The sequence below is a fragment of the Halalkaliarchaeum sp. AArc-GB genome (assembly GCF_031432225.1).
In the GTDB taxonomy this organism is placed as follows: domain Archaea; phylum Halobacteriota; class Halobacteria; order Halobacteriales; family Haloferacaceae; genus Halalkaliarchaeum.
This window is the reverse complement of the sequence record NZ_JAVKGM010000009.1, coordinates 1-114,204: the sequence shown is the minus strand read 5'-3', so window position 1 is coordinate 114,204 and position 114,204 is coordinate 1. Positions and strand designations below refer to the sequence as shown.

Here is a 114,204-nt window from a genome sequence, read left to right as displayed (position 1 = left end):
GACGGTCGGCGCGGACAGCGAGGCGGCCGGACGAACGCTCGGGGACCTGTCGTTCGAGACGGAGGCGGGTGTAAGCGCGATCGCGATCCGTCGCGGGAACGGGTGGAACATCGATCCGAACGAGGAGGCGATCCTCGAGGTCGGGGACGTCGTCATCGGACGTGGTCCGGATGCGGGCGTGCGGACAGTCCGAGAGATGCTAACCGGCGATCCCGACGCCACCGGGGATCGACACAGTGACGACGTCGACGAGCTCGGCCGCGCCGCCGACATGCTCGTCGATCTGAAGGACATCTCCGAGCTTGCGGTCGGGCTCGCCTACGCAGCGGTGCTTTTCGACGACGACCAGCTCGCCGCGGAGGTGCGCGACCTGGAACGCCAGTCGGACGCGCTGAAAAACGAGGTCGAAACGCTGGTGATCGAGGCGGGCGACCGGGTGAGCGAACCCGCCAGCCTCCGGGGACTGCTCCATCTTGCGACGGCCTCGGAAGCGATCTGTGACGCGGCGATCCGGATCGCAGACATCGTGTTGCGGGACGGCAGTGTCCACCCGGTGTTCGGCCAGGCGATCGGGGACAGCGACGAACTCATCACGACGACGGCGGTCGAACCGGGGAGCACGCTCGCGGGGGAGACCCTCGGCGGAGTCGAACTGGAAGAGGCGACCGGGGTGGCGATCATGGCGATCCACCGGGGAAACAACTGGATCCTGGCACCGACCGGCGAGACGCAGCTTTTCGCCGACGACGTGCTCATCGCCCGCGGGCCCGAAGACGGCGCAAACACCGTTCGCGAGTGGGCCCGAGAGTGAACGCTGGCGGAGCCCGGGAGCGGTCCTTCGGGGGACGTAGCGCCGGTGGGTTTGATATGTCCCCGCCGGGAACGAGCATCTAATGCCGGAAATACGGATCACTGAGCCTCAGGAACTGCGGTTCGACTCGCTACGGGAAGAACTCGAGGAGGCGCACGTCGACCAGTACGGAACGGTCCGGGACTGTGACGTCGTCTCGTACCTGTTGGATCTCGCCGACGCGGTCGAGGACCCCGATCGGGCGGCCGCGGCTGGAACGCAGATCGACGGCGACGAAGCAGAGATCGAACAACCGGAGGACGCCGAAGAATCGGACACTGAAACGGACGCGGAAGCGACAGACGACGGCGTAGAAGAAGATGACGGCGATAACAACGACGGCGACGACGAATCGCGGCTGAACGCGATGATGAGCCTGCTGGACACCCACGAGGACAAGTGGCGGGAAGGCGACGGGGAGGCGCGATACGAAGTCGATCTGCCTGACGGGGAGACGGCGACTGCCCAGACCAAAGACGACGTGCGCGCGCTGCTTTTCAAGAACTACTGACGGATGAGTGTCCTCGATACGATCCGGTCGTGGGTCCGATCCCTGTTCGGCGGCGAGTCACCCGAGCCTGCAGACGGGGAGTCGGCGGAGACGACGGATCCGGAATCCGAACGCGAACCGGGGCTCGATCCCGACGGCGTCACTGAAGTACGAGTCGAGCGCGACGACGATCCGATCGATCGGCTCCGGGAAGTGAAGCAACAACGTGCCGAAGAATCCGCCGAAGGCGATCATGGCGACCGAGAGCAAGACGAACCCGATCGGGACGAAGACGGTTCGGGCGAAGGCGACCTGGACGCCCCGTAGACGTTTTTAAGTGGATTTCTCAGGGATTCTGCCGTTCCAGTCCCTCAGATCCCGCGTTTCGAGAGCTCGAGAACGCTCCCCGCGAGCACGTCGATCCCGATCTGGATCGACTCCTCGTCGACGTCGAACCTGCTCGTGTGGTGGCCGCCCGGGTGGTCGGTACCGACGCCGACGTACGTCGCGTAGCCGCCGTTGTCCTGGACGCGTTGCATGAGGTAGGTCGCGTCCTCGCTGCCGCCGAGCTCGTCGCGCTCCAGCAGGTTCGTCACTCCCGAAACGTCCCGGGCGATCTCGGCGACGACGTCGACCAGCTCCTGATCGCTTTCGGCGCTGGGCGCCTCGCCGCGGGTCTCGACGTCGACCTCGCACTCGTGCATGGTTGCGGCGCTTTCGAGTACGCGTTCTGCCTTCTCGTAGGCGTAGTCGGCGAGGTCAGTTGTTTCGCCCCGCACCTCTCCTTCGATAAACGACTCCTCGGGGATGATGTTCGTGGCGGTGCCGCCGCCGACGATCCCGGCGTTCACCCGCGTCGCGCCGTCGGCGTGCCGCGGGATCGCATACAGGTTCTGGACCGCGGTCGCCAGCGCCTGGACGGTGTTTTTCCCCTGTTCGGGGTGACCGCCGGCGTGGGACGGCTCCCCCGAAAACTCCGCGAAGAAATGCCTGACAGCCAGGAAGCCGTCGATACCAGCGATCACCTCGCCCGTGGGATGATCCAGTCCGATGTGGACGGCAAGCAGGTAGTCGACGTCGTCGAGGTGACCGGACTCGGCCATCGGTTTCCCGCCGACGATCAGCTCCTCGCCCGGCTGGAAGAACACCTTCAGTGTACCCGAGAAATCGGATGCGAGGATCTCGTCGATCACGCCGAGCCCGAACGTCGCGTGGGCGTCGTGGCCGCAGGCGTGCATGTAGCCGTCGTGTTTCGACCGGAACCCCTCGTCTGCAGGGACGTGACCCGCCTCGCCCGACTCTGCGATCGGGAGTCCGTCGATGTCGACCCGGAGGCCGATCGTCGGGCCCTCCCCCCGTTCGATCACGGCGACTGCGCCGGTGAACCCACCCTGCAGCGTCTCCAGGATCTCGGGATCCGCGCCCGCAGAAAGCGCCCGGTCGTACCACTCGGCCAGCTCCGCCTCGTCGGGGACGTTCATCCGGGCCTCCGCGCGGTGGACATCTCGACCGTAGTGGATCTCGTCGACGTCGCGCTCGCGTAACGCCTCGACGATCCGCGCTGTCGTGTAAAACTCCCGCCAGGCCGGTTCCGGCCGTTCGTGCAGATCGCGCCTGAAGGCGATCAGGTCGTCGGTCTTGGGTGTCGAAGCCATACAGGAGGATCGGGCCACGCCGGTATAAACGCGGGTGAACCGGCACTGTCCGGGCTGCATGACTGTCTTCAAAATTTATACGAACGACTATGATGGTATCTGAGAAACGTAAGATATGGGACAACACGTCCTCGTTCCGATCGACGGGTCCGAGACCGCCTGGAAAGCCCTCGACGTTGCACTCGAGCTGTTTCCCGAGGGTGAGCTGTCGGTGTTGCACGTGATCGGCCCGGCGGGCATCGCTACCGACGCCGACGGCGGCGTCCTCGACAGCAAAGCGTACGACCGGGCCAAAGCGGAGGCCGAAGAGCTGAACGCGGAAGCGAACGACCGGATCGACGCCGCCGACCCCCCTGTGCCGGCGCTCCGGGCGGTGGCGCTCGAAGTCGGAGATCCCGCACGTGAAATCCTCGACTACGCCGAGGCGAACGACGTCGACCACGTTGTGATGGGGAGCCGCGGCCGGTCGAGCATCGAGCGGTTGCTTCTGGGGAGCGTCTCCGAGACGGTTCTGCGTCGCGCGCCGATGTCGGTAACAGTCGTTCGGTGAGGCGGTGGAGCGCCCGCGCCCGGGGTGTCGTCCGGACTGTCGCCGACAGCTTATATACGAAGCGGAACCAGACGACCCGTGACCGACGGATGCCTCCACTGCGGGAAACCACTCGGAAACAGGACGGCGCTGTGTTTCGCCTGCGAATCCGACGGCATCGCCGTCGAGGACGTCGTCAACGTCGACGAGGGCGTCTACGATCGACTCGAGCAGTACTTCGTCCTCGCGTCGACGCGGTGCTCCAACTGCGGCGACCTCCACGGCGTCGTCACTGTCGACGGCGAGACGTACACTGCAGCCGACTTCGGCATCGAGACGGAGGCCGAGTGGCGTCGGCAGATGGACGAGGCGGAAGCGTGGATCGACGAGCACCGCGAGGCGGTCGAGCCCGCGTTGCGGCTGCTCGAACGCGACTGGCCCAGGTCGGTCGAGGCCGTCCGGAGCCACGTGCTTTGAGCCGGCAGCGATGAGCGTTCACCGACACCGTTTTTCCGTCCGGGGCGCTGCATCGACCGTGAACCTCCGCGGCGCCATCCTCGAGGTCGGCGAACTCCGAACGGTTTCGACGCGGTACGGGGACCGGGATCTGGTCGAGTTCGGCGTGCGACCGATCGGCCCCCGCGAGAGTGATCCCGACGAGGCGTACCTCGCGGGTACTGGCGGCGACGCCGACGTCGGTGACGAGATTCGGGTGACGTTGTGGGGCAAGTGGACACACACCGCCGAGATCGCCGAACCGGGAATGGAACTGCTGGTCACCGACGTCCAGACCGACGAGTATCGCGGCGAGACGACGTACGCGACGGGCGGCGACTCCGCGGTCGTCCTCCAGCCGGATTTCCTGGTCGACGTCACCGACGTCCGGTCGTGGGTGCAGTGTCCCCGGCTGTACTATTTAAACAAGCTCTCGGGGATCCCGCTGAACTATCCGGTGGTCAAAGGGACGATCGTCCACGAGGTGTTCGGCGACCTGTTGCGCGGTGGCGACCTCGAGGAGGCCGTCGCCGACCGCGTCGAAGAGGCGGGGCTGGAGCTGGGGCTGCTCGGCCGCGACCGGCGTGAAGTGATCGACGAGGTGCGGCGCAATGCCGCGGCGATCGACGGCTGGCTCGCCCAGGGCACCCTCGACGGCGGCGACGACTGGCGGTCGGAACACACGCTCGTCTCGCCGACCTACGGGATGAAGGGTCGGGCGGACGCGCTCCGACGGGGGATGCCCGTCGAACTCAAGACGGGGAAAAACACCAACCGCGAGCCGCGGTTCCAGGACAAGATCCAGGCGGCCTGTTACGCGCTGATGCTCGAAGAGCGCGGCGTCCCGGTCGACACGGGGACGCTTCTGTACACCAAAAACACCGCGCTGGACCGGAGCGAAGCCCAGGGCGACCTCTCGCCGGCGAAGGACTTCTCGATCGGCGACGGCCTGCTGGAGTTCGTGATCCGGACGCGAAACGAGATCGCCGCAATGGAGTACGCCGTCCTGGCGGACGACGACCCGAACGCGGGCGTCCCGACGGGCTACGAGGCCGACGCGACCTGCGAGTACTGCTTCGAACAGGACACCTGTCTTGTGGTCTCGGGCCGGCTGAACCAGGAGTCGAAGGCAGGCACGCTCGGTGCGCCCGTTCCCGAGGAAGAGCAGGAGTACTTCGACCGGTTCTACCGACTCATCGAGGCGGAGCGCCGGGAGGTACACGCCGCCTACCGGAAACTGTGGGAGAAAACCCCCGGAGAGCGGGCAGCTTCCGACCGCGCGCTGGTGGACCTGGAGCCGATCAGCCGGGAGGAGCGTCCCGACGGTCGGTGGGAGCTGCGGGCGCGAAAGCCCGACGGCGTCGTCTCGAAGCTCCGGGAGGGTGACGTCGCGCTCGCCAGCGACGGCGATCCGGTCGCCGGCCACGCCGAGCTGTGCCGGATCCGGGAGCTCGGCGAGACGGTCGTCGTGACGGCCGACGAACCGGTCGAACTGCGGCGGCTCGACGTCTATCCCTCCGAGCTGACGGTCGACCGGTATCTGACGGCATTGCACGACGCGGTGTTGACGGGCGACCCCGACCGGAAGGACGTGCTGTTCGGCCGGCGCGAGCCGGGGTTTTCCGGCCCGCAGCGGACGTACGTCGACAACAACGAGGCACAGAACGAGGCGGTGAACCTCGCGGTGCGCGCCGACGACTGTGCGCTGATTCACGGCCCACCCGGCACCGGAAAGACGTACACGATCGCCGAGATCGTTCACGCGCTGGTCGAGGACGGACAGCGCGTGTTGCTCTCGGCGTTCACGAACCGGGCGGTCGACAACGCCCTCGAGACGCTCCGTGAGCGGTCGGCAGAACGGGCGGCAATCGATGGGGCGAGCACCCTCGAGGACGAGATCGTGAGGGTCGGCACGAAAACGGGCGTCCGGGGGGACATGCAGGACCTCCGGCTCGTCCGGCGGGGCGATCCCGACGACCGGGCGGCCACCCTCCGGGAGGCGTCCGTGGTCGCGGCTACGACCGCCGCCTGCGGCTCCCGTGCGCTCCGGGAAGAGTCGTTCGACGTCGCCATCGTCGACGAGGCGTCACAGCTCACCGAACCGGGGACGCTCGCGGCGATCAACCGCGCCGACCGGTTCGTGCTGGTTGGCGATCACCAGCAGCTGCCGCCGGTCGTCCGGGCGGAAAACGGCCTGCGGACCTCGCTTTTCGAGCGTCTCGTCGAGGCGTACCCCGACGCGTCGGTCATGCTCGACCGGCAGTACCGGATGGCACAGCGGATCCAGGCGTTCTCCTCGATGGAGTTTTACGACAATGCGTTGCGGCCCGCGAACGGGAGCGTCGCCTCCCAGACGATCGGGGACCTGGGCGTCGACCCCGCCGACCTTCCGACGGAGCTCCGGGGCGTCGTGAACTTCGTCGACCCCGACGGCAGACAGGAGGGGAACGCGAACCCGCAGGAGGCGAAGCGGGTCGCCGAGATCGTCCGCGCCTACCGGGAGGCTGGCGTCGAGGCCGCCGATATCGGCGTCATCGCCCCGTTCCGCGCGCAGGTGGCCGAGATCGATCGGCGGGTCGACGTCACCGTCGACACGGTCGATCGGTTCCAGGGCTCCAGCGAGGAGGTGATCGTCGTCTCGCTGGTCGCCACCGGTGCGCTCGATGGGCCGCTGTTCGAAGACCACAGGCGGATCAACGTGGCGCTCACCCGCGCCCGGAAGGCGCTCACGCTGGTGGGCGACCCGAACGCGCTCGCCACGGAGCCGTTCTACCGGCGGCTGCTCGACTGGGCGGATCGAAAGCGCGGATCGCGGATCGAAACCTCGAGTCAGCAGAAAAACCCAACGATCGATCGGGACCGATAAAGTCAGGTGGCCAGTCCCGGAACGTTCCCCAAGAATGTTCGAGAAGGTGCTGATCGCCAACCGTGGCGAGATCGCGGTGCGCGTGATGCGTGCCTGCGAGGAGCTCGGCGTCGACACCGTCGCGATCTACAGCGACGCGGACAAACACGCCGGTCACGTGCGCTACGCAGACGAGGCGTACAACGTCGGCCCGGCGCGGGCTGCCGACTCGTATCTCGACGGCGACGCGGTGATCGAGGCGGCCCGGACGGCCGGGGCCGACGCGATCCACCCGGGCTACGGCTTCCTCGCGGAGAACGCACGCTTTGCCGCCGCGGTGGAGGAGACCGACGGGCTCACCTGGGTCGGTCCCGAAAGCGACGCGATGGAACGACTCGGCGAGAAAACCCGCGCACGCCAGGTGATGGAGGCCGCGGGCGTCCCGATCGTGCCGGGGACGACCGAGCCGATCGAGACGGCCGACGCCGTGCGCGAGTTCGGCGACGAGCACGGCTATCCGGTCGCCATCAAGGCGGAGGGCGGGGGCGGCGGTCGCGGCATGAAGATCGTCGAGGGACCCGACGAAGCCGACGAGAAACTCGCGTCTGCGCAACGCGAGGGGGAGGCGTACTTCGACAACGACTCGGTGTACCTGGAACGCTACCTCGAGCGTCCGCGCCACATCGAGGTGCAGATCATCGCCGACGAGGCGGGCAACGTCCGCCACCTCGGGGAACGGGACTGCTCGCTGCAGCGACGACACCAGAAGATCATCGAGGAGGCGCCCTCACCAGCGATCGACGACGAGCTCAGAGAGAAGCTCGGCGAGGCCGCCCGGCAGGGGGTTCGCGAGGCGGGATACACGAACGCCGGCACCGTCGAGTTCCTCGTCGAGGAGGGCGAGTTCTACTTCCTCGAGGTCAACACCCGGATCCAGGTCGAACACACTGTGACCGAGCAACTCACCGGAATCGACATCGTGAAAGAGCAGCTCCGGGTCGCCGCCGGCGAGGAGCTGGGCTTCACCCAGGGGGACGTCGAGCTCAGGGGCCACGCCATGGAGTTCCGGATCAACGCAGAGAACCCGGCCGCGGAGTTCGCGCCGGCGACCGGAACGCTGGAGACGTACGATCCGCCGGGCGGGATCGGGATTCGGCTCGACGACGCGGTCCGGCAGGGAGACGAAATCGCCGGCGAGTACGACTCGATGTTTGCGAAGCTGATCGTCGAAGGGCGCGACCGGACGGAGTGTCTCGCCCGATCGCGGCGGGCGCTTTCGGAGTTCGGGATCGAGGGGCTCCACACGGTGATCCCGTTCCACCGGCTCATGCTCGAAGACGACGCGTTCGTCGCCGGCGAGCACACGACGAACTATCTCGATTCGGTGCTCGATCCCGACCGGATCCGCGAGGCGGTCGAACGATGGGGACCCACTGGTGACGGGGAGGAGTTGGCGGACGCCGACGCCGACGAAGAGACGACCGAACGGGAGTTCACCGTCGAGGTGAACGGCAAGCGCTTCGAGGTGAGCCTCGAAGAACGGGGCGCACCCGCGATCCCGAACCCGTCGGGCGGCGGGGGAAGCGCCCGCCAACGCCCGCCGCAGGCGACCGGGGACGACGAGGACGAGGGGCCGGTCGTCACCGGCGAGGGGGAGACCGTCACGGCGGAGATGCAGGGAACCGTCCTCTCGGTGGACGTCGACGAGGGCCAAGAGGTCGGCCCGGGCGACGTCGTGCTGGTGCTCGAGGCGATGAAGATGGAAAACGACGTGGTCGTCGAGCGCGGCGGCACCGTGACGCAGGTGCTCGTCGAGGAGGGGGAAAGCGTCGACATGGGCGATCCCCTGATCGTCCTGGAGTGAGCACCCGGACGTCCCTCGGTACCGACCCTCGCTCGTCTTTTTGCCGTACCAGTCACAGGTGGTAGTGTGTCACAACGTAGTACGGACCATGATCCGTACGGTCGCGCGATTCGCGATCATTACCTGGGAGTCCGCGAGGAACCGCTCCTCGACCGTGACGGGCCCGAAACGCGCGAACACAGGATCGAGGAGTGGTACTTCGGCGAGCACGACCCGGACGCCTGGCGCGACCAGTGGCTCGAGGGACCGCTGCTGGACATGGGGGCCGGCGCCGGTCGGGACGCACTATTTCACCAGCGGCGGTTCGAAACCGTCGCGATCGACGTGAGCGAACAGCTCGTCGAAACTATGCGCGACCGCGGCGTCGACGACGCTCGGGTGGGGGAGATGTTCTCGCTTCCGGCGCAGTTCGAACGCGACCGGTTCCGGTCGGCACAGGCGATCGGGACCCAGGTCGGCCTCGCGGGTTCGATGGCCGGCGTTCGAGCGTTTCTGGGCGATCTCGCCACCGTTACAACAGCCGACGCGACGGCGGTGATCGACAACTACGCGCCCGAGTTGGACGCCACGACCGACGTCTTCGCGTATCGTGAGGATCCCGCCCCCGGCCTCGCATACCGGGCGTTCCACTGCGAGTACGAGGGTGACGTCGGACGGACGCTGTTGTTTCGTCTCTTCGACGTTGATCGCCTCCGGACAGCGACAGTCGGAACCCCGTGGGAGGTCGCCGGGGTCGAGTACGGGGCGACGCAGTGGCGGGCGGCCCTGAAAAAGGGATGAGGGAATCGCCGATCTCGATTTTTGGGTAACGGGCTCGCCTCGTCCGTTCACCCCATCGCCATGTACGTCTGGGTGTCCTCGACGCCGGCGATCTCCTGGAGTGCAGTCGTCGAGACGGACTTCACGTCGCCGGGGGATTCGGCGTCGACCTTGACGATGAAGTCGACGTCGCCGGCGACGATGTGGACGTCGACGACGCCCTCCAGCGCCTCCAGTTCCGATTTGATTCGGTCGGCCTCGCCGGTGTTGACCTTCACCATGATGTATGCGACGACCATGCTCAGTCACCCCCCACGGCAAGCGGTTCGACGTCTTCACCGATGAACAGTTGCCGGACCTCCGAGAGCGCCTCGAACTCCGCGAGCACGGCGACCCTGTCGCCGGGTTCCAGCGAGTAATCTCCCAGCGGGATGCCCAGCGACTCGCCCTCCTTCCCGAACGCGAGGATCCGGGCCTCCGCCGGGAGTTCGGTCTCGTCGAGGCTGTAGCCGTACAAAGGGGACGACTCGGGGATCGTGATCAAAAGGACCTGGAGGTTGGAGGCGATGTCGGCGATCGCCTGAATGTTCCCGCCCAAAAGCGCGTTCTTCGCGCCGATCGCGCCCAGCCGTTCGGGATAGACCACCTCGTCGACCTCGTCGGCGTACTCCCTGTAGATGTCTTCCCTGTAATCCTCGTCGATCCGCATCACAGTCCGGCAGCCGTGGTGTTTGGCGATCATACAGGCGGCAAAGTTGGCGTTCAGGTCGCTCGTCAGCGCGCCGACCGCGTCCGCGGTCTCGAGTTCGGCCTCCTCGAGCACCGTCTCCCGGGAGCCGTCGCCCTCGACGACCTCGAAGCCTGCCTCACGGACTCGATCCGCGGTTTCCGGATCGCGTTCGACGACCACGATCTCGTGGCCCTCCTCGGCGAGTACGCGGGCCGTCCGCAGTCCGACCCGCCCACCACCAATGATAACGTAACGCATACCCGTGACATGAACCCCCGTGGAAATAACCGTTGCCCCGAAGGCATCTCGTCGTTCCCCCCGAGTCGCCACACCGGGGGAAGGCTTTTGCGATATCGTGTCGTTCGGTAACATATGGTACACGCATTCGTCATGGTGAAAGCTGACGTCGGGGAGGCAGCGACGATGCTCGATCGGATGGACTCGGTCGAGGGTGTTACGGAGGCGCACGTCGTGGCCGGCGACTACGATCTGATCCTCGAACTCGAGGCACCGGAGGTGTACGACGTGTTGCAGGTGACTGCAAACGAGGTGCAGGCCCTGTCCGGGATCACGGACACGAAGACGTACGTCTCGATGGAGGATTGACGTCCCAATGGAGGATTGGTCTGCCCGTTCGTAGCCCGAACGAACTGGAAACGGCGTGTTCTCCTCAGTCGAACTCGAGTTCCTGCGGGTCGTGCTCCTCGAGGAACCCCTCGAGTTCGGACCGCTGTTTCTCCTGGATCGGCGTCGGGTCCGCGTAAACGTGATCGAACAGGTCGTCGGGATCCGGGAGGCCGGCGTCCTCGGCGGTCTCGATCGCCGCCGCGATCTCGTCGTTCGCCTCCTCGCGGAACCGCTCGACCGTCTCGTCGTCGAGGACGTCCTCCTCGCGAAGGAACGCCTCGAATCGCTCGAGCGGGTCCCGCAACCGCCAGTCGGGGTGATCCGGCTCCTCGTCCCGGTACCGGGAGGGATCGTCCGCAGTGGTGTGGGCTCCCCGCCGGTAGGTGAGCGCCTCCACGAGTACAGGGTTTCCGTCCCGGGCAGACGCCAGCGCGTCCGCAACCGTCTCCCGAACGGCCAGGGGGTCGTTGCCGTCGACTCGGACGCCGTCGATCCCGTAGGCGTCGGCCTTGCCCGCGATCGATGCGCTTGCAGTCTGGCGATCCGCCGGCAGCGAGATCGCCCAGCCGTTGTTCTCGCAGAAGAACACCGTCGGCGCGTCGAACACGCCGGCGAAGTTCACGCCCTCGTGGAAATCCCCCTCCGAGGTCGCGCCGTCGCCGAAACAGACGAGCGACGCCCACTCCTCCTCGAGGTAGTTCGCGGCCATCCCCGCGCCGGCGGCGTGGGGGATCTGGGAGGCGATCGGGATCGCCTGTGGGAAGACGGGGACGTCGTGATCCGAGTGATACTCCGCTCGTCCGCGGCGGAACAGGAGAATGTCGCTCATCGGAACGCCCCGGGCGATCTGCAGTGCGTTCGAGCGGTACGTCGGGAACAGCCGGTCTTCCGCAGCCATCGCGTGGGCGGCGCCGACCTGTGCGGCCTCCTGTCCCGCGAACGGCGGGTAGCCGGACATCCACCCCCGCCGCTGGAGCGCGACGGCGCGCTCGTCGAACCGTCGGGCCCGGACCATGTCGCGGTAGAGATCCCTCGCCGCCGCGGCGTCGTACCGGCTGTCCGACAGCGACCCCTCACCGTCGCCGACGACGGTGTGGAACTCGTCGGTGAAAGCGTCCATACCCCCGGATTGCGAGGAGTGGTGTTAAAAGAGGTGGTCCGCGACCCCCTCGACGTCGTGCGCCGGCACGGATTCTGACGGATGACGGGCGATTTTAAGTGCTCGACAGCCTACCACTCACATATGAGTGAAAAATCGTACCTGTGCGGGGGCGAGGACGCGGACGACGTCGTTCGGGTTGGACTGAACGGTTTCGGCCGGATCGGGCGCAACGTCTTCCGCGCGCTGCTTTCGGATCCCCGGATCGAACTCGTCGGCATCAACGACGTGATGGACGCCGAGGACATGGCGTATCTCGGAAAATACGACTCGGTGATGGGACGGCTCGACGGGCTCGAGCTCGAAGACGACGCCCTGTCGATCGGCGGCACGAGCGTCCCGATTTTCGACGTTCAGAGCCCTGCGGAACTCCCGTGGGACGAACTCGACGTCGACGTCGCTTTGGAGTGTACCGGCGTGTTCCGGACGTACGATGACGCGTACGGCCACGTCGAAGGCGGTGCCGACACCGCGATCATCTCCGCGCCGCCGAAGGGCGACAAACCTGTCAAACAGCTCGTCTACGGCGTCAATCACGAAGAGTACGACGGCGAGGACGTCGTCTCGAACGCCTCCTGTACGACGAACAGCGTCACGCCGGTCGCGACGGTGCTCCACGAGGAGTTCGGCATCCGGTCGGGGACGCTGACGACGGTCCACGCCTACACCGGCTCACAGAACCTCATCGACGGTCCGATGGCCAAAACCAGGCGGGGGCGGGCCGCCGCGGAGAACATCGTCCCGACCAGTACCGGCGCCGCACAGGCCGCAACCGAGATACTGCCGGAACTCGAGGGGAAACTCGACGGGATGGCGATCCGGGTGCCGGTCCCGAACGGCTCGATCACGGAGGTCGTCGTCGACCTGGAGTCGTCGCCGGACGCCGCAGAGATCAACGAGGCGTTCCGCGCGGCGGCCGACTCGGGTCCGCTGGCGGGCGTGCTCGGTTACACCGACGAGGAGGTCGTCTCCCGGGACATCACGGGCCTGCCGTTCTCCACGTACGTCGACCTGCCGTCGACGAACGTCGTCGGTGAGGACGGGCTCGCGAAGATCCTCACCTGGTACGACAACGAGTACGGCTTCTCGAACCGGATGCTCGACATGGCGGCGTTCCTCGCCGCCTACTGAACCGCCTCCGGACCGTATCGACCGCCGACTGACCCGACGAGTTAATTCCGTTCCAACGAAACCAGCCGACTACCCATGTTCCGGACCATCGACGATCTGCCTGCCGAACAGCGCCTGCTCGTCAGGCTCGACTTGAACTCGCCCGTCGAAGACGGCAAGGTACAGGACAACCGCCGGTTCTCCCGACACGCCCGCACGGTTCGGGAACTCGCGGCGGCCGGCCACCGGGTGGTCTGTCTGGCCCACCAGGGGCGACCCGGACGCGACACGTTCGTCTCGCTGTCCCAGCACGCCGACGTTCTGAGCGAGCACGTGGGTCGCGAGGTCGGATTCGTCGCCGACACGTACGGCGAGGAGGCGCAAGCCGCGATCGAGGAACTCGGACCGGGCGAGATCCTCCTTCTGGAGAACGTCCGGATGTGCGAGGACGAACTCCCGGAAAAAGACCCGGAAACCCACGCGGAAAGCGAGTTCGTCGAGACGCTTGCACCGCTTTTCGACGCCTACGTCAACGACGCCTACTCGGCGGCTCACCGGAAGCACGCCTCGCTCGTGGGGTTCCCGCTCGTCCTTCCCGCCTACGCGGGCCGCGTGATGGAAACCGAGTACGAGGCCAACACCGCCATCGCGACCCGGGAGTTCGACGGTCCGGTGACGATGGTGGTCGGTGGGACCAAAGCGACCGACGTGATCGGCGTGATGGATGCGCTCGACGACCGCGTCGACCGGTTCTGTCTCGGCGGCGTCGCGGGCGAACTGTTCTTGCGCGCGGCGGGCCACGACGTCGGCTACGACCTCGGCGACGGCGACCTCTACGACGACCAGTGGGCGGACAACCGGGAGACGATCGAGCGCGTCCTCGAAGAGAAGGGCGATCAGCTCACACTCGCGGTCGACCTGGCGTACGCCGACGCCGACGGAGAGCGGGCGGAGGTGACTCTCGAGGAGATCGACGAGAAAACCGAGGACTACCTCGACGTCGGCGCCGAAACCGTCGACGTCTACGGGGAGTTGATCCGCGAGTCGGACGCGGTCTTCGTGAAAGGGGCGCTCGGCGTCTTCGAGGACGAGCGGTTCGCCGACGGGACGGTCGGCGTGCTCCGGGCGATCGCCGAAACCGACTGCTTTTCGGTCGTCGGCGGCGGTGACACCTCCAGGGCGATCGGGATGTACGGCCTCGACGAGGACGACTTCTCGCACGTCTCGATCGCCGGCGGGGCGTACATCCGGGCGCTGACCGGCGAACCCCTGCCGGCAGTGGAGCTGTTGCAGACCGGGGACGACAGAGAGTAGTCGAGACGGTACCGTGGCAGCGTACGTTTTTGGCCATCGCGTCTACACTGTCCGGTATGCTGCTCGGAATCGTTTCGGACACCCACGACGACCTGGACGCCGTCGAGGCGGCGGTGACGTTCTTCGAACGCGACGGGGTCGACGCAGTCGTCCACTGTGGCGACTTCGTCGCACCCTTCTCGGCGACCCCGTTCGACGCCGGCTTCGACTTCTATGCGGTCCGGGGGAACAACGACGGCGAGTGGAACCTCCAGTCGGTGGTCGACGGCTTCGGAACCTACCTCGGCGAGGCGGGAGCGCTGTCGCTCGACGGTCGCGATATCGCCGTGTATCACGGCACCAGCGACGTGCTCGTCGACGGGTTGGTCGACGCCGGAACGTACGACTACGTCCTCCACGGCCACACCCACGCCCACGGGATCGAGGAGCGCGGCGGGACGGTTCGGATCAATCCCGGCGGGCTACCGATTCCCATCGAGGGGGCGGACAACGTCTTCAGAGTCGCCACGATCGATCTCGACGCGGACCCGGGAGCGGACGCTGTCGACCATCACGTGCTGGACCGGCCGTAGGAACCACCGTCGCTTGCGTTAGTTTTCGGGGTGGTTCTCGACCCAGTCAGGACGGTCGACGGAGACGTTTTCGGTCCGGTACTCGTAGGTGACTTCCTGGCTGACAGTCGCGTCGCGGTTGAGCAGGTAGTGAAGGGACGTTTCCGTCCCCCGAGTGAGTTCCCACCGTACGTCCGCGGCCACCAATACGGACGTCTCGGGATCGATCTCGACTGTCCCCTCGGCGTCGGAAATGCGGTACGACTGTTCGCCGGCGTACCAGCCGGATTCGGGCCGGAGCGTTCGTATCTCCGGACTGTCGTCGTTTCCGGCAACTGCGTCGTGGTCGACCGTGTCGTACTGCACGAGGCGAAGCTGCGTGGCGACGACCGAGGCGGCCCCCGCGAGCCTGTCGCCGCCGTCGGTGCTGGGGTCGGCGTCCACGGTCGTTATCGTCACCGATTCGCCGTTGCCCCGGTGTGTGAGGACCTCCAGATTCTCGTCGTCGAACTGTTGCATGCGGGCGTCCGCCTCCGATTCGTCGACGACGTATCGGGCGTATTCGGGGCCGGAGGTGCCGTTCGGCTGGTATCGCTCGACGACCGTCTCTCCCTGGACGGTCCGGACGTACCGCTCCCCGGACGCCGCCACGGCGCCGTCGATCTCCAGGGTCGATTCGCCGTCGGTCACGATGGTCGCGAGGAGGTGGTACTCGTCGGAGACGGGAGACTCGAACGCCTCCGCGGCGGGGCGCGGTTCGGCTTCGGAGACCGGATACGCGACGCTCGCGACGAGCAGGACGTTTCCCACGACGAGAGCCACGACGACCAGCACGGGGAAACGTGGGCGGTTCATTCCGTCTGGGATTCGTCCGGTATCACTTAAGTACTGACGCCGTCGCTGCCCGTCACCCGAAGTCGGTTCAACCGCCAGGTATACGTTCGACAGCCCCAAACCGAGCGATATGACACGCTGTCGTCTGCACGTGTTCCCGCCGGGGGACGACGACGTTCCCGCCGAGCCCGACGAGATCGAGGAGCGTCGACGAGAGCTCGAGTCGGTGTTCGACGACCTGTTCACTCGGACGGACGCGACCCCGATACAGGACACCTCTCCGGAGTGGGTCTCGGCCGTCTTCGAAGAGGAGGACGGGGTCGACCGCGTCGACGAGTTCGAGGAGGAGTCGCTCCGGATCTACCCCGAGGCGGACGTGCTTCGGAGCCGTCAGAGCCGCAACGTGATCGACGGCCGGGGGGAGCAGGAGGGATACGACGAGGCGATCATCCTCCAGGTGACGTACGCGATCTCTTGATCCGCCTCTCGGAACGTCGATCCCCCGGGACGTACCGTTTGAAAGTAAAAACGCGATATATTTCACCCGAAAGATTAGCCACTGCGAGTGAAACTATCGCGTACTCCTCCGTTCGGAGGAGCGCCACATACCTGCGGTCACACTCTTTGTTCACTCCCCGTACCGGGCGGCCACGTCGTCGATCGAAGGGGAGATCGACTCGATCTCACCGCCGGCTTCGAGTGCGGCTTCCGCGTCTTTCAGTCCGTGACCGGTCACGACCGCAACCACCGAGTCACCTGGATCGACGATGCCCAGCCCGCGAGCCTTCCGGATCCCTGCGATCGGCGCTGCGCCCGCCGGCTCGGCGTAGATCCCCTCGACACTCCCCAGGAGCTTCTCGGCGGCGAGGATCTCCTCGTCGCTCACGAGGACGGCCGTGCCGTCGCTTTTCTCCAGGGCCCTGCAGGCTTTGACCGTGTTCCGTGGGCGCCCGACGGCGATGCTGTCGGCGACGGTCTCCGCGACCGCCGCGGTGTCGTCGTGGCCGTGAAACGCGTCGTGGATCGCGCTTGCTCCCTCGGCCTGGACGCCGAGCAGTCGGGGCTCCTCGTCGACGAATCCGAGCTCGCAAAACTCGTGAAAGCCCTTCCAGCCGCCGGCGACGGTGCAGCCGTCACCCATCGCGAAGACGACCCAGTCGGGAACGTTGCCGCGGGTCTGCTCTGCGAGTTCGTGGCCGACCGTGCGTTTCCCCTCGACCTGAAACGGATTGACGGCGGCGTTCCGGTTGTACCAGCCGTAGCGGTCGGTGACGGCCATGCTCAGGTCGTACGCCTCGTCGTAGCTCCCCTCGACTGCGAGCACGTCGGCGCCGTACACGAGTGCCTGGGCGAGTTTCTCCTCCGGTGTGTCCCCGGGGACGAAGATCCGGCACTCGGCGCCCGACCGTGCGGCGTATCCCGAAAGCGAGGCGGCGGCGTTGCCGGTCGACGCACAGGTGACCACGTCCCGTCCCGCCGTTCGGGCTCTGGTGACTGCGACGCTCGAGGCCCGGTCCTTCAGAACGCCCGTGGGATTCCGGCCGTCGTCCTTGATGTGGATCTCGACCCCGAGTTCCTCGCCGAGTCGGGGCGCTTCGAGCAGCGGGGTTCCCCCCTCGCCGAGCGTCACCGGGCTGACGTCTGGATCGACCGGGAGGAACGCACGGTATTTCCACTGGCTCGGGATGTTGCCGTCGAGGTCGGCGTCGAACAGCTCTCGGATCCGCGCGTAGTCGTACCGGACCTCGAGAATACCCCGGACGCCGTCGTGTTCCGGACACGTGTAGATGACCTGGTCCGGCTCGTAGCGCGCGCCACACAGGGTACACTCGAGCGTCCGAACGTGTGGGAGGCCCATACCGCTACCAGACAGCCTCGAATAATAAGCTCGGTCCACGTCCTCGTCGGCTCGGCTCGCGGAAGAAACGACGGATGGCCGGGGCGGGCTCCGAACCCGCGATCTCCGCATGGCCCAGGTACGAGGCTCGGCAGGCCCCAGGGGCGCACGGAGGCTTCCAAGGCGAACCGCACCGAATCTCGAAACCCTATGAGTGCGGCGCTATGTCCAGCTAAGCCACCCGGCCTCGCTTTCACGTACTGCGATGAAGGCCTTTAAGCTTCTCATCTCGACCGGCCGACGCCGGGAGGATCTGCTCGAACGGCATCCGAAACGGGGAAAGCCACCGAGTCCCGAACGGGAGCCAATGGAGTCGGGAACGATCGGCCTCGCCGCGGTGGACGGCCCGTTCGACCTGCAGGCGACCCTCGAGAGCGGGCAAAGCTACCTCTGGGATCGATCCGACGGCCGGATGTACGACAGCGGCGACGCCACGCCCAGGAGCGGAGACGCGTGGTACGAGACGATCGTTCCACCGATCGAGGGCCTCACCGACGACCGAGTTCCTCTCCGGGTGCGGCAGGTCGGCGGCGTCCGCGACGGAACCCTCGAGTGGGAGTCAACCGTCGACGCGGTGCCCCTTCTGACGCACCTGCTGCGACTGGACGACGACCTCGATGCGATCCGGGCTGCAGCCCCCGACGTTCCGCTGTTCGACCGGGCGTTCGACGCCTACGAAGGGATGCGGCTGGTTCGGGATCCTGCGTTCCCGTGTCTGATCTCGTTTATCTGCTCGGCCCAGATGCGCGTGTCGCGGATCCACCGGATGCAACGATCGCTCGCGGAGACGTACGGCGATGCGGTCCAGTTCGACGGCCGGACGCTTCACGCGTTTCCAACGCCCGACCAGCTCGCCGCCCGAACCGAAGCCGAACTTCGGGAGCTGTCGCTGGGCTACCGGGCGCCGTACGTCCGGAAAACCGCGGGGATGGTCGCCGACGGCGAGGCGGATCCCCGCGAGGCCGCCGACCTCCCCTACGAACAGGCCCGCGAGTCGCTCACCCGGTTCGTCGGCGTCGGCGACAAGGTCGCAGACTGCATCCTGCTGTTCTCGCTGGGCTACCTCGAGGCGATCCCGCTGGACACCTGGATCCGGACCGCTGTCGCCGACCACTTCCCCGACTGCGACCGGGGAACCTACGCCGACACCGCGCGGGCGCTGCGCGACCGGTTCGGCGGCGAGTACGCCGGCTACGTCCAGACGTACGTGTTCGCACACCTCCGCGGCGGCGGGAAGTGAATGGGGAACACGAGTCGTCGATAGCGCTCACTTGCCGACGGATTCGAGGAAGTCCAGCCAGCGTTTGTGGTCCGCGATGGAGGATTTCGTCGCCTGCTCCCCGTACGTGGGTCGCCGGAGGTTCTCGAGGGCGTTGATCGCGCGGTCGAGCCCGATTATCTCCTCGGCGATCCGGTCGGCCTCAGCCCGCGTCAGCGACTCCGTTTCGAGCCGGCCGTGGAGCTGTTTGCGCCGCTTCGAGAGCTCGGTGGTCGCCTCCTTGACGAGGTCCCTGGCGTCCGGCGGCACTCCCTCGACCTTCCGGGTTTCGATGAGGAACTCCCTGAGGTGAAACTCCTCGCCGCCGACGGCGACCGTCTCGGGGGTCCGCGCGCCGACGGTCGCCCCCTGGCGGTTGACGCGACGCAACAGCTCCTCGCGCTTCTGTTGGTCCAACGTTTCGTCTTCCTCCCCGTCCATACGCGAACAGAGACGACCCGTACAAAAGAGCTTCAGGTTCTCGTCGTCGCGTTACTCCTCGTCGTCCTCGTCGCTGTCGTCGACGTCCTCGAAGTCAGCGTCGACGAACTCGTCGCCTTCGGCGGCGTCACCGGCGCCCGCACCTGCGGCACCGCCCATGCCGCCGGGTCCTGCGCCGGCCGCGCCGCCCATGCCGCCCGGACCGGCACCTGCGGCGCCGCCCATGCCGCCCGGACCCGCGCCGGCCTCGCCGGCACCGGCCTGGGCCTGTTGCTGGTACATCTGCTTGCCGATCTCCTGCAGCTCGGTCGACAGTGCCTCGGTGGCGTCCTCGATCTCCTCGGTGGTTGCGTCGTCGTCTTCGAGGGTGTCCTCGACGTCGGCGATGGCGTCCTCGATCGACGCGCGCAGGTCGTCGTCGACGGCTTCCTCGTTTTCTTCCAGCAGGGTCTCGGCACGCTGGACGGCGCTTTCCGCCTCGTTGCGCGCTTCGATGCGCTGGCGCCGCTTTTCGTCCTCCTCGGCGTGTTTTTCGGCCTCTTCCTGCATCTGTTCGATCTCCTCGTCCGAGAGGCCGGCGCCACCTTCGATCGTGATCGACTCTGCGTTGCCCGACCCCTTGTCTTCGGCGGAGACGTTGACGATGCCGTTCTCGTCGATGCTGAAGGTCACCTCGATCTGCGGGGTGCCGGCCGGCGCCGGCGGAATGCCGGTGAGCTGGAATGCGCCCAGGAGTTCGTTCTCCTCGGCGATCTCGCGTTCGCCCTGGAAGACGCGCACGTTGACCGAGGTCTGGTTGTCGGCGGCCGTGGTGAAAACCTTCGACTCCTCGGTCGGGATCGTGGTGTTCTTCTCGATGAGCCGCTCGAACAGGCCACCCTTGACCTCGATCCCCAACGAGAGCGGCGTCACGTCCAGCAGGACGATGTCGTCGACTTCGCCGCCGAGCACGCCGCCCTGGATCGCCGCACCCAGCGCGACGGCCTCGTCCGGGTTGACGTTCTTTTTGGGCTCCCGGCCGGTCAACTCCTCGACTTTCTCCTGGACCATCGGCATCCGGGTCGATCCACCGACGAGGAGTACTTCGTCGATGTCGTCCTTGTCGTAGCCGGCGTCTGCAAGCGCCTGTTCGGTCGGCCCGACGGTTCGCTCGATCAGGTCCGTCGTGAGCGACTCGAACTTCGCCCGGGTGAGGCTCTCCTCGAGGTGGACCGGGCCGGAGTCGGTCGCCGTGATGAAGGGCAGATTGATCGTCGTCTCCTTCCGGCTCGACAGTTCGACCTTCGCCTCCTCTGCGGCCTCAGTGAGCCGCTGGAGCGCCTGTCTGTCCTCCCGGAGATCGATCCCGTGATCGTTTTCGAACTCGTCTGCAACGTAGTCGATGATCGCCTCGTCCCAGTCGTCGCCCCCGAGGTCGTTGTCGCCGTTGGTGGCGACGACCTCGTAGACGCCGCCGCCGAGTTCGAGGATCGAGACGTCGAAGGTGCCGCCGCCGAGGTCGTACACGAGCACGGTCTGATCGGACTCGTCGTCGAGGCCGTACGCCATCGACGCCGCGGTCGGCTCGTTGACGATCCGTTCGACCTCGAAGCCGGCGATCTCGCCGGCGTTCTTCGTCGCCTGCCGCTGCCGGTCGTTGAAGTAGGCAGGGACCGTGATCACTGCCTTCTCGATCTCGTCGCCGAGATACTCCTCGGCGTCGCGTTTGATCTTCTGGAGGATCATCGCCGAGATCTGCTCGGGGGTGTACTCCTCCCCCTCGATCTCGACGGTGTACTCTTCATCGCCCATGTGCCGCTTGATCGACTGGATCGTCTTGTCGGGGTTCTGGACTGCCTGGTTCTTCGCGGGTTTGCCGACGAGACGTTCGCCGTCGTCGGTGAACGCGACCACGGAGGCGGTGGTTCGGTCCCCCTCGGCGTTGACGATGATTTCGGGCTCGCCACCCTCCATCACCGCGAACGCGCTGTTGGTGGTACCGAGATCGATACCGAGAATCTTGTTGCTCGCCATCTTGGTCTCACGTATCGGCTCCCGGCCGTTAAAGGTTACTAGATAGCGATCGTCGGGAGCACAGACGAAGACGGCTTCCTCTTGCGATTCCGTCTTCCGGCACGTGGCGATATCCGTTTCATTTATATTGAACCTGTAGACTGCCGGCGTCGGCTGTGGCTCCGTTCGACTGGTGTATTCCCCCGGGGAGACTGACAAGAGTTACGTCGGCCCGCTATCTACCGCGAGTATGGACCAGCGGACGCGAGTTCTCGTCGTCGGCGGTGCGGTGCTGCTTCTCGTCGTCGCCCTCGGCGTGCAGGCGGTCGCGATCGACCGGGGGACAGTGGTCGAGCAGGACGCGGAGGCCGGCGAGCCGTATCCCGGAAATACGCTCGTGGGCGTCCACTCCTGGGATAACGACGGTCGACTCGTCGAGATCACTCCCGACGGGGAAATCGCCTGGGAGTATGCGATCGACGACTCCCGGTTCTTCGGAATCGATCCGTTACGCGAAGGCGAGGCGGCGCCCGGGATCGAACCCCAGGAGGACGGCAACGTGGTGCTGTTTGCGCTCGGGGAAGTGATCCCGGCCGAGAACTGCGACGAGGAACATCTCTCATACGAAGCGACGTTCTCACACGGGCTGGATCCCCACGAACACTGCGTGAAAAACCGGGTGATCCTGATGGATCGCTCGAACGAGGAGATCGTCTGGGAGCACAACTGGCACGACGAGATGATCCACTGGCACGAGGTTCACGACGCCGTCGTCACCGAGGACGGCGAGGTGGCGATCATCGACATGGGCAAGAACCGCGTGTTCACCGTAAACGAGGCTGGCGAGATCACCTGGGAGTGGTACGCCGCCGATCACATCGATCAGGGGACCGAGTTCTTCGAGGAACACGTCGAAGCCAGCCCGCACGTCGACGATCCCGACGACTACGCGAAGTCCAGCGAGGTCGACGACTGGATCCACTGGAACGACATCGTCGAGACCGAAGAGGGGAACTTCCATCTGTCGGTGCGCAACTACGACATGCTCATCAAGGTGGACCCCGAGACCGACGAGATCGTCGACACGATCGGCCAGCCCGGCAACCACTCGGTGATGCAACATCAGCACAACCCCCAGCATCTCGAAGAGCACGGCACCGTCCTCATCGCCGACAGCGAGAACAACCGTGCCGTCGAGATCGACGCCGACACCGAGGAAGTCGTCTGGGAGTACACCGGACCCGAGGGTGATCCCCTCCAGTGGCCTCGGGACGCCGATCGCCTTCCCAACGGAAACACGATTATCACCGACTCCCGGAACAACCGGATCCTCGAGGTCAGCCCGAGTGGCGAGGTCGTCTGGCAGTTCGAGGACCCCGACGGGGCGGTGATCCCACTGCCGTACGTCGCCGACAGGCTCCCGGTGGGTGAGACCGCCGGCGGACCGCCGGGCTACGAACTCGACGAGCGGACTGCCGCGGATCACGGCGTGACAGAGCAGGTACGCGAGGCTGAAACGCTCGCCCGGTGGGTGCTCCCCGGCTGGATGCATCTCCCGCAGCTTTTGAACCTGCTTGCGATCGTCTTGGGGTCCGCGTGGCTCCTGGGTGAAGGGGCGTTGTACGGGTGGCGGCGTTACCGGGCTCGCTGACGACGGCTTCCATTCCGCACTACAGGTTCACAGGAGTTCACGGCTCACAGCAGTTCACGAACCACTCGCGCCGCCGCCGGCGCGTCCGCAGCGAACACGTAGATGATCGGCTCGACGCCGACCTCTGCGGTGTGATAACAGACAAACGGAGGGTCCGGCTCAGCGCGTTCGAGGACATTCCGAACCGCCTCGGGTGTGTCCGTCCCCGTCTCGAGTTCGACGACCTGATATCCCGAGCTGGACAGCGCCTCCAACAGCTCTTCGTCGTAGCGGATGTTGACCGCGCCGCGAACGTCCGCCCCCGACTCGCGGGCGGCCAACAGTACGGACGCGAGGTGATCGCTCACGCCGAACTCCACCTCGCCGGGAACCGTCGCTCTCCCTTTCACGTCGACCAGCCGACCGGGCACGGCAGCGACGTCGTCGACGCCGGCAGCACCCGGCAGACACTCGACCACGTTGGAGCCGACCGCCGGGATCAGCCCGGCGAAGCCGGAGGCGTTCGTCAGCGTCCGCAGCCCCCGCCGCACCGACGAGAGCACCTGTTCGGTCGTCCGCAGCGCGCCATCCGGGTCGTGGATCGCGTACTCGACGTCGACCTCGGCAAGCTCCGGCATCGCCGCCTCGTGGAGCTCCGCGAGCAGGTCGCCGTCCTCGAGCCGCCGGATCAGCACCTCCGCCTCCACGAGCGCCTGGACGCTGGTCACGTCGCCGGTCGAGAGCCCCTCGCCGATCCGTTCGACGAGCGACCGCACCCTGTCGTCGGCCATGATCCGGTCGTTCGTTGCGACGTCGCCGTGGGCGTACTTCGAGACGGCCGACTGGCTCACCCCGAGCGCGTCGGCGACTTCGTGCTGGGTGAACCCACGGTCGCGGAGCTCTTCGGCCAGCATAGACCGGAACGTTGGCAGGAATTCCTCGACGACGATCTCCTCGATGAACTTCATCGTCCCGATCCCTCGTCGTCGGCTCTCGGGTCGGGTTCCGCCCGGTCTGCGGGGGTGAACTCCGGATCGTTGCCGATCCGGGACGCCTGTGGGCCGCGCTGGCCCTGGTACTTGGAACCGCGCTCCTCGCCGTAGGGGCGGTCGGCAGGCGATTTCAGTTCGGTGAACGTGAGCTGGGAGATGCGCATTCCGGGCGTGAGTGCGACCGGCGCGCTGCCGAGGTTCGACAGTTCGAGGGTGATCTGGCCCCGGTACCCAGGATCACACAGGCCGGCGGTGGCGTGAACGACCACGGCGAGGCGCCCCAGCGACGACCGTCCCTCCACGTGGGCGATCAGATCGGACGGGATCTCCACGCGCTCTTTGGTGGTCCCGAGCACGAAATCGCCGGGATGGAGAATGAAGTCCTCCCCTTCGGGAACGCGGGTCTCGGTGACGTACTCCTCTACCTCCTCTTCGGCGTTCGGGTGGATGCAGGGAATGTTCGTCCGCTGGAACTCGAGGAACTCCTCCCCGAGTCTGAGGTCGACGCTTGCCGGCTGGATCTGGGTGTCGTAGTCGTCGATCGGCTCGATCACGAGGTCGCCGTCCTCAAGCCGAGCCAGAATGTCGCCGTCGGAAAGGATCATACTCCCCTGGCCGTTCCGCCGGGAATAAAAACCTCCGGCTTGCGGGCTGTCGCATCCTCCCGGACACGACGACATGCGCAGGTGATTTATCCCGCTGCCGTCTCCCCACGACTATGGAACCGCCCGGGGCCGACACCGTCCTCGTCCGATACGGCGAGATTACTACCAAGAGCCCACGCGTCCGTGGGTGGATGGAACGGGAACTCCGGGAGAACCTCTCGGCGCTGTTGTCGGACCGCGGGATCGAAGCGACAATCGAGCCCCGCTATCGGTCGCGGCCGCTGATCCACACGACCGAGGCCGACGTCTCGGCCGCGACCCGGACGGCGGCCGACACGTTCGGCGTGACCTCCGCGAGCGCGGCGCTCCGGACGGCGCCGACCGCAGCGGCGATCACCGACGCACTAGCACGGACCGCCACAGCTGAGTACGACGGGGGAACATTCGCGGTCCGGGCGCGGTGTGCGGGCGAGGACCATCCGTTTTCGAGCGAGGAACTCGGCGAGATCGGCGGCGACGCGGTGTGGGACGCAGTAGAGGACGACTTCGAGCCGGCCGTCGATCTCGACGATCCGGACTGGTCGGTCTCCGTCGAGTGCCGGTCCGAGGACGCGTTCGTCTTCCTCGACAGGGAGGATGGGCCCGGGGGACTCCCGCTCGGGAGCCAGGAGCCACTCGTCGCACTGGTCAGCGGCGGGATCGACTCCCCGGTGGCCGCATACGAGGCGATGCGCCGCGGCTCGCCGGTCGTTCCACTGTACGTCGATCTGGGTCGCTTCGGGGGGATCGACCACCGTGCCCGGGCGGCCGAGACCGTCGCGACGCTCTCGGAGTACGTTCCCGGCGAGGACCTCCGGCTCCGGATCGCGCCCGGCGGGGAGGCGGTCGAGACGCTGATCGAGGGGATGGATCAGGGACGGATGCTCGCCTGGCGTCGGTTCACGTTCATGGTGGCCGAGGCGGTCGCAAACCGGGAGGACGCTGTCGGGATCGTCACCGGGGAGGCGATCGGCCAGAAGTCGAGCCAGACCGCGAGCAACCTCGCGGTGACGGCCGCCGCCACGTCGCTGCCGATCCACCGGCCGCTGTTGACGGCGGACAAAAACGACATCGCAGCGCGGGCCCGCGAGATCGGGACGTTTCCGGATTCGACGATCTCGGTCGGCTGCAATCAACTGGTTCCGGAACAGCCGGAAACTCGGGGCGAACTCTCGGAGATCGAGGCGATGGAGCCCGACGAGCTGGCGGAACTTGCGGTAGAGGCGGCTCGCGACCTCGACCTCGTCGATCCCGACTGACGGAGGCACCGCCCCACCGCCGTTCGACTATCCCTCACGTCAGCGCCAGGAGCCCCCACCCCGCCAGTGGAATCCCGACGGCGAACGCTGCGGCCGGCCACTCCAGGTCGTGGACTTCGCCGATTCCAGCAGCGAGGAGATACCACTGCCACAAAAGCGTCAGGACCGAGGCGACGAGCAGGGGTGTCTCGAGTGGCGCGAGAACGGCCGCGAGCTGGTCGGGAAACGACTGGACGGGGCCGGTGAACGTCGTGGTGCCGAGCACGTACCGAAGCCCCGCAAGGCCGACGAACAGTCGGACGAACTCGGGGACAGCGCCCCAGGCGGCCACTCCCAGGGTGGGGAGCAACCCCCCGTTACCGCCCGCGATCCGGGCGAAGGCGAACAGCGCGACCCCGGCGACTGGCCACAGCAGCAAGCTGAAAACGAAGACGGGGAAGACGTACTCGCCGGCAGCCTCCCGGATCAGCGAGCCGGCGTCGCGTTCCACCGTCGCCGGTTCGTCGCAACCGTCGCCGAGCGCCGAGTCGGGATCGTCGCCGTGGGCGTCACACACCCACTCCGGGGGGCGGTCCGGATTGTCCATCGTCACCGTGGCGTCGGTGCTCGCCGCGAGCAAGCTACCGAGATACCAGACGCTTCCCGAGAGGACGATCGCGAGCGCGAGCACGATCGCGAACCCGGCGGCTGCGCTCGTGGCGAACTGCCGTTCGCGGAAGAACTCCCGCGGGGAGCGGAGGAACTGTTCGACCTGGCGGCGAAACTCCTGGAGGGCCATACTCCCCTGTCTGTTCCCCGACCGTCAAATGTTTTCGTGCCGCCGGCGTGGACGGTCAGCCCTTTAACGGCTGCCCGCCAGGTTCGCGTATGAAGCAGGCAATCGTCGCCCGAACCGACCTCGGTATGGGCCAGGGGAAACTCGCCGCGCAGGTGGCCCACGCGTCGCTGTCGGCCTACGAGGAGGCCGACCGACGGACGCGGCGGGCCTGGAAAGGAGAGGGGCAAAAGAAGGTCGTCCTCAAAGCCGCAGGGGAAGCCCAGCTGTTCGAACTCGCGGACGTCGCAGAACGCGAGGGACTGCCGTACGCGATCGTCCGCGACGCGGGCCACACCCAGCTCGATCCCGGAACCGTGACCACGCTCGCGGTCGGCCCGGGGAACGACGAGGTCGTCGACCGGGTCACCGGGGAGCTTTCGCTGTACTGATGCGCCCGGCACACCCCAGAGAACAGGTCGTCGGGATCGACTACTACGTGAGCGACGCCGAGCCGATCGGCGGCCGGCTCCGGGACCGCCCGGCAGACTTTCGCGTCCGCGAGATCGAGGCGTTCGACGTCGAACCCGCCGACGCCGATCCGGGCGCGTATCCGGACGTCGTCTGTCGAGTCACGCTCCGGGCGTGGGACACGAACGACTTCGCGGCCCGGCTGTCGGACGTGCTGGGGATGAGCCGCGAACGGATCTCCTGGGCCGGCACCAAGGACAAACACGCCGTCACCACGCAGCTGTTCTCCGTCCGGGGCGTCGCTCCGGAACGGATCGCGGCGATCGACGGCGACGGTGACAGTGACGGATCGGGAATCGACGGCGCCGAGATCGACGTCGTCGGTCGCGCCGGTCGGCCGATCTCCTTCGGCGACCTGGCCGGAAACGCCTTCGAGATCGTCGTTCGCGACCCCGACCGACCCGAACTCGCAGACGACGTCACCGCCCAGCTCCGGTCGTTCGCCACCGGCGGAGACGAAGAATCGTCCGATGGTCCCGGTCCCGAGATCGGCGTCCCGAACGTCTTCGGCCACCAGCGGTTCGGCAGCCGGCGGCCGATTACCCACGAGGTCGGGCTCGCGATCGTCAGGGGCGACTGGCGGAGGGCAGTCAGGACCTACGTCGCCAGCCCGTTCGAGGCGGAGCCCGACGACACAAGGAGAGCACGCGCTTTCGTCGACGACCAGTTCGAGTCGGCGTCGCCGGACTGGCAGGCGTGCCTGGATGCAGTCCCCCGCAAGCTCGGCTTCGAGCGCGCGATGCTGCACGGCCTCGTCGACGCCGAGGCCAGCGATCCGGGCTCGACCGCGCCCGACGCTCCCGTCCCCGATGACGGCGGCGTCTGGCGGGCGGCGCTCGAGGCGGTGCCGAGCAACCTCCAGCGGCTGTTCGTCCACGCCGCCCAGTCGTTCCTTTTCAACCGCATCCTGAGCCGGCGCCTCGACGCCGGACTCCCGTTTCACCGGCCGGTCGCCGGCGACGTCTGCTGTTTCGCCGACGCCGACGCGCCACCGGAGATCCAGAAACCGGACCCCGACCGGCTCCAGCGGGCGGACGACTCCCGGGTCCAGATTCTTTCGCGCCACTGCGAGCGCGGCCGGGCGTTCGTCACCGCGCCGCTCGTGGGCACCGAAACCGAGCTGGCGGACGGCGAGCCCGGCGAGATCGAACGCGAGGTGCTTTCCGACGCCGGAGTGCAGCCTGCAGACTTCACACTCCCCGGGGAGTTCGACTCGACGGGTACCCGGCGGGCGATCCTCCTCCGGACCGACGTGACTGTCGAGGCCGATCCGCTGACGCTCTCGTTTGCGCTTCAAAGCGGGAGCTACGCGACCGCAGTGTTGCGGGAATATCTGAAGGTCGATCCGCTGTCGCTTTGAGACTAGTCTCCCGATCGATGCGCGGGATTTCGCTTCCGTTAACCCGCGCCGTTTCCAACCTCGGGGTGTGAGACGGTTCGACGCGGCGTACCTGGACCGAACGCGACGGGGGATGTGGGCGGAGGACCGTACGGCCCTCGCCGACCTCGACCTCGGGAGCCGACGCCGGATCCTCGACGTCGGCTGTGGGACCGGCGAACTCACCCGCGTGCTCGCCGAGGAGGCCGTCGACGGTCGCCGGCAGGACAGAGCGACCCCCGAGCTCGTCGGCGTCGACGCCGATCCGTCGCTTCTGTCTGTCGCCCGCGACCGATGGGTCGCCGGAGACCTCCCGGCGCCCGCGTCGTTCCTCAGGGGGGACGCGACCCGGCTGCCGTTCGGCGACGGCGCGTTCGACCTGGTCGTCTGTCAGGCGCTTTTGGCCAATCTCCCGGAGCCGGAGGCCGGCGTCGACGAGTTCGTCCGCGTTTCCTCACAGCTGGTCGCGGCGATCGAACCCGACAACGACGCCGTCGCCGTCTCCTCGACGGTGGACGCCGAGGAGACGCTCGAACCCCGTGTCAGGGAGGCGTACATCGACGGCGTCGGGACCGACGTCGCGATCGGCGACCGGGTCAAGGCCCTCTTTGCGGACGCCGGGCTCTCGGACGTCCGGGTTCGCCGCTACCTCCACGAGAAGCGCGTCGAACCCCCCTACTCCGAGCTCGCCCTCGAAAGCGCCGCCAGGAAGGCGTCGGGCGGGGGGCTCGCAGACCATGCTCGGGAGTTGCGACGTGCACTGGGGTCGGAGGGATACGACGACCTCCGCGGGCGGTGGCGCCGGATGGGCCGGAGCGTCGTCGAGCAGATGCGCGCCGGGGAGTACGAGCGCGTCGAGGTCGTTCCGTTTTACGTCACCGTCGGTAGACTGTAGCCGTCGGTGGCACAGGACGTCGGCAGTCCGGGCCGACGGCGGTCCGGGCCGACGGTGGCCCGTCAGTCAGACTGATTAACCACTACGACAGTTGTAAACTATGGCGGCAGACTATTCACCGGCTGCGCTGCTCGAGGCCGAAACGGACCGACTGTGTGGTCGGTGTCTCGACGCCGTCGACGCCGAGGACGACCGGTTCGAGGCGGCGAAGACGATCGCCCCGATGCTGGGGGCTCACTGGCGGGACGACCACGCTACGTTCGGCTTCTGGACACCACAACTCCTCGAGTCGGGCGTCCCGCCGGAGGACGTCTCCCTGGAGCTTATCACGCCGACCGAGCCGGTGGACCTCTCGGGCGAGCCCTCGACAGTGTCGGTGCGTCACGAACGCGTCCCGACGCGCCGGACCGGCGAGTTCACCTGGGCGGCGGTTTCGGGCGTCCGCCCCGGTACCCGCGACCGGCTGGGCACCCTGTACCGGCTCGTGTACCCCGACGACGACGGGGGGACGGAGACGATCGGCGATCCCCTCGCCTACTCGCTCCCGTTCGGGGCGTACGCGCCGCCGGAGCTGTACGACGTCGACCGGCTCGACAGCGAGCGCGACGACCGGGCGTACTTCGAGGCGTTCGGCACCGACGGTGAACGGATCGAGACGACCGACCACGAGGGCCTCCCCCGGGTCGAGCCGGCGACGAACCTGCTCGAGATCCATCCGGGAACCGCGACCGAGTCGGGGACGCTGGCCGGGCTGACACGCCGGTTCCGCGAAATCGGCCGCAAGAAGCGGGCAGGGGAACCGCTCACCCCTGCCGAACGGAACTTCGACGGTTACGACGGTGTCCAGCTGATGCCGATCGCACCGATTACGGAGGGCGACTACCAGCCGGACGGGTTCCGGATCGAGGAGACGACCCCGGACGCGGGCCGGGCGACGGTGACGCTGTGCCGCCCGGAGCTTATAAACTGGGGCTACGACGTCGTCGTCTACGGCTTCGGCGCGATCAACCCGGCGATCCTCGGGACCGGCCGCCCCGACGAACTGGTCGATTTCATCGCCACGCTCCACACGCTTCCCGAGCCGATGCGCGTGGTGTTCGACGTCGCCTTGGGCCACGCCGACACCGGGGCGGTTCCCCTCCTCTCCGACGAGTACTTCCAGGGACCGGGGATGTACGGGCAGGAACTCGAGTACACCCAGCCGACCGTCCGGGCGATCCTGCTCGAACTCCAGCGACGGAAGATGGACTGGGGTGCCGACGGGATCCGCGTCGACGGCGCCCAGGACTTCACCAACTGGGATCCCGAGACGGAGTCGGAGTGGCACGACGACGAGTTCCTCGCGGAGATGGACGCCGTCACCCAGACCGTCGCGGGGACGGAGTACCGGCCGTGGATGATCTTCGAGGACGGCCGGCCCTGGCCCGAAGAGGACTGGGAGCTCGCCTCAACCTACCGGGAACTGATCCGGGAGCACCCGCACGCCTTCCAGTGGGGACCGGTGACGTTCGCCCACAACACGCCGGCGATTCTCACCTTCTGGGCCCGCAAGTGGTGGCGGGTCCGGGAAGTCGCCGAGATGGGGGGTCAGTGGATCTCCGGGGTCGCCAACCACGACACGCTCCGGCGGGGGGCGCAAGTCGAGGTGGGCGAGGAGTGGAACGCAACCCAGGAGAACCCGTACCTCGCGGAGACGCTGCCGGAAACGATCGAGTCCGCCTATAACAACCCCGCCGCGAACGTGCTGTTTTACGCCTTCCTGCCGGGGGTTCCAATGGAGTTTCTCAACGCCACCATGCGGGCGCCGTGGGACTTCGTCCGCGACACCGACGACACCTGGAACGTGAAAGTCGTCGGCGAGGCGGCCTACTTCGTCGACTGGCGCGTCCCCGCAGATCGGTTCGACGACCCGGCCCACTTCACGCGACTGAAGGATCTCGGCTTCGAAACCCGCGAGGACCTTCAGGAGTTCGTCCACGCGCTCGCCTCGACGGTCGAGTTGACCGACTACGACCTCGATCGGATGGCCGAGATCCTCTCGACGCTCTCCCCGCCGATCGCGGACGGGGAGCCCACGGCGGCCGACCTCGAGGCGTTCGCGCTCGCGTGGATGCGCGACGTCGCCGACTACTGCAACCTCTCGAACTGGACCGACGAACAGGATTCCGACCGGACGGCGTTCGACCGACGGGTTCGGCAGTTCCGCCACGACCGACCGTGGCTCCGGCACGACCTCCGCGAGGACGACGTCTTCGGGCGGCGTCATCCCGCCGACGGGACCGTCCTGTATTACGGCCTGCGGCGCGCACCGGACGGGAGCGAGGACCTCCTGTTCGTCGCCAACATGGAGGGCCAGCCCGCGACGGTGACGCCGACGGAACTCCTCGACGCGACAGTCGGCGGCTGGAAGCGGGCGCTTTCGACGCCCGGCCTCGAGGAGCCGATCGCCGAACTCCCGGTCGAGCTCGCCGACAGCGAGGCGGTCGTGTTCTCGCGACGGCGGCAATAGCTCCGGTTTTCGACCACCCGCTTTTTGTCCGTCGCCGCCGACGCGCCGGTATGACAAGCGACGACGACCGCGTTGCCGTCGTGACGGCGGCCGGACGCGGGATCGGCGCGGCGTGTGCACGGACACTGGCCGACGGGGGGTACACCCCGGTACTGCTGTCGAAATCCGGCGCGGCAGTCGACGTCGCCGAGGAGCTGGGCGGCGTCGGGTTCGAGGGGTCGGTGACGGAGTCGGCCGACCTCGGCGCGCTGGTCGAGGCCGCCACCGACCGGTACGGGCGGATCGACGCGGTCGTGAACAACACCGGCCATCCGGCGACGGGGCCGCTGTTGGAGATCGACGACGAGGCCTGGCACGAGGGGCTGGATCTCGTGCTGTTGAACGTCGTCCGGATGGCCCGGCTCGTCACGCCGATCATGCGCGAGGCCGGCGGCGGCTCGATCGTCAACGTCTCCACGTTCTCGGCGTTCGAACCTTCACCCGACTTCCCGGTGTCGTCGGTGATCCGTGCGGGGTTGGGTAGCTTCACCAAACTCTACGCCGACCAGTACGCCGCGGACGGCATCCGAATGAACTCCGTGCTCCCCGGATTCGTGGACAGCTACGAGGTCGACGAGGAGACGCGCGCGGAGATCCCGATGGGCCGGCCCGCCGGCACCGACGAGATCGCCGACGTGGTGGCGTTCCTCTGCTCGCCGGAAGCGAGCTACCTGACGGGACAGAACGTCCGTGTCGACGGCGGGCTCACTGACTCCATCTGAGATGCCCGACAGCCGTCGTCCCGGTCGAACCGCGAGCCAAAACTGTCCCAGTCACTCGTCGAAGAAGCCTTCGACCCCGCCCAGTTCGAGGACGAACTCCGGCCCGAACGCGGTCGCCGGCGTCTGGAAACCGGCAGCCGGACCCTCCCCGCCGTCGCCGGGGGCGGAATCGAGCAGCCGTTGTGCCGCCGTCGTCGCGGCGTCGACGGTGAACGCGTACGTCTCCGGGGTTTTCAGGCGGGAGGTAACCGTCCGGTCGCCGTCCGTCGCTTCGCCCCAGACGTAGCAAGCACCCGTCTCCCGCTGGGTTTTCGACGGGCCGGTGACGGTCGCCCGCACGAGCCGCTGGAGCCCCCGTTTCACTGGCTCCGCGCCGAGTATCGGCGACAGGAACCGTCCGAAACGGAGAGCGATCCCGACTGATCTCGGCAGCGCCAGATACACCGCCACGTTCTCGATCCCGGTCGATCGGTACGCCGTCGAAAGGTCGCCCATGGGGGCCAGCACAGCGTTGCGCTCCCCGCGGCCGAAGTCGATTCGTCGGCGTCCCCTGCCGACCGGGACGTCGACGATCTCGCCGTCGCGGCGCCGTTTCCCGCCCGCTTCGAACTGCTCGATCGCCGTCGCGAGCGTCCCACGGGAGACAGTTCCCGACGGGTCGAACCCGAGGCGGAGCCGCGTCGCGGTCGGTAACCGGTCGTACAGATGGCGGGCCAGACAGTCCGTTGGCACGACGTCGAACCCCACGCCGGGGAGCAGACAGACGCCGGCAGCCGCTGCCTCCGCGTCCCGGGCGGCGATCGCCTCGAACACCGGAATCTCGCCGGTGACGTCGAGGTAGTGCGTGCCGGTCCGGAGACACGCCTCGACCAGCGGCCGGTAGGTGTCCACGAACGGCCCGGCACAGTTCAACACGGCGTCGACGCCCTCGAGGTTCGGCACGATGGAGTCGGCAGCGTCGCCAGCCAGCCCGGAGTCGAGTCCGAACACCGCCCCGTCACAGTCGATACGGTCCGCGAGTGCGGCGACGTGCTGTCTGTCCCGCCCGGCCACGACGACGTCTACGTCCCGGGAGACGGCTTCCGCCGCAACTAGCTCGCCCGTGTATCCGTAGGCACCGTATATCAGTAGCGTCACGAACTGTTCACGACGGTCGATAGGCGTTCGATTCCCCTGGAACTATCGGCGTTTCGACGGATGGAACTGCACGTCGCCTGACGAAACACGTACCTCTTTCAGGCTCCTCCACGAAGGGAGAACGTAATGGCAGACGAAGTAGTTTCACTGCTCAAAGAGGCGTACAACGACGAGATGGAGACGGTCATGAACTACATGGCCAACGCGATCCTGCTCGAGACGATCCGCGGCGAGGAGGTCGCCGAGTCGCTCAAGGAGGACATCGAGGAGGAGCTGGGCCACGCCGAGGAGCTCGGCTACCGGCTGCGCTACTACGGCGAGCGCCCCCCCGCGTCGATGGAGTTCTCCGCGGCACAGGAGTCCCTCCAGCCGCCCGAGGACACCGCGGACGTCCTCTCGGTGATCGACGGCGTCCTCGAGGCCGAATCCGACGCGATCGAAACCTACGAGGAACTCGTCGAGGCCGCTGCAGAGGCGGGCGATTACGTGACGGAGGACCTCGCCGTCGAGCTGCTCGCCGACGAGCAGGCCCACAAGGCGGAGTTCCTCAGCTTCAAACGCGAGTACGAGTAGCGCTAGTTCTCCGGCAGCCGGCCGGTTCGCCCGGTCAATTCACGCAGCCGTTCGGCGGGGAACTCCGCGAGCAGTGCCGACGGACACCGCCACTCCCAGTTTCCCGCGAGGGTACCGGGCGTGTTGAACCGGGCGTCGCTTCCCAGTCCGAACAGATCCTGTAGCGGCGCAATCGCGAACACGGAGTCGCTTTCCCACGCCGCCTCGATGAACTCCCAGTGGATCTCGCTCCCGTCGGTTGCCATGTAGTAGTGTAAGCAATCCCGGTGTCCCCCCTCGAGTGACTCGTAGTAGCCGCGGACGGTGTCGGTGTCGTGCGTCGACGGATACGCCACGCTGTCCGCGTCGTACGTGTGTGGCTGGTAGCCGTGGTCGTCGGTACACCAGTCGGCGTACTGCATGACGTTCATTCCCGGGGCGGCGAGCTCCCGGCGGAGTGTTTCCGCCTCGTCGGTGACGTGACCCAGGTTCTCGGCGATTGCCGGCAGCCCCTCCTTGACCGGATCCGCCGCCCGCTCGATCGTCTCGAACAGGTCCCGTCCGGGCCCCGGTCGCCACTCCCCCTCGCGTGCGGGTGCGTCGGCGGGGATCGCCCAGAAGCTCTCGAACCCCCGGAAGTGATCGAGCCGGACGACGTCGACGAGATCCAGGGTCCACGCCAGTCGGTCGACCCACCAGGCGTAGCCGGTCGTCGACAGCGCGTCCCAGTCGTACACCGGGTTCCCCCACTTCTGGCCGTCGTCGTCGATCCCGGGTGGAACGCCGGCGACGACGGCGGGTTCCCCGTCGGCGTCCAGTTCGAACAGCTCCCTGTGGGCCCACACGTCGGCGCTGTCGTGTGCGACGTAGATCGGCACGTCGCCGACGACGTCGATCCCGAGATCCGTCGCGTACTCGTGGAGCCGATACCACTGGTCGTGGGCGACCGCCTGCAGGAAGATCCGATAGCCGATCTCGTCGTCCAGCTCGTCGCGGGCACGCTCGAGTACGTCGTGCTCCCGACGGCGGAACTCAGCCGGCCAGTCGGTCCAGGACCGATCGCCAAACCGTTCCTTCAGTGCCCTGTAGAGGGCGTAATCCCCGAGCCACTCTGCCCGCGAGTCGAACGCCTCGACAGTTTCGACGAGGTCGGACGGTCCTTGCTCCCGGTAGCTCCGGTACGCCTCCCGAAGCAGGGGTCGTTTGTATTCCCGGACGGCGTCGTAGTCGACGCAGTCGTCGGACAGCTTCGGAGACCCGTCGCGCTCGGTTTCGACACGGTCTGCAGAGAGCAGCCCCCGATCGACCAGCTCATCGACGTCGATCAACAACGGGTCGATTGCGAACGCCGAACACGTCTGGTACGGCGAATTGCCGTAGATTCCGACGGTCGGCCCGAGCGGACACAGCTGCCACAGTGACTGGCCAGCCTCAGCGATCCGGTCGAGGAAGCGTCGAGCGGGCGCGCCGATCGTCCCGATCCCGCCCGGGGCGGGAAGCGCGGTGGGATGGCAGAACACCCCCGATCGCCGCTCGAAGTCGGTCATTGCTCCCCGTGAACGTCCCCGAGATCGACCGGCGCCATCGTCGTCCCGACGTCGACCAGCTCCGTCGCGTCGCTCGCGGCGATCACGCGGATCTCGTCTGCACCGGGTTCGACCTCGAGGGCGGTCTCGAAGGTGCCGTCGTCGACCGGAACCGAAATCGTCTCGTTTGGCGCCCAGACGACGACCTCGTCGCCGTCGGTTTCGCCCGACACCGCGACGACTGTCGACCCGTCGTCGTTCGTTTCGACAGCGGGTTCGGCGATCGATAGCGACGGTCCCTCGGGGGCGTCACCTTCCCGGTACCGTTCGGCCAGGAACCGGGGGGTCTCGACGGGTTCGCCGGCGTCGATGCCGTGGGCCAGCCGAACGAACCCGGCCATGCTCCAGGCCAGCGGGGTCGCCGCACCGGTTCCCTCGCCGAACTCCCAGCCGTACTCGGTCGGGTATTCGCGATCCCACACCTGTTCTGGCAACATCCGTCCGTCGTTTCCGAATCCCGCCATCGTCTCGAGCAACGCGCTGGGATCGAGCTCGCCGCCGTCGGTGCCCCGCTGGAGCTCGTACTCGCCGCGCTCGCCGGTGAAGATCGGCCACAGCCGGCCGCTCCCGTTCCGGTTCGTTCCCCAGGGGGCCCCCTCGTCGGGTTCCGTGTCGCCGATCTCCCCGTAGCCGTCGCCGTTGTACCGGTACCACGCCGGGCCGTGGGGGGTCTCCGTCCGGATCGCGTCGTCGACGACCGCCACGGAGTTTTCGATCGGCGGATCGTCCGGATCCCGGATCCCCAACCTGACGAGCTCGAGGAAGCCGGCGTCGACGATCTCCCGCTCGTCGAGGGTCGGTCCGTTGTTCGCCAGTTCGCGGCGGACGCCGCTGTCGGGGTTTCCGTTGCGGGTGACCCGCACGTAGTAGGGCGCCGGCTCGAACCGTCCGGTGCCCGCGGTGGCACACCAGTCGTCGACGCGAGCGCGCCAGTCGTCGGCGTGAGCCAGATACGAAAGCGCGTCGGCGCGTTCCCCCTCCCCGTCGGCCAGTGACGCCCCGCAGGCGAGCCCCGCGATTTCGGCGGCGATCGTCGACGGCGAGTAGCCGGCTTCCTCCTCCCACCGCTCCTGGCCGGATCTGGGGCCCGACCGGAGGAGATACTCCAGGGAGCCGCGGACGTTGCCGTAGTCGTAGCTCACGTCCTCGAAGCCGATCCCGTGATGGTCCGCGAGCTGGTAGGCCATCACCGACGGGAACGAGATGTTGTCGAGCTGTTCGCCGCCCCAGCGCGTCCGGCCGTCGAGGTAGGTGTTTTGCGGCAGGAAGCCGTTGACGCGCTGCTGGTACTCGTAAATGTATTCGAGGGAGTCGACGGCGCTTTCGACGTCGCCGATCGCCCGCAGCGCAGAAAACACCTGATAGAGGTCGCGGGCCCACGCGAAGTTGTAGCCGAAGTCGCGGGGATCGGTCGCGTCGACTGCCTCGCCCCACGGAACCGACGGGCTCGCGATCCCGGCGCCGGTGAACGTCTTGTCCTCGACTGCTTTCAGCACCGCGATCGCCGCGCGGTACTGCCGGCGGAGGTCCGGATCCCCGGCGACGCTTTCGGGCGGCTCGAACCGGTCGAGGTACGACCGCCACCCGTCGAGGTACGCCTCCCGGACGGACACGTAGCCCGCATCGAGCGTCCGTTTGGCTTCCATCATTGCGTCGTCGACGTCGGCCTCCTCGGCGAACCCGACGGAGACGAGGTCCGCGAGCGAGCCGACGTCAGTCCCGAGCCGACCGACGAGCACGGCGTGTCCCGGCTCGGTCTCCCCCCGGGGTTCGGGGAGGGTGCCGTCGGCAAACAGGCCGACGAGACCGTCGCTTCCCGACCGGTCGACGGTCGCCCACTCGAACTGGCGCCGCGAGGCGATCGCGGCGGCGACCCGGTAGGGCTCGCCGTCGGTGTCGACGATCGCGGGGTCCTCGGCGGCACCGGTCTCACTGGCTGCCAGCGCGTAGCCGTCGCCGTCTGCGACCGTACGGGCTTCGGTTCCTCGCATGTACCCCGAAAGCGCCGCGTTTCCGACGACGTACACGTCGTAGCCGTTCCCGTCGCGGGCGGTGAAGCTCACGTCCAGCAGGATCGACTCGCTTCCCGGGTCTGTCACGTACTCGACGACCAGTTCCCACTCGTGGCCGTCGCGGCCGGTCTCTGCGATCGTCTGTCTGTACACCGGCCCCTCGGTGCCGACCATCTCGGTGGATCGGGAAATCGTCTCGGCGTCGTCGTCGGTCCGCGTTTCGTTGTGCGTTCGGGCGGTGTACGACGACTCGGCGTCGGCGTCGACGACGAGGAAGTCGATCGTGCGGAAGTTCATCAGATCGACGCGGGGGAACCGGGGCTCCGTCAGGGCTCCCTCCGTCAGCGTGAACCACACGCGGGAGGGATCCGACGCGTTGTGATCGCAGGCGGTCCCGACGCCGTACGTCTCGCCTGTGGTCCACGTCGAATGCCCCGCCGGGCCGGTCACTTGCGTCGGTTCGGCCTCGACGCCGACGGCGTCGGCCGCCGCGAGTCGGGCGACGGTCCCGGCCCGGAGCGCGTGAGCCCACGCGAACGGGACGGCGCTGTCGGGCGAGCCGTCGTCGAAGGTCTGTTCTGGAAGCGAACCCCCTGGCCCCGAAAGCGGCCCGTCCGGGGCCAGAAGCGAGAGCAGATCCCGCGACCGCTCGAACGCGGAGGCGGACGCGTCGTCCTCGCCGGCCGATGCCAAGAGCACACCCAGGTCGGCGCTGGCTTCCCCAGCCCACGCGACCGAAAGCGGCCAGATCTTCTCGCCGGCGTCGGACGGCCGACGCCAGTCGTCGCCCTGGTAGCGTGCCATCCCGGAGACGCCGCCCCCCCCGCCACGGCGGAGCCCATCGATCGTGGACTCGACGTGGGTTTCGAGCCGGTCGAGCCGGTCGGCGTCGATCCCGTCGCGGAGCGTGGCGTACTCCCGGTGGGCGCTCGCGAGCGCGAGCGTGGCGGCGTCGAACCGTTCGTCCCCGGGCTTGCGGAGGTAGCGGTCGCCGTCCCACCGGTCGTCCAGCCGCTCGTAGATCGCGTCGGCCCGCCGTCGCGCTTCCGCTTTCAGCTCCTCGTCGACCGGCGCGCGGGCGACCCCGGAAAACGCCTCCAGGAACGCCGCGGCCGTGTGGGTAAAGCGGCCGATCTCGGTCTCCCAGACCCCCTGGCAGTTCCCGGGGAGCCCGTCCGCGTCGAGATCGTCGACAAGCGCCTCGAACGCGCGTTCGATCGTTCCCTCGATCGACCCAGCGCGCTCCGGGGCGTCGGTTGCTGTCCGAAGGTACGTCGCGAGGTATGTGAGGACGCTTGCGGTCCCGTCCGGCTGGTGGATCCGACCCTCACCGGAGACGCGGTCGTTCGCCCATCCCGGCGCGAGCGATCCGTTGTGGGCCCACACCCGCTGTGGCCAGCTCCCGTCCGGTAGCTGTGTTCGGCGATAAAAGTCACAGGCGTCCGCATGGCGGTCGCCCAGGTCGAGATCGAACGTCCTCTCGAGATCGAGCAGCCGTCGCGAGACGGCGGCGTCGTCGCGGAACCAGGCGTAGCCGTAGCCGCCGGAGTGAACGTGGGAGGGGTCGTATTCTGGGCCTTTGATCCGGGCCCCCGTCGGTGCCGTCAACAGTGAGATCGCCCGGAAGTCCGTCCGGATCGCCTCGCGGTACGGGACGCCGGCAACGTCGGGATCGACCGCCGCGATCGCGCGGTTGCGGATCTGCCGGTCGGTCTGGTAGTGATCGGCAAAGGCCCTGACGCGGGCCAGTGCGTCCTCGCGTTCGGTCTCGCGGTTGTCGGCAAGCAGCGTGACGAGCGTCGTCTGCAGGAAGTCGCCGTCGTCCGAGAGCGGCACCTCGAGGAGGACGGTGTCCGAAAGCGGGTGATGGACGCCGTTCTCCTCGCGGGCGTACTCGAGATCCGTGTCGTCGGTGTCCTCCTTGCCGTTGCTCTCCCCGTCGTCGGCAGCGCCGCCTGCAGGGTCAGCCACTCCCGTCGTCGACAACGATTCGAACCACTCGCGGGGACGGCCGATCGCCCTGTCGAGCCCGGTCGAAGCGGTCACGTAGTCGTGTTCGGCGTCGTGAAACACCTCGAGGACGTCCTCGTGGCGGAGCAGTCCGGTGCTCCGGCGCTGGCCGTCCGGCCTGAACTGCACTGCCGCGACGATCCGCGCCCGGTCGGGCACCTCCCCGTGGAGTTCGAAGTGGGTCAGGTGCGCCCCGTCGAGCGTGTAATCGTACTGCCTGATCGTGTACGATCCAGCGTCGTGCTCGGTCACGACCACCGTCGTCTCCCCGTCGTAGGCCTGTCTGCTCGTCTCCAGCTCGTCGAACCAGTTCGTCCCTTCGCGGGAGCGGACGCCCAGCCGCGAGCGTTCGATCCCGTGTAATCCGAGCGTCGCCGCCGAGTAATCCCGCAGCGACCCGTTCCGATCGACGTACACCAGCCGTCCCGCGTCGCCACTGAAAAGGCCCTCCGTCGATCGGCGTTCTCCCGGGTACCACTCCTCTGCTCCCCTGTCGCGTTCGTGTTCGGGTATCGCTGTGCGCATCGTGTATCTCGTTCGTGTTCCGATCGCAGTGATTTCTCGTCCCGGTTCCCCCGCGACGAGACCGACACCGTCTCGCCGTTCTCGACTCCGATCGCGCGTCCGTATTCTTCAAATAAGTACTACGCACGTAGTAACCATTTCGGTCGTCCTATCGCCGTGACGTCCGGCCCATCGTCGTTGCGCGAACACGTTTTCGTTTCCTCGGCTCGCCGGGACTCGGTCGTTTCGTCGTCGACAGGGAAAGATATGTTACCACTCGACGTGATAGTTAATCGCATGTCAGATCAGATCGACGATCCGGAGGAGCTGCCCGCCTCGGCCGGCGAATTCGCGACAGAGCACCGCGACGTGTGGGACGCCTACGCCGACCTCGGAGAGGCGTGCGCTGCGGCAGGCCCGATCGACGACGAGACCAAGCGGCTGGTCAAACTCGCGCTCGCGATCGCCGCCGAGTCGGAGGGGGCGGTCCACTCGCACGTCCGGCGGGGGCTCGAAGAAGGGGTCGACCCGGAGACGCTCGAACACGCGGCGATCCTGGCTATCCCCACGATCGGGTTCCCGAAGGCGATCGCCGGGCTGACCTGGATCCGGGACGTAACGGAGTGAGGCTATTTTCCCGGGAGAGGGCCACTCCGTGGGTCGTTTTCGGGTAATATCCTGCCATTCGATCTCACAGAACGTTTATTCTTCTTCGGCTGAATGTATATACAGACACCGAGATCGCCAGGTCACGTACAGATCTCTCCGTTGAGCAGTCGGATAGAGTTTGGGTACACGGGCCGAGGTTCTGCGGTTCACTATCATGACTCACGATACATTCGAGGACAATATGCAGTCGGGGACCCGCGGCGGTTCGCTTCCCGAAAGCAACAGACGAGCGGACGATACCGAACGGACCGAAAACGAGTCGACGAAGCGAGACTCTATCGCACACGATACGTTCGACGCCGCGTACTTCCGTCGAGCCGTCGAGCAGTCCGCCTCGGCGGTGTTTTTCACCGACACCGACGGTACCATCGAGTACGTCAATCCGGCCTTCGAAGAACTCACCGGCTACGACGCAGCGGAGGCGATCGGACGCAACCCGCGAATCCTCAAGTCGGGACAACTCCCCGAGGAGTACTACGAGCGGATGTGGGGAGCCATCCTCGCGGGCGAGGTGTGGCGCGAGGAGGTCCCGAACCACCGTGCCGACGGGGAGCTGTACTACGCAAACCAGACGATCGCACCGATCAGGAACGGAACCGGCGAGATCACGGAGTTCGTCGCGATCCAGAACGAAATCACCGAGTACAAACGGCTTTCTCGCGACCTCGAAGTGTACGAGACGATCGTGCAGCAGCTCGAAGATCCGGTGATGCTGCAGGATCTCGACGGGAACTTCGTGGTGGCAAACGAGGCCGTAAGCGAGCACACCGGCGTCCCCACCGACGAACTCGTCGGCCGCGACGAGTTCGCGTTCATGGACGCGGAGTCGGCCGCGTTCGTCGCCGACCGGAAGCGCGAGGTGCTCGAACGCGAGGAATCGGTCTCCTATGAGGTTTCCCCGTCGTTTCCCGGCACCGAGGAGGAACGATCGTTCAACACTCTCCGGTACCCCTTCTACGACGAGAGCGACGAACTGGCCGGAACGATCGCGATCTGTCGAGACTTCACCGAGCTGAAACGGCGGGAGGAGCAGCTCGTCCAGTACAAATGTGCAGTCGAAGGCGCCTACGACCTGATCGCGGCGTGTGACGCCGACGAACGCCTCGTGTTTGCGAACGGGCCGTACTGTCGGTTCCACGGTATCGATCCCGATTCGGTCGACGGGCTCACGGTGAGAGACGTTGTCGACGAGGAGACCTACGACGCGGCGAGCGACCGGATCCAGCGTGCGCTCGCGGGCGACTCCGTCAAATACCGGATGCGGCGGACCCACGACCAGCAGGGGGATCGCATTCTCGACGTCCGGTACTATCCGATCGGGAGCGACGGCATTGCCGACTGCGCCGGCCCTACGGACGCCTCCAGCGACGGCGCCGATGCAGTACGAGGAGCGGTCGCGATCATGCGGGACGTCACCGACGACGCCGAGCGGGAGCAACACCTCGCAGTCGTCGATCGACTGCTCAGACACAACATCCGCAACGAACTGAACGTCGTCCACGGCCGGGCAGCGCAGATCCGCGAGGAAACGAACGGGGAGACCGTAAAATTGGCCGACGGGATCCTCACCCCGGTCGAACGACTGCTCGAGACTGCGGAGAAATCCAGGGCAGTCACCGAGATCCTCAGGAAGCGAACCGACAGGGAAACGATGGACGTGGCGGCCGGCTGTCGGGCGGCTGCAAGGTGGATCGAAAACCGTCACCCGAACGCCAGCGTCGACGTCGTGGCGCCCGCGTCGGCGGTCGCCACCGCCTCGCCGAACCTCGGGGATGCGATCGACGAGCTCCTCGAAAACGCAGTCGAACACGCCGACGTGGAACGGCCGTCCGCCGAGATCCGCATTACCGAAGCGACAGAGTCGGTCCACGTCTCGATCAGGGACCAAAACCCCGCGATATCGGAGATGGACCGGGCAGTCCTCGAGAACGGTCGACCGCCGAACCAGCTTTCACACGGCAGCGGATTGGGGCTGTGGCTGGTCTACTGGATCGTCGCCCGATCCGGCGGAACGATCACCGTACGCGAGGTCGAACCGCGGGGGAACCTCGTCACGATCGAACTCCCGCGCGGGACGCCGACCGACGGGGACTGACCCGAGAATCACTGTTGACATCCTCTCCGCGCTGAACCGCGAATTGAACTTCCGTAAGCGATCGCGACCGCGTGACTGACCAACGTGGGGCGACAGATCAGGGTCGTCCAGCAGTTAGATCCGGCCGGCTTCCCGGACGGTGTTGAGCCCCACCACGGTTCCCCCGACGACGACCGGGAGCCAGTAGACGAACCCGCGGAAGACGATCACGCCCGCAAGCGCCGCCGCCGCAGTCACCTCGACGGGGGCGGCCACGAGCAGCGCGACGAGCGCCCCCTCGATCCCGCCGGCGCCGCCCGGCAGCGGGAGGCCGCCCGCGACCGCCCCCAGCGGGACCACGAGCGCTGCGACGGCGATCGGGATCGGCGCACCGACCGCCCATAAGGCGAGCCACAGCGCGAGCACCTGACACGCCCAGCCGATTGTCGACCACGAGACGGTAACTGCGAGCCGCCGGCGGTCGGTTCCGACGCGCCGAATCGCCCCGAGGAAGCCGTCGATCCGCCGGCGGATCCCGTCGGTCGTCGGCGCCGACAGGCTGGGTATCACGCTCGCAAGCCGCGAGAGCCCGCCGGCGATCCGGGGCGCGATCGCATCGGCGAGGCGGGCCCGAAACCGCCAGGCGAATGTAGCGAGGATCAAAAGCGTGAGGCCGGCCACGGCGGCCGCGACCGCCGCCAGCAGGACGTCCTCGCCCACCGTCGCCGTGGCGCCGAGCCAGAGCACTGCCACGAGGGCAAACGCCGTCGACGGCAGGAGGTTCACGGTGTCGACGCTCGCGATCGCCGCCAGACCACGTTCGTACTCCAGTTTCGTCGTTCGGGAGAGATACAACGCCGTCACCGGCTCGCCGCCCGCCTGGCCGAACGGTGTGACGTTGTTGGCGAAGGCGGCGACGCCGTACAACAGAAATCCCCGAAACCGCGAGACTGGACTGTCCAGGCTCGAAAGCACCGATCGAAGCGCCATCCCCCACGCGAGGAACCACCCGAGTGTGACGACTCCGACGACGCCCACGAGCGCGAGGTCGGCCGCGACCAGCGCCGCTAAAAACTCCTCGACCCCGACCAGTACCGCGAGCCCCGCAACGATCGCGACCGCTGCAGTAAACCCCAGAAGCGTCCGGAGGCGCTCGCGACGCGACATACGGGACGTTGCGTCCGACGCTTTTAAACAACCGTCGACTGTCTCCGGCTCGGTGTCGGCTCCCCGGCTTTCGGGTGCAAACTCCTTTTAAGGGATCCTGCCGACACACGCACGTGAACGAACGCGACGCGCTCCGACTGCTCGCCGCCGATCTGCCGTCCGCGGGCGACGACTGCGCGGTCGTCGACGGGCTGGTCCTCACGACCGACATGCTCCACGCGTCGACGGACTTCCCAGCGGGGACGACCTCGTACACGGTGGGGTGGCGCTCGGTCGGCGTCTCCCTGTCCGACGTCGCCGCGATGGGGGCGGAACCACTCGGGGCGGTGGCCGCCTACGCACCGACGGCGCTCGAGGAGGAACCGCTCGTGGACTTCCTCGAGGGAGCCCGGGACGTCTGTGATCGTGTCGGCACCGACTACGTCGGCGGCGACCTGGACACCCACCGGGAGCTGACGGTGACGTCGACTGCCGTCGGGCGGACCGACGACCCCGTCCCGCGATCGGGAGCGTCGCCAGGGGATGCCGTCTGTGTCACCGGCGAGTGGGGCCGGACGGCGGCGGCCCTCGACCTGTTCGACGCCGGCGACGTCGAGAGAGCGAACGAGCTGTTCCGGTTCGAACCCCGCATCGAGGCCGGTCGGGCGCTCGCCGCCACGGCGACGGCGATGATGGACTCGAGCGACGGGCTCGCCCGGTCGCTCCACCAGCTTGCTGCGGCGAGCGACTGCGGCTTCCGGATCGACGCCGACGCGCTCCCGGTGCACCCGGAGCTCGAAAACCTGTCTGCAGACCCCGAAACACGGTTCGAGCGAGCCGTCCACGTCGGCGAGGACTTCGAACTCGTCTGTACGCTGCCGAACTCCGCGGTCGCTGCCGCGAGGGAGGACTGTCCGGTGCCACTCACGCTGGTAGGGCGGGTCACCGACCCGGGGGAGGGAGTGACGGTCGTCGGCGGGCCGGGGGAGTCGGACTCGCGGCCGTTGCCGGACCGTGGATACACCCACGAGTGATCAGGAACTCCGGAACTCCTTCGTGCCGGGCACCTCGCCCGGATGGCAACTTACTCAAGCCGGGCTGTCGTTTCCCCGGGTATGACGACCCACCGGGAACCGCTCGGTTCCGTGCTGGAGACGGTCGGCGAGACGCCGCTGGTTCGCGTTCGGGCGTCCTCCGAGGAGGTGCCGGTTTACGCGAAGCTGGAGTCGTTCAACCCCGGCGCATCGATCAAAGACCGCATCGGGAAGTACATGCTCGAACGCATGCTCGAACGGGGCGATCTCGACCCCGGCGGAACGGTGATCGAACCCACCGCCGGCAATACTGGGATCGGGCTGGCAGTCGCGGCCGGACAGCTCGACTTAGAGGCGGTCTTCGTCGTGCCGGAGGGGTTCGCCGTCGAGAAGCAACAGCTAATGCGTGCACTCGGCGCCGAGGTGATCAACACGCCCACCGAGGACGGGATGGGATTTGCCATCCAGCGGGCACACGAACTCGCCGACGAACTGGACAACGCCGCGGTTCCACAGCAGTTCAAAAACCCCCTGAACGCCGAAGCGCACTACGAGACCACCGGGCCGGAGTGTTACGAGGCGCTCGGCGGGGAGGTCGGCGCCGTCGTCGCCGGCTGTGGGACGGGCGGTACGCTGATGGGGATGGGTCGGTACGCCCGCGAGCAACACCCCGACACGCTCGTGATCGCGGTCGAACCCGAGGGCTCGATCTTCCGGGAGTTCCTCGGCCGGGATGTCGAGGAGGGGGAGTACAAGACCGAGGGGATCGGCACGCACGACACCTCGACAAACGAACTGTTCGATCCGGAACTGGTCGACGACGTGTACGCGATCTCCGACCGGGACGTCCACGAGGAGATGCAGCGGCTCGCAGCCGAGGAAGGACAGCTGGTCGCCTCTTCGTCCGCCGCAAACAGCGTCGCCGCACGGCGGGTCGCCCGGGCGATCCGCGAGGGGGAGCTGGAGGCTCCTCACGACGTCGTCGTCACCGTCTTCCCCGACTCCAGCGAACGCTACCTCTCGAAGGGCGTGTACGGCCGCTTCGAGGAGTGGACCGGATGAGCCGGCCACGATCCTCCGGGAGACGATGAGTTCCACCGGCGGCGAGTTCGCGTTCGAACTCAGGGTGTGCCGCTGGGCGGAACTTGCTTGGCCCCCGGCAGGATCGAACGCGGCGTCCGACGTCCCGCGAGCCGCCGTCGTCGCCCGACAGCTGGGCACTCGAAAGCGACGGTGGGACACGGTGATCGTCGAGGCGGATCCGGCCGGCCTGCGCGAACGGGCGGCGTTCGGCTCCCGCGAACTCGACTCGGATCTCCTGTTCGTCGTCCGGAACGCCCCCGCCGACTGGATGTGGTACCGCGACGCCCTTCCGGACCCCGGCTACCCGTGGCGGTACGTCAGGGAGACGATCCACAGAGCGGCGGCGCGGGAACTCCTCGAGACCCGGCGGAACGGCAACCGGATCCAGATCAAACGGATCGCCCCGTATCCGGACTGGGTCCGGCGGCTCGTCGCGATCGAGAACAAGCCGGACCTGGACGCCTCTGCGGCCCGGGCGCTTGCGGGCCAGCTCCAGCACGACGTCGACCGTGGACTCGCCGACGAGGTGTGGCTCGCGACCGCCACGACCGGCGGCCGGGTCGAGCGGGCGCTTCTCGCCGACTTCCCGGTCGAGGCGGGCGTCCTCGCGTTCGACTTCTCGGCGGGCGTCCGACCGGAAGCCGCCAGCGTGGAGTGGCTTCCGAGCCGGCTCGACGCGGGTAATCCGTCCGAAAACGGCGACCGCCCAGAGGATCGCAAGCGCAGACGGCTCGAGCTCGCCGAACGGGCTTTCGGCCGGGGGTGGCGCTCCTACCACCGGACGATGCGTCCCGACTGTCGGGCGTTCGAACTCCGCCGGGACGGCCGGCTGCTGTCCCCGTGGTGTACGGCGAAGGAGAGAAAACAGACGGCTGCGGAATGTTCCGGCAACTGTCAGGCGTTCTCGCCGGAGCCGCCGGCCTGGCGCACCCGCGGGTGGCCGATCGACGGGGGCCCAGGGAAGGGGATAACGCGGCTGCTCCAGAAGCGTCGCGAACGGGCCAGGTCGGGAGGCCGGGACGGGACGTGATCGGCCGGCCGGTTCCGGGCAGCGGTGATCGAATTTCGTTCACTCTGCCGTCTCGACGGTGATCGAATTCCGTTCACTCTGCCGTCTCGACGGTGATCGAATCGCGCTCGACGGCGAGTTTGAACGTCGGCACGGTGCGGTAGACGACCTCGACGACGCCTTTCCGTTCGAGGCTCCGGAGCCCCTTTCTGACTTCGTCGACGTCGGGGTCGACGTCGAACTCCGCTCTGAGCTTGTGGAGCACGCTCACAACGCTCTCGGAGCGATCTTCGGGACCGGCCACGACCGCGAAGATTCGCGTTTGCAGTTCCGGAACCCGGATCACGTCTGGGACTCCCTCGCCGTCCCCGCTTCCGACGGTTCCGTTGCCGTCCCCGGGGGCGGTCCCCGACTCGACGCCGGGTTCGACGTCGACCAGCTCCGCGGCCTCGTCGGTCGCCCGGATCAGGCTGTTCTCGTCGCGGTAGTAATACTCGTTCAGGTGGTCCTCCAGGTAGCGGTGCACCTCGCTTCCCGACTCGAGTCCCCACCGATCGCCGAGTTCGCTGTTCTTCGTCGGCTGCAGCGCCACGACGTCGGCCAGACGCGTTCGTTCCTCCTCGGTGAGGGCCATGCGCCGTCGTTCGTGGGTCGCTTATAAGGGGATTCCGGAACCGGTCGGCAGGGAGGGTCACGGGCTCCCGATAGCGGTAACTTTCGACTCGATCCGGGAGCGGTGGCGAGCGTCACCAGCAACGGGTCGGCTTTCAAGCGCTGGTCGTTCGTGCACGTATGGAACGACGCGACTCGGAACGGACCGGCCAGTGCGGCGAGGTTTTGAAGGGCTCCGGCGACGTCTCTCGACGGCGCACCCTGAAAGGGATCGGCGGAGCGGTCGCAGCCGGGGCGGGACTGCCGGCGCTGGCGGGCTGTCTCGGCGGCGCGTTCGGGGGCTCGGAGACGATCACCGTCGACTATCACCCGTACTACAGCGAGGCGTTCTCGGCGCTGGTGATCCGGCACGGCGAACTGTGGCGAAAGCACCTCCCGGACGGATACGAGGTCGACTGGCACGCAGTCCTGCAGGGTGCGCCGACGGTCAATCGACTCATCTCCGAACAGACTGATCTCGGCTACATGGGCGACAACCCAGCGATCATCGCGGCGGCGAACGACGACACGCCGATCCGGGTCGTCGGCCTGAGTGGCTACTCGATGGGCCAGCAGGGGAATCTCTGTGTCGTCCGGAACGGGGTGGATATCGACTCCGTCGAAGATCTGGACGGCAGAGAGGTCAACGTCACGCAGGGGACGCTGTCTCACCGGTTCCTGCTCACCGTTCTCGCGGCCGAGGACATCGACGTCACGATCCGCGATCAGGACATCAACACCGTCGTGACGAACCTGCGGGAGGGATCGATCGACGTGGCCTTCGGGTGGGAGCCGTCGATGGCCCGCGTGGTTCGGCAGGCCGACGCCGCCCGGTACCTGTTTACCGGCGCGAAGTACGACGAGCCGGACCTGGGGGCGCTGGTGATGCCCGACTCGTTGATCGAGGAGAACCGTGAGGTGGCGAAAGGCTGGCTCAAGACCGAACTCGAGGCGAAACACCTGCTCGCCACGGATCCGGACCGTGCGCTGGATCTGGGTCTCGAGGAGGCGGAACTGAGCCGGGATCTCGATCGCGACACCGTCAGATCCACCCTCTACGAGAACCTCGACGTCAATCCCGACGTCGAACGCCAGCTGTTTTACACCGACTTCTCGTCGGTCGACCCCGCCCGGGAGCTGCTGACAGAAACGGGACCTGCGTTCCTGCGTGAGGAGGCCGGGGTGATCGACAACGAGCCGGATTCCGGTCGGTTCGACGCCGATTTGCTCGCCGAGGCGACCGACGAACTGGACGACGAGGTGGACTGGGATCCACACCGCGCGGGTGAGCGTCCGTGAGCGTCGACTTCGAACGGTGGCGCCGGCTCGGCCTCAAGCGGTGGCGCCCCTGGAAGGGAGAATCCGGACGGAGCCGACTGGCGGGGTCGATCGAAACCGGGACTGCCGGGATCGAATCGATCCCGCGACCCGTCCGACGCGGCGTCTCAGTTGTCGCACTGTTTGCGGCGTGGTGGGTGTTCGTCCGGCTCGGCGTGCTGGGGTTCGGAGTGTTCGTCTCGCCGGGCGAAACCGCCGCCGCAGTCGCATCGCATCTCGCCGGGGAACCAGTCGCCGACGGCGCAACTATCTACCTCCACGCCGTCTACACCGCCGGACGAGTGGCTGGCGGTGTCGCCCTCGCGGTCGCGGTCGCCGTCCCGCTGGGGCTGTTGATCGGGACGCGCCGGCGGTTCGAACGCTACCTGTTTCCCTCCCTCGAGTTCCTCCGGCCGATCCCGCCGATCGCGTGGGTGCCGCTGGTGCTCGTTATCTTTCCGACCGTCCGGAGTGGGGTGCTGTTCGTGGTGTTCCTCGGGGCGTTCTTCCCCACGCTCGTCAACACGATCCGGGGGGTCGAATCCGTCGACGACGAGTACAGCCGTGCTGCCGAAAGTCTCGGGGCGAGCGACCGACAGACGCTTCGCCACGTCGTGTTGCCGGCGGCGCTGCCGTCGATCCTCACCGGCGTGACGATCGGTGTCGGTCTCGGCTGGATCACGGTGGTCGCCGCCGAGATGATCACCGGCGAGTACGGCCTCGGCCACGTTGTGTTCCAGGCGTACCGGCTGGTCGACGTCCAGTCGGTGGTCGTTGGCATGATCGCGGTGGGGTTCCTCGGTGCGGTCTCGACGGCGATCGTCTCGCGGGCGGCGACGACACTCGGCCCGTGGCTCGAGGAGGATACTTCGGGGGTGGGACAGTGACGACCGATTCCGGCGGCCGCGTCGAAATCGAGGGGCTGACCAAGGTGTACGGCGGGGACGAGGAACGCGTCGTCGCCGTCGACGAACTGGACCTCGAGATCGAACCCGGGGAGTTCCTCACCGTGCTCGGGCCGTCCGGCTGTGGCAAGAGCACACTTCTGGACTGCGTCGCCGGCCACGTCGAACCGACCTCCGGACGGGTCCTGGTGGACGGCGACCCAGTGTCGGGCCCCGACCCAGAGCGCGGGGTGGTGTTCCAGGAGAACCGGCTGTTCCCCTGGAAGACCGTCCGCCAGAACGTCGCGTTCGGACCAAAGATGCGGGACCGGCCGACGGATCACGTTGCGGATCTCCTCGATCGAATGGGCCTCTCGGAGTTCGCCGACTCGTATCCCAACCAGCTTTCCGGCGGCATGGCCCAGCGGGCAGAACTGGCACGGTTGCTCGCAAACGAGCCGTCGATCATGCTGATGGACGAGCCGTTCAGCGCGCTGGACGCCATGACCAAAGGCCGGATGCAGATCGAACTGCTTTCGGCCTGGCGGGAGACGGACGCGACGGCGCTTTTCGTCACTCACGACGTCGAGGAAGCGATCCTGCTTGCCGACCGTGTGGTCGTGATGACCGCTCGTCCGGGAACCGTCAAAACAGTCGTCGACGTCCCGCTGTCCCGCCCTCGGGATCACGACTCCCGGACAACCGAGACGTTCACCGAACTGAAGCGAGAACTGCTCGCGTCGATCCACGGCGAGGCCGGCGCGGAGTTCGACGGGGACGACCGGTCAGCTACGGAGACCAGCTCCGCCGAAAGCGACGGGATCGCCGGAGGGACGTCGAGATGACAGCCGACCGCCTCCCGTCGCTTCGCTCGACCGACGGAGTGCTCCCGGACGTTCCGATCGACCGACTCGCCCCGGTCGTTTCGCTTTCGGGACTCGTGTTCGTCTGGTGGGTGGTTGGTTCGACGGTCGCCCAGGGGCTCCCGACGCCGCCCGTCGTCGCCGGCGCTTTCGCGACCGCCGTCGTGGACCCGTCGTTTCACTCGTCTGCGCTCACGAGCGCGGTCCGGGTGTACGTCCCGTTCCTGCTTGCGGCCGCGATCGCGGTGCCGATCGGGCTGCTCGCGGGGTGGCACCAGCCCTTTGGGGACCTGACGCTACCGGCGCTGGAGCTCGTCCGGCCGATCCCGCCGATCGCCTGGATCCCGGCGCTGATCCTGCTCATCCCCGGAACCGAGCCGGGGATCATGTTCATCACCTTTCTCGGGGCGTTCTATCCGGTTTTGCTCAACGCAGTCGAGGGCGGGCGAAGCGTCGACCAGGAGTACGCGAAGGCGGCTCGGTCGCTGGGTGCAGACGCGGTCGGCATCGTGCGGCACGTCGTGCTGCCGGGTGCGCTGCCGTCGATCACCACCGGGCTGTACGTCGGAATGGGGCTCGCGTGGCTCAATCTCGTGGCCGCGGAGATGCTCGCCGGTGGGAGCGGCCTCGGATATCTGACGTGGTCGGCGTACACCGGCGGTTCGTACCCGTACATCGTCGTCGGGATGCTCTCGATCGGCGGGCTCGGGGTGGCCTCCACGGCGGCGGTCGGCCGCCTCGATGGATGGCTGCTACCGTGGCTGGAGACCGATGCCGGCCATACAGTCTGAGACGGACGGATTTCCGTCGATTTAAGTGCTCGACGGCGCTTGTGCCGGGCATGAAATTCTGCGATGAGTGCGGCTCGATGATGCGGGCCGGCGAGGAGAGCGACGTCTGGGAGTGTACCTCCTGCGGCTACGTCGAGGGACGGGACGCCGAGGAGGACGCAGCGATGACAACCACCCAGGGGCAACAGAAGTCGGAGATCGTCGACGTGAGCGACGCCGAGGATCAGGGGCTCCCGACGACGAGCGCCCGCTGTCCGGAGTGTGGCAACGACCGGGCCCACTGGTACATGCAGCAGATCCGGTCGGCCGACGAGTCCGAGACGCGATTCTTCATCTGTACGGAATGCGAGTACAAGTGGCGCGAGGACGACCACTGACCTGACGCCGGTTTTGCCGTCGGTCTGTCTGCTTCAGTGTTCGACGACTTCCATCAGTCCGAGCTGCGTTTCACGTTCGTCGAACGCCTGGGGATGCACGCCCAAAAGCACGATCACGTCCCCCTCGTGTTCGACGGTCGCCAGGTGGAACGCGATCGGCACGTCGCCCTCGTCGGTCTCCATGACGCCTTCGTAACTCCGGACCGACGACTCCTGGTTGAGAATCGTCCGCTCCTCGACTGCGACTTCCTCGACGTCGCGCAGTTCCCCGTCTTCGTCGCCACTCGCCTCCAGCGCCCGCGAGATCAGCTCGGTTCCGGACAGCCGGGCCAGCGGGTTCACTGACTGGCCCGCCACCGTCGCGTCGGGCGTGCTCACGACCAGAAAGAGCCCGTCGCCTGCGCTTCGTTCGTAGCCGGCGACCCACGAACGGAGCTCGATTTCGACGCCCTGGTCGGCGACCTCGAACTGTTCGTGGATCTCGATCGCCTCCGGCTCTGCGTGTTCGTAGCCGGCGTCCGACAGGTCATCCCCGTCGATCGAGGCCGGTTCGGCGGCAAACGAGTACGATCCCCCCGCACAGCCGGCCAGCACGACCACGAGCGCCACCGCGACGAGCAGCCGCCCGACAGACGTGTTCCCCGGTATCGCACCTGTGTCCATACCACTGTTGAGCCGACCGACCGGTTTTTACTTTTCGGGCAGGTACGAAATTTGAAACCGTCTTCGTGTTCTGTAGTGACCAATATCGCTCGCTGCGGACCGGAAAATCACAGACGGGACACGATCCGCTGAAAGAAGACTTTTGTCACCGCCGGAATGACTTCCGATATGCCGACCCACGATATCGTCGTCGTCGGCGGGGGAACCGCCGGCGCGTTCGCCGCCGCGACCGCCGCCAGCGACGGGGTTTCCGTGGTGGTTCTCGAGCGGAAGCCGGCGGCGGAGGCCGGTCGGATCGCTTGCGGCGACGCGATTAAAGGAGCGGCCGCGTTTCCGGACGTGATCGATCTGTCGTATCTAAAACAGGAGTCGTTCACCAACGGGGAGATCAGCCGGGGGATCTTCCGGAACCCGAAAACCGGCGAGGACGTCGAAATCGAGTTCGATGAGACCGGTGTCGTGCTCGACCGAAAGCGGTACGGCGAGGTGATCCTCGAGGAAGCCGAGCGTCTCGGCGCGGAGATCCGGTACGGGACCGTCGTAAACGACGTCCGACAGGACGACGACGGCCGGGTGACTGGGGTCAGGGCGGTGCGAAACGGCGCGGTCGAAACCTACGAGGCTGCGGTCGTGATCGACGCCGCCGGCGCGCTGTCGATCCTCCAGGACGCCGTTGACTTCTCAGGGGCGACATTCGACACGAACGTCTCGTACACCCAGTACTGTTCCGCCTATCGAGAGCTTCTAGAGCTCCCCGAGCCGGTCGAGTGGGACGATGCCATCGTGTTCGCGCCGACCGACCAGCTCGGCTACCTGTGGTATTTCCCGCGATCGGCCACCCGGATCAACGCCGGCGTCGGGTTCCAGATGAGCGAGGAGGCGATGAATCTGGTCGACGCCCTGGCCCGACACGTCGCCAGCGACCCGGAGCTCCGGAACGCCACCGTCGTCGACAAACTCGGCGCCGCCCTGCCGACCCGCCGCCCGTACGACTCGGCAGTCGCGCCCGGCTTCCTTTCGGCCGGCGACGCGGCCGGCCACGTCAATCCCACGACCGGGGGCGGGATCCCCGGCGCGGCGAAGGCCGGCCACTGGGCCGCCCGGGAGGCCGTCCGGGCGATCTCTGCGGGCGACGTGAGCGAGGCGGCGCTGTGGCGGTACAACCGCGAGGTGATGACCGACTTCGGCAAACGGTTCGCCGCCGCCGACCTCTACAACATCTGGGGCACCGCACACGACGTCGACGAACTCACCGACGTCGTCTCATCGGTTCCAGGGCAGCAACTCGTCGACGCTCTCTCGGGCGGAACCCTGTCGCTCGGTCCGGCGACGGCCGTCAGAACGCTTTTGAACACCGTCGGACACTGGGGTACCCTGCTGGAACTGTACCGGATCAGAAACCGGGCGGACGCGCTGATCGAACAGTACGAGGTGTATCCGAGCGACCCCGCCAACTTCCCCGCCTGGCAGCGTCGGCGGGACGAGATTCTCCAGGACGTCTACGAGATCTGTGGTGCGGAGCCGAAATACTAACGTCGAAGTCGCCAGCTACTGTGGAGTAGACTCCGTTTCGGCGTCCGCCTCGCCGGTTCCGGTGCCTGATTCGAGCTCGTAGTCCCACGCACGGTACCCGCCCTTCATGCTGGTCACTCTCGCGTCGTCGTCGACGCCCTCGAAACTCGAGACCAGCTTCGCCGCCTGGATCGACGACTGCCCGATCGGACAGACGCAGACGATCTCTTCCTCCCAGTCGACCTGGTCGACTGCCCGCGGGAGTTCGCTCATCGGAACGTTCACCGCCCCCGGAACGTGCCCCTCTTCGAACGCCCGTTCGTCGCGGATGTCGATCACCTGTATCTCTCCTGTGTCCACCTTGGCTTTCACTTCCTCGGGCGTGAGTTCCTCGACCATGTCCGTCCGTTCGGGGTGGGGACTTTTGAATCGTTCTGTCCGGGCCGACGCCTTGTGGTTCCAGTGACGTGCGGCCTATCTGTCCCGCTCGTCGACAACGATCCGGACCAGTTCCTGGTCGAACTCCTCGCCGTCCCACAGCCACGAGCCGATGTACGGTTCCCCGCCGAGCGCGACGATCACGTACGACGCCCCGGGCCATGTCGCCGCCCCGACGTCCGTCTCGCTGGGTACCGGAGGTCCACGGGGGTGGGAGTGATAGAAGCCGACGAGCGTCTCCCCGCGGTCCTCCAGCGTTTCGATCGCCTCGAGTTGCCCTTCCGGATCGAGTTCATACCGGGTGCGCGGCGCGTCGGCCACGTTGTCGACCGGATACACCGAACCGACGACCGGTTCAGACAGCCCAGTCGTCGGCCTCCCGCCGAGCACGCCACAGACTTCCCTGTCGCCGCCCCGCCTTGCGCGGGAGATGAGCTCGTCGTACGCGTTTCGCGTGAACGCCGGCATTGGCTGGGCTTTGGGCCCGTCGAGTAAAACGCTCCCGGAGCGCGAGGCGCCGGGACGTCTCCGTCGAGCGCAAGCTTCAGGTAGAGTGAGGATACACTCACAGTCGATGGAGGCTCGTCGTTCGTCCGGACTGGGGGACGCGATCCGTATCGACCTCGTGCGGCTCCACGAGACGTGGATGGAGCTCGCGTTTCCGCGGCAGCTCGACCCCGGGAGCGTCCTCGGCAAGTGGAAACCAGAGACCACCGTACAGGAGATCGCCTACTACGGGTGGGCGACGGTCGGCGTCCCGCTCGTGGCGATCGGCTACCCGCTGTTGCTCGTCGGGGTCGCGGTACGGTACAACGCGAGCAAGCTCGACAGCGCGGCAACGAGGCTCGGCATCGTCGGGGCCGTGCTGCTGGCGGCCGTCGTCTGGGGGGCGCTGTCGGTTGCGGCCCACTTCCAGCTCCCCTGGGAGGAGTTCCTCGCGGTCGTCGCCGCCAGCGTCGTCGCCGTCGTCTCGGCGGGCGCGGCCGTATTCTTCTCCCGGATCGGCGGCCGGGGAACCAGCGTCGTCTTCGCGTATCCGTTCGCGCTCACGGCGATCTTCCTGCCACCGGTGGTGGCGGCGCTTTTCGTCCCGGCGCTGCAGGCGCTGATCTTCGATCCAAGCGAGGAGCTTGCGATCTGGATCCTCGACACCGTGCTCGTGGTGGGCGGGTTCTCGGAGTGGCTCCGGGCGACGTTCTCGCTGCGCGCGCAGTACCTCTTCGTCGAGGGGGAGGGCTTCGCGCTGATGTGGTTCGCGCTCGCGGTCCCGACCGGATGGCTGCTCGGGCTGCTCGCGGCGCTTGCGGATCTCATTCGGCCTCGGCCGGAGTGACTCCGTCGGCACGAACTGACCGGAGTGAACCGGTCACCCTCCGCGAGAACGGGTGACGAACAGTCGGTTTCGGGGGAGAGTTTTTATCACAGGGGGCGTTCGGTTCGCACGTGACGACGCTCGTGTGCTGTGTGGACCGGTCGAACGACATCGCCCGGAACACGGGGGTCCGAATGCCGGTGTCGGGGTGGGAGGCGGTTCGATCGCTCGTGACCGAGATCGGCCTCGTGGATCCCGAGGACTCGACGGTGAACTGTCTGCTCGAAGGGTTGCGTATTGCTCGGGATCTCCGGGACGAACAGGAAGACTCCGTCGTCGCCGTCGTCTCTGGCGGCGGGGACTCGATGGTGAATGCGGATCGATCGATCGCCGCACAGTTGGAGGAGTTGATCGAGCGGTACGATCCCGACGCCGCGATCGTCGTCGTCGACAGCGCACAGGACGAGCGGATCATCCCGATCGTCGAGAGTCGGATCCCGGTCGACGGGGTGTCGCGTGTCGTGGTCAGACAGAGCCGGGACATCGAATCGACCTACTACCTCCTCAAGCAGTTCCTCGCCGACGAGGAGCTCCGTTCGACGGTGCTGGTGCCGCTGGGGATCGCGCTGCTTCTGTTGCCGGTGTTGCTGTTGCAGTTTTCGCCGGCGGTCGCGCTCGCGGGACTGGCGGGACTGCTGGGCGCGGCGCTTTTGTACAAGGGGATGGCGATCGACGAGCACGTCTCCCACGCGCCGGACCGTGCCCGCGAGGCGCTGTACGCCGGCCAGGTGTCGATCGTCACCTACGTGGTTGCCGCCGGGCTCGCGCTCGTCGGCGCTTTCTTCGGCGCACTGTCGGCTTCGGAGCTTTCTGGTGAAGCCCGGACGATCGTCCCGGTGATGCAGTTTGCCTACAGCAGCGTCCCGTGGCTCGCGACCGCCGCGTTGACCGCGAGTACCGGGCGCCTCCTCGATGAAGCGATCCGCGAGGAGGGGATTCGGACGCCGTATCTCAACCTCCCGTTCGTGGTAGTTGCGATTGGGCTCGTCGTCCGCGGGTTCGCCGGCTACTTCCTCGAACAGGAGGCGATCCTCGCTTCGTTCGAACTGCTCGGCGTGACGATCCCGGCGCTCCAGCGACTCGCGGCGTTTATTATCGCCGGCCTAATCGTGAGCCTGCTCGGCGTCAAGATCGCCGCCGACGTTGGCTCCGACGCCTTCGACGAGGTGTTAGAACCGGACGGCGAGGAACGCGACTCCGGATGAGTTCGTAGGTCCGTCCTATCTTGAAACGGTCAGCCGATCTATTAATTATCTACGGAATTACATTCACGGACGACCGGAGAGATAATTTGGCAATACAACTGTTGATAATATGTGTGATGGGTACTTTATAAATTATATATTGAAAATCTACTTTCTGATCTTTTCTAAAACAAAATACGGAGAAAGTACTGTACGTAATTGACCTTACTTCTGTAATGTGGTATATGTTAGGTGTTGTTAATGTATATGTAAACCGACAAAATGCCTATAACGGTGGGCTGTGCAATTGATGGTGATCGCTCCGTCCGATCGTCCTCCGAATCCGTATGGTTCAACAACAGCCGATCGTCGACGACGCAGCCGAACACGACCAGCGTGAGTGGCCGCCCAACGACGAGAAGGGGTCGAACGACGACCAGAGATGGCCGAGCCACAATCCGAACCCGTCGGACGAGGGGCCGTACGTTAAGTACAGGGGTGATTCCGGGGTTACGATCGGGGAGAAGTTCCTCGCGACGGTGCGGTACAGTTCGCTGTATCTGGCTTTCATCGCCTCGCTACAGGCACTGATTGCGATCTGGATACTGTCCGTTCCGCTCAACCTTGCTCCGGCCGTGATCGGGCTGGTTACCTTCGCCGTCTACTCGACTGACAGGATCGCCGACGCCGAAAGCGACGTCGTGGCGAAACCTCGGCAGGCCGAGTTCGCGCGGCGCCACGCCGACGTGTTGTACTTCGTAGCCGCTCTGGCATACAGCGTGGCAGTTGCGCTGTCGATCCTCGGCGGGCCACTGTCGCTTTCGATCACATTGCTTCCAGGCCTGTTCTGGCTCCTGTACGCGTCCGACTGGATCCCCGAGTCGACAACCGGGTTCAGACGCCTGAAGGACGTCCTGTTCGTGAACACGGCGGTCGTGGCGTTTGCGTGGGCGTTTACGCTCACGTTTCTCCCACTGGCGTTCGCGAACGCCCAGTTCACTCCGGCGGCCGGGTTCGCGTTCGCGTACTTCTTTTTGGGTGTTGTCGTCAGTACGGAGATACCGAACGTTCGCGACGTCCGCGAGGACACTGCGATCGGCGTGTCGACAGTCCCCGTCGTCTTCGGGGTGCGCCGAACCCGGCACCTGCTCTGTGGCGTCGGTGTCGTTCTGCTACTGCTTGTCGGGCTGGCTGTGCAGTACGGTCTCATCGGCGTGCCGTTGGGAATCGGTCTCGCCGTAGGTACGGCGTACTCGCTCGTGTTGTCCGGAGCCGTGGGACACACCGACCGGTACAATCGTCTCACTGTCGCCGTCGAATCACAGTACGTCGTCGCCGCCGTCATCGCAGTCGTCGCAACGATCCTTTGACATCCTCCACACGGCTGAAGCCGTGGGATTCACACGTTGGGATATTAGAGAAGGTGTAGCCGGCGGCATAACGCGACTCTTTCATGTTCCTGCCTTTCGAGAGATGCACACGGTTGTACTGGGTGTCGAGCTTGAAGCCCTGATTTTTCCACGTCACCGTCGAGCGTAGGTGGTCGTCGCCGTGTTTGCGGTAGCCGGGCGGGTTCGCGTCTGGATTGTCCTGTTCGTCCCACGAGACGAACGCTTCACCGAGTTCCTGAAGAACTCGTTGACTGATTGTGAGTGGAAATCCCCATACCGCTCGTGGGTTTTGATGTACGAACAGAGCTCGTCGGCGTCTGGAATGTGGCCGATAGCGTCCTAGACACGCGAAATCGTCCATCGCCCGACGTTCCACAATTTCGACGCGGCAAAGCCATGCGAATCGAGGTCGTCACAGACAAACGCCGCTCGATCGAGCGGCGACGATCTGCGAGGACCGCTCGTTCTTATTGGATTCCTAACTAGTTTTTTCTACCTTCTATCCGTCTTCATATATTTATCCGCCTTCTGGTTATCAATAGTGATTACGGCGGCCGAAGCTTCATTAGGGGATCCGGACAATCATCCGTGTACTAGTGTTTAGCTTTCCCGTCATACCGCTGCTGTTTGCTTCGGTCATCGTCGGGATGACCGCGGCGCTTTTGGCCTGGCGCGAGCGGTACGAACCGGGATCGATTCCGTTGTTCGTGCTGCTCGTCGGCCAGATCTGGTGGTCTGTCTCGCTTCTCTTTCAGTTGCAGGCAACGACGGTGTCGGCGAAAGCGTTCTGGGTGAATATGTCGTGGGTCGGCGTCGTCGCGATTCCCGTCGCGTGGCTGTTTTTCGCCCTCGAATACACCGGACGGGACCAGTACGTTCGCACGCGTTACGTCGGATTGGTGTCCGTCGTACCGCTCGCGACGGTCTGGCTGGCCATGACCAGTCAGTTCCACGATCTCCTGTATCTGGAGATGACACTCGTCGAATCGGCGGGAACAGTGCGGATCAACTACGTCGCCGGGCCCTGGTACTGGATAATTGCGGGCTACACGTACTTTCTGGGCGTGCTCGGGAGCATCCCCCTCCTCGAACTCGTCTGGAGCGAAACGACCGAGTTCCGCGGACAGAGTAGTGCCGTGCTGATCGGGACCGTGGTTCCATGGCTGACTAGCGTCCTGTACGTGGCCGGCGTTCTCCCGACCGGCGGCGTCGATCCGACGCCGATTGCCTTCGCCGTCTCCGGGGTAGCGTATCTCGGCGGACTCACTCGGTTCCGGTTGTTCGGAACCAACCCGTCGCCGAACCGCCACGCGCCGGAGTTGCTGTTCGAGGAAATGTCACAGGGTGCCGTCGTCGTCGACAGCAACGATTACGTCGTGGAGCTCAACGAGGAGGCTGCACGGATTCTCGGAGTGGAGCGATCGGCGGCGGCTGGGGGGTCGGGAACCGAGATCGTCCCGGAGTATCACAGGCTACCGGAGGACGGAGAGCTGTCAGGATATCTGACCATCGAACGTGACGACGGGACTCGGAAGTACGACGTCACAGTAAGCGAGATAACCAACGCCTACGATCGAGTCATCGGTCGGGTGATCTCGCTGCACGACGTCACCGACTACCTCCGCCAGCAGCAGCGGCTGGAGGTACTCAACCGCGTGTTGCGCCACAACATCCGGACGGAGACGAACGTCATCGCCGGCTACGCCGGCCTGCTCACCGACGAACACGATTCCAAGGAAGCACGAGTCATCGAACGGCGCGCTGAGCGACTCGAGGAAATCGGCGAGAAGGGTCGGGAGATCCTGGAACTGTTCGAGAACGGCGAAAAGGCGGATCCGGTGCCGGTGGAGGGCCTCCTCGAGGAGTGTCTGGCCGAGGTGAGGGAGGCACATCCGCACGTCACTATCGAGATCGATGGATCGACCGACGGTGCCTACGTCTCGAGCGTTCTGGAGGTCGTCTGTGAGAACCTCCTCGAGAACGCCGCGGAGCACAACCTCAGCGACGATCCGCGGGCGGAGATCACCGTCGAGACTGACGGCGACCACGTCACGATCACCGTCGCTGACAACGGTCCCGGGATCGACGAGTACGAACGCAAGGTGCTCGAGCGGGGAACCGAAACCAAACTGGAGCACGGCAGTGGTCTCGGCCTGTGGCTGGTCAAGTGGGGGACCGAGATCGCCGGGGGCCGCGTCGAGTTCGCGGAGAACGAGCCTACCGGGGCGATCGTGACCGTCGAAGTCCCCGCCGAACCGGCGCCGGAACCGGGTCGCCTCTCCCGGTTCCCGGCCCGAGCGCTGGAGGGGACTGCCGCCTCCGGGGTTCCCTCGACACAGTCGCTTTTCGGCTCCGCGAGCGGTCGAGGGCAGTCGACCCGGTCGCGGAATCCCTGAACTGACGGTCCCACCCGCCGGCGGTGCCCGTCGATCGATCCCGAGCGATTCAAACCGTCTCTCGGCCAACGGAGCGTATGGACGACGACGACACCCGCGAACACGTCGTGCCCGGGTCCGACGAGGAACCCGACACGCCGGACGTTCGCGGTTACGACTTCCGCGGCGAGTTAGATCTCGGGGAACTGCTGGACGCGTACGCCACGACGGGCTTCCAGGCGACCCACCTGGCGGAGGCGGTCGACATCGCCGAACGGATGCAGGAAGAGGACGCGACCGTCTACCTCACCTTTACCTCCAACATCGTCTCCTCCGGGCTCCGGGAGACGGTGGCGGCGCTGGTCCGAGAGGGCTACGTCGACGTGATCATCACCACGTCGGGCTCGCTCGCCGAGGACGTGATCAAGACCGCCAAGCCGTTCAAGATGGGCGAGTGGGACACAGACGAGGCCGCGCTCCGGGAGCAGGGGATCAACCGACTCGGAAACATCTTCGTCCCCTCCGATCGGTACGTCTGGCTCGAGGAGTACCTCTACGACTTCTTCGACGACTTCTTCGCCGAAGAGACGACCCGGACCCCGACGGCGTTCGCCCGCGAACTCGGCGGGACGCTCGAGGACGAGGATTCGGTGCTCAAGCAGGCCGCCGACAACGACGTTCCCGTCTACTGTCCGGCCCTCACCGACTCGGAGATCGGCAACTTCCTGTACTACTACCGGCAGGGACGCGATGACGACGTCGACATCGCGATCATGGACGACTACGACTCCCTGATCGAAGATGGGATGCTCGCGGACACCACGGGCCTGATTGCGGTCGGCGGCGGCGTCCCGAAACACCACGCGATCATGACCAACCTCTTCCGGGGCGGCGCCGACTACGTCGTCTACATCTCGACGGGAATGGAGGGGGACGGTTCGCTTTCGGGTGCGACGCCCGAGGAGGCGGTCTCGTGGGGGAAGATCAAGGAAAACGGGACCAACTACACCCAGGTCGAGGCGGAGGCGACGCTCGTGTTCCCGCTTTTGGTTGCCGCCGCCTTCGAGATGTAATTAGCGGGTATCCTGTGGACGGGGGTCAAACGATCCGGTTCCCCCGACGTTTGAATTCACGCCGCTGTTTTGCGGTCGGAATCGGGTAATAATCCTCCTCAGTTACAGGGTTCGCTCGAAGTTCGAATTCAGCGTCAGGGAATCGATCCAGAATATCGGAGGCTTGCTCCCCCCCGAGTTTCGCGAGCCGCTGAGTGAGAGAATGTAGTGTATCGTCGTCGCGGATCGGAAGTTCTCGTTGATCGAGTATTGCTCCGGCGTCGAACGCTTCAGTCATGACGTGGGCGGTATAACCGGTGAATTCCTCTCCATGAAATAATGCCCAGAACTCGGGTGCCGGTCCGCGATAATCGGGGAGCAGTGACGGGTGAAGATTGATCGCCCAGTCGGGGACGTCCAAGAGTTTTCGGGGGAATCGCTGGCCACAGAACACCGAGAGAATCAACTCCGGATTTTCTGATCGCATCCGCTCGACGAACGCATGGTCGGAGACATCCGCAACGACTTCGGTCGGTACGTCGTACAACGCTGCCGTATCCCGAACCGAGTGAAGCTTCCCCGTTACCGTCTGTTGCCAGTCCGGAGGGAGCATCGAGAGGACCCGCCCACGAGCGTACAGACCGCCCATTCTGAGGCCGTCGATCGGCCCGAACAATCGATACTGCTGTCGCATGAATCGTCCCAGGGGTTGTTCTGCGAACACCACGCGGTCGATGATTTCTGCGTGTTCTTCCAATGGATTCTGGAGAAGCGACGGGAGATAATATGGTGCCTCTGTAGTGAAAATCCAGACCGCCATTTGGTGAACCGTCACACGTAGGTGGCTTAAGTTCAGGTGATAATTTTCGAACCGGTTTTAACTCACAACATCAGCGCCGCCAGCGCCGCCGCCGTAAGCAGCGTGAGGAAGATCACGCTCCGGCCGATGTCGGCCCGCAGGTAGACGTCCTCGCCCTCGGAAATCCCGGCGACGCGCCGGACTGCCGCCTCCGGATGCGTGCCGACCTGCTTCAGCGTCGCAGCCGCGTCCATCACCAGTCGGTCGACGGCCGCCCACAGTTCGGTGACGCCCCAGACGAAGCCCCGGCCGGTGTAAAACACCGCCGGATTGATCACTCGCTCCATGTCCGGCAGGTGCGAGATCCGGGCGAGCGGCCCCTTCAGCGTGAAGAAGCCGACGAAGCCGGCCACGAGCAGCGCGAACCCTTCGATCAGGTGGCCCGTGCTGTACGGCGAGGTGTCCCAGGTCTCGGCGAACGGCAGCAGCTCGAACAGCGAGCCGTAGAAGATCCCGAAGTAGACACACAGGCCGGCGACTGCAACCATCCCGACTGTCTGGCCGACAGTCGAATCCTTCGGACGGATCTCCGGCGCGTTGTGGAAGAAGATGTACCAGCCGAGCTTGATGAAGGACATGAACGTGCCGACGCCGCCGACGATCAGCAGCCACCACAGCAGGTCCTCACCCAGGAACAGCGGTACGTTGCTCACCTCGTGGGCGGCGTCGATCACCATCCCTTTCGAAATAAAGCCAGTGAATCCGGGGACTGCGGTAATCGATGCGGCCCCGATCACGTAGACGACGAAGGTGACGGGCATCACCTTCCAGAGCCCGCCGAGCTTCCGGATGTCGTTGATCCCGGTCCGGTAGATCACGACGCCGACGGCCATGAACAGCAGGCTCTTGTACAGCACGTTGTTGAACGCGTGTGCCATCCCGCCGGCGACCGCGAAGTTGCCGAGATCGCCGCCGAGCGACGCGAGGCCGATTCCCGCGAGCATGTACCCAACCTGGGCCTGGATGTGATACGAGAGCAGCCGCCGGGGGTCGTACTGCAGCAGCGCGAAGAAGACCCCGTAGACGGCCATCGCACCGCCGAGATACGCAAGCCAGAGGCCGCCCTCCGGGAACGCCCGGTACATGGCGTAGACGGCGGTCTTGGTGGTGAACACCGACAGGAACACCGACGCCGCGACGTGGGGCCGCGGATAGGTGTCCGGCAGCCAGGTGTGCAGCCCGATGAACGCGCAGTTGACGCCGATCCCCAGCGCCGCCAAAAGCGCCGGCAGCGCCGCGACCGACGGCAGCGTCCCGAGGCTGCCCGCGATTCCGGTGCTGGCTTCGAAGAGGAACGACCCCACCTGGGCGTAATGGAGCGTCACCGCGCCCAGAAGGAGCGTGCCGCCGATCCCGTGGGCGATGGCGTAGCGGTAACCCGCCCGGACGGCCTCGCCGCCGTAGTGCCACACCAGAAGCGTCGACGTGACGGCCATCAGTTCCCAGAAGAACACCAGGGTGAGCCAGTCGCCGGCGAACACCATCCCCAGTGTACTGGAGACGTACGCGAGTGCAAAGCCTGTCTGGGCGCGCGCGGCGTCGCTGCCCCACGAGTACGCGACGGCGGCAGCCGCGAGGAAGCCGATCACGACGCCGTACAGCCGGGTGAACTGGTCGACGAAGATCGGCACCGTTTCGAAGCCCAGGAACTGTACGGTCGCGGGAGTCGTCGCCGGCATCACGAGCGACTGTCCGAGCACGAACAGCGCGGCGAGCATCCCGACCGCGTGGCCGGCGTGACGCGGCAATACGACCGCAAGCACGGCGGCGATCGCGACAGGCAGGAACGGCGGGATCGCGGCGAGTAGCTCGTTCATGGCATCACCCCCGCGTTCTCGACGATGAGTTCGATGAGCCCGAGGAACACCATCTTGTAGGGGACGATCCCGAGCAGCACCGCCCCCAGCGCCGCCGCCAGGATCGGCCCGAGCATGAACCAGGTCGTCTCACGCCCCGCGAGCGCCTCGCGGGCGGACAGCCGCCGCCAGCCACCCGCCGGCGGACCGCCGTGGTGGTGTTCGTCGTGGCCTTCGTGCGTTTCTCCGTGGCCTTCGTGGTGTTCGTCGTGGCCCTCCTGGGGTTCCTCGCGGTCGCCTTGATCCACTGTTTGATCCTCGTGACCGTCCTCGAGGTGGTCGCTCGGATATTTATCGACGGCGTAGTCGCCGGTGTCGACGGTGGGTGCGGGCTCCGAGAAGTCCCGCTCGCCCGGGGAGAAGTCCGGCTGTATCACGCTGTCGTCTTCCTCCGTTTCGGCGTCGGGAATGCGGGGAGAGTCGGCGTCCGTCTCGTCGTCGGTCGCGTCGTCGCTCTCGTCCTCCGGGGGTCGCCCGCCGTCGGTCGCCGCCAGTAGGGAGCGACGCTCGCCGCCCATGGGGGCATCGACCAGCGGTTTTGCGTCGTGGTCGTCCTCCGCCTCGAAGAAGGCGGTGTAGACGACCGGCCAGAAGTAGACGACGTTGAGCACGCCCGAGACGAGCAGGGCGCCGGCCAGATACAGGAACACCCCGCCGAGCTCCGCCGCGCCGATGAGCATGTAGTACTTCGAGACGAAGCCGGCCAGAAGCGGTATCCCCGCCATCCCCGCAGCCGTCACCGCGAACGCTCCAAGCGTCACCGGCATCCGTTTGCCGATGCCGGCCATCTGGGAGATGTAATCCGTGTGGGTCTCGACGTGGATCGCGCCAGCACAGAAGAACAGGGTGAGCTTCATGAACGCGTGGGCGGGGATGTGCAACAGCGCGCCGATCAGGCCGTACCAGCCGAACAGCCCCAACCCGAGCACGATGTACGACAGCTGTGACACCGTCGAATAGGCGAGCCGCTGTTTGAGGTGGTCCTTCCGGATCGCGATCAGCGACGCTGCCGTCAGCGTGAACGCCGCGAGCACCGAAAGCGCCAGTCCCATCCCCAGATCGAACGCGACCGCCGGGCCGAAGACGTCGAGCGTCACCCGGGCGACGCCGAACGCACCGGACTTGACGACCGCGACCGCGTGCAACAGCCCCGACACCGGCGTCGGCGCGACCATTGCCTCGGGAAGCCACTGGTGCAGCGGCATCAGGCCGGCTTTCACGCCGAACCCGACCGCCAGCAGCACGAACGTCAGCTTCGCGAGCCACGGGTCGGCGGCCGCGACGTCCGCCAGCATCGGGATCCCGCCGGCAGTGAAGTCGGTCGTGCCGGTCAGCCAGAACGTCAGCACCGTCCCGGCGAGCACGAGCACGCCGCCGCCGAAGAACGTGTAGGCGATGTACTTGCGGCCGGCCGACCGGGCGCGGTCGTCCTCGTCGTGGGCGACCAGCGGGTACGTCGCCACCGACAGCAGTTCGTAGAAGACGAAGATCGTCACGAGGTTCGACGCGAACGCGATCCCCATCGTCGCCGACAGCGAGACGGCGAACGAGGCGAAGTACCGCGTCTGCCCGTGTTCGTCGAGCCCGCGCATGTAGCCGATGCTGTACAGCGACGTGATGATCCACAGTCCGCTGGCGAGGAACGCAAACAGCATCCCCAGCGGATCCGCACGGAGTGCGAACTCGACGCCCGGGACGAACGTCCCGAACGACCAGACGAAGGTCGTGCCCGCGAGGACGGCCGGCAGCATGCTCGCGACGATGCCGAACTTCGCGAGCGCCGTGAGCATCGTCGCACCTTCGCGGTAGTTCGGTCGGCGGTGCAGCGCCACGATGGCGGCCGTGCCGACGAGCGAGACCAGAACCGCAGCCAGTGGTCGGTAGTCGAATACCTCCATTACAGAACCCTCCCGACGAACGGATCGATCAGCGACTCGAAGACGCTACCACCGAAGCCCAGCGCGACAACCCCGACCGCGGCCAGGACGACAAGCAGGACCATCACGGCGGAGACGCCAGCGCGCCGGCTCACCGGGACCGGAACCGCCGGCGGGACGTGCTCGTCGTGTCCGCCCTCGGGGGCGGGATCCGAACCGTCCCCTTCGGCGTGGGAACCGCCGTCGGTCGCCGGCCTCCCCGACCCGATCGGGTCGACCCCGCCGAGGTGTTCGACGCCGGCCGGGGTGAAGTAGAACTTCTCGAGCAGCCGGGCGACGTACGCCAGGGTCAAAAGCGTCGACAGGAAGACGACGCCGGCAACGAGCCAGTGTCCCCCCTCGATCGCCCCCAGTGCGATGTACCACTTGCCGAGGAAGCCGATCGACGGCGGGATCCCCACGAGCGCAAGCCCCAGCACGGAGATCGCCCCGGCCGTGTACGGGGCCCTGGCGGAGAGGCCTGCGTACTCGCGAAGGGTCCGGACGCCGTAGGCCGCCGCGAGCACGCCGGCACCCATGAACAGCGCCCCCTTCATCAGGCCGTGACCCACGAGGTGGATGATCGCCCCCGTGAGGGCGGTGTCGTTCGCGATCAGCACCGCAGCGGCGATCATCCCGAACTGGGCGACCGACGAGTACGCGAGCATCCGTTTGATCTCGGACTGGGAGACCGCAAGCACCGACCCTGCGAGAATGCTCACTGTCGCCAGGAACAACACGCCGTCGGTGATCGCGGGGTTGGCCGCGAGGAAGTCGACGGTGAACACCGTGTACACGACCCGGATCAAGGCGTAGGCGGCGACCGTCGACACCAGCGCCGAGATCAGCGCGCTCACGCTGTCTGGGGCGTGCTGGTAGGCGTCCGGCTGCCAGGTGTGGACCGGGAACAGCGCGATCTTGATCGCGAAACCCGCGACGATGAACCCGAACGCCGCCTGCATCAGCGTGTCGGTGTAGCCGACGTCGGCAAGCGCCGTCTGCAGGTCGATCATGTTCAGCGTCCCGGTCGCGAGGAAGGCGTAGCCGACGCCGATGAGGTACAGCGACGCGCCGACCGTCCCGATGAACAGGTACTTGAGCGCGGCGTAGGCGGCCTCGCCCGAACGGTCGGCTGCGACGAGCGCGTACGTCGTCAGCCCGACAATTTCTAGGAACACGAACATGTTGAACAGGTCGCCCGTCAGCGAGACGCCCATCAGGCCGCCGACCAGGAGGAGGTAGCCGCTGTAGAACGGGTTCCCCCGCGGGCCGGCGGTTCGGGCGTACAGCACGACCGCGAACGACACCAGCGCGACGAGGAGCACGACCAGCGTCGACAGTTCGTCGCCGACGAGTTCGATCCCGATCGGCCGAGGGAACCCGCCGAGTTCGTGGTACAGCGGACCGTCGGTGAACACCTCGCGGGCAGCACCGCCGGCGACGACGAGAACGACGAGCGTCGTTGCTGCAGCGACCGGCCAGCCGACGTTCTCGAACCGGAGGCCGAACGCGAGCGGGAGCACCGCGGCCAGGATCGGGATCGCGACCAGCAGTGGGAGCAACACGTCAGTCATCGTTCACCTCTCCGTTCTCGCGGACGATTTCCCTGAGTACGTCCATCCGGAGCGTTCCGAACTCCGAGTACACCCGGATGCTGAGCGCGAGCCCCACCGCGGTGAGGCTTACGCCCACGACGATGGCGGTGAGCACGATCACGTGCGGCAGCGGACTGACGTACGTCTCGGGTGCGCCGGCGGGGATCACCGGTGACGATCCCCCTTCGACGTACGCCGCAGCGATGAAAAACAGGAACACGGCGGTCTGAAACAGGTTCAGCCCGATCAGCTTCTTGACGATATTTCGGTTCGCGATCATCATGTACAGTCCGATACAGACCAGCAGTACGAACGCAATGTAGGCGTGTCTCGTCGTGAGTAGTTCGATCATCCTGACACCTCCTCGGAGTCGTCGGTTTCCTCGGTTGGCAGCCGACCTGCGTCGAGAGCAACTGCGGAAAAGCCCGCAGCGAGCGCAAAGAAGAGGCCGACGAGTACCGACGCGACGATCAGCGCGATTCCGCCGATCTCGACGGTTTCCATCCCCCACTTCGTCATCTCGTTGGGCGGAAGCGCTACGAGTGGTTCGAGGAGGGGGGCGAGCATCGGGTAATCGAGGAAGTTGCCGCCCAGGGCGACCGTGAGGACGCCGACGCCGCCGAAGATCACGACGCCGACAGCCGCGAGCCCGACGATGACCGCGTTTTCGAGCCACCGCCTCGTGGCCTCGATGCCGAACGCGAACGCGATCATGTAAACGACAGCCGCCATGATCGCGCCGCCCTGGAACCCCCCGCCGGGGGACCCGGCGCCGTGGAACGTCACGAACAGCCCGTAGGTGAACACGAACAGTGCGACCACGCGCACGGTCGACATGATCACCTGGCTCTCCGTATACGGCTGCTGTCTGACTTCGTCGAGGTCGGTCATGTGAACACCTCCCTGTTGAGGGCGATCAGAACCGCGATCCCGGCCGCGAACACGACGACCGCCTCGCCGAAGGTGTCGAACGCACGGTAGCCGGCGAGGACGGCCATTACGGCGTTTTCGACGCCGGTTTCGGGATACGCGTTCTGGATGTAGTAGCCAGTCACCTCGGGATTGGCCCACGCCGGTGCGTCGGGATCCCCAACCGGATAGATCGACGGGACTGTCGCGAGCATGAGCGCGCCGAGGAACCCGACGACGCCGACTGCCGGCCACGAAATCGGTTCGAAGGTTCGCTCGTGGTCCAGCCGGACCGTCTTCGCGATCGTCAAAAGCAGCAGAATCGTCGTCACGCCCGCACCGATCGCCGCCTCGGTGAGCGCGACGTCGGGCGCGCGGTAGAACGTGTACAGCACCGCCATTCCGAGGCTGTAGGCGCCGAACACGACGATCGACGCCAGCACGTCGCGGAACAACGCCGTCGCGATCGCCGTCGCGATCACGAACACGATCAGGGTGGCTTCGATCGGCGTCACGGCTGTTCACCCCCCTCCTCGTCGAGTTCGGTCCACGGTTCGATCCCTTCCTCGAAGGCGGCACGGGCGATCGCGTGTGCCGCCGTCGGATTGGTCAGGAAGATGAAAAACAAAAGGAAGACGGTTTTCACCGTGGTCGGCTCCCAGCCGAGTGTGATCGCGACGGCCGCGAGCGCAAAGCCCGCCCCGAGCGTGTCGGCCTGAGAGGCCGTGTGGGCGCGGGCGTACACGTCGGGCAGCCGGATCACGCCGGTCGCGGACACGAGGGTGAAAAACAGCCCCGTGATTGCGAGTAGGAGGACGAGCACCACGCGAACCAGCTCGAGGTCGCTCATATGACTCCCCCCTGTTCGACGGTGAACTTCGAGATCGCGACCGACATCAGGAAGTTCAACAGCGCGTACACCAGCGCGATGTCCAGGAACCACGGCTCGTTGAGCGCCGCACCCAGAAGTGCGAGGATGACGACGGTGTTGGTTCCGAGGACGTTCACCGCAAGCACCCGGTCCTGGATCGTCGGACCGTCGATCGCGCGGTACAGCATCGCGATCGCGAGCGCAACGAACAGCGCCGCGATCGCGATCAGTATTTCACCGAGCGAGAAGCCGGCCACGACGGTGGTCTCGACGAAACTCATTCGTCGTTCACCTCCCGTTCTTCGTCGGAGCCGTCGTCGTCGGGATCGGCGTCCGGAGGCCCGTCCTCGATAACTGCGTCGGCTTCAGGTCCCTGGAGGATCTCCGTGTCGCCTCGCTCTTCCGGGCTCGCGATCCGTGCGGCCTCCCGACCGTAGAAGACGAACCGGACCCACCGCTCCAGCGAGCCGGCGAACAGCCCGTCCCGGGCCGACGGCACCAGCGAGTGAACGTAGAGGTCCTGATCCCGTGCCCGCACGGTGAGCGTTCCGGGCGTCAGCGTGATGCTGTTCGCGAGCGTCGTGAGCTGGACGCCCGGACCAACGTACACCCGCACCCGGGTGAGTCGCGGTTTGATCGGCATCGACGGACGGAGGATCACCGACGCGATGATCAGGTTGGACTTGACGATCTCGACGAACAGGTACGGGACGTAGACGGCCAGCCGGAGCAGGCGGAGCGGTGTCTCCGGGAACGAGGGGTCGCGATCGATCGTAATCGTCGAGAGCACTCCCGCGACGATCGCGGCGCTGACCGCACCGGTAACGACGTCGAACAGTCCGGAAAATCCGCCCAAAACGAGATAAAACAGATAGGAAACGCCGAACACGAACAGGAACCGTCCGGCAGAAAGCTCGCGGGCGAGCCGCTGTCGCCTGGAGGGCCGCTCGACCGGGGCCTCCTCGACGGTCAATCCGCGCGCTTCGAGTTCGAAATCCAGTGGTTGATGCAGCGTCGACCGCCCGACGAGACTGTATTCTGGATCCATCAGAACTGTCTCGATCCCGTGTTCGTCGGTGTATTCGAAGAGCAGTTCCGCGTAGTCGTCCGCTCCGAAGAGGTACTCTCCGTGTCCGAGGACCGCCGTGTGGACCGTTTCGTCCGTGATCGTCCCCTCGTAGCCCGCCTCCTCTGCGTCGTATCGACACCACACCTCGATCCGGTCGAGGAGATCCGTCGCCTCCGCGTATCGCCCGGACGATCCGGGGTCGTCGTCCCGCCAGGTCGCGAGATAGACGAAGTGGAGTTCGGGCTCGCCGTCCGCGGCGGCGATCTGCTCGACTGCGTGCGCGACTGTTTTGCGAACCGTTGCGGTGTTCTTCACCGGTACCAGTAGCCGTCCACGCTCAGCCGGCACCGAACCACCTCCTGTCGGGTTCGTCCGCGAGTCTCATCACCAACAAGGTCCGACTACCCGCTCAAAACTCTACTTATCTCGACCGAGGAGAGGGACCGGTCGTCTCCGAGATTGGACTGCTCTCAGGTTCAAAAGCCCTTGCCGAGCAGTTCCCGTGCGATGATGTTCTTCTGGATCTCGCTGGTCCCTTCGTAGATCTGGGTGATCTTCGCGTCGCGGAAGAGTCGCTCTACGTCGTGGTCGTTGACGTACCCCGCGCCGCCGTGGATCTGCACCGCCTCGTCGGTGACGTCGCGGGCTACCCTCGAGGCGAATTCCTTGGCCATCGACGCCAGCATCGTGAGGTCGTCGCCGCCGTTGTCGACGCTCCAGGCCGACTTGTACGTCAGCTGCCGGGCGGCCTCCGTTCGGGTGTGCATGTCCGCGAGCTTGTGCTGGATCGACTGGAACTCGCTGATCGACCGGCCGAACTGCTCGCGCTCCTGTGCGTACTCCAGGGCGCGCTCGGCGGCGCCTTTCGCGATCCCGACGCCCTGGGCGGCGACGGCGGTCCGCGTCTCGTCGAAGAACTGCATCAGCTGCAGGAACCCCATCCCGCGGGTTCCAATGAGGTTCTCCTCGGGGACGCGGACGTCGTCGAAGATCAGCTCGGCGGTGTCGCTGGCACGGATTCCCAGCTTTCCGGTGATCTTGTCAGCGGAGAAGCCGTCACGGTCCGCCTCGACGAGGATCTGGGAGTACCCCGAATAGCGGTCTTCGACCTCGGGATCCGTCTCGCACACCACCACGAAGTAGTCGGCGACGGTCCCGTTGGTGATCCACATCTTGTTCCCGTTTATCACCCACTCGTCGCCGTCCTTTTCCGCCCGGGTGCTGATCGAGGTGACGTCCGATCCCGCCTGCGGCTCGCTGATCGCCGATCCCATCACGGCCTCGCCCTCCGCGAGCGGCGGGAGAACCTCCTGTTTCTGTTCTTCGGTGCCGAACTCCATGATCGCCTCGGCGCCGAACCCGGCGCTGGTGATGCACAGTCCGATCCCGGGATCTGCAGCGAACAACTCCTCGGTCAGGATGCACATTTCGACCGACGAGTACCCAACCCCCCCGTAGTCGATCGGGATGTGCGGCGCGAGAAGGCCCATTTCGGCGGCTTTGTCCATCACCTCGTGGGGATACTCCTCGTTGACGTCGTACTCGGTCGCGACCGGCCGGATCTCGTTTTCCGCGAACCGTCGCACTTCCTCGCGGAGTGCCCTTTGCTCGTCGGTTAGTTCGAAGTCCATACTCGAGTATGCACACCGCGGTATGATACACGTTTCCAAACATCAGTAAACAAATTTAGAGTTCACAGCACGTTCGAACGTCCACCATGGCCCACAGGAGCGGAGCTTTTCAGCCCCCGGTACCAAGGGCAGATATGTCCGCCCGCGACGACGAGGAACTCCGCGAGCTGCTCGGGGAGCTGGAGTCGACCCTGGAGGAGCTCAGAACCCAACTGCGAGCCGAGGGGCGGAGTCGAGGGTTGCCGCGACCACCGACCCCGGGAGAACTCCTTCGGTTCACCGACCGGTACACGATTCCGACCGTGATCGCGATGCTCGAGGCGACGATCCGGTCGCTGGAGCTGTTGCAGGCGGTTCTCAGACTCGCGGACCCGAACCGCTCCGGGATCGAGGCCGCCGGGGCCGGCCACGAGACACGGGACCGGCTGTCCGGCGCCAGAACCGAAGCGTCGAACCAGCTCTCTTCGGCGCTTTCACAGCTGCGAACCGCGCTGTCGGAGGCGAACGAAAACCTGCCCGACGAGCCCGAGGCGCGGTCGGTGATCGAGGACGCGAGGGAACTGAGCCGCGAAATCGAACGGAAACTCGATGGAGAAGAGCAGCGGGAGGGGACCGGTGCAGGGCGAGACAGTGGCGCGAGCGGCCCAGAGACGAACGATACGAGCCCCTCGGGAGCGGTCACGATCGACGTGACCGGGGAGTCCGATGAGAGATCCGACTCGGCGGATGCACAAAACGAGGAAACCGAGCCGGACGAGCTCGAGGGACCGGACGGGGACGAAGAGTCTAACGGAGATGAAGAGCCGGAAGTCGACGTCGACGCGGAACTCGAATCGATCAAACGCGAACTCGGTGACGGAGAGAGCCGAAACTCGGACTCGGATCAGTCTTCGGATGCAGACGGAGAGGACCCGGACGATACCCCCGCCGACAACTAACCTCCAGCGCGTGTCATCCCGCTACCGGACGGTCGTGGCGTCGTCGGGCGCTGGAACGGCGTCGGAGTCGGTGCTGGCACCGACGGCTGCGCTCGGCGGGAGCTCCTCGCGGACGTCGGCGCGGCCCTCCTGTTCGATCACGCTGGCGTAGGCGTCGGGGAAGACACGGACGAAGTCGTCGACGACGCCCGGCCACGAGTCGAGCAGTTCGTCGGCCCTGGCAGATCCCGTCAGGGCAGCGTGGTTCTCGACCAGTCGCCTGATCATCCGTTCGTCGCGTTTCGACAGCTCCCGGGAGAGGCTCACCATGCCGGTGTTGACCGTCCGTTCGAACGTTCCCTCGGGATCGTACACGTACGCGACGCCGCCAGACATCCCGGCGGCGAAGTTCCGTCCCGTCTCGCCGAGCACGACCACGACGCCGCCGGTCATGTACTCACAGCCGTGGTCGCCCAGCCTCTCCACGACCGCCTTCGCTCCGGAGTTTCTCACGCCGAACCGCTCGCCTGCGGCGCCGTTGACGTAACACTCCCCATCAGTCGCGCCGTAGAGGGCGACGTTGCCGACGACCACGTTTTCGGCGGGATCGTACGCGGCCTCGGTTGGGGTCTCGACGACGACCCGTCCGCCGGAGAGTCCCTTCCCGAGGTAGTCGTTGGCCGCCCCCTCGAGTTCGAAGGCGACGCCGGAGGCCAGGAAGGCACCGAAGCTCTGTCCGGCGACCCCCGAGAAGTCGACGGAGATCGTCTCCGGCGGGAGCCCGGACGCCCCGTGAGCGGCCGACACCCGGTTCGACAGGGTCGCACCGACTGCCCGATCGACATTGGAAATCTCCGCCGAGAGCGACACCGACTCCCCGTCGTCGATGGCCGCGTCGGCGGCGTCGATGAGTTTCCAGTCGAGCTGGTCGTCGATGTCGACGTGGGACTGTGGCCGGGTTTTGGTCCGCCGGTCGCCCGCCTGTTCGGCGACGACCGATGAAAGGTCAAGCGCCTTCGCTCGCGGGTGGTCAGTCTCCCGCTGGACGAGCAGTGACGGCCGGCCGATCATCCCTTCCAGCGACCTGAAGCCGAGCTCGGCCATGATCTCCCGCAGTTCGCGGGCGATGAACGTCATGTAGTTGATGACGTGGTCGGGCTGTCCCGGGAAACGATTGCGCAGTTCTTCACGCTGAGTCGCGACGCCGACCGGACAGGTGTTTTCGTGACACTGACGGGCCATCACGCAGCCGGAGGTGACAAGCGAGGCGGTGCCGAAGACGTACTCCTCGGCACCCAACAGTGCTGCCACGGCGACGTCGCGCCCCGTCTGGAGGCCGCCGTCGGTCGACACCCTGATCCGGTCGCGGAGTCCGGTTGTCCGCAACATCTGGGTGGTCTCTGCGAGGCCGAGCTCCCAGGGTACGCCGGCGTTTTTGATGCTCGTCTTCGGCGAGGCGCCGGTGCCTCCCGAGTGGCCGGAGACGTGGACGACGTCGGCGTTCGCCTTCGCGACGCCGGCGGCGATCGTTCCGATCCCCGCCTCCGCGACGAGCTTCACGTTGACGTCGGCCTCCGGGTTCGCGGCCTTCAGGTCGTGGATCAGCTGTTTGAGGTCCTCGATGGAGTAGATATCGTGCTGGGGCGGCGGGGAGATGAGCCCGACGCCGGGGGTCGAGTGACGGACGTGGGCGATCATCTCGTTTACCTTCTTGCCGGGGAGATGGCCCCCTTCCCCGGGTTTGGATCCCTGGGCCATCTTGATCTGGAGCTCGTCGGCCGACTGGAGATACCGGCTGGTGACACCGAACCGTCCCGAGGCCACCTGCTTTACGTTGCACTCTTTTTCCGTGTCGAAGCGTTCGGGAGGCTCCCCACCCTCCCCGGTGTTGGATTTCCCGCCGATCCGGTTCATCGCAATCGAGTTGTTCTCGTGGGCTTCCGGCGAGAGGCTCCCGAGGCTCATCGCGGCCGTCGAGAAGCACTGGACGATCTCTTCGACCGGCTCGACTTCCTCGAGCGGAACCGGAGACCTGTCGGAGTCGAACTCGAGGAGCCCCCGCAGCGTGTGGAGGGTTTCGGTTTCGTCGTTGACGAGATTCGCGAACTCCTGGTAGGTCTCGTAGTCCCCCGACCGGACCGCCTGCTGGAGCGTGCCGACGGTCTGCGGGTTCCAGCTGTGATGGAGCCCCGACGAGCGGTTCTCGTACTCCCCGTGGGTCTCGAGTTCGGGATCGCTGCCGAAGCCGACCGCGTGTCGCTTCCGGACGTCGAGTTCGATCCGCGCGAGATCGATCCCCTCGGTCCGGATCTCGGTTCCTTCGAAGTACTCCGCGACGAGCCCGGAGTCGAGTCCGACCGCCTCGAAGATCTGGGCGCCCTGGTAGGATTCGACCGTCGAGATCCCCATCTTGGCCATCGTCTTGAGCAGTCCGTCCTCCAGCGCCGTCCGGTAGGCGGCGACCGCCTCGTCGGGATCTGCGCCGTCGGGGCCAGCGACGAGGTCCTCGATCGATCGGTACGCGAGGTAGGGGTTGACTGCGCCGGCGCCGTAGCCGACGAGCGTTGCGAGGTGGTGAACCTCGCGGGGGTCCCCGGACTCGACGACCAGCCCGGCGTGGTTGCGTAGTCCCTCCCGGACGAGGTCGTGATGGACCGCACCCGTCGCGAGGAGGCTCGGGATCGGGAGCCGCTCGGGGCCGATCTCGCGGTCGGACAGCACCAGCAGGTCGGCGCCGGATTCGATCGCCTCGCGGGCGTCCGCCCGGGCCCGCTCGATCGCGTCCTCGAGGCCCTCTTCGGGGGCGAACGTGACGTCGATCACGGCGGAGTCGAACCGGTCGTCGTCGCCCTCGCCGAACCGCGTTATCGCCGCCGTCTCGGCGTCGGTGAGCACCGGCGTCTCGCAGACGAGCTGGCGGGCGTGTTCCGGCGACTCCGAAAGCAGGTTGCGCTGGTGGCCCAGACGCGACTCGAGTGAGGTGATCAGCTCCTCCCTGATGTAGTCGATCGGCGGGTTCGACACCTGCGCGAACAGCTGCTTGAAGTACGTGAAAAGCGGGCGGTCGAACTCCGACAGCACGGAAAGCGGAGTGTCGTCCCCCATCGATCCGACCGGATCCTTCCCGTCGCGGGCCATCGGCTCGAGCAAGTGATCGAGCTGGTCGGTCGTGTAGCCGAACGCGGTCTGGTGGGCGCGGAGCGATTCGACGGGGGAATCACCGTTCCCTCCCCGGTTCGTCCCGGTGGTGACCTCCTCGAGGGTCTGCTGTTCTCCGTCGACCCACCTGCCGTACTTCTCGTCGACGAGGTCTTCGAACACTTCGTCGTCCGGGATCACCCGGCCTTCCTCGGGATCTGCGACGAACAGCTGTCCCGGTTGGAGTCGACCACGGGTTTCGATTTCGGCGGGGTCGGTCTCGAGTGCGCCGGCCTCGCTGGCCATCACGAGCCGGTTGTCGGTCGTGACGTCGTACCGGCACGGTCGGAGCCCGTTGCGATCGAGCACGCCGGCGACCCGCTCGCCGTCGAAGCCGACCACGAGCGCCGGGCCGTCCCACGGTTCCACGAGCGAGGCGTGGAAGTCGTACCAGCTCTTGCGGTCCTCGTCCATCAGCGAGTCTCCGCGGAACGCCTCGGGAACGAGCATCCGCAAGGCGTGCGGGAGCTCGCGACCCCCCTGCAGTAACAGCTCCAGGGCGTTGTCGACGGAGGCGGTGTCGGACTGTTCGGGGTCGTCGATCACCGGCCGGATCGTGTCGAGATGTTCGCTCAGCTTTGGGTGTTCCAGATCCGTCTCGCGGGCCCGCATCCAGTTTATGTTTCCCCGGATCGTGTTGAACTCGCCGTTGTGGATGATTGTCCGGTACGGATGCGCGAGGTGCCACGCTCCCAGCGTGTTCGTCGAGAACCGCGCGTGGACGAGGACGACACCGCTTTCGACGCGTTCGTCCCTGAGGTCGGGGTAGTAGCTCGACAGCTGCGTCCCTTTCAGCAGTCCTTTATAAACTACCCGGCGACGATCGAGCGACGGCACGTGGAACCGTTCGGCGCCGTCGACGTCGGCCGCCCGAGACTCGATCGCTTTCCGTGCGACGTACAGCGATCGATCAAAGGCGTCGATGGCGACATCGCTTTCGGCCGGGACACAGAACGCCTGCCAGACGTCGGGTTCCGACTCGCGAGCCGTGGCACCCAGGTCCGCGCTGTCGGTCGGCACGTCCCGCCAGGCGAGGACCTCGATGTCGTACTCCGCAAGCGCGTCCTCGACGAGCTCCTGGAGCCGCCGACGAACTGTCGGATCCTGTGGCATGAAAAAGCTGCCGACGCCGTACTCTTCGGGCAGGTCGGCGTCGACTATCGCCCTGAAAAATCGGTCGGGTCGCTGGAACATGATCCCGGCGCCGTCGCCGGTGTTCGGCTCCGCGCCGGTTGTCCCGCGATGTTCGAGGTTCGCGAGCAGTTCCAGCGCGTCCGAGACGTTGTCGTGGTCGACGCCGCCGTCGAGGTCGACGATCACGCCGACGCCGCAGTTCGACCGGTCGTCGTCGGGCGCGGCGAGCCCCGCCCGCGAGCCGGGTGTGTCACTACGTGGCTCGGTCATACACCGGCCTCTGGAACCGTCCTATAAAGGGTCTCTCATAAATGAAATAGGGGCACTAACCCACACATTAGGTAATATAAGGTCATTGTTCTTCCTTATCCGACATGGATGTTCATGGGGGCACCCGACGCGGGGCTACAGCTCCGACGGTTCGAACGTCCCTTCGTCGGTGATCACCCGATCGACGAGGGACAGCGGGGTGGCGTCGTAGGTCGGGTTTTCGATCCTCACGCCCTCGACGGGTTCGAGCATCACCTCGCTTCCGGGCCGGAACTCGTTTTCGAAGACGAACTCCTCGCCGACGACTTTGGCCCCCGAGCCGACGACGACCACCGGCACGTCGAGCTGGCGTGCGGTCGCCGCGATCGGGAACGTTCCCACGCGGTTGTAGTAGGTGTCGTCGGCGATGCAGGTCATGCCCAGCACCACGCGGTCACAGTTCCGGAGGAGGTGGCCCATCGCGGAGTCGACCGCGAGCGTCGGTTCGACGCGGTCGATTCCCGCGAGCGTCCGTGCGGTTTTCCGGCCGAGGTACCGCGGACGCGCCTCGGTGACGTACGCCTCGAGGTGGCGACCGGAGGCAGCCGCGGCCTCGACGGCCTCCAGGACGGTCGTCGAGAAGTCGTGTGTGAGGATCGTCTCGCCGTTCGCGAACGTGTCGGCGGCGTTCTCTGCCGCCCTGCGTTTGCCGGATTCGACGTCGTCGATCACGCGATCGATCGTCTTCCGGAGCAGTTCCTTCGCCGACGTCACGTCGTCGGCGTTCCCGACGACCGCGTCCTCCAGCTCCCGGACGGCGTTGTGGAGGGTTGCGTGTGAGGGGTTTGCCCGGCGGAGCACCCCGGCGTTCTGTTCGACGTCACGTTCGAAGGGGGTAAGCGACGTGTACTCCCGATCGAGCAGCTCCTCGAACGCCCGGGCCGCTTTGACCGCGACCGTCGAGGAGCTGTGTGTGCGCATCTCCTCGATCTCGGCGACCGTCTCGTCGATCATGTCCGACCGGTCGCTCGCTGGAGATGAATAGCTTGTGGGCTCACGCCACTAGACCGGACTGCGCTCCGGCTCGTCCGTTCGTTCGGTCCCGGAATTCTTATCCCCCGCCTCACTGACCGTTGGGGCAATGAGGCGGAGTGATCCCGGATGACGACCGACGACCGCATCGAGGAGCTCCGTCGCCGACGCGAAAACGCGGAGAAAGGCGGCGGAAAAGCGCGGATCGAGGCCCAGCACGATCGGGGGAAGATGACCGCCAGGGAGCGGATCGACTACTTCCTCGACGACGGGACGTTCCACGAGTTCGATCAGTTCCGGACTCACCGGACCCACAAGTTCGGGATGGAGGAAAAGCAGATCCCGGGCGACGGCGTCGTCACCGGCTACGGCGAGGTCAACGGGCGGACTGTGTTCGTGTTCGCCCACGACTTCACAGTTTTCGGCGGGTCCCTGGGGGAAGTGTTCGCCGAGAAGGTCTGCAAGGTGATGGACAAGGCGATGGACGTGGGCGCGCCGGTGGTCGGGCTCAACGACTCGGCCGGCGCACGCATCCAGGAGGGCGTGGCCTCGCTTGCGGGCTATGCGGAGATTTTCCGGCGCAACACCGAGGCCTCGGGTGTGGTGCCCCAGATCTCGGCGATCATGGGGCCGTGTGCCGGCGGAGCGGTGTACTCGCCGGCGATCACGGACTTCACGTTCATGGTGAAAGACACCAGCCACATGTTCATCACCGGCCCGGACGTGATCGAGACGGTGACCGGAGAGCAGGTTTCCTTCGAGGAACTGGGCGGTGCGGTCACCCACTCCTCGACGTCTGGGGTTGCCCACTTCGCGGCCGACTCGGAGGAGGACGCGCTCGACGACATCGCCCGGTTGCTGTCGTATCTGCCCCAGAACAACCTCGAGGACCCGCCACGCGTGGAGCCGTGGGACGATCCCGAACGCACTCCCGAGGAGCTGTCGGAGCTGGTGCCGAACGAGCCCCGGAAGCCGTACGACATGGTCGCGGTGATCGAGGCGGTCGTCGACGAGGGGTCGTTTTTCGAGGTCCACGAGAACTTCGCGAAGAACATCGTCGTCGGCTTCGCGCGCCTCGACGGCTACAGCGTCGGCGTGGTCGCAAACCAGCCCCGGGTCAACGCCGGCACGCTCGACATCGAGGCGTCCCAGAAGGGCGCGCGGTTCGTCCGCTTTTGTGACGCGTTCAACATCCCAATCGTCACCTTCGAGGACGTCCCCGGATTCATGCCGGGCACCGACCAGGAGCACAACGGGATCATCCGCCACGGCGCGAAGCTGCTGTACGCATTCTCGGAGGCGACGGTGCCACTGTTGACGGTCATCACCCGGAAGGCGTACGGCGGGGCCTACTGCGTGATGTCCTCGAAACACATCGGCGGCGACGTCAACTACGCGTGGCCCACCGCCGAGATCGCGGTCATGGGGCCGAAGGGTGCTGTCAACATCCTCTACTCGGACGAGCTCGAGGCCGCAAGCGACACCGAGGCCCGGCGCGAGGAGCTCATCGAGGAGTATCGCGAGGAGTTCGCCAACCCGTACACTGCGGCGGATCGCGGCTTCGTCGACGACGTGATCGAGCCGCCGGACACGCGCAAACGGCTCGTCGACGACCTGGAGATGCTGCTGTCCAAGCGGGAGAGCCTCCCGGAAAAGAAACACGGCAACATCCCGATCTGAGGCAGCGACGATGCAACTTCACATCCCCGAGGACGCGTCCGACGAGGAGGCGGCGGCCATCGCCGCGGCGATCGGTGCCCACCTGCGGGATCGGGCCGCAGCCGCAGCCGACGCCGGGGCCGAGCCGAACTGGGACGGCAAGCGATGGGCGTTCGCAGGTCGCCTCGAGGGGCTCGGAACGCGCGGCGCTCGCGATTTCCGACTTCGCGACGGGACGCCGACTGATCCCTGGACTGCCAGCGGGCGTCGGAACCGGTTTTAAAAGCCTCGGGTCACTCCGCCCGAGGCTGTTTCCCCCGACGTTTTACAGGCTGTCGAGGAGAATGCCCCGGGGCTTGACCCCGGGGCGATTCACCTGCTACTTTTCAGAATAATTTCACGATAGCGAGGTTCGAGCGAATGCGAGAACCTCGGAGACCCGTGAGCGAGCGAAGCGAGCCGTGAGCGAGCAGAGCGAGGTTCGAGCGAAGAGAGACCTCATAACAACGGTGGGGGCGAAAAGAATTTGCGACCGCCGGAAGGAGTGACCGTCATGAAAGTACACGTCGGGTCGGGTGCGACGGACGAGGAGGCGGAAGCGATCGCCGCCGCCCTCTCGGAGCATCTCGCCGTCGAGATCGAAGTCCACGTCGGTGACGAGGGAGCACCAACGGCCACGGCGACCCCACCGGAAACGGAGTACCCTCTCGAGGACGACCTCGGTCCGACAGAGCGGGAGGCCGCCCTGCGCGAGGAGATCGAAGACATCCTCGAGGGCGGCCCGGAGAAGTACCGGGACCGACTCCCCGAACAGGGCAAACTGTTCGTCCGCGATCGGCTGGAACTGTGGTTCGGCGAGGAGGACAGACCAGTCGACCCCGACCCCGGCCAGGGGGGTGACGGCGAGGCGCCGACCGGCCTGCGGTTCGAGGACGGCAAGTTCGCGCACTTCGACGCGTGGCATCCGAACAGCCCGGAGGTCGAGGAGTACGAGGAGGGGAACAGAGTCCCCGCAGACGGGCTCATCACCGGTGCGGCGACGTTCGAGGGGCGGGACCTCCACTTCATGGCCAACGACTTCACCGTCAAGGCCGGTTCGATGGCAGCCCACGGCGTCGAGAAGTTCCTCCGGATGCAACAGCGGGCGCTCAAGACCGGCAAACCCGTGCTGTATCTGATGGACTCCTCGGGCGGGCGGATCGACCAACAGACCGGCTTTTTCGCCAACCGCGAGGGCATCGGGAAATACTACTACAACCACTCGATGCTCTCCGGCCGGGTCCCCCAGATCTGCGTGCTGTACGGCCCCTGTATCGCGGGAGCCGCTTACACACCCGTGTTCGCCGACTTCACGATCATGGTCGAGGGGATGTCCGCGATGGCGATCGCCTCCCCGCGGATGGTGAAGATGGTGACCGGCGAGGAGATCGACCTCGAGGAGCTGGGCGGCCCCGCGGTCCACGCCCGCCACTCCGGTTCGGCGGACCTCATCGCCCGCGACGAGGCCCACGCCCGACAACTGGTCGCGGAACTCATTTCCTATCTCCCCGACAAGGCCGGCGACGCGCCGCCGCGATCGGAGCCGAAGCCGCCACGATACAGTCCCGACGGCATCGACGAACTGGTTCCGGAAGAGCCCAACCGGCCGTACGACGTCCACGATCTGATCGAGCGGGTTGTCGACGCCGAATCCGTCCTGGAGCTGCGGCCCGACTACGGCACCGAGATCGTCACCGCCCTCGCCAGGATCGACGGCCGCCCGGTCGGGGTCGTCGCAAACCAGCCCACCCAGCGCTCGGGGGCGATCTTCCCCGACTCCGCGAGCAAGGCCGCGGAGTTCATCTGGGCGTGTGACGCCTACGAGATCCCCCTGCTGTACCTGTGTGACACGCCGGGATTCATGGCCGGCTCGCAGGTGGAAAAAGACGGAATCCTCGAGGAAGGCAAGAAGTTCATCTACGCCACCTCCGCGGCGTCGGTGCCCCAGCAGACCGTCATCGTTCGGAAGGCGTACGGCGCGGGGATCTACGCGATGGGCGGGCCGGCGTACGACCCCGAGAGCGTGATCGGCCTCCCGTCGGGCGAGATCGCCATCATGGGGCCCGAGGCGGCGATCAACGCGGTGTACGCCCGGAAACTCGACGAGATCGACGATCCGGAGGAACGCGAGCGCCGCGAACGGGAGCTCAGAGCGGAGTACCGGGAGGACATCGACGTCCATCGGATGGCCAGCGAGGTCGTCATCGACGAGATCGTTCCGCCCTCGGCGCTCAGGGACGAACTCGTCGCCCGGTTCGACTTCTATGCGGACCTCGAGAAAGGCGTCCCGGACAAGAAACACGGGACGATCCTTTGAGTGCAGGCTTCAACCGTCTGCACCGCCGGTACGTTTCGCGACCTCGTCGGTGCGCTCGGCGATGTCCACCAGCCGGGTCCAGCTGTTGATCCCGGCACGCAGCGCGACCAGGTCGCTCGCATCGACTGTCACCTCGACAGTTCGATCCCGCAACGCGACGGCGGCGCCGGCCCGGTCGTCGTCGAGTTCGCCCTGCTCGACCGCAACGGCGGCGGCGACGGTGCTCGCGCTCGCCTCGTCGGGGTAGATAAACGACAGCGTCGCAGAATGGGTGTCGGTCACGCGGCTCACGTCCCGGTTCGCGGGGATGGGTTCGACGTTACTCGACCTCGACTTCCTTGATGCCGCCGCCGCGCTCCTTCAACAGCACGCGGTGGCCGCAGTACGGACAGCGGACGCCGCCGTACTCGTCGAGTTCGACGTCGCGTTTGCAGCGGGAACACTTGTACGCCATCGTTACTCGTCGTCGTCGCCGGACAGCGCGGCGCGGATCGAGCGTTTGACCTGCGTTCCACCCGGCGTCTCGGGGCGGTACGCCCCGCCAGTGAACGTCTCGCCTGTCTCCTCGTCGACCCAGATGCCTGTGCCGATCCGTTTCACGTCGTTGCCGTCGACGGTCGCAGAGCGCATCTCGTCTTCGATGTCGCGAACGCGAACGCGGGAGACGCGCCCGTATCGCGCGCCGAAGCGCCCGGCGCTACCGACCGATCGGGCCTTCTGTTTAGCCATACAGTCCGGTATCGCCAGCGCGCGTAAAAACTTGTTGAGTCGAACGGAGCGTGTCACCGACTGGCGAGCGGCGCCGGAGGGGATGTATTCGCGCCTCGGAACGGTGGTTTTAACCCGAGAACCGAGGGACCACGAGTATGGTCGAAGCCATCGCCGTCGCGAGCGGGAAAGGGGGGACGGGAAAGACCACGAGCACCCTCGCGCTCGGGATGGCACTTGCAGCCGACTACGAGGTGACGGTCGTCGACGCCGACACCGGGATGGCGAACCTGCTGTTTCACGCCGGTCTGGACGACGTCGAGGTGACGCTTCACGATCTGCTCGTCGAGGGGACCGGCACGGCCGTCTCGGAGGCGACCTACGACCGGTTCGGTATGCGGGTCGTCCCCTGCGGGACGAGCCTCGCGGCGTTCGAACGCGCCGATCCGGCCCGTCTCCGGGACGTCGTCGCAGAACTCGCGGGCGAAACCGACGTGCTCCTCTTGGACTCGCCGGCGGCGCTCGGCTCGAAGTCGGCGGTGCTCCCGCTGGTGCTCGCCGACCGGATCGTCGTCGTGCTCCAGCCGACTGTTCCGTCGCTTTCGGACGGGCTCAAGGCCCAGGAGTACGCCCGGTCGTACGGGACGGAGACTGCCGGCATCCTCTTCAACAGGGTCCGGGGGGAACTCGGCGATGTCGCCGACAGGGCCGAACGCTACTTCGGCGGCACGACGCTCGCGGCGGTGCCCGAAAGCGACGCGATCAGGCAGGGTCGCCGGGCCGGAAAACCCCTTCTCGCGCACGCACCGGACTCCGCCGCCGCGGACGCCTATCGGGAGGCCGCAAGCGCACTCGAACCGCGGACCGGACGGGCCGACGACGTCGCTGCCAGATTCAAAAGTGCCGTCGTCCCGGAGACCCACTGACGGCCAGCCGACCGGACCGCCATGACGATCAGACCGCCATGACGATCAGACCGATATGACTGCCCTGACCCTCGATGACTCGCGCGGACTCTCCGTTCCACAGGGGGAACTGCGCAGCTCCCGAGTGGTTGCCGACCTCGGATCCGCGCTCCGAGGGGCGCTCGAAGCGGAACTCACCGGGTATCTCCTCTTGGAACCCCAGGAGACGCTGCTGCTCGACGGGGACGTCCGGGGTGTGCTCACGTTCGAGGAGGGCATCCCGACGCTCGCGTACGACGTCGCCGGGGACGAACGGGGTTCGCGGGCACTCGCCCGGATCGCCGATCCGGGCCCGTATCGAGTCGAACGCTACGCGACCGATCCGGAGGCGATCAGATCCCTCCACGCGCCCGACGCCGCAGACCCCTTTCGCGTCCCGCCGGGTGCGGCGGCCGAACAGCTGGCCAGGGACGCCGAGCTCGCGGCGGCGGCCCGACGGCAGGCACCCGACGTCGGCGACTCCGGGGAGGACGAGGATCCACTCGAGGCGTTCCTGGCCGACGAGGAGCGCGTCGAGGCGATCCAGGAACAGGCGCGGGAGGAGGCGAAGCGGCGTGCCGACGAGTGGGGGTTCACGGAGGAGGTCGCAGGCGACCGGTAGTTCGGCCGCCTCACGCGAAAACGACCACGACCACCTCGACGGTCGCCTCATCGTCCGGCGTGGCGAGCCGCAGTTCGAATCCGGCCGCGAGCAGCGCGGTCTCGTCGGCTCGTTCCTGGACGACGACGTTGTCGATCCGCTCGCAGGGACCGAACGAGCGCATCGGACCGGACGGACACGTCTCCGCCTGCCACGCCGACGCCGGCTCCGCCGCGCTGGCGATCTCGATCACCACGCCCTCGGTGTGGCCCAGCCGTTCGATCGTGTCGAGGTCGTCCTCGAGCAGGTCTCGGAACCCCTCGACTGCAGCCTCCCGTCGGTTCCAACTGTACTCGCCGTCGATCTCCCCGCTCGCGTGCTCGACCGCCCGTTCCAGCGATCGTTCGGTGTCACCGAGTTCGGTTTCGGCTTCGACATCGGCGCCCACGTCGCCGTGATACCCGAGCTGTAGGTACGCGAACGCCATCGGAACCAGCGCCAGCGCGAGCACGGCCGCTGCGACGAGCACGAGCTGTCCGCGTTCGTCGAACTGGCCCGCTGTGAGTCGGCACTCGCCGGTCATCCGTACCACACCCACAGTTCGACCTCCCCGTGTCTGGTGGTCACGGCCGCGTATCCGACGGGCACGCCGCGTGGCCGTTGCTGTCCGACCGCGCCGTACGGCCCGTCCGGTCCCGACACTTCCACCCGGTAGAACACGTTGTCCGGAAGGATCAGCCCGACGCGCCGCTCGAGGGCGTCCCGTTCGCGGTCGAAGCCGGACGCCGACCGAGTGAGTTCGGTGAGCCGGGTTTCGCCGACGTGGCGCGGCGGCTCGTTTTCCAGTACGGTCACGGTGTCCGATGCGTACCGGTCCAGCTGTGCGGTGTCGGCTCCCGCGGCGGGCACGCCGATCCCGAACGTGACGGCGACACCGAACACGAACACGACCCCGACGATCGCCTCGATCAGCGTGATCGACAGCTGTCCGCGGCGAGAAGCACCTTCGGTCCGTCGATCAGTCCGAATTTGCGTCCGGTCATCCCCCGGCACCGACGGTCACCTCCAGCCGGGCTTTCGCCGTGGTCTCCGGCGTCGCAGTGATCGCGACGACGCCGTCGGTCCCCTCCGCGTCGACGGTCACTCGGAGCGTCGCGGTCCAGGGCACCGACGCGGTTGCGGTCCCCTCGAGCCCACCCGGATCGTGGAGGAGGACGCGATCGTTGATCCGGATCGTCGACACCATGGTGTCGTTTTCGGGAGCGATCGTGACCCGGAGTTCGTCGGTCCGGCGTGGCACCGTCACGGCGTCGTCTTCTTCGAGGTCGAGCCGGTAGGTCCGTTCGTCGTCCGTGGCGAAGACGACGAGCCGTTCGACGCTCGTTCCCCCCGACGGATCACCCCGTTCGAGCAGCGTCCGACCGTCGATCCGGATCCGGAACGGACGGTCTTCGATCCCGGGTGAAAGCGACTCCACGTCGTCGACCGAGAGCGCCTCGGTTTCGCTTCGATTGAGCACGTTCTCCCGGCGAACGTGATCGACGTCCGGCGAGACGAGCCGGTCGGCGAGATCAGTCGCCACGTTCCGCTCGGCGGGGTCGCGCTCGGCGGCAGCGAGCGATCCGTGTGCGATCGCGATCGCAGATCCGGCGGCACCCACGAGCAAAAGCAGCGCGACCGCGAGGCTCACCATGTTGGCCTGCCCTCGGATCGGTCCGGTTTGCCGTCGTCCGACGTCGGTTCCCTGCGTCATCGGTTCTCCAGGCGGATCGTCGCGTCGATCGTTCCCCCATCCTCCTCGGCGGGCCCATCGCTCTGTCCGGCCTCGATCACTAGCACCGTTTCCGCTCCACTTCGCCAGGTTCCGGTGACGTCAGTCACCGACGCCGGAATCGCAAGTTCCGTCCTCGCTTCGATCTCCGTCTCGGGATGTTCGAGTCGGAGGATGGTGCCCTCCGCGATCACCCTGTACTGCCCGGACGCGATTCGGGGTGGGAGGTCCACCCGCCGTTCCAGCTCGACCCCGTAGCGTTCGGTGCCGTGGCGCTCGGGCGGGGCTGCCCGTTCGATCTCCTCGCTTGCGGCCACGAGAACCCTATCGGCGATCTCCTCGCCGGCCGCGCGCTCGTAGGCGGGGGCGATCCCGGCGTGCAGCGTCGTCGTGAGCAGGCCGATGAAAAGGACCACGAGCGCCGTCTCGAGCGTTTTCCCGACGACTGCAGTCGTCGCCCGGTCGGTTCCGCCGAGAAAACTGCGGGCTTTTCTCCTCGAGACAGGATCAGCCATGGTACACCTCGAGTTCGACGTCGTGTACCACGACGTAGCCGGTTCGCTCGTCGTCGAACCGTGCCACGACGCTCGGCTCGTCGTCTCCGTTAAACGTTTCGACCGACGTGGACGCCCCCTGACGTTCGAGTTCCCGCTCCCAGGCGTCGGTCGTCCTCGTCTCGACAGCGACGGCGTACTCGCCGTCGCCGAGTTCGGTGCGGTCGTGCGAGACGGTCGTCCGGAGCGTGAGCGTCGAAGCTCCGGTTCCCCCGTACGACACCGGGTCTACTGGATCGAGATCGACGACGCCGACGAGGAGCACTCCTTCGGATGCGGCCACCGGTGGCCCCTCGTGAACTCGTGAATACCCACCCCGAGACTCGACGACTGCACCGCCGAGAGAAATCACGCGATGGCCGTCGGTTTCGTACACGACCGCGCCGATCTCCCACGTCGAGATCGGCTGGCCGTCCTCGAGGACGCGGATCGTCCGTTCGGTGGTTCGAAGCGTTCCGTCAGTAAACGACAGCGTCGATTCGCGGGTGCCCGTCGCCGTGACCGGTTCGATCCCCTGCTCGAGGCCGGTGGCGACTGCGTTCGCGTCCGCGGTGGCGGCGTTCTCCTCGAGAGTGACGCCAATCGTGAGCGTGAGCGCCCCGAGGCTGAGTACGGCGATCCCGAGCAACAGCGCGACGCCGACGACCTCCGACTGGGCGCGAGCGGACGAACCGACCCCGACCGGTCGTCGGTTCATATCGCACCCACCCCCGCGAAGACGAGATAACAGATACAGACGAGCACGCCGGAGTGTAACAGTGCCTCGTATCTGTTCCGGGAGGCGATCCCGGCGAACCAACCGGAGGCGAGCATCGTCGCCTGAGTGACGACGTAAAACCGGAAGCCGTCGCGCTCGGGGTCGATCGTCGCCGGATCGAGCGCGAAGCCTGCCGTCCCCGGCGTCGACGACAGCTGCGTGAATCCGTCGACGATGTACTGGTTGACAGCGACGACGATGCCGACGATGAGGATCGCCGTGGTCCACCCGACGACCGCGTACACGAGCATCGCCGACCGCAGCGACTGCTTTTCGTGGTACAGCCGGCCGATCTCCGACTGCAAGTTCTCGAAGACGGTTTCGGTGTCGCTGCCGGCCTCGAGGGCGCCGGTGACGAGCCCGACGGTTTGTTCCCCCAGCGGCGTTCCCACACGCTCGACGAACCGATCCAGCGCGGCGGTTCGCCTGTCGGAGGTGCCCTGGAGCGTCCCACCGGCGGCGACGTTTCGTTCCCGGACGCCTTCGGGTGCGGAGGTGAGTCCGAGGTTGAACCCCAGATCGGCGACGTCGTCGTCGAGCGGCCCGAGATCGACCTCCCTTGCGACGACCCGGACTGCTTCGGGGAACGGCCGTCCGAGCGAAACGTGTCCGGAAACGGCGTGAACGAAGTCGCGGATCTCCCTGTCCTTGGCATCGTCGAGCCGTGCTCGCCGCAGAGCGACGACACCGACGGGTAGCCCGTACCCGACGTACCCGGCGAGGATCGCGTTCACCGGCCCTGTGCCGGACTGCGTGGTGGCAATCGCGACGGCTACGCCGAGCGGCACACAGACGACCGCAGCGCTTGCGGGGTTGCTCCGTGCAGTTTTGAGAGTTGCCACCGGGCCGTCCGGACGGACGTAACTCGTGTGTTGATCGTCCGGGCGGACGCTTTCTACGACCAGCACCGCAGCGACGCCGACGAGCAGGATGAACCCGGCGCTCCCATAGACGGCGAGCGCCCGCATGCTGACAGGTCCGGCAGGCGTCGACACCGGCTCGGCCAGGCCGGGCGCGAGCACGCTCATGACCGTGAGAACGATAACGAACAGTGCGGGCAACACGAGCAACACGACGAACAGCTCGGCGAGGAGTTCGAGATAGCCGGATGCCCGGGTGCGGGCCCGTTCCTGGCGGTGGCTCAACATCCGACTCTCCATGCGGAGATAGCTCTCCAGCGCGTCTTCGCCCTGCATCGCGTGTTCGCGGAACTTCAGCAGAAACGGCGCGAGCAACTCCCTGGACGGCGTGTCCCGCGCGACCCGTCTCAGTCCAGCATCGAGGCTCCCGGTGAGCTCTGCGGTGTTGAGCGTCTTCCTGAAGGCGACTGCCGACTCGCCGTAGGCGTCGTTTCGGGCGGTCCGCCGGAGCATCTCGCGGGCGTCGTCGCTCCCGGAGGAAAGCGAGTGGAGATACCGGACTGCACCCGGGAGCGTCCGTTCGATGTCGTTTCGACGGGCGGTGGCCATCCACCGGAGATACAGCCCACCGGTCCGGATCGTCGCCGCCTTGACCGTAACCGCGAGAACGGCGGCGCATCCGACGGCGATAGAGAGACGGGAGACGGCAGTGAACGGTTGGACGCTCGCGATCCGCAGCAGGACTGCGTCGACCCCCGCGAGGGTTCGGTCCGGCACCGCAAGGAGGAGGCCGACGCCGAGGACGCAGGCGAACGACGAAAGCAGCCACGACAGGGCATACAGCCGGGACAGGAACACGTCGAAACTGACTCGCAGATCTGTCGCCCGATACCGACGACGGGCCGTGGCGTGTTTCGTCCCGTCCGCGTGGCGGGCGAACAGTGCGTACAGCGCACGATCCAGAAGCGACAGTCGCTTGTCGTCGGCGTCGACGCTCATCTGTCGCCCCCAGCCTGGGGTCGCCCGTTTGGAGACTCCGTCTCCGCGCGTCCGCGGCTCACGCGTTCGACGGTCGCCGCTTCGTCGGCGGTCAGGTCCGCGAGGAAGGAGAACAGTTCGTCGACGTCTGTGATCCCTTCCTGGACCAGGTACGCGACGTAACGGTGTTTCCGATGGAACTCCCGTTCGACTGCCGACACCGGGCGATCGGTTCGTTCGGCCAGCCGGTGGAAGAACCGGAACCCGAAGCGTTCGTTGTCGAGAGCGTTCGGGCCGCGTTCCGTTCGGCCGCCATCCCCGACCGTCGATTTTTCACTTCTGTCCGCTCCCCCGAGGTTCGGATGGTCGTACGCGAACCGGAATTCCCCGTCCGTCGTCCTCCAGGCGACCGTATTCCAGTAGATCTCGCTGCTTCCCTTCGAGACGACGCCGGCCCGATCGGTTCGGTCGACCCGGTCGTCCGGGGCCGTTTCCCATGCGTCGGTCGGCAGATCCTCGTACTCCCCCGCCGAGAGAAATTCGACGATCCGGCCGACGTACCGGTCGCCGTCGACATGACGGGGGAACACGACAAGATCGATCTCGCGGAGCAGATACGACGGAACCCCCTGCTCGATCAGCCGGTTGACCAGCGTCTCGACGTCGTCGGCGTGTAGTGTGCCCAAAAGCCCGTGGCCGGTGTTTAGCGTCTCTGCGAAGGTTTCGAACGACGCCGGCGTGTTGATCTCCGCGATGACCTCGATGTCGGGATTGAGGTAGTTCGTCTCGGTCATCAACTCGGCCATCGTGACTCGCTTGTACTCGTTTTCGTGTTCGCGGGTCGTCAGCGAGATCCCTGTCTCGTGGGGAAACACGACCTCCCGCGACCCTTCGTCGATGCTGATCGGTCGGTCGTCGAACCCGACGAACGGCATGTGGGCGTTCAGCAACGTCGTCTTTCCCGCCCCGGTCGGGCCGCAGAACAGTCCGACACCGTGGTGTTCGTACAGCAGCCACAGCAGCGTGACCAGTTCCGTCGAGAGAGTGTCGTTTTCCACCAGATCCACGGGCGTGAGGACGTCCGTCGCCTGTTTCCGGATCGAGACGTGGGGACCTCCCTCGCTGATTACGGGCAGCGCGACCGCACACCGGACGGTTTGTTCGACGCCGTCGAGGTCGAGGTTGACCTTCGCGCTGGGCGTCGCGGCGTTGAGCTCGGTGCCGTCGTGGGCCGCGAGCTGGGTGACGACGTTGACGAACCGGGTCTCCTCGTCGAACCGGAGGTTCGTCGGCACCCGGTCGCCGCCGACGCCGGCAGACGGGAGCGTCCCCGTCCTCGGGATCACCTTCACCCGCTCGCCGATCCGGTTGGCCTCGACGTCCTCGAGATGTGGATCCCGGATCGGCACGGTGAGGATGTCCTGACCGACGAGATCTCGCAGCACGTAGTACACCAGATCGTCGAGGCGATCGGGCGCGAACCGGGAGTCGACCGGCGGCACCGCCAGATCGTACGCCGAAAGCGCCGACCGGAGGCGGTACCGGGTGGCGTCGAGCCACGCCCGGGTGTTCCGGGCGGTGAGCCGCCGAGAGAGGAACTGCCTGGCTCGCGTTTCGACGAACGATCGACGGTCCTCCAGCACGCGAGTGACGTTCGTCTCCCAGATCCGCGCTTTACACTCCCGGATGAGCTGCTCGTCGCCCGGCAGTAGATCCGGCTCCAGGACGGCGTATTTCGTCGTGAACTGGTCCGAGCCGAGGAGGTGTTCCCGATATATCACGACGTCGACCTCGAACCCGGCGAACTCGACGCTGTAGGTGCCGAGTCGCTCCCCGGCGACGCGTTCGGCAAATCTGGCGTCGCCCGCGTAGCCCGTGTGAACCGGCGCGAACCGATCGGTGTGGACGACGAGTTCGGCGTCGTCCCCGACGTCGGCGACCTCGACCCGCCCATCGAGCGCGACGGGAGTGAGATCGTCGAACAGCCGCAACGCAGAGAGGGCGTGGTAGTCGATTCGGCGTCGGGCGGCCGGGGAGGCGTCGAGCAGGCGATCGAGCGCCCGTTCGTATTTCGGGGCGAACCCGCGTCGGGCGCGCTCGATGGCTCCCTCCCGGGTCAGCGGTCGGCGGTGGCTTCCCCCCGAGAAATACTCCCGGACGGTTCGGAGCCCGTCGCGGTCGCCCGCTGCGAGCCCCGGTTCGCGGACGTCGTACCTGAACTCGCCGTCGACTTCCTGAATCGTCGCGACAACGTCTTCGATCACCTCGTACTGGGCACGCACCTCCGGCGCGTACCACGCATCGGGACTGTCAGGCGGTTCCGGCGGCGGAACAGTCGGCGTTCCTCCGTGGGTTTCGTTCCATCTGCCACTCGACGACGATCCCTCGTTTGTGCCCTCCGGTCGGGCTGGCGTCCCATCCATCGACAGACCGCTCCGTGTATATTCCGAGTTGTCCTGTACTGGTATTTAAGGGTTAGTATCTAGAAAAAGAGGAGGAAATTAACAAAACCGAGGGATGTAATAGGTGCAGTCGATGGCCACCGAATGCAGTCGGCGTATCACTCGTGACCGCTGATCGGCACGGGCTCGTACGGCTCCTCCAGGTATTCGACGTCACTGTCGCGGAGGTCGATATCGAGCGCCTCGATGGCGTCCTCCAGGTGTTCGATACTCGAGGTGCCCACGATCGGCGCGTCGACCACGCCCGTGTGGAACTGCCAGGCCAGCGCGATCTGGGCCATCTTGACGCCCTTCTCGTCGGCCAGTTCCGCGACGCGGCGGTTGATCTCCTCGCCGCCACCCTCCCGATACGGTCGATCCAGCGACGACTCGTGTTCGCCCCGGGTGGTCGCGTCGTCCTCCTCGTAGGGGCGCGCCAGGTAGCCCGCCGCGATGGGGCTCCACGGGATCACGCCGACGCCCTCTTTTTCACACAGCGGCAGCATCTCGCGTTCCTCCTCCCGGTAGACCAGGTTGTAGAGGTTCTGCATGGTGGCGAACCGCTCGAGGCCCAGCCGGTCGCTCGTGTACAGCGCGTCGGCGAACTGGTGGGCCCACATCGAGGAGGCGCCGACGTACCTGGTCTGTCCCCGCCGTACAGCGTCGTCGAGCGCCCGGAGCGTCTCCTCGATGGGCGTGTCGTCGTCCCACCGGTGGATCTGGTAGAGATCGACCGTGTCCATTCCCAGCCGGTCCAGCGACGCGTCGAGCTCCTGTTCGATCGTCTTCCGGGAGAGGCCGCCGGAGTTGGAGTTCGACTCGTCCATCTCGCCGTACACCTTGGTCGCGACGACCATCCGGTCGCGATCGTAGTCGGCGAGAACGTCCCCGAGGATCTCCTCGCTCTCGCCGTTCGAGTAGACGTTCGCGGTGTCGAAGAACGTCACCCCGAGTTCGATCGCGCGCTCGATCAACTCCCGGCTCTCCTCGCTGTCGAGCATCCAGTCGTGGCCGCTGCCGAAGCTCATGCAGCCGAGACAGATCTTCGAGACGGTCATCCCGGTGTCGCCCAAGGTAGTGTACTCCATGTCTCGGGATGGGAGCGGGATGACCTTATAAGTGGGCTGGGTCGTCGGTTCGCTCACCCGTGTTCCACGAACTCCACGAGGACACCACCTGTCGAGCCGGGATGCAGGAAGGCGACCTCGTGACCCCACGCGCCCGGGCGGGGCTCGTCGTCGACGAGTTCGATCCCCATCCCGCGTGCGGTCTCGAGGGCGTCGGCGACGTCGTCGGTCGCGAACGCGAGGTGGTGGACCCCCGGCCCGTGCCGTTCGAGGTACCGGCTGATGGTTCCGCCCTCCTGGGGTTCGAGCAGTTCGAGGTAGCCGTTCCCCAGATCGAGGAAGATCACGTCCATGCCGTTGAACCGCTCCCGGTGGGCGACGGGCGCCTCCAGCAGCTCATTGAAAAGGGCCTCGAGTTCGTCGGCCTCGCGGGTCGCAATGCCGGCGTGATCGAACGCCATCTCCGGAACGTCCATGTCCGGGTGGCCGCAGGGAGCCCTCAAAAGACCACTGGCTGCAAAGAGCCCAGCGCGCGGGGGCCCTTAAGTAGGATCCCGTCGATGGGAGCGTATGCAGCTCTCCAACACCGATTCGATTGCAGGCAGGGACGTCGCCGAAACGCTCGGAGTCGTCCGAGGTAACACAGTCCGTGCCAGGAACGTCGGCCGCGATTTCACCCAGAGTCTCCGCAACATCGCCGGCGGAGAGATGAAAGGCTACACCGAACTTTTGACCGACGCCCGCGAGGAGGCGCTCTCGCGGATGCAACAGGAAGCCGAGGAGCTCGGCGCCGACGCGGTCGTCAACGTCCGGTTCACGACCTCCGGCATCGCCGACACGGGGGCGGAGATCCTCGCGTACGGCACCGCGGTGCGGCTCGAGTGATTGCCCGAGTGCGGTCCTATCGTAGTGCGTCGAGTTCGAACTCGAAGGCGGCAACCGGGAGTTCGAGATCGTGTTCGACCAGCACCTCCGGGTGTAGTTCGCCGATCACGCCCACACTCTCGCCGTCGATCACGACAGACGCCGCCCGTCCGGGGAGGAACGTCGGATGTTCGGTCGGGGGGGTCTCCAGATCGACGCCGAAATCGCGGGCGATCGCCGCGAGGCGGCTCTTCGCGTCCTCGTAGGTGGCGTCGTGGCGCGCGAGCACGCCGGCGACGTGGTGGCTTTCGGCCACGGAGGTGTTTTCACGCTCGTCGTACTCGGCGACGAAGCCGACCTCCGCGAGGTCCTGGGGATACGATCGGTGGGTGTTGTTCTCCAGCACCATCACGAGCGACGGGAGCGCCCAGGTCCGCAGCTGGGTGTAATCCTCGCTGTACGGCTCGGTGATGGTGGCGGGTTCGCCGGCACCGAACACCGGCGCGCCGGTTCCGTCGTCGCTGTCAGCTCCCATGCCGGGTTCGATCCGCATCCGGTCGTGGTTCTCCTCCCCGGAGATCATATGGAAGTTCAGCATGTCCTCGAAGCCGAGTCCGACAAGCTGCGTCCGGACGGCGTCCTCGAGCCGGGCGCGGTCGTGTCGCCCACCGACGGTCGCGACGTCGGGGTACCGCGGCTCCAGATCGTTGAACCCGTACGCCCGGCCCACGTCGTCGACGAGGTCCAGCGGGTGGAGCACGTCGACACGGTAGGGCGGAATCTCCACCTCGTAGGTGACCGACTCGCCGAGGGTGTAGGTCGCATCGAGGCCGGAGCGCTCGAAGAGGTCGACCACCTCTTCGGGCTCGAACTCGACCCCCAGCACCGTCTCGATGCGGTCGTGGCTGACCGACTTCGTGTCGACGCTGAAGTCCGGGCGACGGAGGGTTCTCCCCTCTGTGGAGACGGCGTCGTCGGGAGCGTCCTCGGAATACCGAACCTCGACGTCCTCGATCGTTGCCCCCCGCGCCGACAGCGCATAGCAGACGATGTTGAGCATGTGATCGATCGTCCACTGGTCTGTGCCGGTCATCTCGACGAACAGCTCCCGGGAGCTGGTCGACACCTCGGTCCGGCGGCCGTTGATCACCGGCGGGAACGAGAACAGCCCGATCTCGTCGTAGATGGCGGGCATCCGGTCGTAGTCGGCCACCAGGTCGGCGTACTCCCGACCGGTCGGGTGCTCCTCGAGCACCTCGCCCGGGGTCACCTCGGCGTCGAAATCCAACGGGACGAACGTGTCGCCGTCGGGGTCGACGCCCCGATACGTGATCGAGTTGTTCGCGCCCTCGACGGTGGCCCGCCCCTTCAACATCGCCAGGTCGTGGATCCCGATCGCGCCCTTCGCCCGCTTGCGGCCCATCGTGGCGTGGAGCTTCTCCTGGAGCTGGATCAGCGAGTCCAGCGCGTCGTCGTCGAGGTCGATTCCCCGGACGATCGCTCCCGTGACGTACGGGCGCTGGTCCGGAGTCGACGCCTCGACCTCGATCGTCCAGTCGGCGTCGTTCGTGTCGGGAACGTGGACGCCCCGGTCGTCGCCGTACTGGTACCGCAAGGATCGGGCGACGCCCTCGACAGAGAGCCGGTCGAGACGGTCCGGCGCGAACTCCAGCTGGAACGCTCCATCCTCGGTCTCGCCTTCGAATTCCAGTCCGAGATCGAACAGGTCCCGCTTCAGTTCGTCGTCACTCTTCTCGGCCTGGCCGGTGAGCGTCCGCAGCTCGTCTGGGTCGACGTCGACGACGGGCATCAGTAGCTCACCTCCGCGTTCCGGAGGAACTCGACGTCAGTCAGGGTCCCGTGGAGGTCGCGGATGTCCTCGGCGCCGGTGGTGAGCATCGCGAGCCGCTCTAAGGCGAGCCCCCAAGCCATCACGTCGCAGTCGACGCCCAGCGGTTCGAGCACCTCCCGGCGGAACATCCCGCTGTTGCCGATCTCGATCAGTTCGTCGGTGACGGGGTGTCGACCGAACAGCTCGAAGGACGGCTCCGTGTAGGGGTTGTAGTGGGGCTTGAACTGGATGTCGGTGATGCCGAACTGGCGGTAGAACTCCTCGAAGGTGCCCATCAGATCCCGCACCGAGAGGTCCTCGGCCATCACCCAGCCTTCGATCTGGAAGAACTCCAGCAGATGTGTCGCATCGAGAGTGTCGTTGCGGTACACCTTCTCGACGGAGAAGTACCGCTGTGGCGGTTCGAAATCGACGCGCTGCGGTTCCCTCTCGCCGCCGAAGGTGGCGTCGGCGTACCCGGAGAGATACCGCATCGAAAGCGACGTGGTGTGTCCCCGGAGGTCGACCTCGCGGGCCACCTCCTCGGTCCAGGGTGAATGGTAGCCGTCGCCGTCCTCGTCGACGCCCTCGAGGTGGGCCGCCTTCACGTCAGCGACCAGTTCTTCGGGCAGTTCCTGGATCGGGGGCACGTCCAGCGCGAACTGGTCCCAGTGCGTCCGGGCGGGGTGGTCCTGGGGCATGAACAGGCAGTCGTTGATCCAGAACTCGGCGTCGGCGTGGGGGCCTTCCATCTCCTGAAAGCCCATCCCCACGAGGGTTTCCTTCACGCGTTCGGCGGTGCGCCGGAGGACGTGTTTGCGCCCGCCGGTGATCTCCGGGGCGTCGGCTTCGACGTTGTACTCGGCGAACTCGACGTCGCGCCACTCCCCGCTCGAGAGCATCTCGGGGGTGAGTCGGTCGATCGTCTCGGCGGCCTCGATCCCCTCCATCATGGCGGTGACGCCCTCCTCGGTGAGCGTGACCGTCCGGACGGTGTGCTCGAGCCGGTCGATCAGGTTTCGTTCCTCGAGTCGATCGAGTACTGCGGAATCGACGTCGACGTCGACGCTGGCCTCGTCACCCGACTCGGCGAGCGTCGCGAGCGCTGCAGCCTCCCTGTCGGCGTCGGGATCGGCGTCGGGATCGGCGCTGATCTGGCCGTTTTCGACCGTGCCGTATCCCTTCCGGGCGTAGTTGGCCAGCGCGATGTCGACTGCTCCGCCCTCGAGCCCGCTTTCGCTGATGGCCTGTCCCATCGACACCGGTTCGTCGGCCCCGCCGGCGCCGACGGCGGCTCGGTAGAGCCGAACTTCCGGGAGGCCAGTCTCGACGTAGTCGGCCCCCTCCTCGGTGAGCGTGATCCGTTCGTCAGTTCGTTCGACGACCTCGAGCAGTCCGGTCTCCTCGAGTTCGAACGCCGCACCGGTGACCGTCTCGGGTTTCAGCCCCGTCTCCTCGCTTAGCGCGTCGATGCTTCGTTCGTCTGTCGCGCTCGCCGCCTCCAAGACGGCGAGCTGTCGTTCCGGGAGTTGCATTCGTGTCGTGTGTGTCGTGTCGGTATCGTCAGTTATCCGTTCCGAATCTCCGAGCGGGTTCCATGGGAACCCGGCGTGCCTGGGCCGCGCTCGTCGGGCGACCGCGCCGACCGGTTTCACCGCCCCGACCGCGGGGGCGGATCCGCCGGCCGATCAGGCGAAAACAAAGCCGAACCCGTCGGCTGGCGCTTCGCGAGCGGGCACGTCGGTGGCGGGTTCGGATGCCATGGGGGAACGAAGCACGCGGACCGTTATAGGGGTTTTCGTTCGAGACGGTGAGTGAACTACATTCAGCTTAATCGGGTTTTGCACCCGGCTTAACTGGATTTGCAGATTCATTACAATGGCTTCTCGGGAGAGCTACACCGCCATGTACGGCAGCAAGGGTTTCCTCTTCTGGATCTGTGCGATGGTACTCGCATCGAGCCTCGCAGCCGGGGGCGTCGCCTTCGTTGCCGGAGCCAACGCCGCAGTGAACGACGCCGAATTCGAGGTGACGGACGCGACGCTCTCCGAATCGACGATCATCGAGGGAGAGTCGGTAACCGTGAGTGCGACGGTCGAGAACGTCGGTGATCGGGCAGGGACGTTTACAGCCGAACTCCAGATTGACGGGGATGTAGTGGAGAGAGAGGACGTCACCGTCGGGCCAGGCGAGAGTAAAGAGGTTACGTTCAGCTGGACTGCCAACGAGGCAGACGACTACGAGATCGCCGTCAGCGGCGAGTCAGCCGGGACACTCGTCGTGCTCGAACCGGCCGACATCGAAGTGGACGACGTGGAGTTGTCGGAAGACGAGATACTCGAGGGGGAAACCGTCGAGGTAACGGTCGAACTCGAGAACGACGGCGAGGCGGAAGGCAGCTTCACAGCCGAGCTCCAGATAGATGGGGAGACTGTCGACGAGAAAGAGGTCACAGTCGCACCCGACACAACTGAAGCTGTTACGTTCACTCGACAGTTCGACGAACCGGGAGCATACGAGATTGCCGTCAGCGGGGAATCCGGGGACACGCTCGAAGTCAAGGCCGCGACTGCAGAGTTCGAGGTGGACGACGTGGAGTTGTCTGCTGATGAAATATTTGAAGGGGAGACCGTTGAGGTAACCGCCGAGATAGCGAACGACGGCGAGGCGGAAGGCAGCTTCACTGCCGAACTCCAGATCGATGGCGAGATGGAAGATACTGCGGACGTCACCGTCGACGGTGGTGGTGTCGAAACGGTTTCCTTTAGTCAGCAATTCGATGAGGCAGGCGAATACGCGATTGCCGTCAGCGGGCAGTCTGCAGGCCAACTCACGGTGCAGCCGGAACCTGAACCCGACCTTTCCGTGACTCGGGCGACGCTCTCGGAATCGACGATCACCGAGGGCGAATCGGTAACCGTGAGTGCGACGGTCGAAAACGACGGCGACGCTCCCGGCTCTCTCGAACTGGAACTATTCGTCAACGAGACCGTCGAGGACGACGCGAACGTGTCAGTCAACCCCGGCGAAGAAGAGATTGTCACGTTCGACTTCCTCCCGGAGGAGGCCGGAGAGTACGCCATCACAGTGAACGACGAACACGCAGGCACCCTTTCCGTCAAGACGCCGGCGGATCTGGAGCTGACGGACGCGAACGTGGACACTGACGCGATTCTGGTGGGTAGCTCGACCGAGGTGACAGCCGAGATCGCAAACCACGGCGACCGGGACGGTGACATGGTCGTCGACCTCGAGGTCGACGGAAACATCAGTAAATCCCGAACAGTCACAGTCACCGGGGGCGCCTCGAAGACCGTTTCGTTTCTCGAACAGTTTGACGACCCCGGCGAGTATGACGTCTCGGTAAACAGCGTCAACGCCGGAACTGTCACGGTGGAAACGCCGGCGAACCTGACCGTCACGAACGCGAGTCTCGAACCCCATGCCGTCGTCGAAGGCGAGTCGGTAACCGTGAGTGCGACGGTCGAGAACGACGGGGATCGGGAGGGTGATCTCCGCGCAGAACTGGTGGTCGACGGGGAGATCGAGAACAGCACGACCGTCTCTCTCGGAGGACACGAAACAGAAACGATCACCTTCACGTACACGCCCGGGGACGCAGACGAGGACGGACACGAGATCGCGGTGAACGACGCCTCGGCTGGATTCCTCGACGTGCTCGAACCCGCCGATATTTCGGTCGTCAACGCGTCACTCGACTCCGAGTCGATCGAGGAAGGCGAATCGGTCCAGGTCACTGCCGACATCGAGAACGTCGGAGAGGTAGCGGGGACGACGACAGTGCGGCTCCAGGTGGACGACGAGACTGTCGAGAGTTCGAACGTCACTGTCGACTCTAACGCGACCGAAACGGAGACGTTCACCCGAACGTTCGACGAACCGGGTGAATACAATCTCTCGGTCGAAAGCATTGACGTCGGTGTGGTGACCGTCGAGGAGTCGAGTTCTGGATCGCCGTCGGGCCCGGTATCTACCACCCCGATAACCACTCCGGATCCGCCGTCCGACGATCCCCAGGGGGACGAACCGGGTCCCTCCGACGATCCCCAGGGGGACGAACCGGAGTCCTCCGAACCGACGGACGAAGGTGACGAGGAGCCGATCGATGTCGAGCCGACGATCAATCGGACCGAGACGAGCGACGCAGTCACGGTCCGGATCGAAAACGCGACCGACGACAGCGTCGTTGTCCCGGTCGACCTGGCCGGACCGGAGACGGTGCAGCCGTCGCTGTCGCTGTCCTCCCTCGAAATCGATCCTGCCGGCGATCGGGAAGCGTTCGCGGTGACTGTGTCACAGCCAGTGGTCGATCCTGGTGACCGGCCTGCAGTCCCCCGCGGCGATGTTCTCGCGTACGTCGATCTCGACACGGATCTCGACGCGAACGCAACCACCGACGCGACGCTGCGGTTCGAACTGGATCGGACTGCGATCCCGGACGGACTCACCCCCGAGAACGTCGCGGTACTGCGCTACGCCGACGGGGAGTGGACAGCCGATGGGGTCGCACACGACGTCGTGGAGTCCGGGAACACCGAGGATGTCCACCGCGTGAGACTCCCCGAACTGTCTCCCGTCACCGTTGTCGCGCTCGAACCCGGGACCGTCGAGGTCCTCGACGCGGACGTTCCGGCCGACTGGGTTCGGGCCGGTCACGAAACCGAACTGCATGTGACAGCCCGGAACCCGGGTGATCTACCGGCCACGCGTACCCTCGTTCTCGAAGCGGACGGCAACCCCGTCGAAGAATGGGACGTGTCGCTCGACGCCGGTGAGACCACGACCGTCGAATTCACGTTTACACCGACTCGCGGCGGAACGCTCACGCTGGAGGGAACCGACGCCGGCACGCTCGCTGTCGGAGACGGGGACGATGAGGTCGCTGCCGACCGAGACGCAACCTCCACCGATATCCCCGGATTCGGTCCAATCGTGGCTGTCTTTGCACTCCTGATCGCGGCGCTCGCCGTCCACGTTCGGCGGTCGCACTGATCCGGTTCGACCCAGGATTGACGAACTAGTTTATCGGGGCGTCGGTCGGCGGGCCGTTGCGGTCATCTTGCTTTCCGACACGGACCAGCGTCTCGGGGGTCGGATCGGAGACACGGTCGTCGTCTCGACCTGAGCGGAACCTGGAGTGCCCGGCGTTATCGCGTCGGCTCGACGAGGAACCGCTCGAGAACCTCGCCGTCCGGCGTCACCAGCCGGCCCGAAAGCCCGTTACAGGTCACCTCGAGTTCGGCGTGGGCCGCCCGGTTCCCCCGCGGCTGGGCGTGGCTCCCGGGATTTAACAGATACACCGGCCCGCCGGCGTCGAACGTCGGCCGGTGAGTGTGCCCGAAGACGACGACGTCGGCGTCGCGTTCCCGCCCGAACAGCGCGAGTGCAGTCTCGCCTCCCCGACGGGTGTGGGTGACTGCAAACCGGATCCCGGCGTACTCGACTGTCCGTTCGGCCGGCAGGCGTTCCCTGATCGCGGCGTCGTCGGTGTTGCCGTACACCCCCCGGAGGTCGGTCGCCTCGCGCTCGAACGCGTCCAGCACCGGCCCCCGGTTGAAGTCCCCGGCGTGGATCACGAGTTCCGCCTCCCGGACCGCCGCAAGCGTCCGGTCACGGAGCCCGTGCCCGTCCGTCCTGTGGGTGTCGGAGAGGATCGTCAACATCGGTCTTGTCTCGGCTCCCTTTACTTACCGCTCATCGTCTGCGTGCAGTGCCAGCGACGCCAGCAGCGACTCCAGCTGGACCTTCTCGTTCGCCCCTTCGGCGATGCGATAGTCCGTCTCGCCGATGCGTTCCATCAGCCGAACGGTCTCGCGATCAGAGAGGTCGAACTCCCAGACCGACCGGTGGAGCTGATCGATCACGTCGCCGCCGGCCATCCCGGTCTCGGTGAGCAGCGTGTCCAGGGTCGCCCGGGCTTTCGTGAAGTCGCCGGCCAGCGCGTCGGTCACCATCGACTCGATCACTTCGGGTCGGGCGGTAGCGGTGATCGCGTACACCGCCTGCTCGTCGACGACGTCGCCGGTGGTGGCGGCCGCCTGCAGGGAGTTTATGGCCCGTCGCATGTCGCCGTCTGCGGCGTACACCAGGGCGTCGACCCCGTCGGCTGTGATCTCGATCTCTTCGGCGTCGGCAATCTCTCTCACCTGCGCCGCGATCGCCTCGTCCGAGAGGGGCGAAAAGCGGAACACCGCACACCGCGACTGGATCGGGTCGATGATCTTCGAGGAGTAGTTACACGAGAGAATGAATCGGGTGTTGTCCGAGAACTGCTCCATCGTCCGGCGGAGCGCTGACTGGGCGTCCGAGGTATTGTGGGTCAACACTCCGTTAGCCAGCATGAAGTTCGGTGTCCTCTCCATACTGATGTTGTAGGCTTTTCCACGGTGGCTGTATTCGATCCGACTGACACCTACTGTTTGAACTCCCCGTAGACCACCATCGGTGACGAGCGTTGGCTCGAATTCTTCTCGCTCGTAGTGTTCGTGGTGGGGAAGATCGCCATCGCCCACAACGACGAACGTGTATTCGTCACCGTATGTTTCTAGGAACTCTTCTACTTTCTCCGTCTGCCCCCATAGTGCGGCAACTCCTTTGACCTCGATTACCGTATCGTCGATCAAGAAGTCCGGATGATAGACCGACTCGGACAGTTCGAACGCCGGTTCGTACTCGTATTCGATACCAGCGTCCTGTAACGCTTTCCCCACTTCGTACTCCCAGTCGGACCGGACCAAGTGACCGAGTTCCTCACTGTGTCTGATGTTGCCTCCTGTCGGCTCGTGGCCCTTCAGCGCTTCCGAAACCTTCTGTGCAATCTCGGGATCGCGCATTGGATTGTTGTCACCGCTGATGTCACAGACGGGATAGTCACAATTTTCGACGCTCTTTTGAATGACTGCCTCCCTTTCGTCGTCATCGAGATTTTCCCACCATTCGGCCGAGGCCTCCCCGATATTTTCTTTTACTTTATCGGGATCGGCGTCAACGACCCATTCCTCCCACGGGGTTCCGGATCGCATTTCGCTGATCGTTTCGCGGAATCGTTCGACCGTCTCCTCGTCCATATCGAGGACGTGGACACCGTGGAATTCTCCTCCGTAGTTCGGATTGTTTTCGCCTGCAAACCGACCGTCTGATAACTTCTCGACGATTATTTTTCGACGTTCGTCCGACCAGGTTGTCCCATACATGGGATTCTTCTCTCCACTCATCTCGCGACTGTGCCCCTCGTTCTTGCAGTCGAGGGAACAGAACCGGCCTGCAGTCCAGGTTCCGCAGACGTCACACCGTGACACGCCGATGTCGTCTTTGAAATCCGCGATCTCGTCACCTGGTGACAACTCACGTAATTCTTTTTCGACCAGCCTTCCGTCCTCGTCGACCACGAAGAACGGATGGCTCAAACTCGCAAGTATCGTCCGCCCATCCTCCAGTTCGATTTCGAAGAAATCTGCGACACCGGAATCTACGAGTTTACCTTTGTCAGATTGTATCTCGTTCGTCTCGAAATCGACGGACGGAATCGGCTCGCTGTCGACACTCACCTCTTCTATCGGCTTTACTTCTGGGCTCGACGGATAGCCGGTTAATACTTCAGTGCCTGGCGGTACGCACAACGAGTCTGCCTCGTCGAGGAATATCAGTCTGTGGTCGTATCCACCGAACGACGAGCGCGCGAAGTTCTTGATCCGATCCCGGACTACGTCGATGCCGCGCTCGTCGGAGGCGTTGAGTTCGAGGAAGTTCCCCCGCCAGTCGTCACCGTAGATTTCGCGGGCTATTGAAGTGGCTGCTGTCGTGTTGTGCACGACGGTCGGTACGTCGCCGGCGACGTAATTTCGCGTCGCTGGGACGGTGAGGTCGTAGACTCGCTCTTCTGCCTCCACTCGTTCGACCGAGTCGATCCGGTCGTAGTACAGTTCCGCGTTCCCGATCCGTGCCGACCGGTCGATCAGTTCGATCGTTTCCAGCGAGATGCGGTCGGCGGCGATTTCCCGGAGCCGTTCGGCCACCGTTTCGAACCGCGTCAGCGACTCGATCTGGTGATCCTCCGAACGGAGCAGGTTCGTGAGCTCGGACGCCCCGAACGGCAGCCCGTCGGCAATTTCGCCGTACTCGGCGCCGATCAGATCGACGCATTCCCGAAGCTCCGCCTGGACGTGATCCAATTTGGCGCCCTCCACCGATCGATCGATTTCCGCAAGCACCGCAAGCGAACGACTCGCGTACGGCGTCCGGCGTCCGTCCGCGTATTCGAGGAGACGATCCTGACGCACACCGACGGCCTCGGAGAGTTCGTTTCTCACGTCGATCGGTTCGAGTTCCGATCGGGCGTCGATCCACCTCGCCGGAACCCCTGCGGTCGCGGCGAGTTCGGGCTCGAGGTCGTCGAGCCGTTCCAGGGCCCGCTGGACGTTCTCCACACGGGTTGTGGCCTCGTCGACCACGTCGTCGAGCACCTCACAGTATCGTTCCCGTCCGGGCGAGTCGGGATTCAGCGTCTTCGGCAAGTGGTCAGTCACCGGGATGTCCAATCGACGGCAGAGTTCACGAAGAACGGTCTGTGCAGGGATGGTGTCGTAGTTCGGATTCGACTTCTTTTCCGCATGCTCGGCCAGCCGCGCCGCCTTCTCTTCGACCGTGAAGCCGACGCGATCGCGGAACGTCGATAGCGCCGACGCTCCCGAGATATACAGCGTGTGGTACGTCCGTTCGTCTCCGGACCCGTTCGTCGCGGATTTCCGCACCCGCTTTCGCCGCGACGGGATTCCGAACGTCGAGAGCAGATACGACACGAGGGTGATATGTTCAGGGATACGCTGTGTGAGTTCGATTCCGCCCTGTTTGTCGACGTGTGCCTCGGCGTCGAACATCGCTCGCAGGAACGCGGCCCGAGAGGCGTCGTCCGCCGCGAGGATCGCCGAGCCGATTCCGGAGTCGCCGGCGGCTCGCGCGAAGACGTCGAAGGTCGATTCGAGGAAGTGGGTGAGCGTGCGGGAGCCGATCCGGACGTACGGCACCCCCTTCTGGACGCCCCGCGTCGTCTCCACCTCGAAGAGGTCCCGCGCAGTGGCCTCGAACGCGGACAGCAGTTCCTCGTCCGTGTTGTAGAACTTGATCTTCCCACCGTCGATATTCGCCTCGCTGATGGCGAGAGCGACGAAACGTGCAAGTTCTGGTGTGATTTCGGTCGGCGGGACGATCGGTCGGGAGCGGTGACCGCGGACGTTGACGTACTCGATCTGCTCGACTGCCGGCAGCCACTCGCCGGAATCGACGTCTGCGGCGTGAAGCTCCGCGAGTGACACCGTCTCGGGAAAGTCGTACCGATCCGCATCCGAGGCGGAAAGTGTGACTTCGATCCGATCCAGGTCCATCTCCTCGTGCCACTGGATCTCCCCGTCACCCTCGGGCGTCGGCAGCGACAGTGGGCGGGCAATCCTGTCGTCCGGCGACAGTTCGGCGGCCGGAACCCACTCGAACCCGTGGTGGTTCAGGACGCGAAATCGGTGCTCGGGCGTCACGCGGAACTCGCCGCCGTCGCGCGTCCGGACCCGGACGAGTTCGTCGACGTCCTGCGCGAACACGTGTGAGGGTTCGACGTACTCGAACTCGTTGCGGTCGGTCATTGTCGCGACTGTCGTGCCCTCGTCGGGTTCGTCGAAGCCGTCACCTCCGTCGTCTACGTCGCCGACGACGTCCTCGATACGTCGAACGCCATCTCCAGTCACCACCGGCGTCTCGCCGGTAACACACTTCCCGACGCCCGCAGGACCTGAAAAAAGCATGTGCGGTACGTCGTCCTCCTCGATATAGCTCTTTAGCCGCTCGACAATCTCTTCCTGACCGTGAATCTCCGACAGCGTCTGTGGCCGGTACTTCTCGATCCAGATCTCCCGGCCCGGCGCGGCCTCGCCCTCGCTCATACTCGATGGTAGTCCGGCGGTCACATAAACGAACCGAGACGGGGCCAAAGGATCGAGGAACCCGGGTTCCGTCCGCTTCGAGTCGTCCCCGGGTCGTCCGCGAGTCGACGCGATCGAATGCGTCCGAATCCTCTCTTTTCTCACCGCCTGGCCTCCAAGTTCACACCGCCTCCCACCGCACACCGCCTCCCCTCACACCTCCCCAACCGATTCGCTCGCTGCGCTCGCTCATCCCTCGCGCGCTGGCTGGCGGGACACGAACGTCCCGCCAGCGCGCGCCATTTATAAGGTCTATCGGTCGCAGTTAGTGGCCCCTTATGTACCAATTGAGTCGTCAGTCATTCGGGAAAAACGTCAGGGTGACGTCACTCGCGCACCCGATCGACCACCTCGCCGGCGACCCGATCCAGCACTGCCCCCTGCCGCTTCCGCTCGATGAAGGCTTTCCGCGTCCGGTCGGCCGCCTCCGGGTCGACCTGGAACTCGACGTCCTGATACTCGACCGTTCGGAGCAGCAGCGGCTCCGGCGGCGCCGGGCCGATCCCGTCGGGCCCCGAGAGCGATTCGCTCCCCAGCACCCGGTCGATCCGTTCGAACGACGACGCCCCCGTCGCGACTGACCGAACGAGTGTGGCCAGCCGGCGCACGAACTCGCGGGGAAACCCGCCGGCCGTCGCGTCGATGAGAAAAAACCGGCCCGCACGAGTGCCGGACAGCCGGAGGTCGCGCTCGGTCCCGTCGTCGTCGGGCGTGAGATTGCAAAAATCGTGCCGGCCCGTGAGCCGGGAGAGCGCTCGCCGGGCGCGGCCGTCGTCGAAGCCGGTCGTGTCCGGGTCGATCGCGTCCGGGTCGATCGCGTCGGCTCCCCCGGTCGGCGCGTACAGGAAGTACCGGTACGACCGCGAGTTGGCGTCGTGGGTGGCGTGAAAGTCGTCGCCGACGTCGGCGGCCGCCCAGGCCCGGACGCTCCCCGGGAGTTCGCTGTTGAGCGCCCGTGGAGTCAGCCAGCCCGGGGCCTCGAAGGCGACGGTCTGTGCGACGGCGGAGACGCCGGCGTCCGTCCTTCCCGCGGCCGCGTATCCGGGCGGCTTGTCGGCGTCGGCGGCGAGGACGGACAACGCCCGGAGGGCGTCGAAGAGGACGTCCTCGACAGTGGGGACGTTCGGCTGGCGCTGGAATCCGTGAAACGGTCGGCCGTCGTAGGCGATCCGGAACGCGCGCATTGGTGACTGGTACCCCTCGCGGGTCGCCGTCTACTCGTAGTCCTCGTAGGTCGGTCGCCCGGATTCGGGCGGGAAGTCGTCGAGGGGAACCTGCGTCTGGTCGCCGCGTTCCATGTCCTTGATCGTCACCGCGTCGTCCGCGAGGTCCTGCTCGCCGACGATGACGACCGTCTCGGCGTTGATGGAGTCGGCGTACTCCAGTTGCGCGCCGAAACTCCGCCCCGCGACGTCGGTCTCGACGACGTGACCCAGCGACCGGAGCTCGCGGGTGATCTGGGCCGCCTCGGATTGGGTGTCGCCCACCTGGAGGACGTAGTAGTCCGTCGAAGGAGCCTCTTCGGGCCAGACACCGGCGCGCTCACACAGCAGCTGCAGGGGGGCGTGTCCCGGCGCCACGCCCACCGCCGGCGTGGGCTGGCCGCCGAACGACTCGATGAGATCGTCGTATCGGCCGCCGCCGAACACCGCCCGAGAGATGTCGCCCGTCGAGTCGAAACACTCGAAGACGACGCCGGTGTAGTAGTCCAGTCCACGGGCGGTCGTAAGCGAGATTTCACAGTACTCCCGGGCGCCGAGGTCCTCGACCGCCGCGAGTACGTCCTGCAGATTCTCCACCGCCGCCGCCACTTTCTCGCCGCCGGCCGCGGCGACCGCATCGAGGTCCCCGTCGGCGATCAGATCGTCGAACTCGCGGGCGGTCGACTCGGCGAGTCCGGCGTCGACGAGGAGGCCGAGATACTCCGCCTGCTCGACTTTCGCGCGCTTGTCGACCGCGCGGATCGCCGCCCGGGTGTCGACGCCGTCCGGATCCGCGGCCAGTTCGCGAACCAGCCCACCGAGGATGTCCCGGTGGGAGACGCGGAACTCGAAATCCTCGCCGGTCAGGCCGAGCGCGGTCAAGGCGTCGGCGGCGTACGCGAGGATCTCTGCGTCCGCCCGGGGATCCGAGGAGCCGAAGATGTCCACGTTGGTCTGGTAGAACTCCCGGAACCGGCCCTGCTGGACCTGCTCGTACCGCCAGAACGGCCGCGTGGAGAACCACTTGATCGGCTTGGACAGCTCCTGTCCCTTCGCGACGACCATGCGGGCGACCGTCGGCGTCAGTTCGGGCGTGAGCGCCACGTCGCGGCCGCCCTTGTCCTCGAACGCGTACAGTTCCTCGACGATCTCCTCGCCGGACTTGTCGACGTACATCTGGGTTCGCTCGAGGGCGGGCGTTCCAACCTCGCGGAAACCGTACTGCCTTGCCTCCTCCTCGAGCGTGTCGAACACCTCCCGCCGAGCGCCCATCTCGTCGGGATAGAAGTCGCGAAAGCCTTTCAGGCGGTCGTACATGCACCGGGGTTCGTGGGTCGGCGGCTTGAAACCTGCTTTCCTCGGTCGCCGGCACCGAGACCGGGTGCTCTCTTTGCCCGGCGGGGTCTCACTCCCGGAAGCCGTGCACGTACGTCTGGTCGTGATCCGGGAACACTTCGGCGACGGCATCGGCGCCGTGCTCCTCGGCGAGCAACCGTCGGAGCTCGCCCTCGTAGTCGGCTTTCGGGACGTCCTCGCTGGGGCCTGTCTGGACGTCGAACGTCGCCTCGACCAAGCGGTCGACCGCGTGCCGACCGAACCCCGAGAGGGGCGCGATGTAGTCGACGTCGTGACGATCCTCGAGCGACTGGGCCTGTGCACGCGATACTGTCGGCACCCGGTCATCCCGACGGGTGCCGTCGGCGACGGCGTCGACGTCGCGCTCGGCGACAGCCTCCAGCGCCCGTTCGTGGACGTACTGGATCCCACGACGGGGATAGCCGTCCTCGCGCATCCGAGCGATGGCCTCCTCGGCCACTTCCGTCTCGAGGACGATCGTCTCGAACGGGAAGCCAATCGCCTCGGCGGCGGTTTCGGCGTGCTGCCAGTCGTCGGTGACGTCGAAGTGGGCCGTGACCAGCTGCACGTCGTAAAACGAATCCACGAGGAGCGCGGCGAGCGAGGAGTCCTTCCCGCCGCTGTACAGGAGTGCGAGATCCATCGGCTACCGGCGTCGGATGTCGAAGCTCTTCGAGTCGGGCTGCAGTTCCTTCAGCAGGTCCCGCATCTGGTCTTCGTCGATGCGGTCCTGGAGCCGGCCGCTTTGCGCCAGCGCGACCACCTGCTGTTTCACCTGTTTCGCGAACTGCGGCTTCGACATCTCCACGGCGTTGAGCCGCTGTCGAGCCCCGTCAGTGAGGTACTGCCGGAGCACTGCTTCCTGCTGGGCGTCTGCACGTTCCTGTGCTGCGTCCTGGGCCTCGGCGGCGTCGCCCTCCTGGGCGCGATCCTGGAGCTCCTGGAGCTTCTCTTCTCGAAGCTCTTCGAGCCGTTCGTCGTCGGGGTTGCCACTCATACCTATTCGTTCCGTTGCCGGCAGGAAAACGATTTCGGACCCGAATCCGGTGGAACCGGCCGTCCGGCGAGGTTCACCGATCGGTCAGGCGTAGCGTTCGAGGTCCGGCCGGTCGAGCGATTCGAAGACGTCCGCGGCGGCGTCGTCGAGGAACGCCCGCCCTTCGTCGGTGATGCGTCGTCCCTCGCCCTGTGCGGTCTCGACGAGGTCTTCCTCCTCGAGCGTCTGGAGCGCCGCCCGGATGAGCTTCCGGGAGCCGCCGGCGTGGCTGCCGGGCGCGACGCTGTATCGGTTCGATCCGCGCTTTTTCCCGCCGTACTCGGTGGCGAGCCGCTCGACGCCGATCGGGCCGTTCATCGCGACCTTCCGGAGCAGGCTGGCCGTCCGGACGTACCAGAAGTCGTCCTGTTCGGGGGGAAGTTCGTTGTGAGCACCGCCCTTGACGAGGCCGGCCCACGCCGGCTCCTCGATCCGATCTGCGAGCCGGTCGGCGACCTCCTCGATGAGGTCCTCCGCCGGGACGTCGTAGAGAGTTACCATGGGAATCCGTTCTGCCGGGCGCTGTTTAAGGGTTACGAGACGGAAGCGGCACACTCCCGACGAACGGCCGTGTGAGGCAGTGACGCGGCGGTCGTCGGCGCAGACAGTGGATCGAACGTAGCTTGATGGTTCCGCACGTTCAAGCGTCGTCCATGGCCACGCTTTCGGAGGGTGGTATCCTCCTGGTTCCGATATCGAACCCCGACACGCGAGACAGGCTCATGGACACGGCGATCGATATCGCCCGAGAGCGCTCGATGCGGATCGTGGTGCTTCACGTCGTCGAGGTGCCGGCACAGATTCCGTTGTCCGAGGGCAGTGCGGTGCTCTCGGAAGACGACGCGGAGCGGCAACTGCTCTCCTCCGCCGCTGAACAGGCGAGGGAGGCAGGCGTCGAGGTCGACACCAGGCTCCGGTACGCCCGGGACGTCGCGACCGGCATCGTCGGCGCGGTCGAGGAGTACGGCGCCGACGGACTGTTCGCCGGCTGGCACGGCCGTCCACGGCGACGGGACATCGTGCTCGGGAGCTTCCTGGACCGACTCCTCGCGGAGGCGGCCTGCGACGTGTTCGTCAAACGGATCCGTGCCCCGTCGGCGGAGATCGAATCGGTCCTCGTCCCGGCGGCCGGCGGTCCACACGGGGAACTCGCGGTCGAACTGGCCGGGGCGATCGCAACACAGCACGGCGCGAGAGTCCATCTGCTGCACGTCAACTCCCCCGACGCATCGGACCCGGACCGCGAGGAGACGACAGCGCTGTTTGCCGACTACGAGTCGCTGCTCGAACCGTTCGGCGTCGAAGTGACGACCGCGATCGTCGAACACGACCACGTCGCCGGTGCGATCACCGACGAGACGCAACATCACGATCTCACAGTTCTCGGTGCGAGTCAGGAGCCGTTCATCAAGCGCAAGCTGGTCGGATCGGTCGCGGAAGGTGTCGGACGGACCGCCGAAAGCTCGGTGATCATGGTCCGTGGAGGGCCTCGAGAGGAGAGCTGATCCGGAATCCAGGGGGCTAGTCCGTCACCGATGGTCGACGTCCCGCCGGGAGATCCGGAGGGTGAACCCGTCCGGAGAGACAGAGAGTTTCACGTCGTCGACGAGACGCTCGTATTCGGAGGTGTGATTGCCCGAGGTGGAGAGTCGAACGCCCTGAGACACGATCCCGGCGTCGGCCAGCAGTTCGAGTTTCCGGTAGGCCGTCGACAGCGGGAGGTCACACACCTCGGCGATCTCGCGGGCCGAAAGCGACTCCTCGTCGATCGCGTCGAGGATCGCGAGACAGTCGGGATCGTCGAGCGGCTCCAGCACGCGCTGGATGACCTCGTCGTCCTGGAACGTCTCATGGCGGGGATCCTCCCGAGACCCTTGTCGGAAGCGCTGCGGTGACGTCGGATCCATACCCGTGTTTAGTATCCGAAACGGCAGGTAGCTCAAGCCACGCTATCCGGGGAGGTTCAAGTACCGTCCTCGAAGACGTCCGCGAGGAGTTTCGTCTGGGCGGCCACGAGATGCTCCGAGAACGTCGACTGGTTTATCCCGAGTTCCGCGGCGAGTTCTGTCGCGTTCGTACTCCGTGGGCGGTCGAAGTAGCCCTTCTCGTAGGCGATCCGGAGTACCTCGAGCTGTCGGTCGGTGAGCTTGCCGCGGTCGACGAAGACGGTGTCGCTTTTCTCGTCCCCGGACGGTGACCGGACCAGTCGCCGGATGTCCGTTCCGGGAAACCGCTCGCGGAGCTCCCCGATAACTGCCTGGAGCTGTTCGTAGTCGGCAGCGTGGAATACGATCTCGAGTGTTCCGCGGCGGGCTACGTATCGGTGTGGGGGACAGCCGAACTCTCCGAGACATTCACAGGGACAGCCGACGGTTCCGTCGTGGACGAGCCGATAGAGATGTTTGTCACCGTAGGAAAACACCAGCTCTGCGGGGAGATCCTCCGGAGGTGACGCCGTGTCGACGACGAACTCCGTGACGCTTCCGGTGACGCGGTTCGGATTTCCGGTAACGGGGTTCGAATCGTCGTCTCCGGGGTCGGTGTCGGAGCCGGAGGTGGTATCGGGCACCGAGGAGGTGTCGGAGCTGGAACAGGAGGCGACGCTCGCGGAGACGTTGTCGATTACCGTGTCCGTGATAGCCGAGATCCGCGAGATCGGACAGACGTCGGGGGTGGAGAACACGACGGTTGCGCGGATTCCGGAAGACATCAGAACGGTACTGGCTTGGACACAGGCGTATTTGAGCTTGGGGGTCCGAGCCGGGTTCTCTCCGGGTTGCTCACTCGCCGACCGGATCGTCTTCGCGCTCCTCCAGGTCGATCCGTCGACCGCCGATCGATTCGATGTCGAGCTGGTACAGCTGGATGTCCAGCTCGCGTTTCGACTTCCCCCAGATCTCGAACAGCGGTCGCTTGGCGCCGCCGTACTGGACGACGTGTTCGACGCTCATTTCGTCGGGGTCGATGCGCTCGAGGGTGCCGTCGGCGACGACGCTTCGGTACGTCGGTTCGAGTTCCTCGTAGACGACTATCCGAGCGCGCGGCGACGAAGTGAGGAACGCCCGTTTTTCGCTTTCCGGAGTCGAGACGAGACGGAAGTAAAACCGGTTCGAGTCGGGGTCGTATCCGTACGATATCGGGATCGCGTACGGCTCGTCCGCGTTCGCCAGCGACAGCACGGCTGTCTCGTGGCGACCGAGCAGCTCCTCGATCTCGTCGGGAGCCATCTCCGTCTGTTGATCCAAAGCCATCGTGTGTTACCTACACGTACGGCTGCACCGACTAATCACTGTTGTGAAGTGGCTTTGTCCTGCCTGTTGTGCTTGTACCCGCCCCCGACAGCGCGGATGCCGGGTACCGTCACGCGGTTTCGAACGCGTCCCTGGTGACGCTCGAACCGCAGATCACACATCCGTGGCTCAAAACTGCTTCCAGCATCCGCTCGTCGAGAGAGATCGATTCCGCACACGCCGGACAGACGAACACGTAGTCGTCCGTTTCGGCCGTCCCGTCGATCCCGTGGCTCATCACGATTGATGCTATAGTATAAATTTA

At 66.1% G+C, this 114,204-nt stretch carries 101 protein-coding genes, 1 tRNA gene and 8 pseudogenes (1 of these 110 only partly in view); 47 read left to right on the top strand and 63 right to left on the bottom strand.

What is annotated here, in order from left to right:
* The 3 genes from RH858_RS10305 to RH858_RS10295 all read left to right on the top strand — a co-directional run.
* Positions 1-811, top strand: the 3' portion of a protein-coding gene (locus tag RH858_RS10305) for a TrkA C-terminal domain-containing protein (RefSeq protein WP_310561758.1). The gene continues 368 nt to the left of window position 1, outside the view; 811 of the gene's 1,179 nt are visible here — the last part of the coding sequence; its start codon lies off the left edge, out of view; it ends in the stop codon at positions 809-811.
* An 82-nt stretch (positions 812-893) separates the two neighbouring features.
* Positions 894-1,361, top strand: coding sequence for a hypothetical protein (locus tag RH858_RS10300; RefSeq protein WP_259534944.1), 468 nt, complete (start codon positions 894-896; stop codon positions 1,359-1,361).
* A gap of 3 nt (positions 1,362-1,364) precedes the next feature.
* The gene (locus RH858_RS10295; protein WP_259534945.1) at positions 1,365-1,667 is read left to right on the top strand and encodes a hypothetical protein; all 303 of its coding nucleotides are present in this window, start codon (positions 1,365-1,367) and stop codon (positions 1,665-1,667) included.
* 44 nt (positions 1,668-1,711) lie between these two features.
* On the opposite strand, the gene RH858_RS10290 is transcribed toward RH858_RS10295, so the two are convergent.
* Entirely contained in the window at positions 1,712-2,995 is a 1,284-nt protein-coding gene (locus RH858_RS10290) for an amidohydrolase (protein WP_259534946.1), read from the bottom strand.
* 115 nt (positions 2,996-3,110) lie between these two features.
* On the opposite strand from RH858_RS10290, the gene RH858_RS10285 reads away from it, so the two are divergent.
* The 5 genes and pseudogenes from RH858_RS10285 to RH858_RS10265 all read left to right on the top strand — a co-directional run bounded on the left by RH858_RS10285 (position 3,111) and on the right by RH858_RS10265 (position 9,508).
* Positions 3,111-3,545, top strand: coding sequence for a universal stress protein (locus RH858_RS10285; RefSeq protein ID WP_259534947.1), 435 nt, complete (start codon positions 3,111-3,113; stop codon positions 3,543-3,545).
* A 78-nt stretch (positions 3,546-3,623) separates the two neighbouring features.
* Positions 3,624-4,001 carry a hypothetical protein gene (locus tag RH858_RS10280; protein WP_310561757.1) on the top strand — a complete coding sequence of 126 codons (378 nt, stop codon included), beginning with the start codon at positions 3,624-3,626 and terminating at the stop codon, positions 3,999-4,001.
* 58 nt (positions 4,002-4,059) lie between these two features.
* Positions 4,060-6,819: pseudogene (locus RH858_RS10275) on the top strand (AAA domain-containing protein); the annotation flags it as partial.
* Positions 6,820-6,919: 100 nt separating this feature from the next.
* Positions 6,920-8,728, top strand: coding sequence for an acetyl-CoA carboxylase biotin carboxylase subunit (locus RH858_RS10270; RefSeq protein WP_310561756.1), 1,809 nt, complete (start codon positions 6,920-6,922; stop codon positions 8,726-8,728).
* Positions 8,729-8,794: 66 nt separating this feature from the next.
* Positions 8,795-9,508, top strand: a complete 714-nt coding sequence (locus RH858_RS10265) for a class I SAM-dependent methyltransferase (protein WP_259534950.1) — start codon at positions 8,795-8,797, stop codon at positions 9,506-9,508.
* Positions 9,509-9,555: 47 nt separating this feature from the next.
* On the opposite strand, the gene RH858_RS10260 is transcribed toward RH858_RS10265, so the two are convergent.
* Positions 9,556-9,786, bottom strand: a complete 231-nt coding sequence (locus tag RH858_RS10260; protein ID WP_259534952.1) for an Lrp/AsnC ligand binding domain-containing protein — start codon at positions 9,784-9,786, stop codon at positions 9,556-9,558.
* A 2-nt stretch (positions 9,787-9,788) separates the two neighbouring features.
* Entirely contained in the window at positions 9,789-10,475 is a 687-nt protein-coding gene (locus RH858_RS10255; protein WP_259534953.1) for a TrkA family potassium uptake protein, read from the bottom strand.
* 114 nt (positions 10,476-10,589) lie between these two features.
* On the opposite strand from RH858_RS10255, the gene RH858_RS10250 reads away from it, so the two are divergent.
* The gene (locus tag RH858_RS10250) at positions 10,590-10,823 is read left to right on the top strand and encodes an Lrp/AsnC ligand binding domain-containing protein (protein ID WP_259534954.1); all 234 of its coding nucleotides are present in this window, start codon (positions 10,590-10,592) and stop codon (positions 10,821-10,823) included.
* Positions 10,824-10,887: 64 nt separating this feature from the next.
* Here the strand turns inward: RH858_RS10250 and RH858_RS10245 are convergent, their stop codons facing one another.
* Positions 10,888-11,964 (bottom strand): thiamine pyrophosphate-dependent enzyme, encoded by a 1,077-nt coding sequence (locus RH858_RS10245; RefSeq protein ID WP_310561755.1) that lies wholly within the window; start codon positions 11,962-11,964, stop codon positions 10,888-10,890.
* A 123-nt stretch (positions 11,965-12,087) separates the two neighbouring features.
* Between RH858_RS10245 and gap the strand changes: the two genes are divergently transcribed.
* The 3 genes from gap to RH858_RS10230 all read left to right on the top strand — a co-directional run bounded on the left by gap (position 12,088) and on the right by RH858_RS10230 (position 14,999).
* Positions 12,088-13,134: a type I glyceraldehyde-3-phosphate dehydrogenase gene (gene gap / locus RH858_RS10240; RefSeq protein ID WP_259534956.1), complete on the top strand. Its 1,047-nt coding sequence runs from the start codon at positions 12,088-12,090 to the stop codon at positions 13,132-13,134.
* Positions 13,135-13,209: 75 nt separating this feature from the next.
* Positions 13,210-14,427, top strand: a complete 1,218-nt coding sequence (locus RH858_RS10235) for a phosphoglycerate kinase (protein ID WP_310561754.1) — start codon at positions 13,210-13,212, stop codon at positions 14,425-14,427.
* Positions 14,428-14,483: 56 nt separating this feature from the next.
* Positions 14,484-14,999, top strand: coding sequence for a metallophosphoesterase (locus tag RH858_RS10230; protein ID WP_310561753.1), 516 nt, complete (start codon positions 14,484-14,486; stop codon positions 14,997-14,999).
* An 18-nt stretch (positions 15,000-15,017) separates the two neighbouring features.
* Here RH858_RS10230 and RH858_RS10225 read toward each other — a convergent pair whose 3' ends face one another.
* Positions 15,018-15,833, bottom strand: a complete 816-nt coding sequence (locus RH858_RS10225) for a hypothetical protein (protein WP_310561752.1) — start codon at positions 15,831-15,833, stop codon at positions 15,018-15,020.
* A 109-nt stretch (positions 15,834-15,942) separates the two neighbouring features.
* On the opposite strand from RH858_RS10225, the gene RH858_RS10220 reads away from it, so the two are divergent.
* Positions 15,943-16,290 carry a hypothetical protein gene (locus tag RH858_RS10220; RefSeq protein ID WP_259534960.1) on the top strand — a complete coding sequence of 116 codons (348 nt, stop codon included), beginning with the start codon at positions 15,943-15,945 and terminating at the stop codon, positions 16,288-16,290.
* 150 nt (positions 16,291-16,440) lie between these two features.
* Here RH858_RS10220 and thrC read toward each other — a convergent pair whose 3' ends face one another.
* Together thrC and RH858_RS10210 are read right to left on the bottom strand one after the other, a co-directional pair.
* Positions 16,441-17,670, bottom strand: a complete 1,230-nt coding sequence (gene thrC / locus RH858_RS10215; protein ID WP_259534961.1) for a threonine synthase — start codon at positions 17,668-17,670, stop codon at positions 16,441-16,443.
* Positions 17,671-17,745: 75 nt separating this feature from the next.
* Positions 17,746-17,896: transfer RNA gene (locus tag RH858_RS10210), tRNA-Met, on the bottom strand.
* Positions 17,897-18,016: 120 nt separating this feature from the next.
* Here RH858_RS10210 and RH858_RS10205 point away from each other — a divergent pair.
* Complete coding sequence (locus RH858_RS10205; RefSeq protein WP_310561765.1) at positions 18,017-18,949, top strand: 8-oxoguanine DNA glycosylase; 933 nt, start codon at positions 18,017-18,019, stop codon at positions 18,947-18,949.
* Positions 18,950-18,976: 27 nt separating this feature from the next.
* On the opposite strand, the gene RH858_RS10200 is transcribed toward RH858_RS10205, so the two are convergent.
* Both RH858_RS10200 and dnaK read right to left on the bottom strand, forming a co-directional pair.
* Positions 18,977-19,408, bottom strand: a complete 432-nt coding sequence (locus RH858_RS10200; RefSeq protein ID WP_259534962.1) for a DUF5788 family protein — start codon at positions 19,406-19,408, stop codon at positions 18,977-18,979.
* A gap of 51 nt (positions 19,409-19,459) precedes the next feature.
* The gene (gene dnaK / locus RH858_RS10195; RefSeq protein WP_259534963.1) at positions 19,460-21,421 is read right to left on the bottom strand and encodes a molecular chaperone DnaK; all 1,962 of its coding nucleotides are present in this window, start codon (positions 21,419-21,421) and stop codon (positions 19,460-19,462) included.
* A 229-nt stretch (positions 21,422-21,650) separates the two neighbouring features.
* On the opposite strand from dnaK, the gene RH858_RS10190 reads away from it, so the two are divergent.
* Complete coding sequence (locus RH858_RS10190) at positions 21,651-23,051, top strand: arylsulfotransferase family protein (RefSeq protein WP_310561751.1); 1,401 nt, start codon at positions 21,651-21,653, stop codon at positions 23,049-23,051.
* Positions 23,052-23,095: 44 nt separating this feature from the next.
* On the opposite strand, the gene RH858_RS10185 is transcribed toward RH858_RS10190, so the two are convergent.
* Both RH858_RS10185 and dcd read right to left on the bottom strand, forming a co-directional pair.
* On the bottom strand, positions 23,096-23,998 hold the full coding sequence (locus tag RH858_RS10185; RefSeq protein WP_259534965.1) for a thiamine-phosphate synthase family protein: 903 nt from the start codon (positions 23,996-23,998) through the stop codon (positions 23,096-23,098).
* A complete protein-coding gene (dcd, locus tag RH858_RS10180) occupies positions 23,995-24,627 on the bottom strand; it encodes a dCTP deaminase (RefSeq protein ID WP_259534966.1) in 633 nt (210 codons plus the stop codon). The genes RH858_RS10185 and dcd overlap by 4 nt, the downstream gene beginning before the upstream one ends.
* A 113-nt stretch (positions 24,628-24,740) precedes the next feature.
* Between dcd and RH858_RS10175 the strand changes: the two genes are divergently transcribed.
* Entirely contained in the window at positions 24,741-25,925 is a 1,185-nt protein-coding gene (locus RH858_RS10175; protein ID WP_310561750.1) for a tRNA sulfurtransferase, read from the top strand.
* 34 nt (positions 25,926-25,959) lie between these two features.
* Here RH858_RS10175 and RH858_RS10170 read toward each other — a convergent pair whose 3' ends face one another.
* Complete coding sequence (locus RH858_RS10170; RefSeq protein WP_310561749.1) at positions 25,960-26,703, bottom strand: Yip1 family protein; 744 nt, start codon at positions 26,701-26,703, stop codon at positions 25,960-25,962.
* A gap of 89 nt (positions 26,704-26,792) precedes the next feature.
* On the opposite strand from RH858_RS10170, the gene pth2 reads away from it, so the two are divergent.
* The 5 genes from pth2 (at position 26,793) to RH858_RS10145 (ending at position 32,753) form a co-directional block, all read left to right on the top strand.
* Complete coding sequence (gene pth2 / locus RH858_RS10165; RefSeq protein ID WP_259534969.1) at positions 26,793-27,131, top strand: peptidyl-tRNA hydrolase Pth2; 339 nt, start codon at positions 26,793-26,795, stop codon at positions 27,129-27,131.
* Positions 27,131-28,570, top strand: a complete 1,440-nt coding sequence (gene truD / locus RH858_RS10160) for a tRNA pseudouridine(13) synthase TruD (protein WP_310561748.1) — start codon at positions 27,131-27,133, stop codon at positions 28,568-28,570. The genes pth2 and truD overlap by 1 nt, the downstream gene beginning before the upstream one ends.
* A gap of 67 nt (positions 28,571-28,637) precedes the next feature.
* Positions 28,638-29,483, top strand: a complete 846-nt coding sequence (locus tag RH858_RS10155) for a class I SAM-dependent methyltransferase (protein ID WP_259534971.1) — start codon at positions 28,638-28,640, stop codon at positions 29,481-29,483.
* 100 nt (positions 29,484-29,583) lie between these two features.
* The gene (gene gghA, locus RH858_RS10150; RefSeq protein WP_310561747.1) at positions 29,584-31,992 is read left to right on the top strand and encodes a glucosylglycerol hydrolase; all 2,409 of its coding nucleotides are present in this window, start codon (positions 29,584-29,586) and stop codon (positions 31,990-31,992) included.
* A gap of 50 nt (positions 31,993-32,042) precedes the next feature.
* Positions 32,043-32,753, top strand: a complete 711-nt coding sequence (locus RH858_RS10145) for an SDR family oxidoreductase (RefSeq protein ID WP_259534975.1) — start codon at positions 32,043-32,045, stop codon at positions 32,751-32,753.
* A 51-nt stretch (positions 32,754-32,804) separates the two neighbouring features.
* On the opposite strand, the gene RH858_RS10140 is transcribed toward RH858_RS10145, so the two are convergent.
* Positions 32,805-33,890 (bottom strand): saccharopine dehydrogenase NADP-binding domain-containing protein, encoded by a 1,086-nt coding sequence (locus RH858_RS10140; protein ID WP_259534977.1) that lies wholly within the window; start codon positions 33,888-33,890, stop codon positions 32,805-32,807.
* Positions 33,891-34,016: 126 nt separating this feature from the next.
* Here RH858_RS10140 and RH858_RS10135 point away from each other — a divergent pair, with 126 nt between their 5' ends.
* Positions 34,017-34,463, top strand: a complete 447-nt coding sequence (locus RH858_RS10135) for a ferritin-like domain-containing protein (RefSeq protein WP_310561746.1) — start codon at positions 34,017-34,019, stop codon at positions 34,461-34,463.
* A gap of 2 nt (positions 34,464-34,465) precedes the next feature.
* Here RH858_RS10135 and malQ read toward each other — a convergent pair whose 3' ends face one another.
* Positions 34,466-35,989 carry a 4-alpha-glucanotransferase gene (malQ, locus tag RH858_RS10130; RefSeq protein WP_259534980.1) on the bottom strand — a complete coding sequence of 508 codons (1,524 nt, stop codon included), beginning with the start codon at positions 35,987-35,989 and terminating at the stop codon, positions 34,466-34,468.
* Entirely contained in the window at positions 35,986-40,575 is a 4,590-nt protein-coding gene (locus RH858_RS10125; protein WP_310561745.1) for a glycoside hydrolase family 15 protein, read from the bottom strand. Before RH858_RS10125 ends, malQ begins: the two co-directional genes overlap by 4 nt.
* Positions 40,576-40,851: 276 nt before the next feature.
* On the opposite strand from RH858_RS10125, the gene RH858_RS10120 reads away from it, so the two are divergent.
* Positions 40,852-41,181, top strand: a complete 330-nt coding sequence (locus tag RH858_RS10120; protein WP_259534982.1) for a carboxymuconolactone decarboxylase family protein — start codon at positions 40,852-40,854, stop codon at positions 41,179-41,181.
* 196 nt (positions 41,182-41,377) lie between these two features.
* The gene (locus tag RH858_RS10115) at positions 41,378-43,318 is read left to right on the top strand and encodes a PAS domain S-box protein (protein ID WP_310561744.1); all 1,941 of its coding nucleotides are present in this window, start codon (positions 41,378-41,380) and stop codon (positions 43,316-43,318) included.
* A gap of 114 nt (positions 43,319-43,432) precedes the next feature.
* On the opposite strand, the gene RH858_RS10110 is transcribed toward RH858_RS10115, so the two are convergent.
* Positions 43,433-44,464: a lysylphosphatidylglycerol synthase transmembrane domain-containing protein gene (locus RH858_RS10110; RefSeq protein ID WP_310561743.1), complete on the bottom strand. Its 1,032-nt coding sequence runs from the start codon at positions 44,462-44,464 to the stop codon at positions 43,433-43,435.
* A gap of 113 nt (positions 44,465-44,577) precedes the next feature.
* Between RH858_RS10110 and thiL the strand changes: the two genes are divergently transcribed.
* From thiL to RH858_RS10095, 3 genes are all read left to right on the top strand, one after another.
* Positions 44,578-45,477 carry a thiamine-phosphate kinase gene (thiL, locus tag RH858_RS10105; RefSeq protein WP_310561742.1) on the top strand — a complete coding sequence of 300 codons (900 nt, stop codon included), beginning with the start codon at positions 44,578-44,580 and terminating at the stop codon, positions 45,475-45,477.
* An 81-nt stretch (positions 45,478-45,558) separates the two neighbouring features.
* Complete coding sequence (locus RH858_RS10100) at positions 45,559-46,539, top strand: PLP-dependent cysteine synthase family protein (protein ID WP_310561741.1); 981 nt, start codon at positions 45,559-45,561, stop codon at positions 46,537-46,539.
* A 25-nt stretch (positions 46,540-46,564) separates the two neighbouring features.
* The gene (locus tag RH858_RS10095; RefSeq protein ID WP_310561740.1) at positions 46,565-47,590 is read left to right on the top strand and encodes a DUF5787 family protein; all 1,026 of its coding nucleotides are present in this window, start codon (positions 46,565-46,567) and stop codon (positions 47,588-47,590) included.
* A 73-nt stretch (positions 47,591-47,663) separates the two neighbouring features.
* Here the strand turns inward: RH858_RS10095 and RH858_RS10090 are convergent, their stop codons facing one another.
* Entirely contained in the window at positions 47,664-48,203 is a 540-nt protein-coding gene (locus RH858_RS10090; protein WP_259534997.1) for a DUF5797 family protein, read from the bottom strand.
* A 158-nt stretch (positions 48,204-48,361) separates the two neighbouring features.
* On the opposite strand from RH858_RS10090, the gene RH858_RS10085 reads away from it, so the two are divergent.
* The 5 genes from RH858_RS10085 to RH858_RS10065 are packed head-to-tail and all read left to right on the top strand — an operon-like array spanning position 48,362 to position 52,452.
* Positions 48,362-49,519 carry an NrtA/SsuA/CpmA family ABC transporter substrate-binding protein gene (locus tag RH858_RS10085; protein ID WP_310561739.1) on the top strand — a complete coding sequence of 386 codons (1,158 nt, stop codon included), beginning with the start codon at positions 48,362-48,364 and terminating at the stop codon, positions 49,517-49,519.
* Positions 49,516-50,424: an ABC transporter permease gene (locus RH858_RS10080; RefSeq protein ID WP_310561738.1), complete on the top strand. Its 909-nt coding sequence runs from the start codon at positions 49,516-49,518 to the stop codon at positions 50,422-50,424. The genes RH858_RS10085 and RH858_RS10080 overlap by 4 nt, the downstream gene beginning before the upstream one ends.
* Positions 50,421-51,266 (top strand): ABC transporter ATP-binding protein, encoded by an 846-nt coding sequence (locus RH858_RS10075; protein WP_259535001.1) that lies wholly within the window; start codon positions 50,421-50,423, stop codon positions 51,264-51,266. The genes RH858_RS10080 and RH858_RS10075 overlap by 4 nt, the downstream gene beginning before the upstream one ends.
* Positions 51,263-52,075: an ABC transporter permease gene (locus tag RH858_RS10070; RefSeq protein ID WP_310561737.1), complete on the top strand. Its 813-nt coding sequence runs from the start codon at positions 51,263-51,265 to the stop codon at positions 52,073-52,075. Before RH858_RS10075 ends, RH858_RS10070 begins: the two co-directional genes overlap by 4 nt.
* A 50-nt stretch (positions 52,076-52,125) precedes the next feature.
* A complete protein-coding gene (locus tag RH858_RS10065; RefSeq protein ID WP_259535003.1) occupies positions 52,126-52,452 on the top strand; it encodes a transcription factor S in 327 nt (108 codons plus the stop codon).
* Positions 52,453-52,485: 33 nt separating this feature from the next.
* Here RH858_RS10065 and RH858_RS10060 read toward each other — a convergent pair whose 3' ends face one another.
* Complete coding sequence (locus RH858_RS10060; RefSeq protein WP_259535004.1) at positions 52,486-53,115, bottom strand: DUF6517 family protein; 630 nt, start codon at positions 53,113-53,115, stop codon at positions 52,486-52,488.
* A gap of 168 nt (positions 53,116-53,283) precedes the next feature.
* Here RH858_RS10060 and RH858_RS10055 point away from each other — a divergent pair, with 168 nt between their 5' ends.
* On the top strand, positions 53,284-54,648 hold the full coding sequence (locus RH858_RS10055; protein WP_310561736.1) for a geranylgeranyl reductase family protein: 1,365 nt from the start codon (positions 53,284-53,286) through the stop codon (positions 54,646-54,648).
* Positions 54,649-54,663: 15 nt separating this feature from the next.
* Here the strand turns inward: RH858_RS10055 and RH858_RS10050 are convergent, their stop codons facing one another.
* Together RH858_RS10050 and RH858_RS10045 are read right to left on the bottom strand one after the other, a co-directional pair.
* A complete protein-coding gene (locus RH858_RS10050) occupies positions 54,664-55,026 on the bottom strand; it encodes a rhodanese-like domain-containing protein (protein WP_310561735.1) in 363 nt (120 codons plus the stop codon).
* Between the two features lie 75 nt (positions 55,027-55,101).
* On the bottom strand, positions 55,102-55,533 hold the full coding sequence (locus RH858_RS10045; protein WP_310561734.1) for a desampylase: 432 nt from the start codon (positions 55,531-55,533) through the stop codon (positions 55,102-55,104).
* A gap of 106 nt (positions 55,534-55,639) precedes the next feature.
* Between RH858_RS10045 and RH858_RS10040 the strand changes: the two genes are divergently transcribed.
* The 3 genes from RH858_RS10040 to RH858_RS10030 all read left to right on the top strand — a co-directional run bounded on the left by RH858_RS10040 (position 55,640) and on the right by RH858_RS10030 (position 58,991).
* Positions 55,640-56,398 (top strand): hypothetical protein, encoded by a 759-nt coding sequence (locus RH858_RS10040; protein WP_259535010.1) that lies wholly within the window; start codon positions 55,640-55,642, stop codon positions 56,396-56,398.
* Between the two features lie 110 nt (positions 56,399-56,508).
* Positions 56,509-57,642 (top strand): DUF373 family protein, encoded by a 1,134-nt coding sequence (locus RH858_RS10035; RefSeq protein ID WP_310561733.1) that lies wholly within the window; start codon positions 56,509-56,511, stop codon positions 57,640-57,642.
* 326 nt (positions 57,643-57,968) lie between these two features.
* Positions 57,969-58,991, top strand: coding sequence for a UbiA family prenyltransferase (locus tag RH858_RS10030; protein ID WP_310561732.1), 1,023 nt, complete (start codon positions 57,969-57,971; stop codon positions 58,989-58,991).
* Between the two features lie 70 nt (positions 58,992-59,061).
* Here RH858_RS10030 and RH858_RS10025 read toward each other — a convergent pair.
* Positions 59,062-59,483 (bottom strand): annotated as a pseudogene (locus tag RH858_RS10025) (RNA-guided endonuclease TnpB family protein); the annotation flags it as partial.
* A 125-nt stretch (positions 59,484-59,608) separates the two neighbouring features.
* Here RH858_RS10025 and RH858_RS10020 point away from each other — a divergent pair.
* Entirely contained in the window at positions 59,609-61,408 is a 1,800-nt protein-coding gene (locus RH858_RS10020) for a histidine kinase N-terminal 7TM domain-containing protein (protein WP_310561731.1), read from the top strand.
* Positions 61,409-61,485: 77 nt separating this feature from the next.
* The gene (locus RH858_RS10015; protein WP_310561730.1) at positions 61,486-62,460 is read left to right on the top strand and encodes a deoxyhypusine synthase; all 975 of its coding nucleotides are present in this window, start codon (positions 61,486-61,488) and stop codon (positions 62,458-62,460) included.
* Between the two features lie 25 nt (positions 62,461-62,485).
* On the opposite strand, the gene RH858_RS10010 is transcribed toward RH858_RS10015, so the two are convergent.
* The 11 genes and pseudogenes from RH858_RS10010 to RH858_RS09960 form a co-directional block, all read right to left on the bottom strand.
* Positions 62,486-63,274, bottom strand: a complete 789-nt coding sequence (locus tag RH858_RS10010; RefSeq protein WP_310561729.1) for a formyltransferase family protein — start codon at positions 63,272-63,274, stop codon at positions 62,486-62,488.
* A 47-nt stretch (positions 63,275-63,321) separates the two neighbouring features.
* Complete coding sequence (locus RH858_RS10005; protein WP_310561728.1) at positions 63,322-65,115, bottom strand: Na(+)/H(+) antiporter subunit D; 1,794 nt, start codon at positions 65,113-65,115, stop codon at positions 63,322-63,324.
* Positions 65,112-67,052: a cation:proton antiporter gene (locus RH858_RS10000; RefSeq protein ID WP_310561727.1), complete on the bottom strand. Its 1,941-nt coding sequence runs from the start codon at positions 67,050-67,052 to the stop codon at positions 65,112-65,114. The genes RH858_RS10005 and RH858_RS10000 overlap by 4 nt, the downstream gene beginning before the upstream one ends.
* Entirely contained in the window at positions 67,052-68,644 is a 1,593-nt protein-coding gene (locus RH858_RS09995) for a monovalent cation/H+ antiporter subunit D family protein (protein WP_310561726.1), read from the bottom strand. Before RH858_RS09995 ends, RH858_RS10000 begins: the two co-directional genes overlap by 1 nt.
* Positions 68,637-69,017 (bottom strand): cation:proton antiporter subunit C, encoded by a 381-nt coding sequence (locus RH858_RS09990; protein ID WP_310561725.1) that lies wholly within the window; start codon positions 69,015-69,017, stop codon positions 68,637-68,639. The genes RH858_RS09995 and RH858_RS09990 overlap by 8 nt, the downstream gene beginning before the upstream one ends.
* A 65-nt stretch (positions 69,018-69,082) precedes the next feature.
* A pseudogene (locus RH858_RS09985) lies at positions 69,083-69,535 on the bottom strand (MnhB domain-containing protein); the annotation flags it as partial.
* Positions 69,536-69,552: 17 nt separating this feature from the next.
* The gene (locus tag RH858_RS09980) at positions 69,553-70,089 is read right to left on the bottom strand and encodes a DUF4040 domain-containing protein (protein ID WP_259535022.1); all 537 of its coding nucleotides are present in this window, start codon (positions 70,087-70,089) and stop codon (positions 69,553-69,555) included.
* Complete coding sequence (gene mnhG / locus RH858_RS09975; protein ID WP_259535023.1) at positions 70,086-70,424, bottom strand: monovalent cation/H(+) antiporter subunit G; 339 nt, start codon at positions 70,422-70,424, stop codon at positions 70,086-70,088. The genes RH858_RS09980 and mnhG overlap by 4 nt, the downstream gene beginning before the upstream one ends.
* Positions 70,421-70,726 (bottom strand): cation:proton antiporter, encoded by a 306-nt coding sequence (locus RH858_RS09970; protein ID WP_259535024.1) that lies wholly within the window; start codon positions 70,724-70,726, stop codon positions 70,421-70,423. The genes mnhG and RH858_RS09970 overlap by 4 nt, the downstream gene beginning before the upstream one ends.
* Positions 70,723-71,862, bottom strand: a complete 1,140-nt coding sequence (locus RH858_RS09965) for a monovalent cation/H+ antiporter subunit E (protein ID WP_259535026.1) — start codon at positions 71,860-71,862, stop codon at positions 70,723-70,725. The genes RH858_RS09970 and RH858_RS09965 overlap by 4 nt, the downstream gene beginning before the upstream one ends.
* A 128-nt stretch (positions 71,863-71,990) precedes the next feature.
* Positions 71,991-73,145 carry an acyl-CoA dehydrogenase family protein gene (locus RH858_RS09960; RefSeq protein ID WP_259535027.1) on the bottom strand — a complete coding sequence of 385 codons (1,155 nt, stop codon included), beginning with the start codon at positions 73,143-73,145 and terminating at the stop codon, positions 71,991-71,993.
* Between the two features lie 134 nt (positions 73,146-73,279).
* On the opposite strand from RH858_RS09960, the gene RH858_RS09955 reads away from it, so the two are divergent.
* The gene (locus tag RH858_RS09955; RefSeq protein WP_259535030.1) at positions 73,280-74,083 is read left to right on the top strand and encodes a hypothetical protein; all 804 of its coding nucleotides are present in this window, start codon (positions 73,280-73,282) and stop codon (positions 74,081-74,083) included.
* A 21-nt stretch (positions 74,084-74,104) separates the two neighbouring features.
* Here RH858_RS09955 and gltB read toward each other — a convergent pair whose 3' ends face one another.
* Together gltB and RH858_RS09945 are read right to left on the bottom strand one after the other, a co-directional pair.
* Positions 74,105-78,664, bottom strand: coding sequence for a glutamate synthase large subunit (gene gltB / locus RH858_RS09950; RefSeq protein WP_310561724.1), 4,560 nt, complete (start codon positions 78,662-78,664; stop codon positions 74,105-74,107).
* A 135-nt stretch (positions 78,665-78,799) separates the two neighbouring features.
* Positions 78,800-79,657: a translation initiation factor eIF-2B gene (locus RH858_RS09945; RefSeq protein WP_259535032.1), complete on the bottom strand. Its 858-nt coding sequence runs from the start codon at positions 79,655-79,657 to the stop codon at positions 78,800-78,802.
* Between the two features lie 147 nt (positions 79,658-79,804).
* Here RH858_RS09945 and RH858_RS09940 point away from each other — a divergent pair, with 147 nt between their 5' ends.
* From RH858_RS09940 to RH858_RS09930, 3 genes are all read left to right on the top strand, one after another.
* Entirely contained in the window at positions 79,805-81,355 is a 1,551-nt protein-coding gene (locus RH858_RS09940) for an acyl-CoA carboxylase subunit beta (protein WP_310561723.1), read from the top strand.
* A 10-nt stretch (positions 81,356-81,365) separates the two neighbouring features.
* Entirely contained in the window at positions 81,366-81,617 is a 252-nt protein-coding gene (locus RH858_RS09935; protein WP_259535035.1) for an acc operon protein, read from the top strand.
* 270 nt (positions 81,618-81,887) lie between these two features.
* Positions 81,888-83,690: an acyl-CoA carboxylase subunit beta gene (locus RH858_RS09930; RefSeq protein WP_310561722.1), complete on the top strand. Its 1,803-nt coding sequence runs from the start codon at positions 81,888-81,890 to the stop codon at positions 83,688-83,690.
* Between the two features lie 9 nt (positions 83,691-83,699).
* Here the strand turns inward: RH858_RS09930 and RH858_RS09925 are convergent, their stop codons facing one another.
* From RH858_RS09925 to RH858_RS09915, 3 genes are read right to left on the bottom strand one after another with little or no spacing between them, the layout of a single operon-like run.
* Positions 83,700-83,972, bottom strand: a complete 273-nt coding sequence (locus RH858_RS09925) for a KEOPS complex subunit Pcc1 (RefSeq protein ID WP_259535038.1) — start codon at positions 83,970-83,972, stop codon at positions 83,700-83,702.
* A gap of 37 nt (positions 83,973-84,009) precedes the next feature.
* Positions 84,010-84,144, bottom strand: coding sequence for a DNA-directed RNA polymerase subunit P (locus RH858_RS09920; RefSeq protein ID WP_259535040.1), 135 nt, complete (start codon positions 84,142-84,144; stop codon positions 84,010-84,012).
* A 2-nt stretch (positions 84,145-84,146) separates the two neighbouring features.
* Positions 84,147-84,419: a 50S ribosomal protein L37ae gene (locus tag RH858_RS09915; RefSeq protein WP_259535041.1), complete on the bottom strand. Its 273-nt coding sequence runs from the start codon at positions 84,417-84,419 to the stop codon at positions 84,147-84,149.
* 137 nt (positions 84,420-84,556) lie between these two features.
* Between RH858_RS09915 and RH858_RS09910 the strand changes: the two genes are divergently transcribed.
* Together RH858_RS09910 and RH858_RS09905 are read left to right on the top strand one after the other, a co-directional pair.
* The gene (locus RH858_RS09910; protein WP_259535042.1) at positions 84,557-85,324 is read left to right on the top strand and encodes a P-loop NTPase; all 768 of its coding nucleotides are present in this window, start codon (positions 84,557-84,559) and stop codon (positions 85,322-85,324) included.
* Positions 85,325-85,379: 55 nt separating this feature from the next.
* A complete protein-coding gene (locus RH858_RS09905) occupies positions 85,380-85,964 on the top strand; it encodes a hypothetical protein (protein ID WP_259535043.1) in 585 nt (194 codons plus the stop codon).
* 10 nt (positions 85,965-85,974) lie between these two features.
* Here the strand turns inward: RH858_RS09905 and RH858_RS09900 are convergent, their stop codons facing one another.
* From RH858_RS09900 to mce, 9 genes are all read right to left on the bottom strand, one after another.
* A complete protein-coding gene (locus RH858_RS09900) occupies positions 85,975-86,526 on the bottom strand; it encodes a hypothetical protein (RefSeq protein ID WP_310561721.1) in 552 nt (183 codons plus the stop codon).
* Positions 86,523-86,996 carry a hypothetical protein gene (locus RH858_RS09895; protein ID WP_259535045.1) on the bottom strand — a complete coding sequence of 158 codons (474 nt, stop codon included), beginning with the start codon at positions 86,994-86,996 and terminating at the stop codon, positions 86,523-86,525. The genes RH858_RS09900 and RH858_RS09895 overlap by 4 nt, the downstream gene beginning before the upstream one ends.
* On the bottom strand, positions 86,983-87,696 hold the full coding sequence (locus tag RH858_RS09890; RefSeq protein WP_310561720.1) for a hypothetical protein: 714 nt from the start codon (positions 87,694-87,696) through the stop codon (positions 86,983-86,985). Before RH858_RS09890 ends, RH858_RS09895 begins: the two co-directional genes overlap by 14 nt.
* Entirely contained in the window at positions 87,693-88,229 is a 537-nt protein-coding gene (locus tag RH858_RS09885) for a hypothetical protein (RefSeq protein ID WP_259535047.1), read from the bottom strand. The genes RH858_RS09890 and RH858_RS09885 overlap by 4 nt, the downstream gene beginning before the upstream one ends.
* Positions 88,222-88,965 carry a hypothetical protein gene (locus RH858_RS09880; RefSeq protein WP_259535049.1) on the bottom strand — a complete coding sequence of 248 codons (744 nt, stop codon included), beginning with the start codon at positions 88,963-88,965 and terminating at the stop codon, positions 88,222-88,224. Before RH858_RS09880 ends, RH858_RS09885 begins: the two co-directional genes overlap by 8 nt.
* Positions 88,962-90,884, bottom strand: a complete 1,923-nt coding sequence (locus RH858_RS09875) for a type II secretion system F family protein (protein ID WP_259535050.1) — start codon at positions 90,882-90,884, stop codon at positions 88,962-88,964. Before RH858_RS09875 ends, RH858_RS09880 begins: the two co-directional genes overlap by 4 nt.
* Positions 90,881-93,286, bottom strand: a complete 2,406-nt coding sequence (locus tag RH858_RS09870) for a type II/IV secretion system ATPase subunit (RefSeq protein WP_259535051.1) — start codon at positions 93,284-93,286, stop codon at positions 90,881-90,883. The genes RH858_RS09875 and RH858_RS09870 overlap by 4 nt, the downstream gene beginning before the upstream one ends.
* 137 nt (positions 93,287-93,423) lie before the next feature.
* Entirely contained in the window at positions 93,424-94,392 is a 969-nt protein-coding gene (locus RH858_RS09865; RefSeq protein ID WP_310561719.1) for an aldo/keto reductase, read from the bottom strand.
* A gap of 53 nt (positions 94,393-94,445) precedes the next feature.
* Entirely contained in the window at positions 94,446-94,832 is a 387-nt protein-coding gene (gene mce, locus RH858_RS09860) for a methylmalonyl-CoA epimerase (protein WP_259536521.1), read from the bottom strand.
* Positions 94,833-94,941: 109 nt separating this feature from the next.
* Between mce and RH858_RS09855 the strand changes: the two genes are divergently transcribed.
* Positions 94,942-95,256 carry a YbjQ family protein gene (locus RH858_RS09855; RefSeq protein ID WP_259535053.1) on the top strand — a complete coding sequence of 105 codons (315 nt, stop codon included), beginning with the start codon at positions 94,942-94,944 and terminating at the stop codon, positions 95,254-95,256.
* A 16-nt stretch (positions 95,257-95,272) separates the two neighbouring features.
* Here RH858_RS09855 and pheT read toward each other — a convergent pair whose 3' ends face one another.
* Together pheT and RH858_RS09845 are read right to left on the bottom strand one after the other, a co-directional pair.
* Positions 95,273-97,045, bottom strand: a complete 1,773-nt coding sequence (gene pheT / locus RH858_RS09850; RefSeq protein ID WP_259535054.1) for a phenylalanine--tRNA ligase subunit beta — start codon at positions 97,043-97,045, stop codon at positions 95,273-95,275.
* Entirely contained in the window at positions 97,045-98,601 is a 1,557-nt protein-coding gene (locus RH858_RS09845; protein ID WP_310561718.1) for a phenylalanine--tRNA ligase subunit alpha, read from the bottom strand. The genes pheT and RH858_RS09845 overlap by 1 nt, the downstream gene beginning before the upstream one ends.
* Before the next feature lie 343 nt (positions 98,602-98,944).
* Between RH858_RS09845 and RH858_RS09840 the strand changes: the two genes are divergently transcribed.
* Positions 98,945-102,079, top strand: a complete 3,135-nt coding sequence (locus RH858_RS09840) for a CARDB domain-containing protein (protein WP_310561717.1) — start codon at positions 98,945-98,947, stop codon at positions 102,077-102,079.
* Between the two features lie 155 nt (positions 102,080-102,234).
* Here RH858_RS09840 and RH858_RS09835 read toward each other — a convergent pair whose 3' ends face one another.
* The 11 genes and pseudogenes from RH858_RS09835 to RH858_RS09785 all read right to left on the bottom strand — a co-directional run bounded on the left by RH858_RS09835 (position 102,235) and on the right by RH858_RS09785 (position 111,150).
* Complete coding sequence (locus tag RH858_RS09835; protein ID WP_259535057.1) at positions 102,235-102,750, bottom strand: metallophosphoesterase; 516 nt, start codon at positions 102,748-102,750, stop codon at positions 102,235-102,237.
* Positions 102,751-102,774: 24 nt separating this feature from the next.
* A pseudogene (locus RH858_RS09830) lies at positions 102,775-103,392 on the bottom strand (replication factor C small subunit); the annotation flags it as partial.
* Positions 103,393-103,402: 10 nt separating this feature from the next.
* Positions 103,403-104,634 (bottom strand): annotated as a pseudogene (locus RH858_RS09825) (NUMOD3 domain-containing DNA-binding protein); the annotation flags it as partial.
* A 72-nt stretch (positions 104,635-104,706) separates the two neighbouring features.
* A pseudogene (gene rfc, locus RH858_RS09820) lies at positions 104,707-104,889 on the bottom strand (replication factor C small subunit); the annotation flags it as partial.
* 4 nt (positions 104,890-104,893) lie between these two features.
* Positions 104,894-106,833: pseudogene (locus RH858_RS09815) on the bottom strand (LAGLIDADG family homing endonuclease); the annotation flags it as partial.
* A gap of 12 nt (positions 106,834-106,845) precedes the next feature.
* Positions 106,846-107,016, bottom strand: a pseudogene (gene rfc, locus RH858_RS09810) (replication factor C small subunit); the annotation flags it as partial.
* 365 nt (positions 107,017-107,381) lie between these two features.
* Complete coding sequence (truA, locus tag RH858_RS09805; protein WP_310561716.1) at positions 107,382-108,239, bottom strand: tRNA pseudouridine(38-40) synthase TruA; 858 nt, start codon at positions 108,237-108,239, stop codon at positions 107,382-107,384.
* 30 nt (positions 108,240-108,269) lie between these two features.
* The gene (gene hisS, locus RH858_RS09800) at positions 108,270-109,574 is read right to left on the bottom strand and encodes a histidine--tRNA ligase (RefSeq protein WP_259535061.1); all 1,305 of its coding nucleotides are present in this window, start codon (positions 109,572-109,574) and stop codon (positions 108,270-108,272) included.
* Positions 109,575-109,662: 88 nt separating this feature from the next.
* Positions 109,663-110,256: an alpha hydrolase gene (locus tag RH858_RS09795; RefSeq protein WP_259535063.1), complete on the bottom strand. Its 594-nt coding sequence runs from the start codon at positions 110,254-110,256 to the stop codon at positions 109,663-109,665.
* Between the two features lie 3 nt (positions 110,257-110,259).
* On the bottom strand, positions 110,260-110,610 hold the full coding sequence (locus RH858_RS09790) for a DNA-binding protein (protein ID WP_259535064.1): 351 nt from the start codon (positions 110,608-110,610) through the stop codon (positions 110,260-110,262).
* Positions 110,611-110,694: 84 nt separating this feature from the next.
* Positions 110,695-111,150: a 30S ribosomal protein S19e gene (locus RH858_RS09785; RefSeq protein WP_259535065.1), complete on the bottom strand. Its 456-nt coding sequence runs from the start codon at positions 111,148-111,150 to the stop codon at positions 110,695-110,697.
* Positions 111,151-111,302: 152 nt separating this feature from the next.
* On the opposite strand from RH858_RS09785, the gene RH858_RS09780 reads away from it, so the two are divergent.
* A complete protein-coding gene (locus RH858_RS09780) occupies positions 111,303-112,154 on the top strand; it encodes a universal stress protein (protein WP_259535066.1) in 852 nt (283 codons plus the stop codon).
* A gap of 24 nt (positions 112,155-112,178) precedes the next feature.
* Here the strand turns inward: RH858_RS09780 and RH858_RS09775 are convergent, their stop codons facing one another.
* The 4 genes from RH858_RS09775 to RH858_RS09760 all read right to left on the bottom strand — a co-directional run bounded on the left by RH858_RS09775 (position 112,179) and on the right by RH858_RS09760 (position 114,177).
* Entirely contained in the window at positions 112,179-112,556 is a 378-nt protein-coding gene (locus RH858_RS09775; protein WP_259535067.1) for a helix-turn-helix domain-containing protein, read from the bottom strand.
* A gap of 56 nt (positions 112,557-112,612) precedes the next feature.
* Entirely contained in the window at positions 112,613-113,359 is a 747-nt protein-coding gene (locus tag RH858_RS09770) for a helix-turn-helix domain-containing protein (protein ID WP_259535068.1), read from the bottom strand.
* A gap of 70 nt (positions 113,360-113,429) precedes the next feature.
* A complete protein-coding gene (locus tag RH858_RS09765) occupies positions 113,430-113,900 on the bottom strand; it encodes a pyridoxamine 5'-phosphate oxidase family protein (RefSeq protein ID WP_259535069.1) in 471 nt (156 codons plus the stop codon).
* A 109-nt stretch (positions 113,901-114,009) separates the two neighbouring features.
* Complete coding sequence (locus tag RH858_RS09760) at positions 114,010-114,177, bottom strand: hypothetical protein (protein ID WP_259535070.1); 168 nt, start codon at positions 114,175-114,177, stop codon at positions 114,010-114,012.
* Between the last annotated feature and the right edge of the window lie 27 nt (positions 114,178-114,204).

Bases quoted from the DNA above. Each gene is read 5' to 3' on its own strand.
- RH858_RS10300 (WP_259534944.1), top strand. From the start codon at position 894: ATGCCGGAAATACGGATCACTGAGCCTCAGGAACTGCGGTTCGACTCG.
- RH858_RS10295 (WP_259534945.1), top strand. From the start codon at position 1,365: ATGAGTGTCCTCGATACGATCCGGTCGTGGGTCCGATCCCTGTTCGGC.
- RH858_RS10290 (WP_259534946.1), bottom strand. From the start codon at position 2,995: ATGGCTTCGACACCCAAGACCGACGACCTGATCGCCTTCAGGCGCGAT.
- RH858_RS10285 (WP_259534947.1), top strand. From the start codon at position 3,111: ATGGGACAACACGTCCTCGTTCCGATCGACGGGTCCGAGACCGCCTGG.
- RH858_RS10270 (WP_310561756.1), top strand. From the start codon at position 6,920: ATGTTCGAGAAGGTGCTGATCGCCAACCGTGGCGAGATCGCGGTGCGC.
- RH858_RS10260 (WP_259534952.1), bottom strand. From the start codon at position 9,786: ATGGTCGTCGCATACATCATGGTGAAGGTCAACACCGGCGAGGCCGAC.
- RH858_RS10255 (WP_259534953.1), bottom strand. From the start codon at position 10,475: ATGCGTTACGTTATCATTGGTGGTGGGCGGGTCGGACTGCGGACGGCC.
- RH858_RS10250 (WP_259534954.1), top strand. From the start codon at position 10,590: ATGGTACACGCATTCGTCATGGTGAAAGCTGACGTCGGGGAGGCAGCG.
- RH858_RS10245 (WP_310561755.1), bottom strand. From the start codon at position 11,964: ATGGACGCTTTCACCGACGAGTTCCACACCGTCGTCGGCGACGGTGAG.
- gap (WP_259534956.1), top strand. From the start codon at position 12,088: ATGAGTGAAAAATCGTACCTGTGCGGGGGCGAGGACGCGGACGACGTC.
- RH858_RS10235 (WP_310561754.1), top strand. From the start codon at position 13,210: ATGTTCCGGACCATCGACGATCTGCCTGCCGAACAGCGCCTGCTCGTC.
- RH858_RS10230 (WP_310561753.1), top strand. From the start codon at position 14,484: ATGCTGCTCGGAATCGTTTCGGACACCCACGACGACCTGGACGCCGTC.
- RH858_RS10225 (WP_310561752.1), bottom strand. From the start codon at position 15,833: ATGAACCGCCCACGTTTCCCCGTGCTGGTCGTCGTGGCTCTCGTCGTG.
- RH858_RS10220 (WP_259534960.1), top strand. From the start codon at position 15,943: ATGACACGCTGTCGTCTGCACGTGTTCCCGCCGGGGGACGACGACGTT.
- thrC (WP_259534961.1), bottom strand. From the start codon at position 17,670: ATGGGCCTCCCACACGTTCGGACGCTCGAGTGTACCCTGTGTGGCGCG.
- RH858_RS10205 (WP_310561765.1), top strand. From the start codon at position 18,017: ATGGAGTCGGGAACGATCGGCCTCGCCGCGGTGGACGGCCCGTTCGAC.
- RH858_RS10200 (WP_259534962.1), bottom strand. From the start codon at position 19,408: ATGGACGGGGAGGAAGACGAAACGTTGGACCAACAGAAGCGCGAGGAG.
- dnaK (WP_259534963.1), bottom strand. From the start codon at position 21,421: ATGGCGAGCAACAAGATTCTCGGTATCGATCTCGGTACCACCAACAGC.
- RH858_RS10190 (WP_310561751.1), top strand. From the start codon at position 21,651: ATGGACCAGCGGACGCGAGTTCTCGTCGTCGGCGGTGCGGTGCTGCTT.
- RH858_RS10185 (WP_259534965.1), bottom strand. From the start codon at position 23,998: ATGAAGTTCATCGAGGAGATCGTCGTCGAGGAATTCCTGCCAACGTTC.
- dcd (WP_259534966.1), bottom strand. From the start codon at position 24,627: ATGATCCTTTCCGACGGCGACATTCTGGCTCGGCTTGAGGACGGCGAC.
- RH858_RS10175 (WP_310561750.1), top strand. From the start codon at position 24,741: ATGGAACCGCCCGGGGCCGACACCGTCCTCGTCCGATACGGCGAGATT.
- RH858_RS10170 (WP_310561749.1), bottom strand. From the start codon at position 26,703: ATGGCCCTCCAGGAGTTTCGCCGCCAGGTCGAACAGTTCCTCCGCTCC.
- pth2 (WP_259534969.1), top strand. From the start codon at position 26,793: ATGAAGCAGGCAATCGTCGCCCGAACCGACCTCGGTATGGGCCAGGGG.
- truD (WP_310561748.1), top strand. From the start codon at position 27,131: ATGCGCCCGGCACACCCCAGAGAACAGGTCGTCGGGATCGACTACTAC.
- gghA (WP_310561747.1), top strand. From the start codon at position 29,584: ATGGCGGCAGACTATTCACCGGCTGCGCTGCTCGAGGCCGAAACGGAC.
- RH858_RS10145 (WP_259534975.1), top strand. From the start codon at position 32,043: ATGACAAGCGACGACGACCGCGTTGCCGTCGTGACGGCGGCCGGACGC.
- RH858_RS10135 (WP_310561746.1), top strand. From the start codon at position 34,017: ATGGCAGACGAAGTAGTTTCACTGCTCAAAGAGGCGTACAACGACGAG.
- malQ (WP_259534980.1), bottom strand. From the start codon at position 35,989: ATGACCGACTTCGAGCGGCGATCGGGGGTGTTCTGCCATCCCACCGCG.
- RH858_RS10125 (WP_310561745.1), bottom strand. From the start codon at position 40,575: ATGCGCACAGCGATACCCGAACACGAACGCGACAGGGGAGCAGAGGAG.
- RH858_RS10120 (WP_259534982.1), top strand. From the start codon at position 40,852: ATGTCAGATCAGATCGACGATCCGGAGGAGCTGCCCGCCTCGGCCGGC.
- RH858_RS10115 (WP_310561744.1), top strand. From the start codon at position 41,378: ATGACTCACGATACATTCGAGGACAATATGCAGTCGGGGACCCGCGGC.
- RH858_RS10110 (WP_310561743.1), bottom strand. From the start codon at position 44,464: ATGTCGCGTCGCGAGCGCCTCCGGACGCTTCTGGGGTTTACTGCAGCG.
- RH858_RS10100 (WP_310561741.1), top strand. From the start codon at position 45,559: ATGACGACCCACCGGGAACCGCTCGGTTCCGTGCTGGAGACGGTCGGC.
- RH858_RS10095 (WP_310561740.1), top strand. From the start codon at position 46,565: ATGAGTTCCACCGGCGGCGAGTTCGCGTTCGAACTCAGGGTGTGCCGC.
- RH858_RS10090 (WP_259534997.1), bottom strand. From the start codon at position 48,203: ATGGCCCTCACCGAGGAGGAACGAACGCGTCTGGCCGACGTCGTGGCG.
- RH858_RS10085 (WP_310561739.1), top strand. From the start codon at position 48,362: ATGGAACGACGCGACTCGGAACGGACCGGCCAGTGCGGCGAGGTTTTG.
- RH858_RS10070 (WP_310561737.1), top strand. From the start codon at position 51,263: ATGACAGCCGACCGCCTCCCGTCGCTTCGCTCGACCGACGGAGTGCTC.
- RH858_RS10065 (WP_259535003.1), top strand. From the start codon at position 52,126: ATGAAATTCTGCGATGAGTGCGGCTCGATGATGCGGGCCGGCGAGGAG.
- RH858_RS10060 (WP_259535004.1), bottom strand. From the start codon at position 53,115: ATGGACACAGGTGCGATACCGGGGAACACGTCTGTCGGGCGGCTGCTC.
- RH858_RS10055 (WP_310561736.1), top strand. From the start codon at position 53,284: ATGCCGACCCACGATATCGTCGTCGTCGGCGGGGGAACCGCCGGCGCG.
- RH858_RS10050 (WP_310561735.1), bottom strand. From the start codon at position 55,026: ATGGTCGAGGAACTCACGCCCGAGGAAGTGAAAGCCAAGGTGGACACA.
- RH858_RS10045 (WP_310561734.1), bottom strand. From the start codon at position 55,533: ATGCCGGCGTTCACGCGAAACGCGTACGACGAGCTCATCTCCCGCGCA.
- RH858_RS10040 (WP_259535010.1), top strand. From the start codon at position 55,640: ATGGAGGCTCGTCGTTCGTCCGGACTGGGGGACGCGATCCGTATCGAC.
- RH858_RS10030 (WP_310561732.1), top strand. From the start codon at position 57,969: ATGGTTCAACAACAGCCGATCGTCGACGACGCAGCCGAACACGACCAG.
- RH858_RS10015 (WP_310561730.1), top strand. From the start codon at position 61,486: ATGGACGACGACGACACCCGCGAACACGTCGTGCCCGGGTCCGACGAG.
- RH858_RS10005 (WP_310561728.1), bottom strand. From the start codon at position 65,115: ATGAACGAGCTACTCGCCGCGATCCCGCCGTTCCTGCCTGTCGCGATC.
- RH858_RS10000 (WP_310561727.1), bottom strand. From the start codon at position 67,052: ATGGAGGTATTCGACTACCGACCACTGGCTGCGGTTCTGGTCTCGCTC.
- RH858_RS09995 (WP_310561726.1), bottom strand. From the start codon at position 68,644: ATGACTGACGTGTTGCTCCCACTGCTGGTCGCGATCCCGATCCTGGCC.
- RH858_RS09990 (WP_310561725.1), bottom strand. From the start codon at position 69,017: ATGATCGAACTACTCACGACGAGACACGCCTACATTGCGTTCGTACTG.
- mnhG (WP_259535023.1), bottom strand. From the start codon at position 70,424: ATGAGCGACCTCGAGCTGGTTCGCGTGGTGCTCGTCCTCCTACTCGCA.
- RH858_RS09970 (WP_259535024.1), bottom strand. From the start codon at position 70,726: ATGAGTTTCGTCGAGACCACCGTCGTGGCCGGCTTCTCGCTCGGTGAA.
- RH858_RS09960 (WP_259535027.1), bottom strand. From the start codon at position 73,145: ATGGACTTCGAACTAACCGACGAGCAAAGGGCACTCCGCGAGGAAGTG.
- RH858_RS09955 (WP_259535030.1), top strand. From the start codon at position 73,280: ATGTCCGCCCGCGACGACGAGGAACTCCGCGAGCTGCTCGGGGAGCTG.
- gltB (WP_310561724.1), bottom strand. From the start codon at position 78,664: ATGACCGAGCCACGTAGTGACACACCCGGCTCGCGGGCGGGGCTCGCC.
- RH858_RS09945 (WP_259535032.1), bottom strand. From the start codon at position 79,657: ATGATCGACGAGACGGTCGCCGAGATCGAGGAGATGCGCACACACAGC.
- RH858_RS09940 (WP_310561723.1), top strand. From the start codon at position 79,805: ATGACGACCGACGACCGCATCGAGGAGCTCCGTCGCCGACGCGAAAAC.
- RH858_RS09935 (WP_259535035.1), top strand. From the start codon at position 81,366: ATGCAACTTCACATCCCCGAGGACGCGTCCGACGAGGAGGCGGCGGCC.
- RH858_RS09930 (WP_310561722.1), top strand. From the start codon at position 81,888: ATGAAAGTACACGTCGGGTCGGGTGCGACGGACGAGGAGGCGGAAGCG.
- RH858_RS09920 (WP_259535040.1), bottom strand. From the start codon at position 84,144: ATGGCGTACAAGTGTTCCCGCTGCAAACGCGACGTCGAACTCGACGAG.
- RH858_RS09915 (WP_259535041.1), bottom strand. From the start codon at position 84,419: ATGGCTAAACAGAAGGCCCGATCGGTCGGTAGCGCCGGGCGCTTCGGC.
- RH858_RS09910 (WP_259535042.1), top strand. From the start codon at position 84,557: ATGGTCGAAGCCATCGCCGTCGCGAGCGGGAAAGGGGGGACGGGAAAG.
- RH858_RS09905 (WP_259535043.1), top strand. From the start codon at position 85,380: ATGACTGCCCTGACCCTCGATGACTCGCGCGGACTCTCCGTTCCACAG.
- RH858_RS09900 (WP_310561721.1), bottom strand. From the start codon at position 86,526: ATGACCGGCGAGTGCCGACTCACAGCGGGCCAGTTCGACGAACGCGGA.
- RH858_RS09890 (WP_310561720.1), bottom strand. From the start codon at position 87,696: ATGACGCAGGGAACCGACGTCGGACGACGGCAAACCGGACCGATCCGA.
- RH858_RS09885 (WP_259535047.1), bottom strand. From the start codon at position 88,229: ATGGCTGATCCTGTCTCGAGGAGAAAAGCCCGCAGTTTTCTCGGCGGA.
- RH858_RS09880 (WP_259535049.1), bottom strand. From the start codon at position 88,965: ATGAACCGACGACCGGTCGGGGTCGGTTCGTCCGCTCGCGCCCAGTCG.
- RH858_RS09875 (WP_259535050.1), bottom strand. From the start codon at position 90,884: ATGAGCGTCGACGCCGACGACAAGCGACTGTCGCTTCTGGATCGTGCG.
- RH858_RS09870 (WP_259535051.1), bottom strand. From the start codon at position 93,286: ATGGATGGGACGCCAGCCCGACCGGAGGGCACAAACGAGGGATCGTCG.
- RH858_RS09865 (WP_310561719.1), bottom strand. From the start codon at position 94,392: ATGGAGTACACTACCTTGGGCGACACCGGGATGACCGTCTCGAAGATC.
- mce (WP_259536521.1), bottom strand. From the start codon at position 94,832: ATGGCGTTCGATCACGCCGGCATTGCGACCCGCGAGGCCGACGAACTC.
- RH858_RS09855 (WP_259535053.1), top strand. From the start codon at position 94,942: ATGCAGCTCTCCAACACCGATTCGATTGCAGGCAGGGACGTCGCCGAA.
- pheT (WP_259535054.1), bottom strand. From the start codon at position 97,045: ATGCCCGTCGTCGACGTCGACCCAGACGAGCTGCGGACGCTCACCGGC.
- RH858_RS09845 (WP_310561718.1), bottom strand. From the start codon at position 98,601: ATGCAACTCCCGGAACGACAGCTCGCCGTCTTGGAGGCGGCGAGCGCG.
- RH858_RS09840 (WP_310561717.1), top strand. From the start codon at position 98,945: ATGGCTTCTCGGGAGAGCTACACCGCCATGTACGGCAGCAAGGGTTTC.
- RH858_RS09835 (WP_259535057.1), bottom strand. From the start codon at position 102,750: ATGTTGACGATCCTCTCCGACACCCACAGGACGGACGGGCACGGGCTC.
- truA (WP_310561716.1), bottom strand. From the start codon at position 108,239: ATGCGCGCGTTCCGGATCGCCTACGACGGCCGACCGTTTCACGGATTC.
- hisS (WP_259535061.1), bottom strand. From the start codon at position 109,574: ATGTACGACCGCCTGAAAGGCTTTCGCGACTTCTATCCCGACGAGATG.
- RH858_RS09795 (WP_259535063.1), bottom strand. From the start codon at position 110,256: ATGGATCTCGCACTCCTGTACAGCGGCGGGAAGGACTCCTCGCTCGCC.
- RH858_RS09790 (WP_259535064.1), bottom strand. From the start codon at position 110,610: ATGAGTGGCAACCCCGACGACGAACGGCTCGAAGAGCTTCGAGAAGAG.
- RH858_RS09785 (WP_259535065.1), bottom strand. From the start codon at position 111,150: ATGGTAACTCTCTACGACGTCCCGGCGGAGGACCTCATCGAGGAGGTC.
- RH858_RS09780 (WP_259535066.1), top strand. From the start codon at position 111,303: ATGGCCACGCTTTCGGAGGGTGGTATCCTCCTGGTTCCGATATCGAAC.
- RH858_RS09775 (WP_259535067.1), bottom strand. From the start codon at position 112,556: ATGGATCCGACGTCACCGCAGCGCTTCCGACAAGGGTCTCGGGAGGAT.
- RH858_RS09770 (WP_259535068.1), bottom strand. From the start codon at position 113,359: ATGTCTTCCGGAATCCGCGCAACCGTCGTGTTCTCCACCCCCGACGTC.
- RH858_RS09765 (WP_259535069.1), bottom strand. From the start codon at position 113,900: ATGGCTTTGGATCAACAGACGGAGATGGCTCCCGACGAGATCGAGGAG.
- RH858_RS09760 (WP_259535070.1), bottom strand. From the start codon at position 114,177: ATGAGCCACGGGATCGACGGGACGGCCGAAACGGACGACTACGTGTTC.